113 protein-coding genes and 2 pseudogenes (2 of these 115 only partly in view) are annotated in these 111,122 nt (G+C 62.0%); 50 read left to right on the top strand and 65 right to left on the bottom strand.

Annotated elements, in window-relative coordinates; all coding sequences use genetic code 11:
• Positions 1–838 carry the 5' portion of a phosphotransferase family protein gene (locus RHE_RS06680; RefSeq protein WP_011424645.1) on the bottom strand. Its footprint begins 44 nt before the window's first position, so 838 of the gene's 882 nt are visible here — the first part of the coding sequence; it begins with the start codon at positions 836–838; its stop codon lies off the left edge, out of view.
• A 275-nt stretch (positions 839–1,113) separates the two neighbouring features.
• Here RHE_RS06680 and RHE_RS06675 point away from each other — a divergent pair, with 275 nt between their 5' ends.
• The 6 genes from RHE_RS06675 to RHE_RS33455 all read left to right on the top strand — a co-directional run bounded on the left by RHE_RS06675 (position 1,114) and on the right by RHE_RS33455 (position 8,599).
• Positions 1,114–2,436: an efflux RND transporter periplasmic adaptor subunit gene (locus RHE_RS06675; RefSeq protein WP_011424644.1), complete on the top strand. Its 1,323-nt coding sequence runs from the start codon at positions 1,114–1,116 to the stop codon at positions 2,434–2,436.
• Entirely contained in the window at positions 2,433–5,558 is a 3,126-nt protein-coding gene (locus RHE_RS06670) for an efflux RND transporter permease subunit (protein WP_011424643.1), read from the top strand. The genes RHE_RS06675 and RHE_RS06670 overlap by 4 nt, the downstream gene beginning before the upstream one ends.
• Before the next feature lie 205 nt (positions 5,559–5,763).
• Entirely contained in the window at positions 5,764–7,056 is a 1,293-nt protein-coding gene (locus RHE_RS06665) for an Hsp70 family protein (protein WP_011424642.1), read from the top strand.
• 68 nt (positions 7,057–7,124) lie between these two features.
• Entirely contained in the window at positions 7,125–8,018 is an 894-nt protein-coding gene (locus RHE_RS06660; protein ID WP_011424641.1) for a uracil-DNA glycosylase, read from the top strand.
• Positions 8,019–8,150: 132 nt separating this feature from the next.
• Positions 8,151–8,342, top strand: coding sequence for a hypothetical protein (locus tag RHE_RS06655; RefSeq protein ID WP_011424640.1), 192 nt, complete (start codon positions 8,151–8,153; stop codon positions 8,340–8,342).
• 98 nt (positions 8,343–8,440) lie between these two features.
• On the top strand, positions 8,441–8,599 hold the full coding sequence (locus tag RHE_RS33455) for a hypothetical protein (RefSeq protein WP_020920805.1): 159 nt from the start codon (positions 8,441–8,443) through the stop codon (positions 8,597–8,599).
• Here the strand turns inward: RHE_RS33455 and RHE_RS06650 are convergent, their stop codons facing one another.
• Positions 8,600–9,472, bottom strand: coding sequence for a hypothetical protein (locus RHE_RS06650; protein WP_042118155.1), 873 nt, complete (start codon positions 9,470–9,472; stop codon positions 8,600–8,602).
• A 227-nt stretch (positions 9,473–9,699) separates the two neighbouring features.
• Positions 9,700–10,638 (bottom strand): DMT family transporter, encoded by a 939-nt coding sequence (locus tag RHE_RS06645; protein ID WP_011424638.1) that lies wholly within the window; start codon positions 10,636–10,638, stop codon positions 9,700–9,702.
• Positions 10,639–11,008: 370 nt separating this feature from the next.
• Between RHE_RS06645 and pepN the strand changes: the two genes are divergently transcribed.
• Together pepN and RHE_RS06635 are read left to right on the top strand one after the other, a co-directional pair.
• A complete protein-coding gene (gene pepN, locus RHE_RS06640; protein WP_011424637.1) occupies positions 11,009–13,657 on the top strand; it encodes an aminopeptidase N in 2,649 nt (882 codons plus the stop codon).
• 190 nt (positions 13,658–13,847) lie between these two features.
• Positions 13,848–16,151, top strand: coding sequence for a PAS domain-containing sensor histidine kinase (locus RHE_RS06635; protein WP_011424636.1), 2,304 nt, complete (start codon positions 13,848–13,850; stop codon positions 16,149–16,151).
• A 351-nt stretch (positions 16,152–16,502) separates the two neighbouring features.
• On the opposite strand, the gene RHE_RS06630 is transcribed toward RHE_RS06635, so the two are convergent.
• From RHE_RS06630 to RHE_RS06575, 12 genes are all read right to left on the bottom strand, one after another.
• Positions 16,503–19,460, bottom strand: a complete 2,958-nt coding sequence (locus tag RHE_RS06630) for a bifunctional [glutamine synthetase] adenylyltransferase/[glutamine synthetase]-adenylyl-L-tyrosine phosphorylase (protein WP_011424635.1) — start codon at positions 19,458–19,460, stop codon at positions 16,503–16,505.
• Positions 19,461–19,594: 134 nt separating this feature from the next.
• Entirely contained in the window at positions 19,595–21,007 is a 1,413-nt protein-coding gene (locus tag RHE_RS06625) for a sensor histidine kinase (protein WP_011424634.1), read from the bottom strand.
• Positions 21,004–21,759, bottom strand: coding sequence for a response regulator transcription factor (locus RHE_RS06620; RefSeq protein WP_011424633.1), 756 nt, complete (start codon positions 21,757–21,759; stop codon positions 21,004–21,006). Before RHE_RS06620 ends, RHE_RS06625 begins: the two co-directional genes overlap by 4 nt.
• A gap of 65 nt (positions 21,760–21,824) precedes the next feature.
• Positions 21,825–23,414, bottom strand: coding sequence for a Do family serine endopeptidase (locus RHE_RS06615; RefSeq protein ID WP_011424632.1), 1,590 nt, complete (start codon positions 23,412–23,414; stop codon positions 21,825–21,827).
• Positions 23,415–23,561: 147 nt separating this feature from the next.
• Positions 23,562–24,017 carry a cytochrome c-type biogenesis protein gene (locus RHE_RS06610; protein WP_011424631.1) on the bottom strand — a complete coding sequence of 152 codons (456 nt, stop codon included), beginning with the start codon at positions 24,015–24,017 and terminating at the stop codon, positions 23,562–23,564.
• The gene (locus RHE_RS06605; protein ID WP_011424630.1) at positions 24,014–26,008 is read right to left on the bottom strand and encodes a heme lyase CcmF/NrfE family subunit; all 1,995 of its coding nucleotides are present in this window, start codon (positions 26,006–26,008) and stop codon (positions 24,014–24,016) included. Before RHE_RS06605 ends, RHE_RS06610 begins: the two co-directional genes overlap by 4 nt.
• Positions 26,005–26,472 (bottom strand): cytochrome c maturation protein CcmE, encoded by a 468-nt coding sequence (ccmE, locus tag RHE_RS06600; RefSeq protein WP_011424629.1) that lies wholly within the window; start codon positions 26,470–26,472, stop codon positions 26,005–26,007. The genes RHE_RS06605 and ccmE overlap by 4 nt, the downstream gene beginning before the upstream one ends.
• Positions 26,469–27,599, bottom strand: coding sequence for a c-type cytochrome biogenesis protein CcmI (ccmI, locus tag RHE_RS06595; protein ID WP_011424628.1), 1,131 nt, complete (start codon positions 27,597–27,599; stop codon positions 26,469–26,471). Before ccmI ends, ccmE begins: the two co-directional genes overlap by 4 nt.
• A gap of 98 nt (positions 27,600–27,697) precedes the next feature.
• A complete protein-coding gene (locus tag RHE_RS06590; RefSeq protein ID WP_011424627.1) occupies positions 27,698–28,123 on the bottom strand; it encodes a hypothetical protein in 426 nt (141 codons plus the stop codon).
• 118 nt (positions 28,124–28,241) lie between these two features.
• Complete coding sequence (locus RHE_RS06585) at positions 28,242–29,645, bottom strand: sensor histidine kinase (protein WP_011424626.1); 1,404 nt, start codon at positions 29,643–29,645, stop codon at positions 28,242–28,244.
• On the bottom strand, positions 29,635–30,306 hold the full coding sequence (locus tag RHE_RS06580) for a response regulator transcription factor (RefSeq protein WP_011424625.1): 672 nt from the start codon (positions 30,304–30,306) through the stop codon (positions 29,635–29,637). The genes RHE_RS06585 and RHE_RS06580 overlap by 11 nt, the downstream gene beginning before the upstream one ends.
• 50 nt (positions 30,307–30,356) lie before the next feature.
• A complete protein-coding gene (locus tag RHE_RS06575; protein ID WP_011424624.1) occupies positions 30,357–30,605 on the bottom strand; it encodes a hypothetical protein in 249 nt (82 codons plus the stop codon).
• Positions 30,606–31,065: 460 nt separating this feature from the next.
• On the opposite strand from RHE_RS06575, the gene RHE_RS06570 reads away from it, so the two are divergent.
• Complete coding sequence (locus RHE_RS06570) at positions 31,066–32,289, top strand: MFS transporter (protein WP_042119213.1); 1,224 nt, start codon at positions 31,066–31,068, stop codon at positions 32,287–32,289.
• 197 nt (positions 32,290–32,486) lie between these two features.
• Here RHE_RS06570 and RHE_RS06565 read toward each other — a convergent pair whose 3' ends face one another.
• Positions 32,487–32,792, bottom strand: a complete 306-nt coding sequence (locus RHE_RS06565) for a Dabb family protein (RefSeq protein ID WP_011424622.1) — start codon at positions 32,790–32,792, stop codon at positions 32,487–32,489.
• A 22-nt stretch (positions 32,793–32,814) separates the two neighbouring features.
• Positions 32,815–33,494, bottom strand: a pseudogene (locus tag RHE_RS06560) (hypothetical protein).
• Between the two features lie 157 nt (positions 33,495–33,651).
• Between RHE_RS06560 and RHE_RS33440 the strand changes: the two are divergent.
• A complete protein-coding gene (locus RHE_RS33440) occupies positions 33,652–33,813 on the top strand; it encodes a hypothetical protein (RefSeq protein WP_166486893.1) in 162 nt (53 codons plus the stop codon).
• Positions 33,814–33,822: 9 nt separating this feature from the next.
• Here the strand turns inward: RHE_RS33440 and RHE_RS06555 are convergent, their stop codons facing one another.
• The 4 genes from RHE_RS06555 to RHE_RS06540 form a co-directional block, all read right to left on the bottom strand.
• The gene (locus tag RHE_RS06555; protein WP_011424620.1) at positions 33,823–34,383 is read right to left on the bottom strand and encodes a TetR/AcrR family transcriptional regulator; all 561 of its coding nucleotides are present in this window, start codon (positions 34,381–34,383) and stop codon (positions 33,823–33,825) included.
• A gap of 20 nt (positions 34,384–34,403) precedes the next feature.
• Entirely contained in the window at positions 34,404–34,865 is a 462-nt protein-coding gene (locus RHE_RS06550) for a nuclear transport factor 2 family protein (protein ID WP_011424619.1), read from the bottom strand.
• A gap of 77 nt (positions 34,866–34,942) precedes the next feature.
• Positions 34,943–35,875 (bottom strand): pyridoxamine 5'-phosphate oxidase family protein, encoded by a 933-nt coding sequence (locus tag RHE_RS06545; RefSeq protein WP_011424618.1) that lies wholly within the window; start codon positions 35,873–35,875, stop codon positions 34,943–34,945.
• A 58-nt stretch (positions 35,876–35,933) separates the two neighbouring features.
• Entirely contained in the window at positions 35,934–36,545 is a 612-nt protein-coding gene (locus RHE_RS06540; protein ID WP_011424617.1) for a glutathione S-transferase family protein, read from the bottom strand.
• A gap of 132 nt (positions 36,546–36,677) precedes the next feature.
• Between RHE_RS06540 and RHE_RS06535 the strand changes: the two genes are divergently transcribed.
• Positions 36,678–37,571 (top strand): LysR family transcriptional regulator, encoded by an 894-nt coding sequence (locus RHE_RS06535; RefSeq protein WP_011424616.1) that lies wholly within the window; start codon positions 36,678–36,680, stop codon positions 37,569–37,571.
• A gap of 9 nt (positions 37,572–37,580) precedes the next feature.
• Here RHE_RS06535 and RHE_RS06530 read toward each other — a convergent pair whose 3' ends face one another.
• On the bottom strand, positions 37,581–37,949 hold the full coding sequence (locus RHE_RS06530) for a DUF983 domain-containing protein (protein WP_011424615.1): 369 nt from the start codon (positions 37,947–37,949) through the stop codon (positions 37,581–37,583).
• Positions 37,950–38,145: 196 nt separating this feature from the next.
• A complete protein-coding gene (locus RHE_RS06525) occupies positions 38,146–39,549 on the bottom strand; it encodes an aminotransferase-like domain-containing protein (RefSeq protein WP_020920788.1) in 1,404 nt (467 codons plus the stop codon).
• 180 nt (positions 39,550–39,729) lie between these two features.
• Here RHE_RS06525 and RHE_RS34250 point away from each other — a divergent pair.
• Positions 39,730–39,858, top strand: a pseudogene (locus RHE_RS34250) (AraC family transcriptional regulator); the annotation flags it as partial.
• Between the two features lie 151 nt (positions 39,859–40,009).
• Positions 40,010–40,915: a S1C family serine protease gene (locus RHE_RS06515; protein ID WP_011424612.1), complete on the top strand. Its 906-nt coding sequence runs from the start codon at positions 40,010–40,012 to the stop codon at positions 40,913–40,915.
• Positions 40,916–40,952: 37 nt separating this feature from the next.
• Here RHE_RS06515 and RHE_RS33430 read toward each other — a convergent pair whose 3' ends face one another.
• From RHE_RS33430 to RHE_RS06500, 4 genes are all read right to left on the bottom strand, one after another.
• Entirely contained in the window at positions 40,953–41,111 is a 159-nt protein-coding gene (locus RHE_RS33430) for a hypothetical protein (protein ID WP_166486892.1), read from the bottom strand.
• Between the two features lie 3 nt (positions 41,112–41,114).
• Entirely contained in the window at positions 41,115–41,513 is a 399-nt protein-coding gene (locus tag RHE_RS06510) for a hypothetical protein (protein WP_011424611.1), read from the bottom strand.
• Positions 41,514–41,576: 63 nt separating this feature from the next.
• Positions 41,577–43,211 carry a chaperonin GroEL gene (gene groL, locus RHE_RS06505; RefSeq protein ID WP_011424610.1) on the bottom strand — a complete coding sequence of 545 codons (1,635 nt, stop codon included), beginning with the start codon at positions 43,209–43,211 and terminating at the stop codon, positions 41,577–41,579.
• Between the two features lie 47 nt (positions 43,212–43,258).
• Positions 43,259–43,576, bottom strand: coding sequence for a co-chaperone GroES (locus RHE_RS06500; RefSeq protein ID WP_011424609.1), 318 nt, complete (start codon positions 43,574–43,576; stop codon positions 43,259–43,261).
• 498 nt (positions 43,577–44,074) lie between these two features.
• On the opposite strand from RHE_RS06500, the gene RHE_RS06495 reads away from it, so the two are divergent.
• The 6 genes from RHE_RS06495 to RHE_RS33425 all read left to right on the top strand — a co-directional run bounded on the left by RHE_RS06495 (position 44,075) and on the right by RHE_RS33425 (position 46,304).
• Positions 44,075–44,338 carry a hypothetical protein gene (locus tag RHE_RS06495; protein ID WP_011424608.1) on the top strand — a complete coding sequence of 88 codons (264 nt, stop codon included), beginning with the start codon at positions 44,075–44,077 and terminating at the stop codon, positions 44,336–44,338.
• Entirely contained in the window at positions 44,335–44,652 is a 318-nt protein-coding gene (locus RHE_RS06490) for a hypothetical protein (RefSeq protein WP_011424607.1), read from the top strand. The genes RHE_RS06495 and RHE_RS06490 overlap by 4 nt, the downstream gene beginning before the upstream one ends.
• 4 nt (positions 44,653–44,656) lie before the next feature.
• Entirely contained in the window at positions 44,657–44,965 is a 309-nt protein-coding gene (locus RHE_RS06485) for a hypothetical protein (RefSeq protein WP_011424606.1), read from the top strand.
• Between the two features lie 234 nt (positions 44,966–45,199).
• Positions 45,200–45,580, top strand: coding sequence for a VOC family protein (locus RHE_RS06480; RefSeq protein ID WP_011424605.1), 381 nt, complete (start codon positions 45,200–45,202; stop codon positions 45,578–45,580).
• Positions 45,581–45,783: 203 nt separating this feature from the next.
• Positions 45,784–46,101: a hypothetical protein gene (locus RHE_RS06475; RefSeq protein WP_011424604.1), complete on the top strand. Its 318-nt coding sequence runs from the start codon at positions 45,784–45,786 to the stop codon at positions 46,099–46,101.
• Between the two features lie 38 nt (positions 46,102–46,139).
• Positions 46,140–46,304, top strand: coding sequence for a hypothetical protein (locus tag RHE_RS33425; protein WP_020920785.1), 165 nt, complete (start codon positions 46,140–46,142; stop codon positions 46,302–46,304).
• On the opposite strand, the gene RHE_RS06470 is transcribed toward RHE_RS33425, so the two are convergent.
• The gene (locus RHE_RS06470; protein WP_042118145.1) at positions 46,295–47,209 is read right to left on the bottom strand and encodes an SDR family oxidoreductase; all 915 of its coding nucleotides are present in this window, start codon (positions 47,207–47,209) and stop codon (positions 46,295–46,297) included. The genes RHE_RS33425 and RHE_RS06470 overlap by 10 nt on opposite strands.
• A gap of 106 nt (positions 47,210–47,315) precedes the next feature.
• On the opposite strand from RHE_RS06470, the gene RHE_RS06465 reads away from it, so the two are divergent.
• Positions 47,316–47,876 carry a TetR family transcriptional regulator gene (locus tag RHE_RS06465; protein ID WP_011424602.1) on the top strand — a complete coding sequence of 187 codons (561 nt, stop codon included), beginning with the start codon at positions 47,316–47,318 and terminating at the stop codon, positions 47,874–47,876.
• A 5-nt stretch (positions 47,877–47,881) separates the two neighbouring features.
• Here the strand turns inward: RHE_RS06465 and RHE_RS06460 are convergent, their stop codons facing one another.
• Complete coding sequence (locus RHE_RS06460) at positions 47,882–48,358, bottom strand: YcgN family cysteine cluster protein (RefSeq protein WP_011424601.1); 477 nt, start codon at positions 48,356–48,358, stop codon at positions 47,882–47,884.
• 191 nt (positions 48,359–48,549) lie between these two features.
• On the opposite strand from RHE_RS06460, the gene RHE_RS06455 reads away from it, so the two are divergent.
• The 3 genes from RHE_RS06455 to RHE_RS06445 all read left to right on the top strand — a co-directional run bounded on the left by RHE_RS06455 (position 48,550) and on the right by RHE_RS06445 (position 52,017).
• Positions 48,550–50,733: a transglycosylase domain-containing protein gene (locus RHE_RS06455; protein ID WP_011424600.1), complete on the top strand. Its 2,184-nt coding sequence runs from the start codon at positions 48,550–48,552 to the stop codon at positions 50,731–50,733.
• Between the two features lie 152 nt (positions 50,734–50,885).
• Positions 50,886–51,473, top strand: a complete 588-nt coding sequence (locus RHE_RS06450; protein WP_042118143.1) for a DUF1214 domain-containing protein — start codon at positions 50,886–50,888, stop codon at positions 51,471–51,473.
• Entirely contained in the window at positions 51,466–52,017 is a 552-nt protein-coding gene (locus RHE_RS06445; RefSeq protein ID WP_011424598.1) for a DUF1254 domain-containing protein, read from the top strand. Before RHE_RS06450 ends, RHE_RS06445 begins: the two co-directional genes overlap by 8 nt.
• A 52-nt stretch (positions 52,018–52,069) precedes the next feature.
• On the opposite strand, the gene RHE_RS33420 is transcribed toward RHE_RS06445, so the two are convergent.
• Positions 52,070–52,237 carry a hypothetical protein gene (locus tag RHE_RS33420; RefSeq protein ID WP_166486891.1) on the bottom strand — a complete coding sequence of 56 codons (168 nt, stop codon included), beginning with the start codon at positions 52,235–52,237 and terminating at the stop codon, positions 52,070–52,072.
• Positions 52,238–53,076: 839 nt separating this feature from the next.
• Between RHE_RS33420 and RHE_RS06440 the strand changes: the two genes are divergently transcribed.
• A complete protein-coding gene (locus RHE_RS06440) occupies positions 53,077–54,126 on the top strand; it encodes a DUF2336 domain-containing protein (protein WP_187331720.1) in 1,050 nt (349 codons plus the stop codon).
• A gap of 19 nt (positions 54,127–54,145) precedes the next feature.
• Here the strand turns inward: RHE_RS06440 and RHE_RS06435 are convergent, their stop codons facing one another.
• The 4 genes from RHE_RS06435 to RHE_RS06420 form a co-directional block, all read right to left on the bottom strand.
• Positions 54,146–54,490 carry a DUF1491 family protein gene (locus RHE_RS06435; RefSeq protein ID WP_011424594.1) on the bottom strand — a complete coding sequence of 115 codons (345 nt, stop codon included), beginning with the start codon at positions 54,488–54,490 and terminating at the stop codon, positions 54,146–54,148.
• A gap of 61 nt (positions 54,491–54,551) precedes the next feature.
• Entirely contained in the window at positions 54,552–56,000 is a 1,449-nt protein-coding gene (locus RHE_RS06430) for a methyl-accepting chemotaxis protein (RefSeq protein ID WP_011424593.1), read from the bottom strand.
• Between the two features lie 108 nt (positions 56,001–56,108).
• Positions 56,109–57,062, bottom strand: coding sequence for a peptidoglycan-binding domain-containing protein (locus tag RHE_RS06425; RefSeq protein WP_042118140.1), 954 nt, complete (start codon positions 57,060–57,062; stop codon positions 56,109–56,111).
• The gene (locus RHE_RS06420) at positions 57,034–58,575 is read right to left on the bottom strand and encodes a sensor histidine kinase (protein WP_011424591.1); all 1,542 of its coding nucleotides are present in this window, start codon (positions 58,573–58,575) and stop codon (positions 57,034–57,036) included. The genes RHE_RS06425 and RHE_RS06420 overlap by 29 nt, the downstream gene beginning before the upstream one ends.
• 454 nt (positions 58,576–59,029) lie before the next feature.
• Between RHE_RS06420 and RHE_RS06415 the strand changes: the two genes are divergently transcribed.
• Positions 59,030–59,518, top strand: a complete 489-nt coding sequence (locus RHE_RS06415) for a DUF5330 domain-containing protein (RefSeq protein WP_011424590.1) — start codon at positions 59,030–59,032, stop codon at positions 59,516–59,518.
• A gap of 394 nt (positions 59,519–59,912) precedes the next feature.
• Complete coding sequence (locus RHE_RS06410) at positions 59,913–60,335, top strand: SufE family protein (RefSeq protein WP_041678593.1); 423 nt, start codon at positions 59,913–59,915, stop codon at positions 60,333–60,335.
• A 376-nt stretch (positions 60,336–60,711) separates the two neighbouring features.
• Here the strand turns inward: RHE_RS06410 and RHE_RS06405 are convergent, their stop codons facing one another.
• Positions 60,712–61,143 carry a MucR family transcriptional regulator gene (locus RHE_RS06405; RefSeq protein WP_011424588.1) on the bottom strand — a complete coding sequence of 144 codons (432 nt, stop codon included), beginning with the start codon at positions 61,141–61,143 and terminating at the stop codon, positions 60,712–60,714.
• Between the two features lie 456 nt (positions 61,144–61,599).
• The gene (locus tag RHE_RS06400; RefSeq protein WP_011424587.1) at positions 61,600–61,815 is read right to left on the bottom strand and encodes a hypothetical protein; all 216 of its coding nucleotides are present in this window, start codon (positions 61,813–61,815) and stop codon (positions 61,600–61,602) included.
• Positions 61,816–62,002: 187 nt separating this feature from the next.
• Here RHE_RS06400 and msrB point away from each other — a divergent pair, with 187 nt between their 5' ends.
• Positions 62,003–62,416, top strand: a complete 414-nt coding sequence (gene msrB, locus RHE_RS06395; protein ID WP_011424586.1) for a peptide-methionine (R)-S-oxide reductase MsrB — start codon at positions 62,003–62,005, stop codon at positions 62,414–62,416.
• Between the two features lie 173 nt (positions 62,417–62,589).
• Here msrB and RHE_RS06390 read toward each other — a convergent pair whose 3' ends face one another.
• From RHE_RS06390 to RHE_RS06375, 4 genes are all read right to left on the bottom strand, one after another.
• Entirely contained in the window at positions 62,590–62,955 is a 366-nt protein-coding gene (locus tag RHE_RS06390) for an SPW repeat protein (protein WP_011424585.1), read from the bottom strand.
• Positions 62,956–62,971: 16 nt separating this feature from the next.
• Positions 62,972–63,220 (bottom strand): hypothetical protein, encoded by a 249-nt coding sequence (locus RHE_RS06385; protein ID WP_020920772.1) that lies wholly within the window; start codon positions 63,218–63,220, stop codon positions 62,972–62,974.
• A gap of 66 nt (positions 63,221–63,286) precedes the next feature.
• A complete protein-coding gene (locus RHE_RS06380) occupies positions 63,287–63,796 on the bottom strand; it encodes an Hsp20/alpha crystallin family protein (RefSeq protein WP_011424584.1) in 510 nt (169 codons plus the stop codon).
• Between the two features lie 79 nt (positions 63,797–63,875).
• Positions 63,876–64,355 (bottom strand): Hsp20 family protein, encoded by a 480-nt coding sequence (locus RHE_RS06375; RefSeq protein ID WP_011424583.1) that lies wholly within the window; start codon positions 64,353–64,355, stop codon positions 63,876–63,878.
• 214 nt (positions 64,356–64,569) lie between these two features.
• Here RHE_RS06375 and RHE_RS06370 point away from each other — a divergent pair, with 214 nt between their 5' ends.
• Positions 64,570–64,791 (top strand): hypothetical protein, encoded by a 222-nt coding sequence (locus tag RHE_RS06370; protein ID WP_011424582.1) that lies wholly within the window; start codon positions 64,570–64,572, stop codon positions 64,789–64,791.
• Positions 64,792–64,829: 38 nt separating this feature from the next.
• Here RHE_RS06370 and RHE_RS06365 read toward each other — a convergent pair whose 3' ends face one another.
• From RHE_RS06365 to groES, 5 genes are all read right to left on the bottom strand, one after another.
• On the bottom strand, positions 64,830–67,040 hold the full coding sequence (locus RHE_RS06365; protein WP_011424581.1) for an amylo-alpha-1,6-glucosidase: 2,211 nt from the start codon (positions 67,038–67,040) through the stop codon (positions 64,830–64,832).
• Between the two features lie 15 nt (positions 67,041–67,055).
• Complete coding sequence (locus tag RHE_RS06360) at positions 67,056–68,150, bottom strand: glycosyltransferase family 4 protein (RefSeq protein ID WP_011424580.1); 1,095 nt, start codon at positions 68,148–68,150, stop codon at positions 67,056–67,058.
• 85 nt (positions 68,151–68,235) lie between these two features.
• Complete coding sequence (locus RHE_RS06355; protein WP_011424579.1) at positions 68,236–68,658, bottom strand: hypothetical protein; 423 nt, start codon at positions 68,656–68,658, stop codon at positions 68,236–68,238.
• A 93-nt stretch (positions 68,659–68,751) separates the two neighbouring features.
• On the bottom strand, positions 68,752–70,380 hold the full coding sequence (gene groL, locus RHE_RS06350) for a chaperonin GroEL (protein ID WP_011424578.1): 1,629 nt from the start codon (positions 70,378–70,380) through the stop codon (positions 68,752–68,754).
• Between the two features lie 51 nt (positions 70,381–70,431).
• Positions 70,432–70,746: a co-chaperone GroES gene (groES, locus tag RHE_RS06345; protein ID WP_011424577.1), complete on the bottom strand. Its 315-nt coding sequence runs from the start codon at positions 70,744–70,746 to the stop codon at positions 70,432–70,434.
• 280 nt (positions 70,747–71,026) lie between these two features.
• Here groES and RHE_RS06340 point away from each other — a divergent pair, with 280 nt between their 5' ends.
• Complete coding sequence (locus RHE_RS06340; protein ID WP_011424576.1) at positions 71,027–71,299, top strand: usg protein; 273 nt, start codon at positions 71,027–71,029, stop codon at positions 71,297–71,299.
• A 57-nt stretch (positions 71,300–71,356) separates the two neighbouring features.
• Here the strand turns inward: RHE_RS06340 and RHE_RS06335 are convergent, their stop codons facing one another.
• The 4 genes from RHE_RS06335 to RHE_RS06320 form a co-directional block, all read right to left on the bottom strand.
• The gene (locus RHE_RS06335; protein ID WP_011424575.1) at positions 71,357–72,058 is read right to left on the bottom strand and encodes a pentapeptide repeat-containing protein; all 702 of its coding nucleotides are present in this window, start codon (positions 72,056–72,058) and stop codon (positions 71,357–71,359) included.
• Positions 72,059–72,248: 190 nt separating this feature from the next.
• Positions 72,249–72,800 (bottom strand): GNAT family N-acetyltransferase, encoded by a 552-nt coding sequence (locus RHE_RS06330; RefSeq protein WP_041678592.1) that lies wholly within the window; start codon positions 72,798–72,800, stop codon positions 72,249–72,251.
• Between the two features lie 76 nt (positions 72,801–72,876).
• Positions 72,877–73,554, bottom strand: coding sequence for a PAQR family membrane homeostasis protein TrhA (gene trhA, locus RHE_RS06325; RefSeq protein ID WP_187331719.1), 678 nt, complete (start codon positions 73,552–73,554; stop codon positions 72,877–72,879).
• A 151-nt stretch (positions 73,555–73,705) separates the two neighbouring features.
• Positions 73,706–74,125, bottom strand: coding sequence for a universal stress protein (locus RHE_RS06320; protein WP_011424572.1), 420 nt, complete (start codon positions 74,123–74,125; stop codon positions 73,706–73,708).
• A 281-nt stretch (positions 74,126–74,406) separates the two neighbouring features.
• Here RHE_RS06320 and RHE_RS06315 point away from each other — a divergent pair, with 281 nt between their 5' ends.
• The gene (locus tag RHE_RS06315; RefSeq protein ID WP_011424571.1) at positions 74,407–75,267 is read left to right on the top strand and encodes a VOC family protein; all 861 of its coding nucleotides are present in this window, start codon (positions 74,407–74,409) and stop codon (positions 75,265–75,267) included.
• Positions 75,268–75,277: 10 nt separating this feature from the next.
• Here the strand turns inward: RHE_RS06315 and RHE_RS06310 are convergent, their stop codons facing one another.
• Positions 75,278–75,661 carry a hypothetical protein gene (locus RHE_RS06310; protein WP_011424570.1) on the bottom strand — a complete coding sequence of 128 codons (384 nt, stop codon included), beginning with the start codon at positions 75,659–75,661 and terminating at the stop codon, positions 75,278–75,280.
• 215 nt (positions 75,662–75,876) lie between these two features.
• On the opposite strand from RHE_RS06310, the gene RHE_RS06305 reads away from it, so the two are divergent.
• Together RHE_RS06305 and RHE_RS06300 are read left to right on the top strand one after the other, a co-directional pair.
• The gene (locus RHE_RS06305) at positions 75,877–77,043 is read left to right on the top strand and encodes an AI-2E family transporter (RefSeq protein ID WP_042118137.1); all 1,167 of its coding nucleotides are present in this window, start codon (positions 75,877–75,879) and stop codon (positions 77,041–77,043) included.
• Positions 77,044–77,060: 17 nt separating this feature from the next.
• Complete coding sequence (locus RHE_RS06300) at positions 77,061–78,353, top strand: NAD(P)/FAD-dependent oxidoreductase (RefSeq protein WP_042118135.1); 1,293 nt, start codon at positions 77,061–77,063, stop codon at positions 78,351–78,353.
• Between the two features lie 35 nt (positions 78,354–78,388).
• On the opposite strand, the gene RHE_RS06295 is transcribed toward RHE_RS06300, so the two are convergent.
• Together RHE_RS06295 and RHE_RS06290 are read right to left on the bottom strand one after the other, a co-directional pair.
• The gene (locus RHE_RS06295; RefSeq protein WP_042118134.1) at positions 78,389–79,186 is read right to left on the bottom strand and encodes a polysaccharide deacetylase family protein; all 798 of its coding nucleotides are present in this window, start codon (positions 79,184–79,186) and stop codon (positions 78,389–78,391) included.
• A 101-nt stretch (positions 79,187–79,287) separates the two neighbouring features.
• On the bottom strand, positions 79,288–79,677 hold the full coding sequence (locus RHE_RS06290; protein ID WP_011424566.1) for a DUF930 domain-containing protein: 390 nt from the start codon (positions 79,675–79,677) through the stop codon (positions 79,288–79,290).
• Between the two features lie 244 nt (positions 79,678–79,921).
• On the opposite strand from RHE_RS06290, the gene RHE_RS06285 reads away from it, so the two are divergent.
• The gene (locus RHE_RS06285) at positions 79,922–82,030 is read left to right on the top strand and encodes a S9 family peptidase (protein ID WP_011424565.1); all 2,109 of its coding nucleotides are present in this window, start codon (positions 79,922–79,924) and stop codon (positions 82,028–82,030) included.
• A gap of 128 nt (positions 82,031–82,158) precedes the next feature.
• A complete protein-coding gene (locus tag RHE_RS06280) occupies positions 82,159–82,677 on the top strand; it encodes a DUF1697 domain-containing protein (RefSeq protein ID WP_011424564.1) in 519 nt (172 codons plus the stop codon).
• 81 nt (positions 82,678–82,758) lie between these two features.
• Here RHE_RS06280 and RHE_RS06275 read toward each other — a convergent pair whose 3' ends face one another.
• A complete protein-coding gene (locus RHE_RS06275; RefSeq protein WP_042118132.1) occupies positions 82,759–84,210 on the bottom strand; it encodes an MFS transporter in 1,452 nt (483 codons plus the stop codon).
• Positions 84,211–84,456: 246 nt separating this feature from the next.
• On the opposite strand from RHE_RS06275, the gene RHE_RS06270 reads away from it, so the two are divergent.
• On the top strand, positions 84,457–85,959 hold the full coding sequence (locus tag RHE_RS06270) for a protein adenylyltransferase SelO (RefSeq protein WP_042119210.1): 1,503 nt from the start codon (positions 84,457–84,459) through the stop codon (positions 85,957–85,959).
• 190 nt (positions 85,960–86,149) lie between these two features.
• On the top strand, positions 86,150–88,489 hold the full coding sequence (locus tag RHE_RS06265; RefSeq protein WP_011424561.1) for a glucose/quinate/shikimate family membrane-bound PQQ-dependent dehydrogenase: 2,340 nt from the start codon (positions 86,150–86,152) through the stop codon (positions 88,487–88,489).
• 25 nt (positions 88,490–88,514) lie between these two features.
• Here RHE_RS06265 and RHE_RS06260 read toward each other — a convergent pair whose 3' ends face one another.
• The gene (locus tag RHE_RS06260; protein WP_011424560.1) at positions 88,515–90,524 is read right to left on the bottom strand and encodes a BTAD domain-containing putative transcriptional regulator; all 2,010 of its coding nucleotides are present in this window, start codon (positions 90,522–90,524) and stop codon (positions 88,515–88,517) included.
• A gap of 177 nt (positions 90,525–90,701) precedes the next feature.
• Here RHE_RS06260 and RHE_RS06255 point away from each other — a divergent pair, with 177 nt between their 5' ends.
• A complete protein-coding gene (locus tag RHE_RS06255; RefSeq protein WP_042119207.1) occupies positions 90,702–90,941 on the top strand; it encodes a DUF1127 domain-containing protein in 240 nt (79 codons plus the stop codon).
• A gap of 28 nt (positions 90,942–90,969) precedes the next feature.
• Here RHE_RS06255 and bla read toward each other — a convergent pair whose 3' ends face one another.
• From bla to dmeR, 3 genes are all read right to left on the bottom strand, one after another.
• The gene (gene bla / locus RHE_RS06250; RefSeq protein WP_011424559.1) at positions 90,970–91,860 is read right to left on the bottom strand and encodes a class A beta-lactamase; all 891 of its coding nucleotides are present in this window, start codon (positions 91,858–91,860) and stop codon (positions 90,970–90,972) included.
• Positions 91,861–91,964: 104 nt separating this feature from the next.
• The gene (gene dmeF, locus RHE_RS06245) at positions 91,965–92,993 is read right to left on the bottom strand and encodes a CDF family Co(II)/Ni(II) efflux transporter DmeF (RefSeq protein ID WP_011424558.1); all 1,029 of its coding nucleotides are present in this window, start codon (positions 92,991–92,993) and stop codon (positions 91,965–91,967) included.
• An 18-nt stretch (positions 92,994–93,011) separates the two neighbouring features.
• Positions 93,012–93,284: a Ni(II)/Co(II)-sensing transcriptional repressor DmeR gene (dmeR, locus tag RHE_RS06240; protein ID WP_011424557.1), complete on the bottom strand. Its 273-nt coding sequence runs from the start codon at positions 93,282–93,284 to the stop codon at positions 93,012–93,014.
• A gap of 279 nt (positions 93,285–93,563) precedes the next feature.
• Between dmeR and RHE_RS06235 the strand changes: the two genes are divergently transcribed.
• Both RHE_RS06235 and RHE_RS06230 read left to right on the top strand, forming a co-directional pair.
• Complete coding sequence (locus RHE_RS06235; protein WP_011424556.1) at positions 93,564–94,058, top strand: GNAT family N-acetyltransferase; 495 nt, start codon at positions 93,564–93,566, stop codon at positions 94,056–94,058.
• Positions 94,059–94,127: 69 nt separating this feature from the next.
• Positions 94,128–94,757 carry a glutathione S-transferase family protein gene (locus RHE_RS06230; protein ID WP_011424555.1) on the top strand — a complete coding sequence of 210 codons (630 nt, stop codon included), beginning with the start codon at positions 94,128–94,130 and terminating at the stop codon, positions 94,755–94,757.
• A gap of 45 nt (positions 94,758–94,802) precedes the next feature.
• Here the strand turns inward: RHE_RS06230 and RHE_RS06225 are convergent, their stop codons facing one another.
• The 3 genes from RHE_RS06225 to RHE_RS06215 all read right to left on the bottom strand — a co-directional run bounded on the left by RHE_RS06225 (position 94,803) and on the right by RHE_RS06215 (position 97,650).
• A complete protein-coding gene (locus RHE_RS06225; RefSeq protein ID WP_011424554.1) occupies positions 94,803–95,717 on the bottom strand; it encodes a cytochrome c in 915 nt (304 codons plus the stop codon).
• Between the two features lie 85 nt (positions 95,718–95,802).
• Positions 95,803–96,243: a c-type cytochrome gene (locus tag RHE_RS06220; protein ID WP_011424553.1), complete on the bottom strand. Its 441-nt coding sequence runs from the start codon at positions 96,241–96,243 to the stop codon at positions 95,803–95,805.
• A gap of 372 nt (positions 96,244–96,615) precedes the next feature.
• Complete coding sequence (locus RHE_RS06215) at positions 96,616–97,650, bottom strand: substrate-binding domain-containing protein (protein WP_042118128.1); 1,035 nt, start codon at positions 97,648–97,650, stop codon at positions 96,616–96,618.
• 160 nt (positions 97,651–97,810) lie between these two features.
• Between RHE_RS06215 and RHE_RS06210 the strand changes: the two genes are divergently transcribed.
• The 6 genes from RHE_RS06210 to RHE_RS31500 all read left to right on the top strand — a co-directional run bounded on the left by RHE_RS06210 (position 97,811) and on the right by RHE_RS31500 (position 103,879).
• Positions 97,811–99,385 carry a sugar ABC transporter ATP-binding protein gene (locus RHE_RS06210; protein ID WP_011424551.1) on the top strand — a complete coding sequence of 525 codons (1,575 nt, stop codon included), beginning with the start codon at positions 97,811–97,813 and terminating at the stop codon, positions 99,383–99,385.
• Positions 99,385–100,395: an ABC transporter permease gene (locus tag RHE_RS06205; protein WP_011424550.1), complete on the top strand. Its 1,011-nt coding sequence runs from the start codon at positions 99,385–99,387 to the stop codon at positions 100,393–100,395. The genes RHE_RS06210 and RHE_RS06205 overlap by 1 nt, the downstream gene beginning before the upstream one ends.
• Before the next feature lie 101 nt (positions 100,396–100,496).
• The gene (locus RHE_RS06200; protein ID WP_011424549.1) at positions 100,497–101,420 is read left to right on the top strand and encodes a sugar ABC transporter substrate-binding protein; all 924 of its coding nucleotides are present in this window, start codon (positions 100,497–100,499) and stop codon (positions 101,418–101,420) included.
• Between the two features lie 103 nt (positions 101,421–101,523).
• Positions 101,524–102,528, top strand: coding sequence for a Gfo/Idh/MocA family oxidoreductase (locus RHE_RS06195; RefSeq protein WP_042118125.1), 1,005 nt, complete (start codon positions 101,524–101,526; stop codon positions 102,526–102,528).
• Positions 102,525–103,484 carry a sugar phosphate isomerase/epimerase family protein gene (locus RHE_RS06190; protein WP_011424547.1) on the top strand — a complete coding sequence of 320 codons (960 nt, stop codon included), beginning with the start codon at positions 102,525–102,527 and terminating at the stop codon, positions 103,482–103,484. Before RHE_RS06195 ends, RHE_RS06190 begins: the two co-directional genes overlap by 4 nt.
• 107 nt (positions 103,485–103,591) lie before the next feature.
• Positions 103,592–103,879 (top strand): MurR/RpiR family transcriptional regulator, encoded by a 288-nt coding sequence (locus RHE_RS31500; protein WP_011424546.1) that lies wholly within the window; start codon positions 103,592–103,594, stop codon positions 103,877–103,879.
• 53 nt (positions 103,880–103,932) lie between these two features.
• On the opposite strand, the gene RHE_RS06180 is transcribed toward RHE_RS31500, so the two are convergent.
• Positions 103,933–104,568: a LysE family translocator gene (locus RHE_RS06180; protein WP_011424545.1), complete on the bottom strand. Its 636-nt coding sequence runs from the start codon at positions 104,566–104,568 to the stop codon at positions 103,933–103,935.
• A 126-nt stretch (positions 104,569–104,694) separates the two neighbouring features.
• Here RHE_RS06180 and RHE_RS06175 point away from each other — a divergent pair, with 126 nt between their 5' ends.
• Entirely contained in the window at positions 104,695–105,387 is a 693-nt protein-coding gene (locus RHE_RS06175) for a helix-turn-helix transcriptional regulator (RefSeq protein ID WP_011424544.1), read from the top strand.
• An 81-nt stretch (positions 105,388–105,468) separates the two neighbouring features.
• On the opposite strand, the gene RHE_RS06170 is transcribed toward RHE_RS06175, so the two are convergent.
• Positions 105,469–106,314 (bottom strand): metallophosphoesterase, encoded by an 846-nt coding sequence (locus tag RHE_RS06170; protein WP_011424543.1) that lies wholly within the window; start codon positions 106,312–106,314, stop codon positions 105,469–105,471.
• 137 nt (positions 106,315–106,451) lie between these two features.
• Entirely contained in the window at positions 106,452–107,054 is a 603-nt protein-coding gene (locus RHE_RS06165) for a superoxide dismutase (RefSeq protein WP_011424542.1), read from the bottom strand.
• 213 nt (positions 107,055–107,267) lie between these two features.
• On the opposite strand from RHE_RS06165, the gene RHE_RS06160 reads away from it, so the two are divergent.
• From RHE_RS06160 to RHE_RS06150, 3 genes are all read left to right on the top strand, one after another.
• Positions 107,268–107,594, top strand: coding sequence for a hypothetical protein (locus RHE_RS06160; protein ID WP_011424541.1), 327 nt, complete (start codon positions 107,268–107,270; stop codon positions 107,592–107,594).
• A gap of 197 nt (positions 107,595–107,791) precedes the next feature.
• A complete protein-coding gene (locus tag RHE_RS06155; RefSeq protein WP_011424540.1) occupies positions 107,792–108,445 on the top strand; it encodes a class I SAM-dependent methyltransferase in 654 nt (217 codons plus the stop codon).
• A 58-nt stretch (positions 108,446–108,503) separates the two neighbouring features.
• A complete protein-coding gene (locus RHE_RS06150) occupies positions 108,504–109,235 on the top strand; it encodes a sulfite exporter TauE/SafE family protein (RefSeq protein ID WP_020920748.1) in 732 nt (243 codons plus the stop codon).
• Here RHE_RS06150 and RHE_RS06145 read toward each other — a convergent pair whose 3' ends face one another.
• On the bottom strand, positions 109,236–109,577 hold the full coding sequence (locus RHE_RS06145) for a nuclear transport factor 2 family protein (protein WP_011424538.1): 342 nt from the start codon (positions 109,575–109,577) through the stop codon (positions 109,236–109,238).
• A gap of 113 nt (positions 109,578–109,690) precedes the next feature.
• On the opposite strand from RHE_RS06145, the gene RHE_RS06140 reads away from it, so the two are divergent.
• Complete coding sequence (locus tag RHE_RS06140; protein ID WP_042118121.1) at positions 109,691–110,965, top strand: multidrug efflux MFS transporter; 1,275 nt, start codon at positions 109,691–109,693, stop codon at positions 110,963–110,965.
• Here RHE_RS06140 and RHE_RS06135 read toward each other — a convergent pair.
• Positions 110,927–111,122: the 3' end of a TetR/AcrR family transcriptional regulator gene (locus RHE_RS06135; RefSeq protein ID WP_011424536.1), read on the bottom strand. 422 nt of this gene lie beyond the right edge of the window; only the last 196 of its 618 coding nucleotides appear in the window; its start codon lies off the right edge, out of view — the gene reads right to left on this strand; the stop codon is at positions 110,927–110,929. The genes RHE_RS06140 and RHE_RS06135 overlap by 39 nt on opposite strands.

The following is a 111,122-nucleotide window of genomic DNA, read 5'->3' as shown; positions in this document are numbered from 1 at the left end:
GGATCATCTGTTCGGCATTGGCCGGATCATCGGCAAGCTCGGAAAGTTCGGAAAGCCGATGGAAGCCGGTCAGGATCGCAATGCGCCGCCGGTCGAGCCTGCGCCCGGTCAGGATTTCATAGGCGGAAATGATGCGAGCGGTCAGATCGGGCGAGATAAAATTCGAATAGATGAACTCCTGGTGCAACGGACCGAACCCTGAGTCGGCGAAATCGTAGATGCCGTTGAGCCTACGCTGCCGATAATCGAAGGCCATATTCCAGCCGTGACCGTCGAAGAAGCCGTAGACGTTGCCGTAGGGGTCCGGCGGCAAGGCTTCGAAATCTGAAACAACGGTCTCGGCAAGGCCCTTGATATCAACCGGCAGCAGCGGCAAAGCCTTCGTCCGAACCGCCTCTGGCGATTGCCATGGCTGGATCGCTCCTGCGCCGGCCGCTCGCAGGCGATCGGCATCGAGCGCGTGCAGTTCGGCGTAAAAACGCGCAAGATCATCCGCTAGGCGCTGGCGGTCGCCCTCCCCGAGCGCATCATAATCTTCTGCAATGAGATGTTCCCCCTCGAGCTTGGCGTGGCTGGAGAATATCGGCGGCCCGTCGTGAATGCGCATGTCGGGAACCGCCATCGACAGCGACGGTCGAACGATATCGAGCACTGCGGCTTCCTTCACGAGCGCTCTTTCGGCGCCGATATGGCGGGGAAACTTGAAGATCAGCGTATCGTCGACGTCAATTGCTGTCGAATCCCAGCCCTTTGCCGCGAGCTTGAAAACGGAGGCCGTCAGTTCCGGAAATACACTTGTGATGAGAGAGCGAAATTCGCTGACGTTCAACTCTGTCATGACGACCTGCCTTTTCTGTTTTCTCTGTTCTTTGGGTGCAGGCGAGCGGCATCGGCCCCGTCGGAAACCGTCGGCGTGCAGCCGCCGAAACTCCACCAAGTGGCACCCGCACTATATTAGTATAATTTGAATATTACGGAATATTCATTACAAAAATTTAAGCCGTTATAACCACTTAGTGATCGCGACACCGGAATTATGTCTTTTTTGCGCCGCAATATAAGCGGCTCAATCAAAGCATAAATTTGCACTCTTGCTCAAACCCCGGTCTAGCCATGAAGAAATTTTGGATCACCGTCAGCTTTGCCGCAATCGCCGCGGTCGGCGTTTGGCAATTCGGGAATCTGGTCCCTTATGCCGCGCACATTCCTTACCTCTCGCAGCTCATCAAGCAGCCGGCCGGCGGCAATGGCGGCGGCAGGCATCCACAGGACGATCTGACGCAGGCCAATCAGGCGCCGACCGACCACGCCGAGAATGGCGGGCAACACCAGGGTGGCGGGCGCAGACGCGGCGGCGGTCCGACCGTCGTCAAAACCGTCGCTGCGGTGAAAACGACGCTGCCGACTGATGTCACAGCGTCCGGTTGGGCCGATGCCGACGACAATACGACCATGGCCGCACAGGAACAGGGCCTGATCGTCAGCATCAATGCGCAGGATGGAGCCACCGTCAAAGCCGGCGACCTTATCGCCAAGCTCGACGACCGGACGGCAAAGGCGGCGGTCGACAAGGACAATGCGATGATCGTCCGCGATACGGCAACGCTTTCGGAAGCGGAGACGGCCCTGGTTCGCGCGCAGGACCTGTTCGACCAGAAGGCTGGCACCCAGCAGAGCCTCGACCAGGCGAGAGCTGCCCGCGATACCGCCGCGGCCACGGTCGAGGCTGACAAGGCCACCCTCGCCTCGGATCGAATTATCCTCGAGAATACAAACATTCGGGCGCCTTTCGACGGCCGGCTCGGCGATATTGCCGTCAGCAAGGGCGCCTTCCTCAATGCCGGCTCGGCAATCGTCACCATCGCGAAATACGATCCGATCTACGTGAAATTCCACCTGCAGGAGCGCTATTTACGCGTCCTGAAGAAAGCGCTGACAGTCGGGCCGGTCGAGGTCAGTACGGTTCCCGCTTCCTCCAAGGGACAGGTTCGCAAGGGCGAAATCAGCTTCTACGACAACACGGTCGATACCGCCTCGGGCACAATCCTTGCCAAAGCGAAATTCGAGAATGCTTCCGGTGCGCTCTGGCCCGGCCAATCGGTGAACATCGTCGTGCACTTCAACAACAACGAACAACAGGTGGTGGTGCCGACAGTCGCCGTCAGCCCCGGCCCCGACGGGTTCTTCGCCTTCGTCGCCAAGGACGGCAAATCACATCTGACGCCGGTCACCGTCGCCCGCGCCAATGGCGGCTTCACCGCTATCGAATCGGGTCTTCAGCCGGGCGACCATGTCGTCATCGAAGGCCAGGGCCAGCTCAGCGACCAGCAGGCGATCAACGAGCAGTTCGACGACAAGACGCTTGATGTCGCGTCTGCCGAAGAGCCTCGGCAACCGCAGCACTCCGAGACGATCGCGGTGGGAGCTCAGCAATGATCCCGAATTTCTGTATCCAGCGCCCCGTCGCGACGACGCTGCTTGCCATCGGCGTCATTCTGGCCGGTCTTGCCGGCTACCGGCTCGTGCCGGTTGCAGCCCTGCCGCAGGTCGATTTTCCGACGATCAACGTTTCGGCGCAGCTGAGCGGCGCCTCGCCGCAGACAATGGCGACCTCGGTTGCCACGCCGCTGATCAAACAGTTCGAGACCATTCCCGGGATCAGCGAAATCAGCGCCTCGAGCTCCCTCGGCAACACCAGCATCGTGCTGCAGTTCGATCTCAACCGCGATATTGATGCGGCTGCTGCCGACGTGCAGGCGGCGATCTCACACGCGACGCGACAGCTGCCCGACAACCTGACGACACCACCGAGCTACCGCAAGACCAACCCGGCCGATGCGCCTGTGATGCTGCTCTCCGTACAGAGCAACACCATGCCGCGCAGCAAGCTCGACGAGATCGCCGAAGACATCATCTCGCCCTCGCTGTCCACCCTCCCCGGCGTTGCCCAGGTCAGCGTCTATGGTGCCCAGACCTATGCCGTGCGTGTCGAAGTCGATCCCAACAGGCTGCTCACCCGCGGTATCGGCATCGACACCGTCAACAAGGCGCTTGCTGCCGCCAACAGCCAGCAACCGGTGGGCACGCTGCAGAACAATTCGCAGAGCATGACCATCACGGCGAATACGCAGCGCACCAATGCCGAACAGTTCCGATCGCTTGTTATCGCCAATCCGAACGGCGCGCCGATCCATCTCGGCGATGTCGCCGATGTGCAGGACGGCGTCGAGAACCAGTATACCGGCAGCTGGTATGACGGCCAGCGCGGCATCATTCTCGCCATCCAGCGTCAGCCGGACGCCAACACGGTCGATGTCGTCGATGCGATCAACGCCAAGCTGCCGCAGTTGCACGCCGAAATCCCGGCTTCGGTGACGACGGTGGTCATGAACGATGCCGCCAAGCCGATCCGCGCCGCCATCGCCGACGTCAAGTTCACGCTGTTCCTGACGATCGGCCTCGTCGTCCTCGTCATCTACCTCTTCACCGGCCATGCGACCGCGACGATCATTCCGGGGCTTGCAGTTCCGCTGTCGCTGATCTCGACCTTCGGGATGATGTATGTTCTCGGCTACAGCATCGACAATATCTCGCTGTTGGGGCTGACGCTCGCGGTGGGTCTGGTTGTGGACGATGCGATCGTCATGCTCGAAAACATCCTCCGTCACATCGAAGAAGGCATGCCGGTGCGCGAAGCGGCGATCAAGGGGGCGGGCGAAGTTAGCTACACCATCATTTCCATGTCGGTTTCGCTGATCGCCGTCTTCATCCCGATCCTGCTGATGGGCGGCGTCGTCGGCCGCGTCTTCAATGAATTCGGCATGGTGGTCGCCATCGCCATCATCTCCTCTGCCATCGTCTCGCTGACCGTGACGCCGATGCTCGGCTCGCGCCTGTCGAACAACCACAGTCGGCCGCCGCTCCTGATCCGCATCTTCGATGCGGGCTTCGAGCGGACGCTCAGCGGCTACGACCGAGCGGTCGGCTGGTGCCTTCGCCATCGCGTGACGATCCTCGGCGTGTTCCTCGGCTCGGTGGCGCTGACGATCTACTTCTTCATGACGCTGCCGACGAGCTTCTTCCCGCAGGAGGATATCGGCCGCCTGACGATCAGCACCCAGGCCCGGCAGGATATTTCCTACTCGGCCATGGAGGCGCTGCAGCAGCAGGCGGCCGCCGCCGTCAAGGCGAACCCGGCGGTCAACCACGTGATGTCAACGATCGGCGGCAACCCGAACAAGCCGCAGAACAACGGCTCGATGTTCGTCGAGCTCAAGGACAAGAAGGAGCGCCCGCCGCTCGACCAGACGCTGCGTGAGCTGCGCACGGCGATCAACAAGATCCCCGGATTGCAGGCCTTCGTGACGCCGAACCAGAGCCTGCGCTTCGGCGGCCGCCAGACCGCCAGCCAATATCAGCTGGTCATCCAGGCGCTGAGCGCCGACCAGACCAACCTCTGGGCCGGCAAGATCCAGGCGGCAATGCGTGGTGACCGCGGGCTGTTCACCGATGTGACATCGGATGCGCAGAACAACGCCCTGCAAGCCAATATCGTCATCGATACGGAGCGGGCGGCCGCTTACGGGATCGACAACGATACGCTGCGCACGACGTTGCAGGAATCCTTCAGCGGATATACGGCGGCGGAGATCCAGTCGACCGGCGACAGCTACGACGTCATCGTCGAATATGACACAAGCAAACCCTGGGACGATCAGAAGCTGGCGGAAATCCGTGTCGCCTCCTCCAATGGCAGCCTGGTGCCGCTGTCGAACTTCGCACATGTGCAGCGCACCACCGGCCCTGTCACCATCAACCAGACGGGCCAGCTCGTCTCGACCACCGTGTCCTTCAACCTGCCGGAAGGCGTCTCGCTCAGCGACGCGACGGCGGCGATCGATGAGATCAAGAAGGAGATCAGCCTGCCGGCCGATGTCTTCACTTCCTATGGCGGCACGGCCGAAATCTTCCAGCAGTCGCAGGGCAATACGCCCTATCTGATCCTGGCGGCGGTGCTGACCATCTATGTCGTGCTCGGCGTGCTTTATGAAAGCTTCATCCATCCGCTGACCATTCTCTCCGGTCTGCCGGCCGCGGCCTTCGGCGCGCTGCTCGCGTTGAAGATCATGGGTTTCGACCTGTCGATCATCGCCCTTATCGGCCTGCTGATGCTGATCGGCATCGTCAAGAAGAACGCGATCATGATGATCGACGTGGCGGTGGAGACCATGCGCACGACCGGCGAAAAGGCGACGGCAGCGATCCACGAAGCCTGTGTGCGACGCTTCCGGCCGATCATGATGACGACGTTCTGCGCCTTGCTCGGCGCCCTGCCGATCGCGCTCGGCACCGGCGCCAGCTCCGAGCTGCGCCAGCCGCTCGGCATCGCCGTCGTCGGCGGCCTCGTCGTGTCGCAGCTGCTGACGCTGTTCATCACTCCGGTCATCTTCGTCGAGATGGACCGGTTCGGTCAGTTCCTCGGCCAGCTGATGGGCCAGAGCCAGAAGAAGGTCGAGGAGCCAGTGCTGCAGGAGACAAGGGCGCTGGCCGCCGAGTGAGGCGTTCTGACGATACCGGGCCTTGCCGGTTCGCTTCTTGCCCCCGAGCGGCGAGAAGCGGACATGGCAGCGCGCCTCGATCTTCAATCCACTTGAATGTGTCACGCCGCTATGGCATCAACCGCCCTCCTTGATCCGGGCGTCCTTACGCCCTTGCGGAGCGCTGCTCCGTCTCCAGCAACAATCGGCATGAAGAGGTGCGGGCATGGCTCAGGCGCTGGGTTTCGACTTCGGCACGACGAATACGGTTCTCGCCATGGCGGAAGGCGGGTCAACGGGCTCGATGACGTTCACAAGCGCGGCCGGGACGGCCGACAGCATGCGCACCGCGCTGTCCTTCATGAAGGACGCCCAGCTCGGCGCCTCGGCGCTGAAGGTGGAGGCCGGCCATGCGGCAATTCGCCAGTTCATCGACAATCCCGGCGAATGCCGTTTCCTGCAGTCGATCAAAACCTTTGCGGCAAGCGCGCTGTTCCAGGGCACGCTGATTTTCGCTAAGCGGCATAATTTCGAAGATCTGATGGAGATATTCGTGCGGCGCCTGCGCAGCTACGCCGGCGACAACTGGCCCTCCGATGTCAGCCGCATCGTCACCGGCCGGCCGGTGCATTTCGCCGGCGCCAACCCCGATCCGATCCTGGCGACCGAGCGCTACAACGAGGCGCTGTCGCGTTTCGGCTTTCCCGAAATCCACTATGTCTACGAGCCGGTCGCCGCCGCCTTCTATTTCGCACAGGATCTGAAGCAGGATGCAACGGTGCTGGTCGCCGATTTCGGCGGCGGCACGACCGATTATTCGCTGATTCGCTTCGAAACCGTCGCCGGCAAGCTGACGGCAACGCCGATCGGCCATTCCGGAGTCGGCGTCGCCGGCGATCATTTCGACTATCGGATGATCGACAACATCGTCGCGCCGCTGATCGGGAAGGGAAGTCATTTCAAGAGCTTCGACAAGATTCTCGAAGTGCCGTCCAACTACTATTCCAGCTTCGGCCGCTGGAACCAGCTGTCGATCTTCAAGACCACGCGGGAATTCGAGGATCTGAAAAAACTGGTGCGCACCAGCCTTGAGCCGGAAAAGCTCGAAATCTTCATCGACCTCATCGACCATGACGAAGGCTATCCGCTCTACCAGGCGGTGTCGGCGACGAAGATGGCGCTCTCGGCTGCCGACGAGGCGCCTTTCGACTTCGCGCCGCTTGGCCATGGCGGACAGCGCAGCATCAAGCGCCGCGACTTCGAAGGCTGGATCGCCGAGGATCTCGCCCGCATCGAAGGCGCGCTCGACGAGGTGCTTGTCAAGACCGAGACGAAGCCTGCTGACATCGACAAGGTGTTCCTGACCGGCGGCACCTCCTTCGTGCCGGCGGTGCGGCGCATCTTCACCGAGCGCTTCGAGCTTGATCGGATCGAAAGCGGCGGCGAGCTGCTGTCGATCGCCCATGGTCTGGCGCTAATCGGCGAACGCGACGACATCGCGCAATGGACTGTGCAGTAAAGCCGGCAAGTGCGGCCAATGTGCCCCCTGCCCTTTCAATGCCACGATCTCTTCGCTAGATTTGCCGCATGATCTCCGTCAACGACCTTTCCCCCGCCGAGCTTGCAGCGCTTCTGCATTTCCATGCGGATGCCGGTGTGGAATGGCTGCAGGAAGAAGAGGCGGTCGACCGCTTCGCCGAATTCGAGGCGATGAAGGCCGCGCGCCGGCCGGCGGCGCAGGCGCAGCAGGAACGGCCCATTGCTGAGGAACGGCCTCTCCCAGGGCAACGCCAGACATCGCCTCGTCCGAGTGCAGCGGCGCGTCCGGCGCCGGCCTCCGGCCCGCAACCGGCGATCCCGGACGGCGAGGCCGTGCAGCAGGCGCGTTTCGTCGCCGAAGCCGCGCGGTCGCTCAGTGAGCTCAAGACCGCGATCGAGGCCTTCAACGGCTGCAATCTCAAGCACAGCGCCCGCTCGACGATCTTTGCCAGCGGCGACGCCGACAGCGGCATCATGATGATCGGCTCGGCGCCGAGCGCCGAAGACGATCGTGAGGGCACGCCGTTCTCGGGAAAATCCGGCCAGCTGTTCGACAAGATGCTGGCGGCGATCGGGCTTAGCCGTTCCAGCGTCCTGCTGACGCAAGTCATTCCCTGGCGGCCGCCCGGCAACCGCGCGGCGTCGCCGGCCGAAATGGATATCTGCCGACCCTTCATCGAGCGGCAGATTGCGCTCGCCGAGCCGCAGGCGATCCTGCTGCTCGGCAATTTCGCGGCGCGGTTCTTCTTCGGAGAAAACGATACGATTCACGGCCTGCGCGGTCGCTGGAGGGAAATTGCGGTCGCCGGGCGCATCATCCCCACCATTGCCAGCCTGCATCCTCAGGATCTGTTGACCGCACCTGTCAACAAACGGCTGGCCTGGAACGACCTGCTGGTCTTTCAAGCGAAGCTTAACTCGCTCTCTTTGCTCAGAAATTAGTCGAAAATGAACAATTCGTGAAATGATCCATGCATTTTCTGCATGGCTGCATCGCGTCACGATGCATTGCAGAATCAATGTTGCACTGCAATATAAAGGCGTGTCTTGGGAGGAATTACAGGAACCAAGGCCATGAACAAGCGATTTCGTCCTATCCATTGCGGGTTTGAAACCCTTCGCCTCGCCGGCGATCAGATTCGTTCCACTCACGGCTATAGCCGTTTCGGCTTTGCCGCGAACGAGCAGATGGTTGCCCGCGGCACCGGCATTAACGGCCGCACGGCACGTCCGAACGCCATTTTTTCCGACTTTCAGCAATATTGAGCGGCAGGCGCTGCAGCCCCGCACATCTTTCGGAAGCGCAAGGGTTCCGATTTGAACAAGCGTGCAGCTGCCTGCCTTTCATGTCAGAGTAAGCCATCATGTCGACGATCTTGCTATCGCTTCTGCGCAACATCGAAACCTTCGAGCATATCCGCGTCGCGGTCTGCGCCGCCCGGGAATATGAGCGCGAGCTTTCGGTCAGGCCTGCCGATGCCGCCTCGGATCTTGGCGCGGGTGCAGCGGCGATCGTTCTCTGATCAGACCGCCAATTCTTCGATCCGGGCTTTCGCCCATTCGAAGGCCTCGTCGACATAGGCGAACTTGACGGCCTGCCAGGCGCTATATTCTTCGACGAAACCCTGGGATATCCAAAGGCGCGTCTTGCGCGGCTCGTCATGCCAGCCGACGCAGCCGCGCTGCGCCGCCTTTGCCAGAAGCCGCTGCAGGTGCGTGCGCGACATCATGAAATCGGCGGCGAGCGCGCGGGTTTCGACGCGGCCGACGAGAAACTTGCCCGCCTCGGTCTCCTCCGGCTCCATTCTGGCAATGAAGTTGTCGACCACGAGGCCGCCGGCTTCCGTCCAGAGAAACTGCGCCACCTGCTCCGGCGGCTCCCGCCAGGCGGCATCTTCCAGGCAATGACGGGCAATGCGCGGCTGAACGAGCTTCATCAATGCAGGATTTGCCTGGAAAAAGGCGGCCCTCTCGCCGCCGTCGAGCAGGTCGAGCGCGGCGAGATTGACGTGAATCCAGGTAAACATCGCCTGGTGGCTGACAATGGCCGGTTCGAAATGTCGTGGCCTGCGTCGCTCGTCGCCAGGCGTATGGGTGATGAAGCGGTAGGTATAAAGTTCTTCGATGAAGGCGAGCACGGTGTTACGGCTCGCCACCTTGTGTGCGGTGATGCGGCCGGTCAGCCGAACGGCGGTGAAACCCGATGTCGGGTCGCGCGGATCATATTCCAGGTGAAGGGCATAAGCGGTCTGGGTCAGGAGCCAGCGCTGATGGGAGGCGAGCAGTCGCGCCAAACGCGGACCGGCGTCGAACATGCCGCGCGTCTGCCGAGCCAGAAAGCGGATGCTCATCAGAAAGGAGCAGTTCCCCGCCAATTGCTCCGCCGTGAATGCCATTATGCTTTTCTCCACCTCCCCTCGCAGGCCAGCGTTCGGAGCAGTAATATCGAAAGCCGCAAAGCGGCCTATCAGACATGCATAGCGTTGAATAAATGATAGTTTCTCATGTTCAACAATCATATTCCGCAGGTCGACGCCATCCCAAGAATTCGCCATTCTTTCGCTCCCGAAAGCAAGCCTCGCACGGCGGCAATCTCTGCGTTAAATTAGTGCCGGTCAGAGCCTCAGGCTTGCGGCGTCGTCGCCTTGCGCGCCTCGCGCTGTTCGATGCCCAGCTGATGCTCGCGATAGATGATGAAGATACCGGCGGCGACGATTATGACAGTGCCGATCAGCATGGTGACGGTCGGCACGTCGCCGAACACGAAGTAGCCGACGATACCGCCGAGCAGGATCGAGGTATATTCGAACGGCGCGATGGTGGAGACATCGGCATGGCGGTAGCTTTCCGTCAGCAGAATCTGGGCGACGCCACCGCAAAAGCCGGCAGCGACCAGATAAAGCGCCGACGGCCATGGCAGGACGAGCCAGCCGAAAGGAAGGGAAGCCAGCGAGAAGACCGATGCGGTGAGCGAGAAATACAGCACGATCGTCGCCGTCTTCTCCTCCTCGACGAGACGGCGCACCTGGATCATCGCCATGCCGCCGAGAACGGCCGAGAGCAGCACGCAAAGCGCGCCGAGGGCCTGTTCTGCTTCCATGCCGCCGTCACGCAACAGAGTCAGTTTCGGCCAGGAGACGATAGCGACGCCGACGATGCCGACCAGAACGGCGCTCCAGCGATAGATGCGCACGGTTTCGCCAAGAAAAACCGCGGCGAAGACAACGGCGACGAGCGGCAAGGCGTAGCCGAGCGCGATCGCCTCCGGCAGTGGCAGATGCAGCAGGCCGTAAAAACCGAAAGCCATCGACAGGATGCCGATCGTGCCCCGCTTCAGGTGGCCGACCGGGTTGGCAGTGTGGAAGGCTGCGCTGAGCTGGCCGATATAGGCGAGATAGGCCATGATCGGGAAGAGCGCGAAGAACGACCTGCAGAAGGTGACCTGGCCCGGCGGAATATCCGGGCCGGCCAGCTTGATGAAGGTCTGCATGGCGAGAAAGACTACGACCGACGAGACTTTCAGCGCAATGCCTCTCATCGGGTTTCTGAGAACCGAGTGCATGATTCTGGCTCTGATGCTGACTTAACAAAGGGGAGACGCGTCCGACTCCTGGACGCGGCGAATGACGTCTGTCATCGTAGCGAAAGAAAATCGAGTTGGGCGAAAAAAACCGCGGCAAAGCGGGATAGTCGCGAAATCGCTTTCGGCAGCGGAGCCGAAAGCGAGCGGGTGGCGCTCAATCTCAACGGCGCTGTCGACCGGACAGCAGCATTCCTTCCATCCAATCAGATTTTTGCCGGCAAACTTCGCGTTCGCGGGCATTTTGCTTTAACTTTGGTTCAGACTTTAATGTAATCATGCCCGGCAATTTAGGCAGAGTGCGCCCGCCTCTGTATCCGCGGTTGTCATATAACGGTCTTCAGGAAACACCATGCGAACAGATACCGGCCAGGTCATTCATCTGGCAGATTACCGTCCCACCGACTTCGTCCTGGAACGCGTGGACCTGACATTCGAACTCGATCCAACCGAGACAAAGGTCGAAGCCCGGCTCATCTTTCATCGTCGCCCGGGGGCCGACATTACGGCGCCGATCGTGCTCGACGGCGACGAGCTGACGCTGGCGGGGCTGCTGTTCGACCAAGTCGAGCTCGACCCTTCACGTTATGACGCGACGCCGGAAAGCCTGACGGTGCGCGACCTCCCGGAGAGCGCTCCCTTCGAGCTGACCATCACGACCATCATCAATCCCGAGGCCAATACCCAGCTGATGGGCCTCTATCGCACCGGCGGCATCTACTGCACGCAGTGCGAGGCGGAAGGCTTCCGCCGCATCACCTATTTCCCCGACCGACCCGACGTGCTTGCGCCGTTCACTGTCAACATCATCGCCGACAAGGACGCCAACCCGCTGCTTTTGTCAAATGGCAACTTCCTCGGCGGCGCCGGTTACGGCCCCGGCAAGCATTTCGCCGCCTGGTTCGATCCGCATCCGAAGCCGAGCTATCTCTTTGCCCTCGTCGCCGGCGATCTCGGCGTCGTCGAAGACACGTTCACCACCACGTCCGGCCGCGACGTGGTGCTGAAAATCTATGTCGAGCACGGCAAGGAGCCGCGCGCAGCCTATGCCATGGACGCGCTGAAACGCTCGATGAAGTGGGACGAAGAGAGGTTCGGGCGCGAATATGACCTCGACATCTTCATGATCGTCGCCGTCTCCGACTTCAACATGGGCGCGATGGAGAACAAGGGCCTCAACGTCTTCAACGACAGGTACATCCTTGCCGATCCCGAGACCGCGACCGACGCCGACTACGCCAATATCGAGACGGTGATCGCGCACGAATATTTCCACAACTGGACCGGCAACCGCATCACCTGCCGAGACTGGTTCCAGCTGTGCCTCAAGGAAGGTCTGACGGTCTATCGCGACCAGGAATTTACCTCCGATCAACGCTCGCGCCCGGTCAAGCGCATCGCCGATGTGCGCCATCTGAAGTCCGAGCAGTTTCCAGAGGATGGCGGCCCGCTCGCCCATCCGGTGCGGCCGACGACATATCGCGAGATCAACAATTTCTACACGAGGACCGTCTACGAGAAGGGCAGCGAAGTCACGCGCATGATCGCGACGCTGCTCGGCAGGGACGGTTTCAAGAAGGGCATGGACCTCTATTTCGACCGTCACGACGGCCAGGCGGTGATAATCGAGGATTTCGTCAAATGCTTCGAGGATGCGAGCGGGCGCGACCTCACGCAATTCTCGCTCTGGTATCATCAGGCCGGCACGCCGCTCGTCACCGCATCAGGCGCCTATGATGCGGCAGCCGGCACCTTCACCCTGTCGCTCGAACAGATGATCCCTGCTACTCCAGGCCAGTCGATCAAGGAACCGATGCATATTCCGCTCAGCCTCGCGCTCTTTGGCGAGAATGGCGGCAAGATCGAACCGAGCTCGGTTTCCGGCGCGGAATATGCCGGCGAGGTGCTGCACCTCACCGACCGCGCACAGACGGCGGTATTCCACGGCATCGGCTCGCGCCCGGTTGTCTCAATCAACCGCAGCTTCTCGGCGCCCATTAACCTGCATTTCGATCAGAGCCCGGCCGATCTCGCCCATCTCGCCCGTCATGAGACGGATCATTTCGCCCGCTGGCAGGCGCTGACCGATCTGGCGCTGCCGAACCTTCTGAAAGCCGCCCGCGATGCGCGTGAGGGCAAGCCTGCCGCCTGCGAGGCAACCTTCGTCGAGACCCTGATTGCGGCTGCCGCCGACGAGAGCCTCGAGCCCGCCTTCCGGGCCCAGGCGCTGGCACTGCCGAGCGAATCCGATATTGCCCGCGAACTCGGCAGCAATAACGATCCCGACGCCATCCATGCCGGCCGGCAGGCGATCCTGAAACAGATCGCCGATGCCGGAAAGAGCATCTTTGCCGGCCTCTACGCATCGATGACGACATCAGGCAATTTCAGCCCGGATGCCAAAAGCGCCGGCTTGCGCGCGCTACGCAATAGCGCCCTCACCTACCTCTCCTATGCCGAGCAGACGCCGGTTCGCGCCAAGGCCGCCTTCGACGCGGCCAACAATATGACCGATCTCAGCCATGCGTTGACGCTTCTCGTCCATCATTTTCCCGAGACTGCGGAGACGGGTGAGGCGCTGACCGCCTTCCGCGACCGCTTCGCAGAAAACGCGCTCGTCATCGACAAATGGTTCTCGATTCAGGCCGGCATCCCAGGCGCCAAGACCCTGGAACGGGTGCGTGCCCTCATGGAGAATTCGCTTTTCAAGCGGACCAATCCGAACAGAATGCGGGCGCTGGTCGGCACCTTCGCCTTTGCCAATCCGACCGGCTTCGGCCGTGCCGACGGCGAAGGCTATCGTTTCCTCGCGGGCGAAATTCTCGAAATCGACGAGCGCAACCCGCAGCTTGCCGCCCGCATTCTGACCTCGATGCGCTCCTGGCGCTCGCTGGAGCCGACGCGCGCCGATCACGCCCGCGCCGCACTGAGCAGGATCGAACAGGCGCCTAACCTTTCCACTGATGTACGCGATATCGTGGAGCGCACGCTTAAAGGGTAATTTGCGGAAGCGGCCGCCGCGCAAGATGTGGCGGTCGGCCGACCCGGCGATTCGAATCGCAGAAAAATTCAGAAATATAAATAGTTAACGGATTTTTACCTTTGCCTCTGGACAAGGCGAATCACCCGTGATTCTCTAGGTCAGGTTCGAGCGAGCGGCGCGCGAATCACACGAGGGACAAGGCGAAGAGATGATGGACGTGCGGCGGGCAACCGTGGCCGGAGGACGGCTGCGTGTCGATTTTGACGGGCTGAAGGCCTGGCGAAACAGCCTTTCCGGTCATGCGGCATCGGAACCGCTTCTGCGTCATCTGCCGAAGGCGGAGCTCATCTTGAAGCGCACCATTCCGGCGCTGATCGTTGCCTTCCTCTCCGTCGTCGCCGCCTCGCATTTCTTCGGCATGATGAATGAGTATGCCCGGCTGGAGGCTTCCGCCCGCCATGCCACAGCGCTCTCGGCGGCGACTGCCTCGGCGGTGTTTGCCGATGCGTCCCAGATCTTCGACAGCGGCGATATCGGCCAAGCGCAGACCCGCCTCGCCAAATACCTGCCGCAGGACCGGCTGGACAGTGGCGCTTTCGTGCTGCTGGTGCAGGCCAGCGGCAAGGTTTTCGCCGCCACGACCGCAGGGCTTTCGCATGTCGGCAGCAATGTCGGCGATTTCTTCCCGGAGGTCTCGGCAATCCGGCGTTTCGGCGATCGTGCCGGCGTTATCGAAACCACGATCGGCGGCGTGCCGCACTATGCCGAGATCACCTTAATGGGCAATGCCGGCGGCTATATCGTCGCCGCCACCTCGCTCGAGGAGATCAGCCAGGTCTGGCGCGAGGAACTGGCGCTCAACGTCACGCTGTTTGCCGGCATATCCTCGATCCTGCTCGTCATCCTCTACGCCTATTACACCCAGGTGAAGCGCGCCCGCGACGCCGACGATATCTTCCTGGAATCGAACCTGCGCGTCGAGACGGCGCTATCGCGTGGCCGCTGCGGCCTCTGGGATTTCGATTTCGAGAACCGCGAATTCTTCTGGTCGCGCTCGATGTACGACATGCTCGGCCTGCCGGGTTCCGACAAGACGCTGGGTTTCGGCGAAGCCGCTCGGCTGATGCATCCGGATGACGGCGGTCTCTACGAAATCGCGCGCGCCATCGCCAACGGCCATTCCGGCCAAGTCGACCAGATCTTCCGCATGCGCCATGCCGGCGGCCACTATGTCTGGATGCGCGCCCGCGCCCAGGTGATCCGCAGCAATTCCGGCCGCATGCACCTGATCGGCATCGCCATGGACGTGACCGAGCAGCATCGCCTCGCCCAGCGCTATGCCGAAGCCGACCAGCGGCTCGCCGACGCCATCGAATGCACCTCCGAAGCCTTCGTGCTCTGGGACAAGAACGACCGGCTCGTCATGTGCAACACGCATTTCCAGGAAGCCTACGGCCTGCCGGACAGCGTGCTGGTGCCCGGCACCGAACGATCGATCGTCAATGCCGCCGCCGCCCGCCCGGTCATCGAGCGGCGGGTCGCCGATGCCGACGGGTCGGGGCGCACGACCGAGGTGCAGCTTGCCGACGAGCGCTGGCTGCAGATCAATGAACGGCGCACGCGCGATGGCGGCAGGGTCTCGGTCGGCACCGATATTACGCTGATGAAACGTCATCAGGAGCGGCTCCGCGAATCCGAACGCCGGCTCATGGCGACGATCGGCGACCTCTCCGCCTCACGTCAGACGCTGGAGCTCCAGAAAGCCGAGCTTTCGACGGCCAACGCCAACTATCAGGCGGAAAAGGAACGCGCCGAGGCCGCCAACAAGGCGAAGTCGGAATTCCTCGCCAACATGTCGCATGAGCTGCGCACCCCGCTCAATGCCATCCTCGGCTTCTCGGAAATCCTGCAGAACCAGATGTTCGGGCCGCTCGGCTCGCTGAAATACGACGAATATGCCCGGGATATCCATGACAGCGGCAAACATCTGCTCAACGTCATCAATGACATTCTCGACATGTCAAAAATCGAGGCGGGCCACCTGAAGCTGCACCGCGAGCGCATCGATCTCGTGCCGCTGATCGAGGAAAGCCTGCGTTTCACCGCCATCCCGGCGGCCGAAAAGAACATCGTCATCGAGCAGCGCATCTCGTCGGGCCTGACGCTGACCGCGGACCGGCGGGCGATGAAACAGGTGCTGCTCAACCTGCTCTCCAATGCGGTGAAGTTCACAGACGATGGCGGCCGCATCGCTGTGCGCACACGCCGTGTCGACGGCGCCGTCTTCGTCACCATCGCCGATACCGGCATCGGCATCCCACGCTCGGCGCTGTCTAAAATCGGCCAACCGTTCGAACAGGTGCAGAGCCAATACGCCAAGAGCAAGGGCGGCTCCGGCCTCGGGCTTGCCATCTCCCGGTCGCTGACTTCGCTGCATGGCGGGCGCATGAAGATCCGGTCCCGCGAAGCTGTGGGCACGGTGATCTCGTTGCGAATTCCGGATGATGCTTAGAGCCTTTCCTGGTTAGATTGAAGCATTCTGTTGGCTCAAACGGAGTCGGATGGTCGACCGGCTGGCGCGCGTCGTAGCCCAGCTCTACGGCCAAGCCGGTCGGTCGAGCAGACGGCCCGTTTCAGCCAACCCTCCCGCAGATTTGCATGGCAAATCTGCAAGACTTTGGAATCGCCGGACGCACTTGTCGCTTCGCCGTGGCGAAGCGGTGCGGCCGGTGGGCCGGGCATCTTTCCGCCAGGATCAGAGGCGATCGGCTCGGACGTACCTTGGGGTATGCCCGTCGCCAATCGCCTCTGCCCTGACGAAAACCTGCTCCGGCAGAATGATTCAAGCTAACCCGGAAAGGCTCTAGGCCTTCACTGTACGGGCGAATATCTTTCTCACCGCTTTCGAAAGCCGCCTCACCTCTCCCTCCAGGGTCCTGATGTCAGGGCAGTCGCCGGCGCGGCAGACGAGCTCGACGAGGCCGGCGGGCGCGTCGTTCGGGTCGAACTCGCTCTCGATGCAGAGTCGGATCAGCTGCGAGAGGCTGGTGTAGAGCGCGAAGGCTTCGAGGCATATGTCGAGATCGGCAGGTGCCATCAGGCGGTCGCCCAAGAGCTTGAGAGCCTCGCCGGTGCTCTTGCCGTTCACGGCAATGCCGACGCCCCTGCTTGGCGCGATCAACGCCAGATACTGGGCGATGAATTCGAGATCGATGACGCCGCCGGGGATCTGCTTCAAGTCCCAGGGGCCCGATGGCGGCTTTTCCTTGTCGATCAGTTCGCGCATCTCGGCAACGTCGTGCGCCACCTTGGCGATGTCGCGATCGGCCGTCAGCACCTCATTGACAATATGCTCCGCCTCAGCGATCAGGCTGTCATCGCCTGAAATCAGCCGGGCGCGGCTGAGCGCCATATGCTCCCAGGTCCAGGCCTCCTCCCGCTGATACTTGCCGAAGGCATTGATGCGGGTGGCGACCGGACCCTTGTTGCCGGACGGACGCAGCCGCATGTCGACCTGATAAAGCACACCCTCGGCGGTCGGCGCCGATAGGGCAGCGATCAGCCGCTGGGTGATGCGGGTGAAATAGCGCGTCGCATCGAGCGGCTTCGGCCCATCGGATTCGGAAGCCGCGTCGTCGTAATCATAGAGCAGGATCAGATCGATGTCGGAACCTGCCGTCAGCTCGAAGCTGCCGAGCTTGCCCATGCCTGATATCGCGATACGGCCACCGGGATAATTGCCATGCGCGGCCCGCATCTCGCTCACCACGGCATCGAGAGCGGCCGCGATGATGAGATCGGCGAGATGGGTGAAGGCGCGGGCGGCCATTGCGCCGTTGATCGCGCCGGTGAGCAGGCGGACACCGATCAGGAAGCGCTGTTCGGCGGCGAAGATGCGCAGGCGGTCGAGCACTTCCTCATAGTGGCGCGCTTGGGCAAGAGAGCCCTTCAGGCGCTCGCCGAGGTAATCGCGCGTCGGCAGCTCGGCCATCAGGCCGGGATCGAGCATGCCGTCGAAAACATGTGGCTTGGCGGCGATCACCTCAGCCAGGCGGGGCGCCGAGGACATGATGTTGACGATCAGCGACAGAAGTGCCGGATTGCTGCCGAGCAGCGAGAAGAGCTGGATGCCGGCCGGAAGGCCCGAAATAAAACTGTCGAAGCGCAGCAGCGCCTCATCGGCACGCCGGCTTTCACCGAAGACCCGCAGAAGCTCCGGCGTCAACTCCGTCAGCCTTTCACGCGCCTCCACCGATTGCGTGGCGCGATAGCGGCCGTAGTGCCAGGTGCGAATGATGCGGGAAATGTCGGATGGCCTGGTGAAACCAAGCCTCTTCAGCGTCTCCAGCGTGTCCGGGTCATCGCCCTGGCCGGTGAAGACGAGGTTCCCGGTTTCGGTGGAAAGCTTGCTCTCCTGCTCAAAGAGGCGAGCATAACGCCGCTCGACCGTCTTCAGCACGCCGACCAGCCTTTCGGAAAAGCTCGGCGTGTCGGAAAAGCCCATCATGAAGGCGATGCGCTTCAGATCGGCATCGGTCTCCGGCAGAAGGTGGGTCTGCTCGTCGCGCACCATCTGGATGCGATGCTCGACGTCACGCAGGAACCAATAGGCCTCCGTCAGTTCGTCGCGGGTCTGCGCATCGATCCATTTCGCCGTGGTGAGTTCTCGGAGTGTCTCCTCCGTCGCCCGGCCGCGCAACGCCGGCATACGGCCGCCGGCGATCAGCTGCTGCGTCTGGACGAAGAATTCGATCTCGCGGATGCCGCCGCGGCCTAGCTTGACATTATGACCCTTGACCGCGATCGCGCCGTGCCCCTTATGCGCATGGATCTGCCGCTTGATGGAATGGATATCGGCGATCGCCGCGTAATCGAGATATTTGCGGAAGACAAAGGGCGACAGCCCGCGCAGGAATTCCCCGCCGGCCGCCAGGTCTCCGGCGACGGCGCGCGCCTTGATGAAGGCCGCCCGCTCCCAGTTCTGACCCCTGCCCTCATAATAGATCATCGCCGCATCGACCGGGATCGCCAGCGGCGTCGAGCCGGGATCGGGCCGCAATCTCAGATCAGTGCGGAAGACGTAGCCGTCCGCCGTGCGCTCCTGCAGGATGCGCACCAGCCGGCGCATCATCCTCGGATAGACGTCGATCGCATCACCCGGGTCGGGCACGATGCCGGCCTGTTCGTCGAAGAAGACGACGAGATCGATATCGGAAGAATAGTTGAGCTCACACGCGCCGAGCTTGCCCATGCCGAGCACGATCAGGCCCGAGCCCTCACTTGGATTCGCCGGATCGTGCAGCCTGAGTTTCCCCCCCTCGTGGGCCGCGAGCAGCAGATGATCGATCGCAGCCGCGACCGAAGCTTCGGCAAGCGCGCTCAGCCAGGCCGTTGTCGTCCGGCTGTCGAAAATGCGGGAGAGATCGGCGAGCGCGACGAGGAAAGCCACCTTGCGCTTGATGATGCGCAGCCTGCTCATCACCACGGATTCAGTCGGTGCGGTTCCCTCGCCGTCCGGCCGCCAGCAGCCCCGCGCTTCGGCGATCAGCGGTTCGATCTGCGGCTCCAGCGGTTCGTTGATGGCGCCGGCGAGGACGGCCGGGTCCAGATTGACAATTTCGCGCAGGAAGGGCGACAGCGTCAGCGCGGCGGCGATGAAATCGCGCACCCGCCCTTCCGTCTTCAGCATTGCCGCAACTGACGGCTCGCTTTTGCCCGCCTCCTGCAGATCGGTCATCGCCAGCTTCAGCTCCGTCTGGCTCAGCGGACGCAGCAGCCCTTCGGCGACATCCTTCAGGCCATGCGTCGATTTCGTCAGCATGCGCTCTCCCTGGCTCTGCAAAAAACCTGGCGATGATCTGGGATGTGGGTCGCCGCCTTCGTTCGGAGGTAACTTAGTGTCTTGGCGAAAAACCGCCATACGCGATTCAACCCATCGCAATTCGGATAAGACCTTCAGGCAGCCTCGGCCGGAAAGATCATGCTGACAGTCAGTCCGCGCTGTTCGGGCTTGTCGGGATTGGTGTCGGAGAGTTCCAGTCGTCCGTTATGCAGCTCCATCACCGCTTCCACCAGAGAAAGCCCGAGTCCCGTACCTGGCTTTGAACGGCTTTCGTCGAGGCGAACGAAGCGCTTCACCACATCCTCGCGCCTGTCGGCCGGAACACCAGGCCCATGATCGGCCACAGACAGGCAAATGCCGTCCGGATGGCGGGCAAGCTTGAGCAACACTTCGTCCGCCCCTTGCGTATCGGAGGAATATTTGATCGCATTGTCGAGCAGATTGAAGATCGCTTGGCCAATCAGCTCGCGATTGCCCTGTACCTCGATGCCCGGCTCGACGCTGGCGCTGAGGCTGAGACCGGCCTCCTCCGCCGCCGGTTCGTAAAGCTCGGCACTGTCGGAAACGATGGCCGAAAGCTCCACCGGCGACATCTCCGCCGCAACCGATCCGGCCTCGACGCGGGAGATCATCAATAGGGCGTTGAAGGTGCGGATCAGCTGATCCGATTCGGAAATAATGCCTTCCAGCGCCGCGCGACGCGTATCGCCATCAGCCATATCGAGGGCGTCGGCGGCCTTGTTGCGCAGCCGTGTCAGCGGGGTTTTGAGATCATGGGCGATGTTGTCGGAGACCTGCCGCAAGCCTTCATTCAGCTTCTCGATACGTTCCAGCATGGTGTTCAGCGACATCGACAGCCGGTCGAACTCGTCGCCGGATCCGCCGACCGGCAGGCGCTGCGACAGATCGCCTGCCATGATCTTCTTGCTCGCATCCGACATGCGGTCGATGCGTTTCAGCGCGTTGCGACCGATGCCGAACCAGATGATGATCGCGCCAAGCCCCATGATTGCCAAAGCCACCATCAGCGCCTGGCGCACCAGCAGGCGGAAGCGCTCGGGATCGCCGAGGTCGCGGCCGACCAGAATTCTCAAGCCGTTGTCGAGCACGAAGATGTTGGCGATCGCCTTGTGCCGGCGCTCGACGCCACCACCGTCTGTATAACGCTGATAGGCGAAGGGAGCCGAGGTCCAGCCGACCTCCTCGAAAACACCAGGCTGCACCGAGGCGACATTGCCGGCGAGAATATCGCCCGAGGGGCCGGCGATGATGTACAGATTGGCGCCCGGCTGACGGGCGCGCCGCTCCATCGTGCGCAGCAGAAGGTTCATGCCGCCGGTGTCATAGGCGCGCTGCACCTGCTCCACCTCCTGCCGGACGGCGTCGCGGATCTGGCCGGTCAGCAGCCGTTCCGACATCGCCGTCACATAGAAGACGAGGGTCGCGGCGCAAATGGCGAATAGCAGGATGTAGAGTGCCGATAGGCGGACTGCGGTGGACTTGAAGAGAACCCTGAAGCGGCTCATCCCTCGTCCTTGATCATGTACCCCGCGCCCCGGATGGTTTTCAGGAGCGGCTGGCTGAAGTCCTTCTCGATCTTCGAGCGTAGGCGCGAGACATGGACGTCGATGACGTTGGTCTGCGGGTCGAAGTGGTAGTCCCAGACATTTTCGAGCAGCATGGTGCGGGTCACCACCTGGCCGGCATTCTTCATCAGATATTCGAGCAGGCGGAATTCGCGCGGCTGCAGCGGGATTTCCTTGCCGCCGCGGCGGACCTCGTGGGAGAGCCGGTCGAGTTCAAGATCAGCGACGCGATAGACGACGTCCTGCTCCGGCGTGCCCTTGCGGCGGCCGAGCACCTCGACACGCGCCAGCAATTCGCTGAAGGCATAAGGCTTCGGCAGGTAATCGTCGCCGCCGGCACGAAGACCGGTCACCCGATCATCGACCTGGCCAAGCGCGGAGAGGATGAGCACCGGCGTATGGATGCCCTTGCGGCGCAGCTCGCTGATAACGGAGAGGCCATCGCGGCGCGGCAGCATGCGGTCGATGACGATGACGTCATAGGTATTTTCCGACCCCATGAACAGACCGGCCTCACCGTCGCTGGCGTGGTCGGCGACGATGCCTGCCTCGCGAAAGGCTTTCGTAAGGTAGGCGGCGGCTTCGAGATCATCTTCGATGATGAGAATCTTCATGCGGCCGACATTACCCACCGGCTGCGTTTCGGCAAGGCTCAAAGCATCTGGCTGCGGAGCGGCGCTCATCGCGATCATCCCTCAAAAATCAGAACAATCGAGCCGCGCGGAGTTTCCTCCGCACGGCTCCCGGTTTGCGGGGATCAGCCCTGGCCGTTGATCGGAAGCGCGACGAAACGGCTTCCTTCGCTCGACTGAATCTGGAAGAGCGCCCGGGTACGGCCGTCCTTCTTGGCCTGGTTCAGCACCTTGACGACATCGGCGGGGGTGGAGACTTCCTGATTGTTGACCGAGGTGATCTTCTCGCCTTCCTTGATGCCCTTGTCGGCGGCGTCGGAGTCAGGGTCGATACCGGTAATCGCCAGGCCCTTGCCGTCATCGGAAGGGCCGACCGTCAGGCCGAGATCGGCGAGCGCCTTTTCGGAAGCCGGCGCCTCGGGCTGCTGCGGCTGGTTGTTGTTGTCATCGGCATTGGCATCCTTCTGATCGGCCGGCAGCGTGCCGAGTTCGACCGTGAGCGACTGGGCCTTGCCGGCGCGCCAGACCGAAAGCTCGGCCTTGCTGCCCGGCTGCATCGCACCGATGCGGCGGCTGAGGTCACGCGCGTCCTTGATGGTCTCGCCATTCAGCGCGGTGACGACGTCACCGGCCTTCATGCCGGCCTTGTCGCCCGGCGATCCGGGCTGCGGGGCAACCACGAGGGCGCCGCTCGGCTCGGAAAGGCCGATCGACTCGGCGATATCCTTGGTCACCGGCTGGATCTGGACGCCCAACCAGCCGCGGGACACCTGGCCATCCTTCATCAGATCCGCGACGACATCTTTTGCGGTCGAGGCCGGAATGGCGAAGGCGATGCCGACGCTGCCGCCCGAGGGCGAGAAGATCGCGGTATTGATGCCGACGACTTCGCCGTTGAGGTTGAAGGTCGGACCGCCGGAGTTGCCGCGGTTCACGGCCGCATCCACCTGCAGGTAATCGTCATAAGGACCCGAGCCTATATCGCGGCCGCGGGCCGAGATGATGCCGGCGGTGACGGTGCCGCCGAGACCGAAGGGATTGCCGACGGCGACGACCCAGTCGCCGACACGGACATTGTTGTCGTCGGCCCAGTTGACATAGGTGAACTTCTTGCCCTTGCCGTCGACTTTGAGGACGGCGAGATCGGTGCGCGGATCCTTGCCGATCAACTTGGCATCGAGTTCGGTGCCGTCATTCATCACGGCCACGAAGGCCTGACCGTCCGCAACCACGTGGTTGTTGGTGACGATGTAGCCGTCCTCGGAGATGAAGAAGCCCGAGCCTTGAGCAACCGGGCGCAGACGGCCCTTGCCGGGGCCGTTAGGACCACCGGGGCCGTTCTGGCCGAAGCGCCGCTGATGGCCCTGCTGGTCGTTCGGGTCCTGGCCGAACTGACGGAAGAAGCGCTTCAGCGGATGATCGTCGGGTAGATCGTCGAAGCCGCGGCCATTGAAATCGAAGGAGAAGCCGTCATTGTTGTCGGCAACGGGATTGACGCGGTTTTCGACGCGGACGGACACGACGGCGGGCGAAACGGCATCGACGACATTGGCGAAACTAGGGACGGCAGGGGCCTGAACCTTGACGGCTTCGGCATAAGACCGGGTAATTTCGAGCGGAACGCCGGTCGCGAGCACAGCGGCTGCGATACCGGCGACGGTAGAAGCCTTGAGCACAGTGGCGAGGGACGGACGTCCGTTGAAATTGTTCAGCATTGGAGCACCTTCTCTTGTTCTTGGATCTTCAGACCGGCAGCGCCGGATCAGTCGATGACTTAAGATATAGGATGGCGCACCTTACTGCGAACTGTCCGGTCTATGAAAAGTTTGTAATGTTTCGAATGTTTAGGTCGCGGCATGCGGCTACTTTTCCAGAAGCTCGCTGAGCTTCGCCTGCTCTTCCGGAGTGAGCTTGCTTCCGGTCGGCCTGCCGGTCCTCTTGCGCGCAAAGACGAGCAGCGACACGCCGCCGGCAAGGACCAGCAGCACGGGCGCGCCCCAGAGTAACACCGTCCTCATGCTGAATCGCGGCTTCAGAAGCACGAACTCGCCGTAGCGTGAGACGATATAGTTGAGCACCGCCGCATCGCTGTCGCCATTGCTGATGCGCTCGCGCACCAGCAGGCGCAGGTCCTTCGCGAGTTCGGCATTGGAATCATCAATCGATTGGTTCTGACAAACCATGCAGCGCAGTTCGGCCGAAAGCGCGCGCGCGCGGGCCTCCAGCGCCGGATCGGCCAGCACCTCGTCGGGATTGACGGCGAAGGCCGGGACGGCCGAAAGCATCAGAGCCAGAACCAGGAGCAGACGCCGCATCATTCCGCCGGCTCCATCGCAGGCGTCGTCGGTTTTGCCTTAGCCTTTCTCCGCGGTGCGCCGACGCGCAGGCGCCGGTCGGAGAGCGAGACGAGGCCGCCGGCGGCCATGATCAGCGCGCCGCCCCAGATGCACAGGATGAACGGCTTCCACCAGATGCGCACGACGATGCCGCCGTCCTTGGTGGCGTCGCCGAGCGAGACATAGAGCTGGCTGAGACCGAAGGTCAGGATGCCGGCCTCCGTCGTCGGCATCTGCCGGGCGGTGTAAAGGCGCTTGGCCGACCAGGTCTCGGCGACCGCAACCCCGGCGCGTCGGATGGTGAAGTGGCCGCGCTCCTCGGTGTAGTTCGGTCCCCTGCCCGGGCGCATGCCGTCGAACGCAAGGCTGTAGCCGCCGGCCTCGATTATCTCGCCCGGCTTCATCGCGACAACATGTTCGCTCTGGAAGGTGGTGACGGCGACGATGCCGAGCACGCTGACGCCGAGGCCGGCATGGGCAAGCGCCGTGCCGAAGGCCGAGCGCGGCAGACCGCTCAGGCGGCGCCAGGCGATGCTGCCGGCGACCTTGCCGATGCCGGCCCGATACCAGAGATCGGCAACGGCGCCGAGGATCAGGAACAGGCCGGCCGCCAGCCCGAGCACGGAGAGCACCGGCCCGCCATGTTGGAGATAAAAGACGATGACCGCGGCGGTGAAGGCGAGAGCCGCGACAACGTAGAGCCGCTGCAGGGCGCCGAGCAGATCGCCGCGCTTCCAGGCCAGCAGCGGCCCGAACGGCACGATGACGAGCAGCGGCGCCATCAGCAGGCCGAAGGTCAGGTTGAAGAAGGGCGGCCCGACGGAGATCTTGTCGCCGGTCAGCGTTTCCAACAGCAGCGGATAGAGCGTGCCGGTCAGCACCGTGCCGCAGGCGACCGTCAGGATCAGATTGTTGAGGACGAGCGCCCCCTCGCGCGAGATCGGCGCAAACAGCCCGCCGGCCGCAAGCTTCGGCGCCCGCAGGGCAAACAGCGACAGCGCTCCGCCGATGAAGATCAGCAGGATCGACAGGATGAAGACGCCGCGGGTGGGATCGCTGGCAAAGGCATGCACCGAGGTCAGCACCCCGGAGCGCACCAGGAAGGTGCCCATCAGCGACAGCGAGAAGGTCAGGATGGCGAGCAGCACCGTCCAGATCTTCAGCGCCTCGCGCTTTTCCATGACGAGCGCCGAATGCAGCAGCGCGGTGCCGGCGAGCCACGGCATGAACGAGGCGTTTTCCACCGGGTCCCAGAACCACCAGCCGCCCCAGCCGAGCTCGTAATAGGCCCAGTAGGAGCCCATGGCGATGCCAAGCGTCAGGCAGGTCCAGGCGGCGAGCGTCCAGGGCCGGACCCAGCGCGCCCAGGCGGCGTCGATGCGGCCTTCAATGAGGGCTGCAACGGCGAAGGAGAAGCAGACGGAAAAGCCGACATAGCCGAGATAGAGCAGCGGCGGGTGGATGGCGAGCCCGACATCCTGCAGCACCGGATTGAGATCGCGGCCCTCGGCCGGGGCCGGATCGAGCCGCAGGAAGGGATTGGAGGTCAAAAGGATGAACAGGGTGAAGGCGAGCGAGATCCAGGCCTGCACGGCAAGCACATTGGCCTTCAGCGTCTCCGGCAGATTGGCGCCGAAGATCGCGACCAGCGCGCTGAACAGCGCCAGGATCAGCAGCCAGAGCATCATCGATCCCTCGTGATTGCCCCAGACGCCGGAATATTTGTAGATCAGCGGCACCAGCGAATGCGAATTCTCCCAGACGTTCTCGACGGAGAAGTCGGAGACGACATGGGCATAGGTCAAGACGGCGAAGGCAAAGGCGACAAGGGCAAACATCGCCAGCGAACCTGATGTCGCCACATCCATCAGCGCCGGATCATGACGGCGGGCGCCGATGACAGGCACGATCGAGACGATCAGCGCCGTCGCCAGCGCCAGCACCAGAGCGTAATGGCCGATCTCGATGATCATGGCGTCGCCTTCGCCTCCTGCCCCTTGCCTTCCTGCCACAGCCCCTGCGACTTTAGTCGGTCGGCCACCTCCTTCGGCATATAGGTCTCGTCATGCTTGGCAAGCACGGTGTCGGCGATAAAGACATTGCTGCCTGCGGCAAACATGCCCTCGGTGACCACACCCTGGCCCTCGCGGAACAGATCCGGCAGGATGCCGGTATACTTGACTTTCACCGCATTGGCGCTGCCGTCGGTGACAGAAAATTCCACCGTCGAACCGGCGCCGCGCACGACGCTGCCCGCCCCGACCAGGCCGCCGAGCCGGATGCGGGTCTCCGGCGCCACCGGCGTCCTGGCAAGATCGGCCGGCATGTAGAAATAGGCCACCGACTGGCTGAAGGCGAACATCACCAAAAGCACCGCAGCAAGGATGAAACTCATCCCGCCAGCAATCACCACAAGGCGCTTCTGCTTGCGCGTCATTGCGTCATCCCCTCCGTGGCAATGCCAAGTTCCCGGGCTAGCGCCAGCAATTGCCGGCCCTGCTCACCGGACGGCGGAAAAGCGGCAAGCCCGCGCTTCAGGGCGCTGGCTGCGCGATCCTTATCGTTCAATACGGCGTAAGAGCGGACAAGCCGCATCCAGCCCTCGAAATTGTTGGGATCCTCGCTGAGTTTGGCATCGAGGCTGTCGACCATGCCGCGGATCATCTGCTGGCGATCGCCGGCGCTCATGCTTTCAGCCGCCGCCACATCTTCCGACGTCGGGCTGCCTGGCGCCGCCGACGGGGCGCCAGCGCCGCCGTTCTTGGCGATATGTTCATTGACCAGCGGCAGCCAAGGTGCATCGGCGGGCGATTGCTGCGCCAGCGCCTCGAAGGCGCGGCGTGCCTCTTCGGCCCGACCCGCCTGCTCCATGCTGAGCGCGACGTAGAAGCGGGCACGCGGATTGTTGGGTTCCAGCGTCAGCGATTGTTCCAGTACCTGGCGCGCCTCGTCCGTCACGACGCCATCGGAGACCGCCATCAGCGTCTCGGCAAGACCGTCGAGCCGGATCGGACTCGGGCCGAGCAGCCGGATCGCGTTGCGGTAGGCGACCTGCGCATCATTGACCCGCATCGTGCGGAAATAGATCGGCGCCAGCACGTCCCAGCCCTTGCCGTCGTCGGGGTTCTCGGCCAGATGCCGTTCCGCCTTGGCGATCAACACCGCCACGTCGTCGCCGGGATTTTCCAACCGCGCTTGCAGCGGCTGCGATGGCAGATCCGGCCTGCCCGTCGTCAAATAAAGACAAAGCCCGAGCACCGGCAGGATCAAGAGGACGAGAACTTCGGTGAGACGATGATGCCGTGCGGGCTTCTGCGTCGTCTCCGGCTCTGCGGCAGAGACGGCGATCAGCCGCCGGCCGATTTCGGCCCTGGCGTAATCAGCCTCTTCGGGCGTGATCAGCCCGCCAGCAAGATCGCGGTCGAGTTCGCGGAACTGGTCGCGATAGACTGCCTCCTCGCCGGCGCGACTATTCTGCGCCGCCTTCGCACCACGCAGAAGGGGGTAGAGCAGGATGACGGCGACGGCTGCCGTCAGAACGGCAACGAGAATCCAGAACAGCATATCGGCCCAAATACGTGAAGCGCACGCCTATTCCAACTGCCAAAGCCGGAATGACGAAGATTTGAGGCTATTCGCCGCAATTCAGGTTGGAAACGATTTCAACCGAGCGGCGACCAGCTGCCGTCTTGATTACGGCAGGCTGCACCCCGCGCCACGGTCTCCTTGCCGTCGACGGTCAGGGTATGGGTATATTGCCGGCAATTCTGCGAACCGACCTGATAGGGTGCGGCCGCCACGACCTTGCCTGTGACGTCCTTGCCGCTCCAGACCACCGGCTGGCCGACTGCCGCTCCTTCCAGCGCCCGATACTCCGCCTCGAGCGCCCGCTGCTTGTTGCTATCGCTCAAGCTCACGCCGCTGCGGCCGACGATGCCGCCCTGCAGCGCGGTGATGAAGGCGGCCGACGCGGAGGGTTTGCTCGAAAAAATGCCGCGCGAAGCAGCGCCCTTCGTCGTCGTGCAGCCGGACAGCGCGGCGGCGAGAAGTAGGACGGAAACCATCATGCCTTGCGAGCGTAGAATCATTGCGTGGAACCACGATCAGAGGTCAAATTCAGCCGATCGAAGTGCAGCGTCCCCGTGTCAGCATTATGGCAAAACATGCTATACGTTTGCCACTATCCTTGTGACATCAAGCAGTTGGTCATGCAACATCCTTTGTGACACCGGGCAGGATGAGCTTCGCCTTCAGCCCGCCCCATTCGCCGCGGGACAGTTCGAGCCTTCCCTGGTATTCGTTGGAAATCTCGGTGACGATTGAAAGGCCCAAACCGGTTCCGGGCTTGCTTTCGTCGAGCCTGCGGCCACGCTTCAGCGCCTCGCGAATCTGGTCGGGCTCAAGGCCGGGCCCGTCATCCTCGACGGCAAGCTCCACCCAGCGCCGACGGGCGCTCGCCTCCGCCCCTTTCACGTCCTCGCCGGCCTCGATGGCCGAAAGCCGCACTCTGCTCTTGGCGAAACGCGCTGCATTCTCCAGGAGGTTGCCGACGGTTTCCTCGAGATCCTGCTGTTCCATGGCGACGGCAAGATGCGGCGGCGAGACGACAAGATCGAATTCGGTGTCGACATTCAGGCGCCGCATGACGCGCACCAGCCGTTCCAGCGCCGGCTCGGCGTCGGTGCGGGCGAGCACGGATTCGCGCTGCGCGGCGATGCGGGCCCGGTTGAGGTAGGACTGCACCTGCCCCTGCATCGATTCCGCCTGGCTGCGCACCAGTTCGCCATGGGATTTTTCGAGAACGCGCGCCTCGTTGAGGAGAACGGCGATCGGCGTTTTCAGCGAGTGGGCAAGGTTGCCGACTTGCATACGCGCCCGCTCGACGATGCGGCGGTTGCTGTCGATCAGCGCGTTCACCTCGTTGGCGAGCGGCAGGATCTCACGCGGGAAGTCACCCTTCAGCTGCTCGCTCTCGCCGGCGCGAATGCGCTCCAATGCGGCGCGCGCCTTGTCGAGCGGCTTCAGGCCGTAGAGGATCGCCAGCGCATTGACGATCAAGCTGCCGACGCCGAAACCGGCTAGCGCTAGATAGAGGCTGTGGGAAAAGGTGCGGACATCGTCCTCGACGACATCGACGTTACCGGTCACGCGGAAACGCGCCGCGCGCCCGTCCGTGTCGAGCACCACTTCGGTTTCGGCCACCTGCACGCGGTTCCCGGAGGCATCCGTCACCTGGTAGTAGCGCTCATAATTCTTGTCGAAAGGCGCCTCGACGACGGAGGGTACCGGAATGAGCGCCGAGCCGAGCGAGGGGGAGACCAGCGGCGCAGTCGTATAGGTGCCAAGCGGCTCCACCACCCAGTACCAGCCGGTCTTCGGCTGAGCAAAGCGCAGATCGCCGAGCTGCGGACTCCCGCTCAATGCCCCCTGATCGCCGATCGTCACGGAATTGATGACATTATAGAGCTGGGCCCGCAGCAGATCCTGGAAACCACGTTCGGCGCTCTTGCGGTAAAGCGTGGAGATCAGCAAGCCGATCACCACCAGCGCCACCGTCGACCAGACCGTGGTCAGCAGCAACACGCGTGCGGTGAGCGACTTAATTCGCATGTTTCGGCGCTTGGATGCGGTAGCCGAGACCGCGCACCGTTTCGATCAAGTCGACGCCCATCTTCTTGCGCAGACGGCCGACGAAGACCTCGATCGTATTGGAATCGCGGTCGAAATCTTGGTCGTACATGTGCTCGACCAATTCCGTGCGCGAGACGACCTCGCCCATGTGATGCATGAGATAGGCGAGCAGGCGATATTCGTGCGAGGTCAGCTTCAGCGCCGCGCCGTTGACCGTCGCCTTCGAGGATTTGGTATCGAGCCGCACCGGTCCGCAGATGATCTCGGAGGAAGCATGGCCGGCTGCACGCCGGATCAACGCCCGAATGCGCGCCAGAACTTCCTCGACGTGAAAGGGCTTGGTGACATAGTCGTCGGCGCCGGCGTCGATGCCGGCGACCTTGTCGCTCCAGCGGTCGCGCGCCGTCAGGATCAGAACCGGCATGCCGCGGCCGGCGCCGCGCCATTTTTCCAGCACGGTGACGCCGTCCATCTCAGGCAAGCCGATATCGAGGATGATGGCGTCATAGGGTTCGGTGTCGCCGAGGAAATGGCCTTCCTCGCCGTCGAATGCCTGATCGACGACATAGCCCGCCTCCTTCAGCGTGTCGGTGAGCTGCCGGTTCAGATTGACGTCGTCTTCGATTACCAGGATGCGCATCGGTCCGCCTTCGTCTTCAAATCGCTGGTGTTTGAATAGACCGATTCCGGTTACATCGGAACCTTTACCGTTACCTTGCGTGGACGCTGGCCATTGCCCGACACGAGAACGGTAATGATGCAGCTATCGCCCACCGGTTGCACGGACAGGAGTTGCCCGCCCGTCTGTTCGACGACCTGGGCTGCGGCGGCGCTGCAATCGCCAGCCACGCGCAGGACGAGGGTGCCTGCGCCGTCCGGTGAGGGCGCCGATACCACCAGTCCGGCGGCCACTACTGCGACGCTCAGAGGAAAGGCCATGTCTTACGCTTTCAAGGTAATTCCAACTTGCTGCGAATATGTACTCAAGCGACCTGAATGGCAAATGAATGCGCTGTAATACAGGGCATTTAGAACCGTTCTCGCCTGTTTGGCACAGTCGATTCCTGCCGATGGAAGCCGCCCTCGCAGCAGGCAGAGGCGGCGCTTTCTCCGCGCCGCAAGTGCCGTTCCCCAGGCGGGATCAGTGCCTTTTCCATCGAGCTGCGGGCAGGTCGGTCGTGATTGGCGATTCGGCCACAACGCTACGATGAAAGTGGTGGCAGGGCGGCCGATTTCGCAAGTTCCCGTGCGCAGCAAGTCGTCCTGAAATTGTATCGCCTATCTTTTCCCGCCGGAGCAAAAGCGCCGGGCCGCAGTCCGAATCGACAGCGCCCGCTTTCACCGGCCGATCGAAACTGTTATGTCTTTGCCGCTCCCATTTCAGACCGTTCCAGCACCGATGCCCATACCCTTCCGCTTCCGCTCGGCGCAGACGGTCACCGTCCTCGCCGTCACCCAGTTGATCGGCTGGGGCACGACCTTCGACATGCTCGGGGTCATGGGCCGCATCGTGGCGCCCGATCTGGGCGTTGCGAACGAGGTGGCGTTCGCCGGCCTGACGATCATGATGATGGTCAGCGCCGTCGTCGGTCCAATGACCGGCCGCTGGCTTGCTCGCTATGGCGCCGCCCGGGTGCTTGCGGCGGCTTCTCTGACCTTTGCGCTCGGCCTCTCTCTGCTTGCCGCCGCAAACGGCATCATTCTCTATGCCGCCGCCTGGGTGGTGATTGGCATCGGCGGCGCGCTCGGCCTGTCCGCGCCGGCCTATACTGCCGTGGTCGAACGCGAAGGAATGAACGGCAAGCGCGTCATCGCCATCCTGATGCTGTTCACAGGGCTTTCGAGCGCCGTCTTCTGGCCGATCCTCAGCCTGCTCAACGACACCTTCGGGTGGCGCCTGACCTTCCTCATCTGCGCGGCGCTGCATTTTTTCATATGCCTGCCGCTGCATCTTTTCGCCCTGCCCAGACCGATCGCGGCCCAGCTCGACGGCGGCGCAGCCGATATCGCCCCGGTGCCGCTGTCGAAGGCGGCGCAGCGCAAGGCCTTTCTGCTGATCGCCGCCTCGACGACCCTCACCACCTTCATCACCTTCGGCATCTCGCCATCTCTGCTCGAGATCTTCCGCCAGTCCGGCGCCTCGCCGGCTTTCGCACTGCAGCTCGGCTCGGCCCGCGGCATCCTCGGCATCTCGGCACGGTTCCTCGACATGCTGCTCGGCCGGCGCGGCAATCCCATCCTGAGCGCCGCCATGGGCATCGGTCTGATGCTGACAAGCTTCCTGATGATGCTGGTCGTCGGTCCTTCGATGCCGCTGCTCGTCAGCTTCATCCTGCTCTACGGCTTCGGCGCCGGCATCATGACCGTCGCCCGCGCGCTTCTGCCGCTCGCCCTGTTTTCGCCGCGCGAATTCGGTCTGCAGTCGGCCCGATTGTCGCTGCCGCAAAACCTTGCCAATGCCGTCGCTCCCGTCGTCTTCACCGCCATCCTCGATCGCGCCGGCACCGGTCCGGCGCTCTTCGCCGCAGCCGTGCTTGCGGCATTGTCGCTGACCCTTGTGCTGATGCTGATGACGCTGGTGCGCGGCGCACAGGCATCGCAGCCTAGCCCCGTCACCTCGTGAGGTGCGGATTCAGGCCGTTCTCACGGCTCATGATCAACAGGCCATTTGGCGAATCTTTTGAATCGTTTGCCGCGGCTTTTTCGACAGCCGCGTTCAGTGGCTCAGACGTTCAACAACTGGGCGGCTCGATTGCGGAGGATCGCTCATCCAATTGAGGTTTAAGCTCTATCCGGCTCGAAGCCAATCAACTGCCGAATTCAGAGCGGCCGCGTCACGGCCGTGCGGCTGTCGTAATCGGCAGCGATGCGCTTTTCCCGGAGCGGACGCACGCGCTCGATCGAACGCTGATAATCGGGATGCGCCTTGTAAGCGGCGAGAGCCGCCTCATTATCGAATTCGCCATAGACCACAAGATCGATCTCGGTGCCCAGCTGATCGGTCTTCACATTCGTGCCGATTTCCAGCAGCCGCGCGTGCGGAATGCCGGTCAGGATCGAAAGTCCCGCCCTCACCTCCTCCAGATTTTCCTCCTGCACGGTGAAGAAGACGATATGGCGGATCACGCAGATGCTCCTGTCAGATTTCTCAGGCTCGCGCGATAACACGCGCGCCGCGGGCCTTCAACCGCGCGGCCGGCCCTGCGCGGCATCCGGACGCAGCGCCGCATGGAAGGCCGTGGCGTAACCCGCAAGCTTCTCGGCCCGGTCGGTACCGTTGACGATGCGGCGCGCATTGACCCAGTCCTCGGTCGTCGCATTCAGGTGATCGGCGAGTTTGTGGCCGGTAAAGCTGCCTTGCAGCATGCCTTCGATCAGGATCGTCACCGCCGCCTCCATCTCCATCGCCCGATCGGGATCGGCAACCAGATCTATGCCCGTCAGCGCGCTCATCGCCTCGTAATTCCGCTTATGGGTGAGCTGCACGAGTCCGCGCCCGAGCCAACAGCGGCCATCCTCGTCGGGCCGCCAGTAGGGCGCCTTCACCCAAGAGAGCCGGCCTGCGGCAAAGGCTGCCTCCAGGATCTCGACCGCGCGCACATCGCTTTCGGCCAGCGTCTCGCGCACCGGCTGCATCGTATAGGCGGTCTCATGATAGGCGGTTGCCAGAATATAGGCGAGCCACCGGCGGTCGGCCGGCGCAGACCGCTTTTCCCAGGCGTCGAGAATCGCAGTCATACCCACTACCTGAGGATGAGTCAGCTCTCCCCTGAAGAGCTCGTGCCGTACCGCGTCAAAAAAGACTACCCGGTCCATGTGGACAACCATTCCGCGCTTCCTGTGAACCTCGTGGTTAAAACCCTCTTAATCGATTAAAATGAACTTAATCATTTGAAGTACCTAACCCCCTGATTTACACACCTTTTGTCTTGTGCGATGCATTTCTCACGCCCTGAAGCCTTACCACCACAAGAGGAGACTTCCGATGCAGACGCCCGCCAACACGCAGACCACCATTCCCCAGCATGTCGTCGACCAGATGGAAAATGAGTGGCGCCAGATTCGCCTTGAGCGCGAGAATACCCGCCCGGCACCGGCAGCTTCAACAGCAGCGCAGATAGATACTGGCAAAGCGGCGCGGATGTAAGGCCTGACCTCATCGCACAGCAGCCTCAAGCCGGTTCGCCAGCGCTTCGAGCGACCGGGTGAAGACCTTTCCATCTCTGAGCGCGCGCGACAGCACCAACGCACCTTGGATGCCGCAGACGCCTTCCTCTGCAAGCGTCTGCGCCTTCGCCTCAGCACAGCCAGCCCGTATCAGCGCCGAACGCAATGCGTCGATCCAGCGGATGAAATAGTCACCAATCGCCGAGGAAAAGCGCTCGCGGGTGTCGTCGAGCGCGAAGGCGCCAACGAGGCAAATGCGGCCCCCGGAGCGGAAGTAATCATCGACATTGACCCACATCGCCGCAATCGCCTGACGGGCGTCGTCAGTCCTCAGCGGCCGATAGATCGCCTGTTCGAACCAGGCATCGATATCGGCGAGCACGGCGCCGGCCATCTCCTCCTTGCCGCCGGGGAAGAAGTGATAAAGGCTGCCCTTGCCGATGCCAGTGCGTTCGGTGATGCGGCTGAGCGTGGCGCCCTCGTAGCCGAGCTCGCGGAAGGTTTCCGCAAGCAGCGGTACGATGTCGGCGCGTTCGTAGACGGTCTTCACCGGTCCAAGTTCATCCTGTTCTAGAGGCCGAGCTCGGTCAGGCCGGGATGGTCATCCGGCCGCCGGCCGAGCGGCCAGTGGTATTTGCGTTCCGCTTCCCGGATCGGCAGATCGTTGATGCAGGCGAAACGACGCTGCATCAAGCCGGTGGCGTCGAATTCCCAATTCTCATTGCCATAGGAGCGGAACCAGTTGCCGCTGTCATCGTGCCATTCATAGGCAAAGCGCACGGCAATGCGATTATCGGTAAAGGCCCAGATTTCCTTGATTAGCCGGTAATCCAGTTCCTTGGCCCATTTGCGGGTAAGGAAAGCGACGATCTCGGCGCGGCCGGTGATAAATTCGGCGCGATTGCGCCAGCGGCTGTCCGGCGTATAGACGAGTGACACGCGCTCGGGATCACGGCTGTTCCAGCCGTCCTCGGCAAGACGGACTTTCCTGGTGGCAGTCTCGAGGGTGAAAGGCGGAACGAGGCTGGACATGATCTTCTCCTGTACTGATCCGTCTCCACTGTACCGATCGGTATATTCGTCTGCAAGCGGTCTGATGAGGCGTTTTCTCAGCGGTCGAGATTGCGGCTCCAGCGCAACGGCAGGGCATCCGGGCGAAACACGATGTTTTCAGGCGTAAAACGCCACAGCCTTTCGGCCCTTTCAAAGCTGGCGATCTCAGGTGAAGACAGCAATATTTCAGCTCTTCCGGTCATCTGCAGCATGTCGCCGGTTTCGAAATCGACGAAGACCAGCCCGGCCTTCGGATTGACGAGAAGATTGCCGAGCGTGTTGAAGAACCGGTTGCCGGGAAAATCGGGGATGGTCAGCACGCCGTCGGCGCCAAGCCACACGAAGCCGGCATTGCCGCCGCGATGAGAGACATCGACCTGCCGCTCGCCATTATGACGATCTACATAGGAGGCGACGAAAAACGTATCGGCGTTCTCGACCATGCGCCGCGCGCGGTCGTCGAGGTTGACAGAGTGAACCGGCCTCATCGCGGTGGGCATATCGGGGTCGCGGACAAAGGCGGCCGTGCGCGGCTGGATATATTGCGGGCAGTTGCCGAAGCTCTGGCCGACCCGCAGGCGGAAAGCCTCGGCATCCGTCCTGCGGATGACGCCGTTCAGCCGATTGCGCCTGCGGGTCTCGAGCTGGATGCCGAGCAGTGCGATCGCGTCTCCATCTTCCGTGCCGGCATCGGCAGGATCGTCCGGATCGCGCCGCAGATCGACGTCGAGAGCCTCCGGCACCGGCGAGGACATGAATCCCGGGCGCCCCGCCCGCACCGTCGCCCAGACAGCCCCCTTGGCGTCGACCGCGCCGAGCACGACGAAAGGCAGCATTGGAAAGAAAGCGCGGTGCTGTTCGGGCATGGCCTTGCGGATGAAATTGCGTCCCGGCCCGTCCATGCGTTCGACGATGCCGATACTGCGCTGCATGGCAAGTTCGCCCTCATGCCAGGGCGATGCGGCATCCTGTCCTGTCTCGTTCGGCATCATGGCCTCCTTGCGGGATTATCGGGAAGCCGGGACGGTGCTCAGCCCCGGCGGCTCATCATGCGGCAAGGCCAATCTTCGTCTTGCGAAAGCCGACAAAACCCGGCAGCGCCTCGGTACGCGCAAGCCATGCGCGGACGCTCGGGTATGCCGAAATATCGACATTGCCCTCGGGCGCATTGGCGATGTAGCTGTAAAGCGCGATATCGGCGATGGTCGGCCTGTCGCCGAGCAGGAAGCTGCGGGCGCCGAGCTCCGCCTCGAGCAGTGCAAGGATGCGGTGCGCTCGGGCAATCACCTCCTCCGTGCGGAAATCGGCGCCGAAGACGGTGACCAGGCGGGCCGCACACGGTCCGTAGGCGATCTCGCCCGCGGCGACCGACAGCCATTTCTGTATCTGCGCCGCCGAAACCGCGTCCTCTGGCAGCCAATCGGTGTGGCCGTATTTGCGCGCGAGATAGACGAGGATGGCGGAGGAATCGGCAATGACGGTGCCATCATCATCGAGAACCGGCACCTGGCCGAAGCGATTGAGCTTGAGGAAATCCGGCGCCTTGTGGGCGCCTGCCGCCAAGTCGACCTCGACCAGTTCATACGCCACACCAAGCAGCGACAGGAAAAGATGGGCGCGATGCGAATGGCCGGACAGCGGGTGATGGTAGAGTTTCATGATGGCTCCTGTAGGGACGAATGCGATTGGCGATGGCTGCTCGGAACCATCGGCAGTGAATCTACGGCCTTCCACAGAGATGCAGTAGAATGCTAATCTGAGAGACGGATTTCCACTTTATGGTAGGATAGGATGGACCGCCTCGAAGCCATGACCGTGCTTCTCACCGTCGTCGAACAAGGCAGCCTGTCGGCCGCCTCACGGCATCTGCACTCGCCGCTTGCCACCGTCAGCCGCAAGGTTTCGGAACTGGAAGCACATCTCGGCGCCCGGCTTTTGCAACGGACCAACAGGAAGGTCGCGCTGACGGAGGCCGGCCGCGCCTATGTCGAGGCAGCGCGGGAGATTCTCGACCGGGTGGAAGAGGCGGAGCGGACGGCGGCCGGCGAATACAGCGCACCGAAGGGTGAGCTGACGATGACGGCGCCGATCGTCTTCGGGCGGCTGCATGTCCTGCCCGTCGCGGTGGACTTCCTGAAGGCCTATCCCGATATCAATCTGCGGCTGATGCTGGGCGACCGGCTGGCGAACCTCGTCGAGGATCATATCGACCTGGCGCTCAGGATCGGCAACCTGGCCGACATCAACCTGATCGCTACAAGGCTCGGCCTGATCCGCCGCACGGTCTATGCAAGCCCGGATTATCTCGCCCTGCACGCCGCAATCCGCCACCCCAGCGATCTTTCCGCGCATGACTGCATCACGTTCGAAGGCATGGCCTCGACGCGAAGCTGGACATTCGTCGAGGGCAAACGCGAGCTCGTCGTGCCGATCCGCTCACGGCTCGCCGTCAATACTGCAGAGGCGGCCGTGGATGCCACCGTAGCTGGTCTCGGCATCACCCGCGTGCTCTCCTACCAGGCCGCGGGCGCCGAGAAGGCGGGCTTGCTGGTGCCGCTGCTTGCCGATTTCGAACAGCAGCCGGCGCCGGTGCATCTCGTCTATCCCTCGCAGGGGCTGGTGCCGCTGAAGATGCGCGCCCTCATCGATTTTGCGACGCCACGCCTGCGCGCCGCGCTGAAGTAGCCCGCAGCTTCAGGCTAGTTTGCCCTCTTCGGCCTTGTAGAAATACTGGCTGGCGACCAGCCAGCCTTTCAGCGGCCTGAGCGGCGGAATGCAGGTCGCGAGCATGAAGGGACCGGTGACCAGAAACTGCATCCAGATCGGCGCCGAGAACGCCACCTCCAGCCAGACGCCGAGCAGCACGCTCGGGATGCAGGCGAAGCAGATGACGAAAAAGGCCGGGCCATCAGCCGGATCGGCGAAGGAATAATCGAGGCCACAAGCCTCGCATTGCGGCTGCAGCGTCAGGAAACCCCTGAACATATGGCCTTGGCCACAGCGCGGGCAGCGCCCCCTGATGCCGGTCTGCATCGGAGGAAGCGGGGGATATTCGGTGTCCATGATGACCTTGTCCTATCTCGCGGCTCAGTCAATGCCGCACATGTATGCATGCAATATAGATACAATAGATGGGAGACGCCGATCAATCTGTCAGATTGCCGCAGAAGCCCGCCGATCGGTCAAAGGCCGGTCGCAGCTCGTCGCAAGCCCGTTCGAGAGCGGCCTGCCTAGCAGGCCAAGCCGCGATGGCGGCGGATCAGAAGAACGAACCCGCCATCTCCGGCGGGCCTTCCAGCGCATGGGCCATGAACTCCAATGCGCCCTGCAATCTCCCCCGTCCGATCGGGCCGCCGAGGCAGACCCGCACGGCCTCGGATGCGGCGCCCTCGACCGTGAAGGCATCGCTTGCCACCACGCCTATGCCGGAGGCATGCATATGGCTGCCGAAGGTGGAACGGGTCCAGCCGTTGGTCAGAGGCAGCCAAATATTGAAGCTGATCGGATCGGCGCGGTAGCTGCCGGCGGGCAGGACGGCGGCGACCATCTGCTGGCGGGCGGCGGCCTCGGCGCGGACGAAGCGGAGGACTGCATCGGCCGTGCCGTCCTCGATCCAGCGGGTGGCGAGCGCCATAGTCAACGGCGAGGCCATGACAGTGTTGGCGCGCATAGCGCTGACGAAGGGCCACACCGCCCTGGTGTCGGGGGCCACGACATAAGCAAGGCGCAGGCCGGCCCCGAGGCATTTCGCCAGGCCACCGACATGCCAGGTCAGATCGGGCGCCGCCGCCGCAAGCGGCGCAGGCCCTTCCTGCGGAATGAAACCGTAGGCATCGTCCTCGACGATCGGCAGATGATATTTGCGGGCGACTGCCGCGATTTCCTCGCGGCGGCCAGCCGGAATCGTCAGTGTCGTCGGGTTCTGCAGCGTCGGATTGAGATAGAGCGCCTTCGGCTTCAACCGCTCGCAGGCCGCGGCCAAAGCATCCGGCCGGATCCCATCCCCGTCCATCGGCAGACCGGCAAGATTGAGCCGCAACTGGGCGGCGATCGAACGGATCCCGGGATAGGTGACGATTTCCGAAAGCACGGTGTCGCCGGGCTTTGCCATCAGGCCGAAGATCGCCAGCAGGGCCGGATGAGCGCCTGACGTGACGAAAATCCGCTCCTGCGAGGGGGTGAGGCCGCGGCGCCCGAGCCAGGCGGCGGCCGCCTCCTTGTCCATACCGGAACCGCCGAAGCCTTGATAACGAAGCAGCGGGACGAGACTCGCCGCCACCGCCGACATGCCCTCACGCATGCGAGCGATCAAGTCCGGATCATCCGGTTCCGGTGGCAGATTCATCGAGAAGTCGACAACCGATGCACGGCGAGGATCGGGCGCTGCATCGGCGCTCAAATCCTGGCGCTGCCTGACCGCAGCGCCGGTGACGAAGGTGCCTCGGCCAACATGCGAATCCACCAGACCGCGTTTCTGCGCCTCGACATAACCTCTCGCCACCGTGGTGAAATCCACATTCAGCCGTTTGGCGAGTTCGCGCTGCGGCGGCAGCCGGTCACCCGCCACCAGGCGACCGCTGCGCAGATCCAATTCGATCAGATCGGCGATTGCCATGTAGCGGGGGCTGCTGCTGCGGCTGAGATCGGGATGCCAGTCTTTCATTCGTGATCCGGTCAGTCTGATGGAGACATTGACCGTATATTGTTGCATCTCGTCGCTGTCACGAAAAAATCAGCCTCAACGCCGGAGCTGCCGTCCGACCGGAATTCCGATCAAGCCGCGGTGCTGGGCTGGTCGCTCGATCGGATGACGCGCGAAATGCGCGACCGGCAGCCTGGCGGGTCGCTCGGTAACGATTCCGAAAGCGCATTCAGCACCGCTTTCAAGCGGGTGATGGGATGCTCGCCGCGGCAATATGGTGGGACTCAGCAGGCGGGCGATAACATGCGGAACAATATCGACGCTCAATGAACCTCGATTGGTGCGGCCATCTGCGGCGCTCGCGCATCGGCCGCCGAGATTCCGTTCGGCATAGTCTTGCACCCGCCGTCCATTCTCTTACCTATCCAAGGAGGAATGTGCCGGCCTTCAACATTGCATCGGCACGCATCGGGATGAAAGCATGAATATCGATCCGATCTTGCGGTCAGTCGTGGCCGTGCGTTCCACCATTCCGGAAGATGCCTTTACGGCTCAGACGCTGGGCACCGTCCGCGAGGGCAGCGGCGTGGTCATTCGCGACAATGGGCTGGTGCTGACCATCGGTTATCTCATCACCGAGGCCGAGGAAGTCTGGCTGACGACCCTTGACGGCCGCGTTGTTCCCGCCCATCCGCTTGCCTATGACCAGGAGAGCGGTTTCGGGCTGCTGCAGGCGCTTGGCGTCCTGAACGCTCCGGCGGTGGATTTCGGCGATGCGGCCGCGGCCAAGCCCGGCGATCCCGTCGTGCTTGCCGACGGCATCGGCGAATATGTCCAAGCAAATATCGTGGCCCGGCAGGAATTCGCCGGTTATTGGGAATATCTGCTGGACGAGGCGATTTTTACTGCGCCTGCCCATCCCGCATGGGGCGGCGCGGCCCTGATTGGCGCGGACGGCAAGCTTCTCGGCATCGGTTCGCTTCGGCTGCAGATGAGCCAGGACGGCGAGGTCGCTGATATAAACATGGTCGTTCCGATCGATCTCTTGCCGCCGATCCTGGACGATCTCCTGAACCGCGGCCAGGTTAACAAGCCGCCGCGGCCCTGGCTGGGTGCATTCTCCGCCGAGAGCAGTGGTGGCGTGGTGGTGATGAGCGTGGCCGAAGGCGGTCCGGCCGCCGAGGCCGGCCTGCGTCAGGGTGATATCATTTCGGAAATCCGTGACGAAGAGGTCGATGGCCTGGCCGATTTCTACCGCAAGCTCTGGAGCAGCGGCCCGGCCGGCGCCGAGATTCCGATCCGAATTCTGCGCAACGGCCGGGAAGCCTGGCTGCGGATCAAATCCGCCGACCGCAACAGCTTCCTGAAAAAGCCGCAGCTGCAGTAGCAATGCGCGCCAGAGATCCTTGCTCGCAAAGGCGACCTCAGATCAGCCGGCCGTCATCTTCCGGCGCCGCTTTCCGGCGACGCGGGCGGTCGTTGGTTGCTTTGCCGTCGGCCGCCGCGTGAATTTCCTTGAAGCCGTCGCCGCCAGCTTCTTCTGCCGGCGGCTGCGGGTCGCTCTTCTTCACGAAACGAATCATTGGTCAGGTCCCGACGGCAAGCGCCGTGGTGCAGCCTTGAACACTTCGGCTGTCGGCAGAAGTCTGCCCAGGCATGGTCGCCCAACCACCGGCTTCAATGAACTGACGCTGCTTGTAGCCTTCGGTCATCGCCTTGAACTCCATCAGTTTAGCGTTGGCATCCGGCGCCGCATTAAACCGCTCGACGCAAATGGCGGACGCCAGTTCTCCGCGTGCAATGTCACCGGCGGCTGCTGCCGCTTTGCTCGATGTGCCACCTGTTACCCAACCTCCCCAGCTGAACCCGATGACCATCGTGGCGATTGCCGTGACGACGCAGGCCCAGACGAGAAGCGTCTTGGATGGCTGGTAACTGTCGAAACGCTGGCTGATTGATGTCTTGCTGCTGCTCTGCACGGACATTGGAATTCTCCTTGTTTACTTCGGGTTTGCCATCCGGCGACGCCGGATCGGTTCAGGCTGCTTTCAGTATCCCATATCGCCCATGCCGCCATTTCCGACCGCAGGGGCAGGATTTCTTGCTGGAATGTCGGCGATCATCACCTCGGCGGTGATCAACAGCGCCGCGATCGAGCCGGCGTCCTGCAGAGCAGTGCGCACGACCTTGGCAGGGTCGACGATGCCGGCTTCGACCATATCGACATAGGTCTCGGTCTGTGCGTCGAAGCCCTGATTGTGATCATTGCGGCCGGTGAGTCTTCCAACGATTATCGAGCCCTCGAACCCGGCATTCTCGGCGATCTGCCGGATCGGGGCTTCGAGCGCCCTGAGCACGATCGAGATGCCGGCCGTCACGTCGGCGTTCTCCCCAACCATTCCCGTCAGCGCCGACTTCGCGCGCAACAGCGCCACGCCGCCGCCGGGCACGATGCCCTCTTCGACCGCCGCACGGGTGGCGTTCAGCGCGTCTTCGATGCGGTCCTTCTTTTCCTTGACCTCCGTTTCGGTGGCGCCGCCGACACGGATGACCGCGACGCCGCCGGCGAGTTTCGCCAGGCGCTCCTGCAGCTTTTCCTTGTCGTAGTCGGAAGTGGTCTCCTCGATCTGCGCCTTCATCTGCTGGATGCGCGCCTGAATAGCCGCTTTCTCGCCGGTGCCGTCGATGATCGTGGTGGTGTCCTTTTCGATCAGCACGCGCTTGGCGCGGCCGAGCATATAGAGCGTGACGTTCTCGAGCTTGATGCCGAGATCCTCGGAGATCATCTGGCCCGATGTGAGCGCGGCAATGTCTTCCAGCATGGCCTTACGGCGGTCGCCGAAGCCCGGCGCCTTGACGGCCGCGACCTTCAGGCCGCCGCGCAGCTTGTTGACAACCAGAGTCGCCAGCGCCTCGCCTTCGACGTCCTCCGAGATGAGCAGAAGCGGCTTGCCGGTCTGCACGACGGCCTCCAGAATGGGCAGCAGCGCCTGCAGACTTCCGAGCTTCTTCTCGTGCAAGAGGATGTAGGGATCCTCGAGTTCCACGCGCATCTTCTCGGCATTCGTGACGAAATACGGCGAGAGATACCCACGGTCGAATTGCATGCCCTCGACGACGTCGAGTTCGGTCTCCGCGGTCCGCGCCTCTTCGACGGTGATGACGCCCTCATTGCCGACCTTCTCCATCGCCTTGGCGATCATCTCGCCGACGGTGGCGTCTCCATTGGCGGCAATGGCGCCGACCTGCGCGATCTCGCCTGATGATTTGACCTTCCTCGCCCGCGCCTGAATCTCCTTGACGATGGCGGAAACGCCGAGATCAATGCCGCGCCTGAGATCCATAGGATTCATGCCGGCCGCGACGAGCTTTGCGCCCTCACGAAAGATGGAGGCGGCGAGCACCGTCGCCGTCGTCGTGCCGTCGCCGGCAAGATCATTGGTCTTCGAGGCCACCTCGCGCACCATTTGCGCGCCCATGTTCTCGAACTTGTTGCCGAGCTCGATCTCCCTGGCGACGGTGACGCCGTCCTTGGTAATGCGCGGCGCACCATAGGCCTTGTCGATGACGACGTTGCGGCCCTTCGGACCAAGCGTTACCTTGACGGCATTGTTGAGTAATTCGACGCCACGCAGCAAATGAGCGCGCGCATCGGTGGAGAATTTGATTTCCTTGGCAGACATGATTTCTATCCAGTTCGGTCTTGAGATGAGGGTCGGAAATCCGACCGTCAGGCGGCCTTGTCGGCGGCCGCCTCGGTCTTTTCCACGATGCCCATGATGTCGGCCTCCTTTATGATCAGGAGGGTCTGGCCATCGATCGTGACCTCCGTCCCCGACCATTTTCCAAACAGGATTAGATCACCCACCTTGACATCGAGCGGGGCTAGCTTGCCGCTTTGGTCACGCAGGCCAGGGCCGACTGCAACCACTTCGCCTTCCTGCGGCTTGTCCTTGGCGGCGTCTGGAATGATGATCCCGCCCTTGGATGTGACATCGCCTTCTGCACGCCGAATAACGACGCGGTCGTGAAGTGAACGGAATTTCATTGAGGTCTTTCTGCTGCCGGCGCGTATGGCGGCTGCAATCCATAAATAGCACCCGTGGCACTCGATTGATAGGAGTGCCAAGAAATATTGTTCATGGCAGGAGATTTTTTGAGAAAATCCTGAAATCAATCCAACCTGATATTTTGTAAAATAGAAATTATGCGCCAGCACGCTCCATTTTTATTCGCCACAGCAAAGAATTAATTCGGTGTTTTTCATCAAGAAATCCGAATTTACCTTGATTTAAAGTCAATCAAGGTGTAACGATAGGCCTCGTCGATTTGGCCAACTTGGCTTCGCGGTGTCAGAGACCTACGACCCGCCATACACCACCGAATTCTCGATAGCGAATATGTGACGTCGTTCCGGCGTGCATTCGCTTGTTCCGATCCGGATGAACCTGGCGCTGACCGCGGATGTACCGGCAGCATCGCGTTCGTCCGGTTCGAATCTCAACGCTACAGGAAACGCATCGGTGTATTCCTGGGGAGGCCAGCTATGACAAGTCGCACCACACAAACCGTCGTCCGTTTTTCATCTCCATTCCGCCTGCCGGGTTTCGATAAGGCGCAGCCAGCCGGAGAATACCGCATCGATTACGATGAGGAATTGATCGAAGGCGTTTCCAGGCTCGCCTGGATGCGGGTCGGCGCCTTCATCCATCTACCGGCGATCGGCGCGCAGAGTTCGACGCAGCAGATGCTGGCCATCCAACCGTCAGATCTTGAAACGGCACTCGAAACGGACCACCAGCAACTATGACCGCAACGGGCATCCCGCAACGCAGTGGACTCTCGATCCGACGCGAGGCAGCAACACACATCTTCAGGGTGGGACAGACCGTCCGGTTGAAGGACGGGTTCTTGGTCGTTCCCTCCAAGCTTCCCGACGTATACCGCATTACCGCAACGCTGCCTCCGAGAGGCAATCTGCTGCAATACCGCATCCGCAGCGACGACGAGCGTCACGAGCGGGTGACGACGGAAGACAGCCTGGAGCCGGTAAACCTATCGCCCGGCAGCGGCGCAACACTGATCGAGACTACGCTTGGCCACGGCCGAATAATGGAAGGTTGACATCGTGAACAGCCATGAAGACGAAGGAAGACAGAACGCCTTTACTGGCGGCAAAAGCAAGGGTGGGGCGGCCGGCCGCTACTCCATGGACATCGGATGCGATCGCCGGATCCAACCCGCCCGTTTGTGGACCGTCTATCATGCGAACGTTCCAGCGCACACGGCCCAGGCCGTGATCGGCGCGAGCCGCTCGCAGGGCAGGAGAGACATCCTGTCCGTCAATCTTCTCAACATAGGATACCGGAAGGAATGGCTCAGACTGTCGGACGCCGCGCAGATCCCTCGTGGCACCCCGGTTCAACCATGGCGCTAGGATCCGAACCCTGCTCCGCCCTTCCCCAAATCACGTGACGGCGTCGCAGGACTTGCGCTGAACAGCGGCAATTTCGGCGCGCCGAATTCTGCGACAAGACGCTGGACCGGATCGCCAGCCTTGAATGACGTCCTTTCGTTGACTCAGGACGGCGGTTGAAAGATGTTGGCATATTGCCATCTTGGGGATGAGCAGCCCTTCGGAGACCAAGAGAAGTCAGGGAGCTTTCGGTCCATGTTCGATCATATCTCCATCGGTGTCAAAGATCTCGAAAGAGCCCGCCGCTTCTACGACGCGGCGCTGGCGCCGCTCGGATATGAGCGCCTGTCGAATTCCGACGGCATGATCGGCTACGGTCCGGAGCAGGTCGGCCTCTGGGTGATGCAGGTTGCGCATCCCGTTGTCGCCGACATGCAATCCGGGCTGCATTTCTGCTTCGTCGCCCCGAACGAGGCCGCGGTCGACGCGTTTTATGCGGCTGCGATCGCATCCGGCGGCACGGATAACGGCGAACCGGGCATCCGCCCGGATTACGGCCGCTTCTATTACGCCGCCTTCGTCATCGATCCGGACGGCTATCGCCTGGAAGCCTATTTCAACAAAGGCGAGATATAACAGCTGTCAGGCCGCAGCTCTGGAGATCGCCATCTCCCTGCTTGCGGCCGACAGGCGAGGACGGCCCTCGCCCGTCCGCCAGCCGCAAAAATCCCGTTGCGTTGCCCCGGCGAAAGGTGCATTGTTTCAGCTTCGGCAGCCATCGCACGGGCGCTGCCGACTGAGGGTTTCATAACTCCCGCCCCGACGAAAGGAGGACTTCGATGTCTTCCACCTCCGATAAGCCCTATCTGACGTCATCCGATCTCGACATGCTTCAGGGTGTGCTCGACACCGCCGGCTACAAAACAAGAATCCCGGCCGGCGACGAGCAAACCTGCAACGCCGCAGCCATGCTGCTGATCAAGCTGTTTCAGGACGGCGTCACCTCGCCGGCCATGCTTTTGCGGGCGCTCGAATACCATTTCGGCCAACCGAAGAAGCAGCCGAAACCGGTCACCCCGGTCTGTAACCGCTATGCGATCCAGGGATTGCCGCGCGAGCGCCGAACGACGCGGTCGGGCAATTCCGCAGGCCGGTAGCGGGTGGTTTCAACTCCGATCCAAAGGGAGATCCATCCATGGCAAAGGGACAGCTGAGAAGCAATCGCGAGGCCCGTAAGCCGAAGAAGGACAAGCTGGCGACGAAGCCGGAAACAAGCTTCGCGGGACAGATGAAGACGGCGGCCCAAACCGCGCCCCAGGGCAGCAGTGCGCCCAAGGGCGGCGGTCAGCCTCACCGGTAGCCGGTTACATCAGCCGGTTTGCCCGGCTCCTGCACTTCCACCAGATAGCGCCAGCAATCCGGCCGCGAACCGTCGACATCGTCGAAACCGTAGACTTTGGCCAGTCCGCCGCTCGACAACGACTGACCGTTCCAACGGGCGCGGTCGGGATCGGCGGCGATGGCCGCCACCGCGCGGCCGACGAAGCGCGGCGTTTCGGAGATGGCGAAATGCGGCTGCACCCTGGTCGCGTCATGCCAATTCTGCTCGCCCACGCCATAGGCCTCCAGCATCATTTCGGAGCGCAGCCAGCCGGGCGTAATCGAAACGGCGGTGGCGCCGTGTTTGGCCAGGTCCTGCGCATGCGCCCAGGCCATGCGGGTGACGCCCGTCTTGACGAGGTCGTAGAAGGGCGAGAGCCGGTAATGCGTTGCATTGTATTCGGCCGTGCCGTCGGTTACCTCCACCAGCAGCCCGCCCGGCCGCTCGATCATCAGCGCCAGCGCGTAATGGGCGGTGATCAGGTGCGTCTCGATGCCGAGCCGCAGCATGCGCAGGCCCTTGTTCAGCGAGTGCTCCCAGATCGCCTTGTCCCACTCGAATAGCTTCTCGCAGCCCCAGATGTCGTTGACGAGGATGTCGAGCCGGCCGACTTCAGTCCGGATACGCGCGACGAGCGCCTCGACCTCATGCGGAACGAGATGATCCACCTGCACGGCAATGCCCTTGCCGCCCGCCGACGTCACCAACTCGGCCGTCTCCTCGATCGTTTCCGGCCGGGCATAGTCGGACTGCTCGGCGCGTGTCGTGCGGCCGGTGACATAGACGGTGGCGCCGGCAGCGCCGAGTTCCACCGCAATACCGCGACCGGCACCACGCGTCGCGCCCGCTACCAAGGCCACTTTCCCCCGCAAATCCGCTGTCACGTCTCCATCCTCCACACCAGAACCGAGAGCCCGCCGACTGCGACTGGCCCTAGTTGAACATAAACGAATGTTCGTTCATATTAAAAACGAACGCAAGAGGAAATTCATGCCGCGCCGCCGCACCCTTTCCGACGAACAGCTTCTCGCCATTGTGCTGGGCCTGATCCACGCCGAGGGGCCGGATGCAGCAACCTTTGCGGCGGTGGCGAAGGCGAGCGGTCTTTCCGGTTCAACACTGGTTCAGCGTTTCGCGACAAAGGCGGCGATGCTACGCGCCGCGCTGCTCTACGCCTGGGACCGGCTGGATGCCGAAACGGAGCGGCTTGCCGGCCTCGTAGCGAAAACGCCGGAGGGCGCCGTCGCGCTGCTCCTCGGCCTGTCGCAGGATTATGGCGACAATGCCGCCGCCTATGGCGAGGGATTGCTGGTCCTTCGGGAGGACTTCCGAGATCCGGTACTGCGCGCCCGGGGCGCTGCCTGGGGCAAGGCGCTGACGGCTGCGATAGCAAGCTGTTTTGAATCGGCGCCGGCGCCGGAAACGATCGCCCGGCTGATGCTGTCGCAATGGCAGGGCTCGCTGACCTGGTGGGGGTTCGGCTCGGAAGAGCCGGTGTCCGCCTATGTGGAGACGGAGTTGCGGCGCTTCCTTGCAGCGGTAAAAATCTGAGCCGCTTACGCCTCTTCCTCGTTCTTCTCTTCACCCACGGTCAGCGGCCAGTCGACGACATAGTCTTCGAGGTCGTCAATATCGATCTCGGTTTCGTTGATCGTGCGGCCGCGGGCGGAGATGCCGGCGGCATGAACGGTTTCGGGATCGCCGGAGACGAGCGGATGCCACCAATAGAGATCGCGGCCCTCGTTGATCAGCCGGTAGCCGCAGGTCGGCGGCAGCCAGGCGATCTCGGGCACATTCTCCCTGGTCAGCTGCACGCAATCCGGCACGAAATCCCAGCGGGTCTCATAACTGGAGCAGCGACAGCTGTGACCGTCGAGCAGCTTGCAGCTGACCGAGGTGAAGTAGACATCGCCGCTATCCCATTCCTCGATCTTGTTGAGACAACAGAGGCCGCAGCCGTCGCAGAGGCTTTCCCATTCGGCGGCGGTCATTTCGGCCAGCGTCTTGCTCTTCCAGAAGGGCAGCTCGTTCATCGTTCGTTTCTTGCAACAGCGGCCGCAATTTCACGTGACCGCCACTCTACTCTCTTGTTATCCGCCACAAAATCAATCAATTCTTCAGCATGCTCCTGATAGCGGAGAGCTTTTGGGCCATCGGGCCTCGCGCTTTCGTCGTTTCCGGCGGCCGGACATGAGGCAAGCGCGATCAGGCGGGAATACAGGACGTGCAGGATCCGGACAACCCTGAAAAAGGGCCTGAAACAGGGGCAGAAAAACAGGCCGCCGAGGTGGGCAAGCGGCCGGCGAAGAGCCGCCATATTCTGCTGCGCATCGATTCGTGGATCGATTCCACCGTCTGGAACGCCGGCTTCCGCGCCGCCGAAATCTGGGAAGACACGACGATTTTCTTCCGCCGCTTCCGCGTGCGCGGCTGGAAGCGCATGGTCTTCGAACTGGCCGGCGAAGGGCTGACCCTCGGGGCGGTCGGTGCGGTGCTGATGCTGGTGCTTGCCCAGCCGGCCTTCGAGGCGACCAAGGAGGACTGGCGCAACCGCGGCGATTTCGCCGTCACCTTCACAGACCGCTACGGCAACGTTATCGGCCATCGCGGCGTCATCCACCAGAATTCCGTGCCGATCGACGAGCTGCCGGATTCGCTGATCAAATCCGTGCTCGCGACCGAAGACCGACGCTTCTTCGACCATTTCGGCATCGACGCCATCGGTCTCTTCCGCGCCATGGTCACCAACGCCCAGGCCGGCGAAGTGGTGCAGGGCGGCTCGACGCTGACCCAGCAGCTCGCCAAGAACCTGTTCCTTTCCAACGAGCGCTCGATCGACCGCAAGATCACCGAGGCCTTTCTGGCGCTCTGGCTCGAGGCTAATCTCTCCAAGAAGCAAATCCTCTCCACCTATCTCGATCGCGCCTATATGGGCGGCGGCACCTTCGGCGCGGCGGCGGCGGCACAATTCTATTTCGGCAAGAACATCACCGATGTGAATCTTGCCGAATCCGCGATGCTGGCCGGCCTGTTCAAGGCGCCGGCCAAATATGCGCCGCATGTCAACCTGCCGGCGGCACGCGCCCGCGCCAACGAGGTGCTGACCAATCTCGTGCAGAGCGGGCTGATGACAGAGGGCCAGGTGATCGCCGCCCGGCGCAACCCGGCGACCGTCGTCGACCGCAACGAGGTGGAATCGCCTGATTTCTTCCTCGACTGGGCTTTCGACGAGGTGCAGCGGCTTTCGCCGCGGTTCCACCAGCATTCGCTGATCGTGCGCACGACGATCGACATGGGCATCCAGAAGGCGGCCGAAGATTCGGTCGAGACGTCGCTCCGCGAATATGGCGAGGCCTATCACGCCAAGCAGGGCGCCATGGTGATGATCGAGAATGGCGGCGCGGTGCGCGCCATGGCCGGCGGGCGGGACTACGGCGAGAGCCAGTTCAACCGCGCCACCAAGGCGCTGCGCCAGCCGGGCTCCTCGTTCAAGGTCTATACCTATGCCCTGGCGATGGAGAGCGGGATGACGCCGCAGACGACGATCGTCGACGCGCCGATCTCCTGGGGCAACTGGAGCCCGCACAATTACGCCAACCGCTATGTCGGCCGCATCACGCTCGAGACCGCGATCGCCCAGTCGATCAACACCGTGCCGGTGCGGCTCGCCAAGGAGAAGCTCGGCATCCAGCCGATCCGGGCGATGGCGAAGAATCTCGGCGTCGAAACCCCGATCCGCGACGACGTCACCATTCCGATCGGCACCTCCGAGGTGACCGTGCTCGATCAGGCGACAGCCTATGCCACCTTCCCGGCCGGCGGCTACCAGTCGCGCCGCCACGGCATCAGCCAGATCCTCGATTACGAGGGCGATGTGCTCTATGATTTCGACCGTGATGAGCCGGCGCCGAAACGCGTGCTGTCGGAACAGGCGGACGCCTATATGAACCAGATGCTGTCGCGCGTTCCCTATGTCGGAACGGCGCGCAAGGCAGCTCTCGACAACGGCATCCTGACCGCAGGCAAGACCGGCACGACCCAGGCCTATCGCGATGCCTGGTTCGTTGGCTTCACCGGCAACTACACCTGCGCCGTCTGGTTCGGCAATGACGACTATACCTCGACCAACAACATGACCGGCGGCTCGCTGCCGGCGATGACCTTCAAGCGCGCCATGGACTATGCCCATCAGGGCGTGACGCTGCGCGCCATCCCCGGCGTCGAAAATCCCCCGCCCTCGGAGAAGGATGTCGTCAAGGCCGTCGCCGCCAAACCGCAGGACGGATTGCCGCAGCTCATCCGGCCGCGCATGCTCTCGGTGCAATCGACAAACGTCCTCAAGAAGCTCGGAGAGAAGTTTAAGGCCGCCGCGCCGCTGACGCCGCAGAAGGTGGCAATCGCGGAGTAGAAGCTGCGTGGAAGTGTCGCTTTTCTCTATCTCCGCGAGCATACAGAACGAGACCAGCCGCCTCTGGACAGATCGGCGTTCATTCGCCACCCGGCATTCCACCCTGCCAGAATCAGTGCTAACCCTGTCATCCCGGTTTCTAAGGTCATGACGTGTTTCGATTCCCCCTTTTCATCCTGATAACGCTGTTCGTCGCCTTTGGCGGCGGGATCATGATTTCGCTTTATGCGCTGGATGCGACACAGGGTTTCGGGGCGATCAAGCTTGGCGCCTGGGAGGCCTTTCCGGCTTTGCAGACGGTCGATGCCGACCCTTACGCCAAGTCGCACCGGGCGCGCGCCGGCAAGCTGCTTTACGGCAGCGCGGAGGGGCTGACCTTCACGGCGAGCGTCGACGACGACGGGGCGCGGCTGAATGCCGGCTGCCGATACCGCATCAGCGGGCAGACGCCGCCCGCCCGGCTGTGGACTCTCTTTACCGCCGACAATGGCGGCAATCCGGCGGCGGTGAAGACCGGACTTCCGGCGGCACTCAATTCCTGGACGGTGCTGCGCCGGCCGGACAGCAGCTTTTCGATCGAGATCTCTGCCGCCGCTCAGCCGGGCAACTGGCTGGCCTTGCCGCAGGCCGGTACCTTCCGGCTGGTGCTGACGCTGTTCGACACGCCAACCGCCGGCAGCTCCGGTGTGATCGATCTGGCCATGCCGAAGCTCACCAAGACCGGATGCGGCAATGCTTAGGATCTTCTTCGCCATCCTGACCGGGCTTTTCGGTGCGGCGCTGCTGCATCTCGTCATCATCCTGTCGCTGCCGCATTTCACCGGCAGGGATGCGGCGACCCGCGTGGCGGCAGAGGGCGACCTCAACAATTTCTATCTGCTCGGCGACCAGTACGACGAGGCTGGTCTTGCCAATGGCGACCCCTTCCTGCGGACCGCCGTCTGCTCCTTCGACGTCGAGGATGCGCCGGTACATTTTACCGCCAAGGGCAACGTTCCCTTCTGGTCGATCGCCATCTACGACAGCGCCTCCAACGAGGTGTTCAGCATGAACGACCGGACATCGGTCGGCGGCGCGCTCGACGTTCTGGCGGGCAGCCCGATCCAGTTGACGGACCTGCGCAAGAACCTGCCGCAGGAACTGGACCAAGCGATCCTGGTGGAAATGGCGCGGCCGGACGGTTATGTCGTGCTACGGACGCTGGCACCGCAGGCAAGCTTCGACGAAGCAGCGCGCAACTTCCTGACGGAAGCGGGCTGCGAGCAATTCACCCCCGGCAATTAACCGGGATGTCTGTTCTCAATTTCGGCATCACGCTCTGGGGTTGAAGGAGCGCTTACTTCTTCCTGGCGCGCGGCGCAGGCGCCGGTCCATGTTTCGGGCTCTCGGTGAGCCGCTCGTAGCGGACCCCGGTGAACCAGAGAATCTTGGCTTCGCGCGGTTCCTTGTCCAGACGACGCGGCGCCCGCGGTCGCCGATCCGCCAATGCGACTACTATTGCCATTCTCGTCTCCATGCACTGCCCGAGACGGATGAACTTGCGATGGATTTCACCCTGCCCGCCGATCTGCGGGCCGGCGCGTCCTGCGGTGCCGGCATGGCCGGACCGAGGGCATTCGCGCCTTTCCCACGGCACCTGACTGAAATACCGTGATGCGGAGTTTCGACGATCCAAATACTCAAATCGCGTCGTTCCTGTCCGAATTGAGACACATGATAGTTAACAGTTTACTAATATTCGGCGGATGCCAAATACAGTTTCGGTAACTTCTTCTTCAACGCTTGAGGAGTCGATTTGGTTTCATGCCCCCGCTGAAAGACCGGAGGGTGGCCGATAATATAAAATTAGAGACAATTCATATGGTTGACGGTCTCTGTCTGCCGCAGGCGGTGCCGGTGTTGCAAATATGCGGCACAAAAATATTCGTTGCGGCATATCCGGATCGGCTTTGCTTTGACCTGCATCGGCCACGCGTCCGAGAGGGACCGATCGCAGTTCCCGCTACGCTCGAAACGGCTGCAAGCCGCGGCCCGACCTTCATCTTTATCGTTGCGGCACGTTCGAAGCGCCAGAGCCGATCCGGAGGGAGAACGAACTGTTTCAGCCGTCGCACCGGCGGTGGGAACTGCCGCGGCGCCTTTCAAAATCGATCGCCTTTCCATTGCCGGCTAACCATCCGCGACACGTTCGGCAGGTAAATTCCGTATCATTTTAATAAAACCTTCAGCATCCATTAACCGTACCGGTGTAGGATTTGTTCATATCCGTGTGGTCCGAGAGGCGTCCCCGCCAGCGCTATCGGCCCGTGGTTTCCCTTGGTTCTGCGTTTTCAGGGTGTGCTTGTGCGTGACCGGTTTCGAGACCTAGAGGGCCCGTTGGCCGTCAGGAAAAAGGACGTGGTATTGATGGCGACTGTGAGCAGTTTCGAGAGCCTGTCTCATCCGACACGATCCGAGCTGCGCCAATTCGCCGAGCTTTTCACGCCGCTGTTCCAGGCTTCCTCCGACGAGGCCAAGCGCCAGGCGGTCGCCGCCCTTTCCCAATGCGAGACCATGCCGGCAGCCGTGGCGCTGTTCATCGGCAATCAGCCGATCGAGATCGCCGCGCCTTTCCTTATCGCCTCGAAGGCCATTGCCGACGACACACTGATCACCATCGCCCGCATGCAGGGTGCGGCGCATGTCAAGGCGATCGTCAGCCGCGATTCGCTCTCACCGAAGGTCATCGACGCGCTGGTGGCGTTACGCCAGACCCAGCCGCGCTCCGCGGCCGCTTCCGCGCCGGTCACGGAATCGGTGACCGTCCCGCTTTCGCCAGTCCAGGTGGAGAGCAACGAGGCCGAAGCGCTGGAGGAGCAGCGGATTGCCAATGAAGAAGCCTTGCGCGGACGCATTCTGGATCTTGCCGGCCATCTCGGCCGCGACGATCAAGACAGGCTCGGCCTGCGCACCCTCACCGATATTCAGGAGGCGCTGCTGGTGCGCTTCGCCCGCTCGCACGAGGCGACGCACTTCGCCACCGCACTCGCTGATGCGCTTTCCGCCAGCCGCTGGCTTGCCGAACGCATCATGCTCGACCTCTCCGGCCAGCAGCTCGCCACGACGCTGACGAGCCTCGGCATGGGCTTTCTCGACGCCGTCTTCGTGCTGGAACGATTCTATCCGCATCTTGCCGAACAACAGCACAATGTGACGCGCGGCTGGGTGGTGCTCGATGCGCTCGATCCGGAAGAATGCCACGAAAGGGTGGAGGCCTGGCGGCGCGCCGATCGCTACACCTACAAGGCCGAGGCGTCCGATTCGCGCACATCTCGGGAGACTGAAGCCCACCGCTTCGCCCGCCAGGCGCCGGCGCGGCGCGACATGCGCGCGCTGGGGCGGCGGTCACGTTGAGGTGAATAAGACCTGACCCTCAGCGATCCCCCGCCAAGGGGATCATGTCCCCCAATTCCTCCGCCTCCAGCTCGACGATCCAGAGATCGGGGTCGAAGCGGCGTTCGCGATCCAGCATCGCCCGCACCGCTTCCGGTTCGCTGCGCGCGAGACGGACTTCGAACAGCCGGTCGCGGATCTCGTCGTCATCGAAGGCGGTCTGCGGCGCCGGCGCATAGAGCGTCTCCAGGCCGTCGCGAAAGTGTTGGCGGATGAAGATCGCGCCGGCCTCCTCCGCGCCCTTCTTCTCCACAGCGGCGAAATCTCCGCTTGCGAAGACGCGGCGCAGAAGCGAAGAAACGAAGATGTCGGCGCGTAATCTCATCGACGCGATATAGACCGGCGCGCGGGCGCGGGCAATCCGCAGTGTTATTTTGACGGATGCGTCAAACCATGACCGCCAGCCGCAAGCCGCCCCAATGGCGGCCTCTGACGGTGATTGGCGCGGAGATATCCTTCATCATCACGAAATTGCCGCCGCCCATATCGCGGCGATAGGTCTGGACGAGGAAAGGCGCGGTGCTGCGGCCGGCGGCAAGACCGACGCGATCGGCGAAGATACGGCGATTGCGGCAATTGGCAGTGTTCCAGACGACGTCGCCCGGCCGCTGCGGCTGCGAGAACTTCCGGTTATGGGTCGGCAGATAGCCGTTTTCGTCGATTGCAGCGCAGAAGGCGACGCGCTTGTCCAGGGCAACGACGGGCTCCTGGATCGGCGGCAGCAGACGGTCGGTGAGTTCGGTAAAAGCGGCCATCATCTGAACCGGATCAGTGCCAGGCAGCGGCCGGTAGCGTCGGTCAAAAAGGGCGTCGAAACCGATCTGACCCTCGGCGACGGCGCGTTCGAAAGCGCCTGATATCTGCCTTGCCACCGATTGTGCTTCCTCGATCCAGCTGCTGTCGGCCGTCTTGACGCCGGCGCTCGCCGTCAGCTGAATCAGCGTTTCCGAGAGGCCGACGACGCTGTCGACGCGTTTTGCCGTCTGTTGCAGCCTGACATTCGAACCGGCGACCTCGCCGGACATCTCGCCGAGCTTCTGGACGAAACCGGCGCATTGCTGGTCGACGGCCTCGGTGGTCTTGGCCATGACGGTCGAACTGTCGAGGATGCGGGTGATGACGTGTTCCATGCTTTCGAAGGCGTCGCGCATCGCCTCCGCCTTGTCGCGCACGCCGGCGGCACTGCCGCGCGCATCGCCGCCGACCGCCGACAGCCGATCGATCTTCACCCGCAATTCGTCCAGCGTCTGCTGGATCGAGCCGGTTGCCTTCGAGGTCTGCAGCGAAAGCGCCCTGACCTCGGCGGCGACGACCGCAAAACCCTTGCCCGCATCGCCGGCGCGGGCTGCCTCGATTGCGGCATTCAGCGCCAGGAGGTTGGTCTGGCGGGCAATGGTGCTGATTTCCTCGGCAATCTGATCGACATCGGCCAGCGACTTCGAAAAACCGGCGATTTCGGTGCCGATCTCGTTGGACGATCGAACCATGTGGCCGATCTCGGCAACGGAGCCGGACAGGCGCTCCGCCGATTCCTGCAGCATCTGACGGGCTTCGGCCGCCGTGCGGTCGGTCTCGCGCAGCGACAGGGCGACCGAGCGATTGGTCTCGGCAATCGAAAGCGCAGTGCTCGTGACATGATCGAAGGCTGCGGCATGGCGCGCCGACATCGCCGCCATGTCCTGAATGGCGCCGGCAATATCGACGAGATCGATGCCAAGGGTGGAGGCCTCCTCCGCCAGGCGCTGGAGGATGTGGCGCAACGCCTCGCGATCAGGGCCTTCCGCTTCGACCGCCGGTTCTCCGGCCAGATCGTCTATCGCCTTCAGCGCATGCATGATCGACGCTCCTCCGCCTCAATCGACAAAGCTTCGGATAACATAGTTAATAAGTTGCAAACGGCGCCCGCGCCTTAGACTTAGGTTGTAGAACCCGGTGCGGATGCCTTAGATCGCGCCGATTTCCTTCAGTTTCTTCAGCACCGCCTCGTTCGGCTCGCCATCCTCAGGCAGGTTGTAGTGCTTCTGAAAATGGCGGATGGCGGCGCGAGTCTGTTCGCCGGCAACGCCGTCGATGCCGACATTGGCATAGGCCATGTTGGAAAGGCCCTTCTGGATCTTCAGCACCAGGTCGACATTGGTGAGTTCGCTTGATGGAAGCTGCTTTGCGGCTGATGGCGCCGTCTTGACCGTCTTTTCGGCACTGCGGATCGCGGCGGCGACAGGGTCTTCCGCTGCCGCCTTCGAGCTCACATCCTCACGCGGCTTTTCCACAGGCACCGTCGAGGGGCCGGCAGCGTCGGTTTTCAGCGCCGCCAGAACCTCCGGCGTCGCTTCCCCGGTCTGCGCCATTCCGACGGTCTCCTGGAAGAAGAGGATGGCGGCACTGGTGCGGGGGCCGATAATGCCGTCAGCGGTGCCGTTATAGAGGCCGCGGCGCACCAGCTGCTGCTGGATGTCCATGACAAGCCCGCTCGGCTGCTGAGCGGGTGCGGCCAGCGCCGGCATCGCGCTGGTGGCGGTGCCATCCTCCGGCCGTTCGATCCGGAAGGTGGTGACATCGGCGGGTTGTTCGTCGGCTGGACGGCGCGCACCGAGCACGGTTGGAGACTGCGGGTCGCGGGTGCGGAAAATCGGGTGCGGATGCAAGCCAGGCTGATACCAGAGGGCGTTGGCCGCAACGAAGGAGAAGATGACGAAGAAGGCGATCGTGCCGCCGGCAACCGACGGATTGCGGCCGATGACGCCGCCGAGCGCCGATGCGCCCTGCAGCCCGAGACCACCCAGCGCGGATGCACCCTGCAGGCCGAGGCCGCCGAGAGCGGCCGCACCCGACACGACAAGGCCCGGCTTCTGCCGCCGCTTCTTTCCCTTAGGCGATTTTCGCTTGCGCGCGGCCATCGAAAAGCCCCTCTTCCAATTCTGCTCCGGTACCGACCGCGTCCTTCAGCCGCGGCGGAAATTCGACGGTTGCGCCATGGCCGGCATTTTCGGCGCGCCGGGCGCCCGAGCCATCCACCGCGATCTCGACGGTGATGATCGTACCCTCGCCCGGCCGGCTGGCAATGGCAAAATTGCCGCCATGCAGCGCCACCAGCCCCTTGACCAGCGAGAGGCCGAGACCGCTGCCCTCAAAGCGGCGGGTGTAATCGTTCTGGATCTGGACGAAAGGCTGGCCGAGCATCGCCAGCTTGTCGGCGGGGATGCCGATGCCGGTATCGCTGACCGTCAGCTTCAGAATGCCGTCACGCGCCGCCGCATCGACCGAGACGACGCCGCCGGCTTCGGTGAATTTCACGGCATTGCCGACGAGATTGATGAGGATCTGCTGGATGGCGCGCTGATCGGCGACTATCTCGCCAAGCCCGCGCTGAATCCGGCTCGTCAGCGTGACGCCCTTGGTCTTGGCTTGCAATGCCAGCATCGATTCGCAGGATCTGACGGAGCTTGATATATCGAAGGCATCGAGAATCAGCTCGTAACGGCCCGCTTCGATCTTGCTCATGTCGAGCATGGTATTGACGACGGAGAGCAGATGCGCGCCGGATTCTCGGACGAGGCTGACATATTCCCGCTGGCGATCGTTTTCGAACTTGCCGAAATATTCGCCGATCAGAATGTCGGAGAAGCCGAGGATTGCGTTTAGCGGTGTGCGCAGCTCATGGCTGACCGCGGCGAGGAAGCGCGACTTGGCATCATTTGCCGATTCGGCGTCGGCCGCACGGTTCTGGGCTTCGGCCCGCAGCTGCTGCTCGATCGAGACATCGCGCAGCTGGGCGATGACGGCGGCAAGCTCGCCATCGACATCGCGTCGCGCCGTCATATCCATTCTGAGATAAGCGAACTGGCGCTGATCGCGCGAGACCGAAGGCCGGTCGAGGCGCAGATCGACGCTTGCAGCATCTTCGCCGCGCCTGAGGTCATCGAGCGCCTGCAGGAACAGGATGCGATCGGAGACATGCACCTGCTCCAGGAAGCCCCTGCCCTTGGGATCACGCATCCAGGCGAGGAAATCGCGCCGGTCGCGGCCGCCGATGGTGGCGACGCTGCCGTGCGGATCGAGGAACAGGACGAGGCCGGGCGTCACGGTCAGGAAGAAATCCTCGGCCGACTGCGCGGCGATGCCGGCGGATGAGCCCTGGCGGGCGAGCGCAATGCTGCCGACGGCGGAAAAGAGGAAGGCGGCGCAGACCATGGCGACGCCGGCCGGCAAAGCGACGGCGGGGCTGGTGACTGCCGAAAGACCGATGGGCGCGACAACGAGAGCGGCCGAGGAGAGCAGCACGAGGCGGCGCAGGATCGCAAGCTCGCGCTGGCGCACGGCTTCGCCGCCACCCGTCCGGGAAAGCCAGCTTGTCGCCGCCCGGTCTACGAGGGCCGCCGCCCAGCCGACAATGTCACTCAATACTCGCACGCAATACCCGCCCCGAAAAGGCTGTCTGTCGATCCGGACAATAGGCCGCCGCGGCTTAAGGAAAGGATAAGGCAAAAGCACCGTTCACAGCCAGAAAGGGCAGAAATTCCCGTTTTGAGGCATCCGGGAGCCCCTTTGCCTTTTGTGGTTAATGGCCGGTAAGCGGCGGATTTCCTTCATATTTCAGCATCGCGTTAACTCCTGTGGCAAGGCGAGCGGCCAAAAGCCCTGCAATTGCAAGGCGGTGCTGCCCTGATGCTTAACGGCCATCACTCGCATTCGACTGAAATGCGGCTCAAATCCGCTTCGCTAAAATTTGAATTAAATTTGCCGCAAATGCGCGCGAGTTTCGAAAAGCGGCATTCGCAACTTGCCGATAGGGTAAAAGCCACACCGGACAACCGGCCTGATTCGGCGAAAAGAACCGGACGGGAAAACAGGATGGGCAACGACAATGTGGTTTCTGATCAAAGGATCGTTCTGGTTTGGCCTTGTGCTCGTGCTTCTTTCCGTCTTCAGCACGGAAAATCCCGACCAGCTCGCCGGCGGCCCGCAATTGCAGCTTTCAGACGCCTTTACGGCGGCGAGCGGCGCCTATGACTATCTGACCGGCATGTGCTCGGAAAAGCCCGAGGTCTGCGCCAAGGGTGCGGAGACCCTGACGGCGCTCGGCTACCGGGCCCGTGAAGGCGCCCACGTCGCTTACGAACTGCTCGACAGCCAATTCACGGACGAACCGACCACGACCGCAAGCCCTGCCGAACCGGCAAACCGGCTGGCAGCCACCGCATCCTCGTTCGCCTCGCCTTCCGTGCAGGAGAAGGTGCGTGAGGCAAAGGCTGCGCTCAACCAACCGATGCCTTACCGTCCGCCGGTCGACGATGAAGCCGGGACCGTGGTAACCGGCGCGATCCCGCTGCCGACGCCGAAGCCGGCGATCTAACGAAATTGCGCGGGCAACCGGCCCGCCGCGCATAAGCAATGTTCGGACGCGAGACCGCGTCTGACTGGAATTCTAAAGCTTGCATCGGTGGTCCGCATGACGCGGAAATGCCTCATGCCTGACGTGCCTGCCCTGTTTAATTCAGCAGATTGCTGCGCCGTGAGGATGCCCATCCCTCACGGCGTTTCTTTTTGAGAGCATGTCGCACGAGAATGTGCGGTGGTTTTCGATAACGACATGCATAAAAACAAAAGCTGGAGCGCTGCATCACTACGATGGCGCGCTTTAGCGGTTCAAATCTGTCGGTCGATCACCTATATGCAGTCCTAGAGCATGTCCGGACGCAAAATTGCCGTGTCGTTTTGCCAGCATGCCGAAAGGTGAAAGGCTTTTTATGGCATCCCTCGACCAGATCATCGATGACTTCGTCTTCCTGGACGATTGGGAAGACCGCTACCGCTATGTCATCGAACTCGGCAAGGCGCTGCCCGAACTCGCCGAGGAAAAACGCACCCCTGAGAACAAGGTGATGGGCTGCGCCAGCCAGGTGTGGCTGGTGACGCATACGTCGGGCGATCCGGAAAACCCAATCATGAGTTTCGAGGGCGATTCCGACGCGCATATCGTGCGCGGCCTCGTCGCCATCGTGCTTGCCACCTATTCCGGCAAACCGGCTTCCGAGATCGCTGCGCTCGATGCCTTCGAGATCTTCTCGAAGATCGGTCTGGTGGAGAACCTGTCATCGCAGCGCTCGAATGGGCTACGCTCGATGGTGAAGCGGATCCGGGAAGAGGCGAAAGTCCGCGCCGCGGCCTGAACGCGATTGATTCGGTCGGCGAGCGCGGCGGATTGCCCATTTGCGGAAATGGCCAATCGACTATATTAACACTTTCTTATAGTATAGGAATACATTCTACGCCGCGCTGCAAAGCGTAAGATAGGTTTCCTGATAATATCCGGTCTCCCCCATGCACATGATTGCGATAACGGCGGAATAGCAGGGAGATTATTATCCTCATGCGGAACAGGATGAACTCTGGGGTCGTCCAGACTAAAGTCCGAATCCTGCTTTCATTTAACGGCCCGGGACAGGATAGCGCCCGAAAACGCTTCCGGTGTTCGGCATCAGGTTTGCGGTACAGACAGAAAAGCCGGGCGCAAGACCCGGCTTTTGTCGTTGACTGCGGAAAAGCTCAGCCGCGGCCGCGCTTGCGGCGCTGACCCAGGCCCATCTCCTTCGCCAGGCGCGAACGCGCTTCGGCATAGGCGGGCGCTACCATCGGGTAGTCGGTCGGCAGGTCCCATTTCTCACGGTATTCTTCCGGCGAGAGACTGTGATGCGTCATGAGGTGACGCTTGAGGGACTTGAAGTTGCCGCCGCATTCCAGGCACGTAATCTGCTCGTCCTGTACGGACTTGCGGACAGAAACTGCAGGCTTCTGCTTTTCGACGACGGCCGCAGCGGGCTGCGGTACGGACGTGTTGCTCAGTGCCGAATGCACGTCGGAAATCAGATTTGCCAGGTCGCTGACCGGGACAACATGGTTGCTGACATAAGCCGCGACGATGTCGGCCGTCAGTTCCACAAGCAGCTCCGGCGCATTGCCGGTCGCCATATCCGTCATATTTTTTCTCCTGTTAGCATGCTCAAACGATCTTTGACTGTCACGCCAAAGACCCGCCTCGTAGAAGCGAACAGCAAAAGCACAGGAAGCAATCTTCTGTTTCGAAAAACGTGAAATCCACCCCTAGATTCCGAAGTCCGAGACCTGTTCTTATACTGCCTGACCGAAAACCACTACCGTCCTGCTCCAGGCGATGGCCCCAGTTAGACATTGAAAAATCAAAACTGAGGGACTTGGAAGCAGTACGATTGTAATTCACAATCAGAATTCTACTTGCATTTTCAAATACCATCGTTTGGCCGAAAGGCCAATTATTATTTGTCGTTTTTCTTGAGAAAAAATGGCTGATGAAGAATTATAGGACTTTAGCCCAAGCTTTACTCACAGCTTCCTGTGCATAAGTTCGGCGTAAAACAGGTTAAGACGCCAATAGCATGGGCTCAGAGATTGCCGTGATCAGGCCGGCGAACGGGAGAGACGCGTCAGCAGCCGGATGACCGAGCCGTGCAGGACGAAGAGCAGAAGCGTCGCCGGCCAGAGCAGGCAGGCGAGAAGTCCGGCGAGACGATGAAACGTCAAACCGGCATGATTGGCCCAGCCCTCCAGCAGCGTGACCGCGATGGCGGTCACGGCCACGAGGCCGTAGAGCAGGACGATTGCGGCTTCAAACACCAATGGCTCCTCAATGCACGTAACATTAACCCTAACATAAAACCCTTAATAGATGTAAAAGCAGAGGTCTTCGCTGATAGCTGCATGCCGCGATTTCCGCGGCGTCGCGCCGGAGGCTTGATGAAACAAAGCCGGCGCACCACATTTCTCGCGAAACGGAATCGCCCTTTGGCGAAAGGAGCACGTCATGTCCGAAACTGCAACCACCGCCAAGATCCATAAAACCGACGCCGAATGGAAAGAGCAGCTCACGCCCGAGCAATACCGCATCACCCGCCAGCACGGCACCGAACGCGCCTTCACCGGCCCCTACTGGGATTCTTTCGAGACGGGGCTCTACCGGTGCGTCGGCTGCAACGCTCCGCTTTTCCGCTCCGACACGAAATTCGACGCCGGCTGCGGCTGGCCGAGCTATTTCGAAGCGGTCTCTCCCGATGCGGTGACCGAGCATCGCGACACGAGTTACGGCATGGTGCGCACAGAAATCCGCTGCGGCACCTGCGACGCCCATCTCGGCCACGTCTTCCCCGACGGCCCGCCGCCAACCGGCCTGCGCTACTGCATCAACGGTCATGCCATGGTGTTCGAGCCGGCGGAATAGGCGCGTTAGTCAATGATCGGCAATCTGCCGCCCGTGGCGCCGCGCATCCATCAATGGCGATCACCGCGTCGCGCCGTCAACCAGTATGATCGGCCGCCAAGCCTTTCCTCCAGGAGTGGCTGGCGAAGAGATAAGGAGAACGGGCCCGGACACCCGAGCCCGTTCGCACTCAGTCATGCGGTCGACAACGGATGGTTATGACTGAACCAGATGCTGCCCGCTGCGAGGGCAGCGACGACAACGCCGACAATCACGTGCGCCCACATGGCCGCTGTCACGGCTGAAAAGCCGAGGACCCAGGGAGCGATCACAGTCCATAGCCCCAGGACCATGTTGCACCATTCCTCCGCCTCATAGAAAGCGTAGAGAGCGGCAACGGCGATCAGGGTGATGGCCGCACCAACGATCCACGCATTCCATGCAGCATAGGTCTCAGCGGCGAAGCCGAACAGCCATGGCGAGATGAAAAGGCCAAGACCGGCAACGATATTGACGATATCGAAAGCCGTCCGATCCTTGGAAGACAGAGACTTCAGCATCGATCATTTCTCCTTCTTAGTTGGTTGCATCATCAACGGCCGCCTCCTGCGGGCAGGAGACGGTTGCGGCGGCAGCGTTCAAATCACCATCGCCGCAAAGCTCGGTCATCGTGTAGTGGGAAGCCAGAAATGAGATGTGGGCGGCGCTGTCCCCTTGGAACTGCGGAACTGTGAAAGGAAGACGGCTGCGCCGATTATCTTTCCAGGCGCAGAAGCGGGAGATCGGTGCTGTGTTTTCGCGGTGTATACGTCCGATAATATTCATCGTTTATCCTTCCCAACCTGGTGAAGGATGAGCGACGGCCAGCCAAGTGGCTGGCCGCCGCGCTCGTCAGCTTCTGATGGCGATGCGCTTGACCTGTGACTGCGCCTTTTCGGTCTTAGGCAGAGTGACGGTCAGAACGCCGTTCTTGAAGGTGGCGTCGACCTGGTCTTCCTTGACCTCGGTGCCGAGGGGGATGCGCCGTTCGAAGCGGCCATAATAGCGCTCCGAAAACTGCTTTTCCTTGTCTTCCGTTTCCGAACGCTTCTCACCCTTCAGCGTGAGCACGCCGTCATTGAGAAAGACCTCGATGTCCTTTTCTTCAAGACCGGGTACTTCAGCTGTAACCTTGATTTGCTTGTCGGTGTCGGAGATCTCGACGCTCGGCCAGCCGGCGCCAAAGCTGCTGGCGCCGCGAAGTGACGGCAGGCCGGAGCCGAAGCCGCGGAAAACATCGTCGAACAGCCGGTTGACCTCGCGGTGGAGCGACAGGAAAGGATCGCGCTCGTCATCGCGAAGGAGACTCGGCATCTGATTGCCGTTGTTGCGGCCCCAGGGGATCAAATCACGAACACTCATGGCTCTACTCCTTTCTGGTGGTTCTTTGGCACGGTGGGCGCCAGACGGCGCCTGGCGCCCCGTCCCTGCTATTGGACGCTTAGGCCGCTACCTGTTTCTCACCTTCGATCTGCTTTGTCTCGGCCTTGGGCAGCACCTCGTCGGCCTTGATCTCGATCTGGCGCGGCTTCATCTCTTCAGGAATTTCGCGCTTGAGATCGATGGTCAGCAGACCGTTGACCAGACCGGCATCGACCACCTTTACGTGGTCGGCCAGTTCGAACCGACGCTGGAACGAGCGCCCGGCAATGCCGCGATGCAGGTATTGAACATCTTCGCCGTTGTCCTTCTGCCCGGACACGATGAGCAAGTTCTGCTCCTGAGTAATCGCCAGCTCGTCCTGCGATAAGCCGGCCACTGCGATGGCAATGCGGTAGTCGTTCTCACCGGTCTTGATGATATCGTAGGGCGGCCAGTTGTCGATTGTCTCGGCGCGGCCTGCAGCCTCAAGCGCGTTCAACATCCGCTCGAAGCCGATGCTCGACCGGAACAGGGGAGAGAAATCGAGGTTTGTCCTCATAGCCATATCCTCCTTGCAAGCAACATGGACACAAGGAGACGCCAAGAGCGACCGGCGTCTCCTGGACTTTGTGTCGATCCCTATTTGGCGATCGACAATACTGATATAATTCAGCGTCTTACGGTTTCAAGAGGATCAGATTTCTCAGCGATAAAATTTGATCTTTTCCAAGGCGCCACCATATGGTTTGGAGCTTGAGCAAGGAGCAATGGCTATGACAATGACTTCAAATGACGTCGTCGCCGTCCTTGGGCCCGCCGACAAAACGCTTGTGGCCGAGATCATCGCGACAGGTGCAAGCCAAGCCGAGCTTGCCGAGGCGTTTGCATGGGCCAACAACGACGAGGCCCTGATGGGCGAAGGCCGGCATCTACCGACCGGCAGGGTTGCTGCGCTTGTTGACCTGCTGAGGTCGGACGAAGAGGAACCGGATTAGAAAAGGCGGTTGACCCGCCTTCCCTGCACCGTCCTTCATCAGGCCGTGGTGAGCACGCTGACATTGCCCTGTCGGTTGATCACATCGACCACGACCTGGTGTCTCGACCGGCGGATGGCCACGTCAGCCGAGCAATTGCCAATCAGCAGACGCCGCAAGATCACCTCATCGAGGAAAGACGGAAGCCGCGGCACGCTAAAGCTGATCTGCAGACTGTTCGGATCGAAGTCGAGGCCAAGGCAGGATTGCAGCAGCGACAAAGGGGCTGCTGCCGCCCATGCTTGCGGCGAGCAGGCAACCGGATAAGAGGTCGGTCCGCGTGCGCGCTGACGCGGCAGGCCGCAGAGGAGTTCGGGAAGCCGCCGCAGGTCGATATAGGTCGCAGCGGCAAACAGCCCTTCGAAGATTCGCGCGGCTTCGGCGCGATAGCCATAGCGGGCAAGACCACTGGCAATCATGGCATTGTCATGTGGCCAGATCGAGCCATTGTGGTAGCTCATAGGATTGTAACGTGCTTCGGTCGAGGGAATGGTCCGGATGCCCCAGCCACAGAAGGACGAAGCATTCATAAGAGTGCGGGTCACCTGTGCGACCCGTTCAGGATAAGCAATACCGGTGAACAGAGCATGGCCGGCATTGGAGGATCGGACCCGGCAGGGCCGTTTATCCCCGTCGAGAGCCAACACATAGGTGCCCAGTTCCTCATCGAAGAAGCTCATGTCGAAGGCGCGGCGCAGTCCTTCCGCGCGCGCGAGAAAGCTCGCCGCGCGTTCCGGCTTGCCCCTCCACCGGAAGATTTCCGCAGCACTTTGCCAAGCGCCGTAGACATAGGCTTGGACTTCGGCGATCGCGATCGGGCCTCGGGCCAACGTGCCATCAGCATGGAAGACTGAGTCGTTGCTATCCTTCCACGCCTGATTGATCAGTCCTTCTTCCGTCAGCCGCCCGTATTCGACGAAGCCGTCACCATCGCGATCCCCATGTTCGTCGATCCAGGTCAGTGCCGCTTCGACATGAGGCAGGATCCGGTCGATGGTCGCAAGATCACCGGTTCGTTTAAGATAGTCGCCGGCCAGCATCACGAAGAGCGGCGTCGAGTCGATGCTGCCGTAGTAACGCCGGAATGGAACCTCGCCGAGTTCGGCCATTTCGCCGCAACGGACTTCGTGCAGGATCTTGCCCGGCTCGGCGTCTGAAGCAGGATCGACGTTCGTCGCCTGATTGGCTGCAAGATGACCGAGAACCCCGCGGGCGATCTCCGGATCGAGCCAAAGTGTCTGAAGCGCCGTGATCAGGGCGTCGCGGCCGAAAACGGTGCTGAACCAGGGAATACCGGCATAAGGATAGGGGCCTTCCGGCTTGTCGGTGATCAGCATGTAGAGGTCGGAGGCGCTGCGTCGCGCGACTTCGTTGAAGATCTCGTTGGAGGTTGTGACGGACGCCGCGCGCGAGGAGGAGGCGCGCAACGCACGGCGGGCATCCCGCAAGGTAAGGAAGAACGAGAGGCGGCTTAGTCGATCGGCGGAGGCATGGTCGCAGCCGATCTGCATGAAGAGCGATTTGGTCTCGTGCGGCTCCAGGTAGAGGTCGTAAGTAACAAGATCGCTACGAATCTCGGCCGGTTCGGGCATGAAGGAAAGGCGCGTCGACCGCTTGCGATTGTCCAGGCCAATATAGGAAAGCAGGATCCAATCCTGTTCCACGACGGCGGGAAGATGGCGCCCTCTTTTTGCTCTTGCGGTGCCGCGGACTTCAAAAAGATCGGCGAAATCGGCCCCGAAAGAGATCTGAATGCGAACATGTTGCCGCCGCTCGTCATAATTCCTCACGGCCAGCCGTTCATAACAACAGGCATTCCAGAGAAAGCGCGATCTGCGCAGATGAATCACGTCATGGCCAAGAAGCAGCCTTCCCTTCTCATCGAACTGATCAGGATTGGTGAGATCGCAGGTCAGCGTGGCATTGTCATCCCGCAGCGTCGACGACAGAAGCATCGGCCGCTGTTCGTTGATCGTCAGGTAAAGATGCGAGAGATGACGGGTGTCCTGGTGGAAAAGGCCTTCCGGACTGCCGGGACCGGAAAGAGCATCGCCATTATGGTCGAAGACGGCGAAAGTATCGCCGTGCTTCAGGGTACGCGGCCGCCGCTCCTGCAGCGAAGCAGCGGCCGGAATGAAGAACTGAGCGACCGGCGTCGCCAGCCCTGACGATGCTGTGGCGGGGTTGCTGTCCGCAAACAGGTTCGACATGGTCTCCTCCTTGCCTCAGGCGACAGCCTGCAGGTCGAGCGCTTGACCATTAGACCGGCGGATCGGCGCGGCTTTGATGCGAACGCCCGGCAGGTTGCGATAGATGTCGACATAATCGCACGCCATTCGCTGTGCAGTGAAGCGCTTTTCAAACGCGGCCCGTACCTTCCGCCGATCGAGGCGCAGCGCCCATTCGACGTTTTCGGCCGCCTCGGTGACGCTGTCGACCAGAATGCCAGAGATGCCATTGTCAATGACCTCGGGAACCGAACCACAGCCGAAAGCAATGACCGGCGTGCCGCAGGCCATGGCTTCGATCATCACCAGCCCAAACGGTTCCGGCCAGTCGATCGGGAAGAGCAGAGCGCCTGCATTCCCAAGGAAGTCAGCTTTCTCACGTTCATCGATCTCGCCGATGAATTCCACATGCGGATGGCTCTTAACCATCGGCTCGATGACGGTTTCCCAGTAGGCCTTGTCGACATTATCGATCTTGGCGGCGATCTTCAGCGACATTCCGACCTTTGCCGCGATCTGAATGGCGCGGTCCGGGCGCTTTTCCGGAGAAATACGGCCAAGGAAGGCCAGGTAATTGCCCCTTGGATTCTCCGTGAAGGGAAGAAGATCGGCCGGCAGACCATGATAGACCGTTCCGCGCCAGTCGACCGGAGGCATCGGACGACGCTGATCATTGGAGATCGACACCAGTGGAATATCGGGGAAGGCCGCGTAGAACGGCTTGAGATCCGGCAAATCGAGTCGCCCGTGCAGCGTTGTCACCGTCCGATCGGCGAAATCGCGGATCAGCGGGAAATGCAGCAGGTCGATGTGGAAATGCAGCACGTCGAACTCGTGCGCCCGCTGTCGGATCTCCTCCAGCATCACGACTTGATGTGGCAGATGGTCCCTGACCGCCGGATTGAGCCGTAAGGCGACGTCCGCACACGACACGAGTGTCGCCTGGGTGACGGAATCGCCGCTGGCAAAGAGCGTGACCTCATGCCCCTGGGCCACGAGTTCTTCAGTAAGGTAGGAAACGATCCGCTCGGTTCCCCCGTAGAGCTTCGGCGGAACGCTTTCGGCGAGCGGTGCAATCTGAGCGATCTTCATCGGCAAACCTCCTCAGTTGAGCAAAGAGCCGTCGGCAAAAATCATGCCCGCGTCCTCGAGAGGCACACGGCAGGTCAGACGAGGGTCAGGTTTCGAACAGCGGTCGACGCCGTCCTCCCTTCCAGTAGCTGCACAAGCCAAGGCCGGGAAGTCGGCGTGCGGGCGGTTTTCGACGGCGGATCCTATGGCAACTCAGGGACGCGGACTTGTCCTGCCTCGCGGATGGTCGATCGCCATTATCCAAAGCCTTCAGCGCTTCAAGGATCTCGTCATAGGATACAGCTCTTTCGGCCCCGGGGTAAAGGCGGAGGGCTGGTACGGATTCGACTGCGAAGATATCGGATGCCCATGAAGCGAGAATTGCCCGCTTCTCGTCGTTGTCGATCTCGGCGGCGGCAAGCACGTCACGCGGGTGACCGAAATGCTTCGCCGGATGAAGCAGATGCGCCGCGCTTATGGCTGCCACGGCATTCTGCTGTATGGAATTGCTGATGTTTTCCTTTCTCATAGCTTGGCTCCATTGATGTCGACCGATGGAACTTGTTAATTCGATAGTGCGAAGAACGGCCCGCCCCGATGGCAGAGCGGGCCGAGCGATCGCTTAGAAGTCCATGCCGGCGCCGGCCGGCATGGCCGGAGCAGCTTCCTTCTTCGGCTTCTCGGCGATCATCGCTTCCGTCGTCACCAGCAGGCCGGCAACCGAAGCTGCGTCCTGAAGTGCGGTGCGAACGACCTTTGCCGGATCGATGACGCCTTGCGCGTAGAGATCGCCATATTCGCCGGTCTGGGCATTCCAGCCATAGGAGAAGTCGCTCTTCTCCCGTAGCTTGCCGACGATGATCGAACCTTCCGCGCCGGCGTTTTCGGCGATCTGGCGGACCGGTGCCTCGATCGCCCGGCGGACGATGTCAACGCCGACGCGCTGGTCGTCATTGGCGGTCTTGATAGAGTCGAGCGCCTTGACAGCGCGCAGCAACGCCACGCCGCCACCCGGCAGGATGCCTTCCTCGACCGCTGCCCTTGTTGCATGAAGCGCGTCGTCGACGCGATCCTTCTTCTCCTTCACCTCGACTTCCGTCGAGCCGCCGACGCGGATGACGGCAACGCCGCCGGCGAGCTTGGCAAGACGTTCCTGCAGCTTCTCGCGGTCGTAGTCGGAGGTGGTCTCTTCGATCTGGGCGCGGATCTGAGCGGTGCGACCGTCGAGTTCCGCCTTCGAACCGGCACCGTCGATGATGGTGGTGTTTTCCTTCTCGATCGCCACCTTCTTGGCGCGGCCGAGCATATTGAGCGTCACATTCTCAAGCTTGATGCCGAGATCTTCGGAGATGACGGTGCCGGCGGTGAGGATGGCGATGTCTTCCAGCATGGCCTTGCGGCGGTCGCCGAAGCCGGGAGCCTTGACGGCAGCGATCTTGAGACCGCCGCGCAGCTTGTTGACGACGAGGGTAGCAAGGGCTTCGCCTTCGACATCTTCAGCGATGATGAGGAGCGGCTTGCCGGACTGAACGACAGCTTCGAGAACCGGCAGCATCGACTGCAGGTTCGACAGCTTCTTCTCATGGATGAGGATATAGGGATCCTCGAGCTCGACCCGCATCTTGTCCTGATTGGTGACGAAATAGGGGCTGAGATAACCGCGGTCGAACTGCATGCCTTCGACGACTTCGAGTTCGGTCTCGGCGGTCTTGGCTTCTTCAACGGTGATGACGCCTTCGTTGCCGACCTTTTCCATGGCTTCGGCAAGGTAGCGGCCGATCTCGGCATCGCCGTTGGCCGAGATCGTTCCGACCTGGGCGATTTCGGAATTGTTGGAGATCTTGCGGGCGTTGGCTTTCAATTCCCCAACGACGGCGTCGACGGCAAGATCGATGCCGCGCTTCAGGTCCATCGGGTTCATGCCGGAGGCGACTGCCTTGGCGCCTTCCTTGACGATTGCCTGGGCGAGAACGGTCGCCGTCGTTGTACCGTCGCCGGCGAGATCATTCGTCTTGGATGCTACTTCACGCAGCATCTGGGCACCCATATTCTCGAACTTGTCTTCGAGTTCGATTTCCTTGGCGACCGAAACGCCGTCCTTGGTGATGCGCGGCGCGCCGAAGGACTTGTCGATCACCACGTTGCGACCTTTTGGGCCGAGCGTCACTTTCACCGCATTGGCCAGCACATCGACCCCACGCAGCATGCGTTCACGGGCATCGCTATGAAATTTGACTTCTTTCGCAGCCATTCTGTTACTCCTTCAATAGGCAGCTTTTTTGACTAATGCGCGGAAATCGCCTCAGGCGGCGATCTTTTCGGCGACCCGGGCCTCGATGACGCCCATGACATCGCTTTCCTTCATGATCAGCAGGTCTTCGCCATTGATCTTGATTTCGGTGCCGGACCACTTGCCGAACAGGATGCGGTCGCCGACCTTGACGTCGAGCGGCTGGATCTGGCCGGCATCGTTGCGTGCACCGGGGCCGACGGCAATGACCTCGCCTTCCTGCGGCTTTTCCTTGGCGGTGTCGGGAATGATGATGCCGCCCTTGGTCTTTTCTTCGGAATCGACGCGGCGGACGAGAATGCGATCATGAAGCGGTCGGAACGACATGTTTTCCTCCAATGGACAAACAATAATGATGTTGTTCCCCTGGCCGGACCGGATGACCAGTCCGGGCGGGTGCAAAACCTCGATCGAGCGTTCTGCGCGCAATGATCTGGTTTTGCGCTTTTTCCATTTCAAGAGGGCACCATAAAAAAATTAGCACTCACTCGAAGTGGCTGCTAACATCCTGTAAAGGAACAATAAACAGGGTGGATGCGTTCAGAAATCCGTTGATGGCCGCAAAATTTTGCGCCACCTTTCGAGCGTCATGAAACGGAGATGAAGCATGCAATTTTCATCAGATCTGGAGCGTCAGCTGAACGGCTATGGACTGACCACCGCCCATATCCTCTATCGCATTCCTGATTTTGAATCCGTGCTGCAGACCTATGTCTGGCAGGATTACGACCTCGCCCCGGACTTTCCGGAGATGCACAAGTTTCTCGATTTCTGGCAGTCCACGCTCGACGGGCCGCTGCACTCGGTTCGCTACACCCATCAGCGACTGATCGGACCTAACGAATGGCGCCGCGTCATGGGCGAATTCAAGCTCCACTAGCTCCGGCATCTATCGCAGTCGATAATCCGGCCGCGCAATCCTGCAAAGCCTGACCGATCACTCGTGCTCGGCAGGGCACGGCCAGGTTGCCGGCGTCGAAAGGCCGGACGGCAATTTGGTCGAGGCATCGCCGCAGGCGAGCTCGATCTGCGACTGTTCGAGCCCGGCGGCAGCCGAGAGGTCCAGACCTTCGATACGGGTCAGGAACATGAAGGCGCGCTCGAACATTGCCGGGCCTTCGAAAGTGGCGTTGGAGAGATCGGCGCGGGAGAGATTGGCGAAAGAGAATTTCACTCCCGTCAGCACCGCTTTGTCGAAATCGGCGCGGCCGAGTTCGGCCTTTTCGAAGCTCGCGCCTGAAAGCCGGGCGCCGCCGAAGTTGGCGCGCTGCAGCTCGGCTCCGGCAAAGGAAGCGCCTTCGGCGGCAATGTTGGCGAAGCTGGCGCGATAGGCCTCGACTTTGGCGAAGTTCGCCCCTTCGGCATGTGACCCCTCAAGCGAGGCGCGCACCAAGCTGGCCTTTTCCAGATTGGCGGATTTGAAATTCGAACCGCTGAGATCGGTCAGCGAGAAATCGGTGCTGAAGAGATTGGCGCCTTGGAGGTCACTGCCCTGCAGCATCAGGTTCTTCTTCGTGCACTCCTGCCAGTCGAGCTTCGGCGAGGCCGTGCTGCCGCAATCGGCAGCACGCGAAGAAATCGGAGCAGCGGTGAGAAGAAGGAGGGCAAGGAGGCCGAGCGGCGATCTATGCGTTGCCATTGAACTGTTGATCTCCATGACGCTTATCACGCCGCCCCTCGCGAAGCAGGCGGCCTCTCTTTTCTACACAGCTCAGAATACAATAAAAAGATGGGGACCGCTCCGGCAATGATTTGCCGGCTCACTCGGTCCCGCGAGCGCTCATCCTCGTTGCCGCGGGCAGGCCCTCGGCCCTGCCCAAGCAGGCAGGTCAATCCGCCTGCCCGGGCAGACGGAGTTCCATGCAGGTCAGATCCAGCCAGCGGCCGAACTTGGTGCCGACCTCGGAGAACCTGCCGGCGATGCGGAAGCCGAGCTTTTCGTGCAGCCGGATCGAGGCTGTGTTGTCAGCCTCGATGCCAGCAATCATCACGTGGATATTGGCGGCCGCCGCACGCGCGATCAATTCGCGCATCAGGGCCTCGCCGATGCCGGCACCGCGATGATCCTTGTCGACATAGACGGAATGTTCGACCGTGTGGCGATAGCCCTCAAAGGCGCGCCAGTCGCCATAGGAGGCGTAACCCGCGACCTTGCCCGACCTCTCGGCGACGACGACCGGAAAGCCACGGCCCTTGCGCGCGCTCAGCCATTCTCGTCGGTTTTCGAGATCGACGCGCGTTTCGTTCCAGATCGCCGTCGTGTGCTCGACGGCATGATTGTAGATGTCTCGGATGGCGGGAAGATCGGCTTCGGTGGCGTCGCGGAGAAGGACTGCGTCTGTCATGGTGGCCCGGTTCGGATTGACTGCGCGGGTTGGCATACGCCGCGGTTCAAAAGATGTAAACGGCTGATACAGCGGAGAAAGGCTTGCGGGACGGTCTCGGGTAGGCCGCAGCTCAGAACTCTGGCGTCGACAGGCTGATACAGGTGAAGACGGCGGAATAATGCACGGCCGCTGCAATGACGACGAAACCGTGCCAGATGGCGTTCTGGAAGCGCAGTTTCTCCCAGACATGGAAGATGACGCCGAGCGAGTAGAGGACGCCGCCGATGACGATCAGCAGCATCGAAGCGGAGGGAATGCGCGCGGCGACGGGCCCCGCCACCAGCACCCCGCTCCAGCCCATGGCGAGGTAAAGCAGGATGGCGAGACGGTCATAGCGCCCTGGAAACGCGCATTTCAGGACGATGCCGACGGTAGCGAACAGCCATATCGCCACCAGCATGAAGAAGAGCAGCGGATCGTCGGCCCCGCGCTCGAGAAAGGGCGTATAGGTGGCGGCGATCAGGATGAAGATCGCCGAATGATCGAAGCGGCGCAGGAACCATTTGGTGCGCGAGACCGGCCAGACATTGTAGGAAAAGGAGATGGCAAGCGTCAGCACCAGCCCGACACCATAGATCCAGGCGGCGGCGAGCGCGCCGTGGGAGCTCCAAACCGTGGCGTAGAAGATCAGAGCGGTGGCGCCGATCAGCGCCAGCACGAGACCGACGCCGTGCACGATGCCATCGGCGATCAGCTCATATCTGTCGTAAGCCCAGCGAATGCCGTTGAACTCGGCCATGCGCGCCATTCCGTTTCGTACCCGATCGCGATGGTCGCACCGAACGGACGGGCGTGCAACCGCAGCGCATCGCGCCGGCGGTAAATCTTCGTGACAGACCGCACGAGGTCTGCCCGCCTCGACGACTGGGAGGAGCACTCGAAAATGGAGCGGCGCAGATTCAGATCTTCTGCCGCTCGACCAGCACGGAGCACTTGGCGTGCCGTACGACGCGGTCGGCCGTGGCGCCAATAAAGTAGTTGGAAAAATCCGGGACGTGCGAGGCGAGAATGATGAGATCTGCGCGGTGGCTTTCGGCGGCCGCGATGATGGCCTTGGCCGGCGGGCCGTTGCGGATGTCGATCCTTGCCGTGACCCCAGTTGCGGCGACCAGCGCTTCCAGCTTGTCGCGGCCGTCCTTCATGGCGTCCTCGAGCATATTGGCCGGCAATTCGATCGCGACATAGGTCGGCACGTCCTCGACGACGTTGAGCGCGACGATCTCGCCGCCCGCGTCGAGCAGCGAGGCGGCCTTGCGGAGAATGTTTTCTCCCCTGTCGAGGCGGCCGAGCGCGATCGCCACGATAATCTTCCTGTACATGGCTTCCCTCCATGACTGCGATGCATAAGCTTGCTCTAATAAAGATATGGGCGCATTGACTCCGATCAAGCCAGTGCAGGTCATCGTCAACATCTGCTCAACGCTTCATCCTCAAAAACAAGCCTTCTGTGAACAATCGGGATAGGCCATATAGAGATCAAGTACGGCAGCCGAGAGGAGATCAGGCGCATGAACCGGCGACGCTTTCTCGGGCTTGCTACGGGCGGCATGATTGCCGCCACCGCCGGTGCGCCTTTAACTAAGAGGCAGGAGACCCATTGATGACGACAGAAACATCCTATGCGCTGACGCGGCCTGCCTATATCGACCAGTCGCATCTCGTCGTTACTGACCTCGGTCTCGTTTCCGGCTTCTATCAGTCGATGCTCGGCCTGAAGGTCATCGAGAAGACGACGAGCGGCGAAGTGCTGGGTGTCGGGGGTCATCCGCTGCTGACGCTGACGACGGCAAAGGACGCGGTAGTCGCGCCACGGAATGCCGCAGGCCTTTTCCACACCGCTTTCCTAATGCCCGACCGGACCGAACTGGCGCGCTGGCTGCGCCATGCGGCCCACAACAATGTCGTGCTCGACGGCGCCTCGGACCATCTCGTCAGTGAGGCGATCTATCTTTCCGACCCCGAGGGCAACGGCATCGAAATCTATGCCGACCGGCCGCATGAACAATGGAAATTTCATGAGGACGGTATGGTAGCGATGGCAACCCAGCGCCTCGACCTGCAGGCGCTCTACGACAGCGCTGCTGACGCTCACTGGGACGGCATGGCGGAGGGCACCGCGATCGGCCATCTGCATCTGCAGGTCGGCGATATCCCGCAGGCCGATACCTTTTACCGCGACGTGCTCGGCCTCAAGCTGATGGCTCGCTATCCAGGCGCCAGCTTTTTTGCGACCGGCGGCTATCATCACCATCTCGCCGCCAACATCTGGAACAGCCGGGGTGCCACCGCTCGCGCCGAGAATATGACCGGGCTGTCGGACTACAGGATCCGTTTCAACGACAAGGCGACGCTCGACGCGGCGGTATCCAGGCTTGACGCGCTGGAGATCAGCAGCAAGAAGCGCGACGGCGGCGTCTTCCTCAAAGATCCCTGGGGCATCGGCCTGACACTTTCGGCCTGAATCTGAAACCTTATTGAACCTTCTCGGTTCCTGATGGCGTCGTCACCTGCGTCGGTCCGCCGCCGTTTCCGCTCGGCGTTGGCGACCGATCTGTCGCCTCGGGTGGCCGTACAGGGCCGGAGGCCGGGTCATTGTTGAAGGCGCCGGGACCGGAGGGCTGCGTATTGATCGGATCCGGCTTGGTCGAAGCCGTTGCCGCCGGATCATTGTTGCTGGGATTAGGCCAGATCACAACGCTCACGCCGGCTATGATGAGAACTGCCGCGCCGGCCACAAGAACGGTCCAAACCCACCAACGCCGCTGATCGGCGTCTTTCAGCCTCGCCTCATCCGCATAGGGGGGATCGGTCGAATAAGTCTCGGTGGTTTTCATCTGATCGGGATCTGCAATCATGAGCACTCTCCTTCCGAGGTCGAACGCCAGGGACGGCGAGGTTGTTCCGGCGGCAGGATCAAATCGGCGCGCGAGCCGATGAAAGGGCGGACGCTTCAGCGCCCTTACCTGCGGGGCGGACCGATGTCTTTACAACGGCGCCATGGGCCGGCGGAACCGGAACCGCATCAGCGCGTTTTTGTGGCGAAGCAATGGGGCTTCGGGAACCTCACCGCATGGGCATCGCCAACGGCATCCGCAAACACGCAAAGAAGATCGCCGTCGGCGAACGCCAAACCAGCGCCTGGGCTAAGTCGCTGCAGGAGACGGCGGAGGAACTGCCGCCCCCGCCGATGCATCGGCTTGAGAAGGACGGGCTCGACATCAGCATGGCCTGGGCGATCATCGGCATCTTCACAATCCTCGGCCTTGCCGCCGTCTACATGATGTCACTGATCCTCATTCCGGTCACCCTTGCCGTCGTCGTCGGCATGATCCTCGGCCTTGCAGCGGAAAATCTCGGCAAAATGGGTGTGCCAAGGCTTGCAAACGCCTTCCTTCTGTCAAGCAGCGTCGCTTTGGTGATCGTTCTGCTGGTCAGTTCGCTTGCCGATCCGTTGACCACCCTTGCCAACGAAGCGCCGGCCTTCGTCGAGCGGACGATCAGCCGCATCATGCCTTACCTCGAGCGCATCGAATGGCTGCATATCACGCCGGCGACATTCGAAAGCGGGCCGATGTCGATCGGCGCGCTGCTCGAAAACACCGGCAACGTCCTACATGTGGTAACCACAAGCCTGACGCCGGCGCTGGTACAGGGGCTGATCTTCTTCGCCGCTCTGCTGCTCTTCCTCGCCAGCCGGGTCAATCTGCGCAAGACGATCATCATGACCTTCCGCACCCGCACGCAGCGGCTGGCGGCGATCCGCGTCATCAATGCCGTCGAGCAGGTACTCGGCTTCTATTTCGCCACCGCCTCGCTGATCTATATCGGGCTCGGCGTCGTCATGACGGTCATCGCCTATGCGAGCGGATTGTCGGCACCGGTGCTGTGGGGCTTCTTCGCCTTCCTGTCGAGCTTCATTCCCTATCTCGGCATCACGCTGATGACGCTTTCCGTCGCCATCGCCGGCATCATCACCTATGACGGCTTCATCGTCGGCCTGATGCCGGCGGCCGCCTTCTTCACCGTGCATCTCGTCATGGAGAACCTGATCTTCCCGGCGGTGATGGGGCGGCGGCTGGAAATCAATCCCTTCATCGTCTTCCTCGCCATCCTGTTCTGGACCTGGATGTGGGGCGCCGTCGGCGCAATGCTGGCGCTGCCGCTGTCGCTGATCGTCATGACCATCATCGAGGAGCTGCTGATCGAGGAAAAACCGCAGCCGCAATTGCCGAAGTGATCAAGCGAGGAGACATAGTGAAATCCGATCTTGATCTCGACGAATCCGATCATGACCAGATGGTCAGCGGCCGTTCGCTCTGGGGGAAGAATGCCATAAGGTCGCAATGGCGGCCGATGGCGCAGAGCTTTTCGACCGATGTCGCGGTGATCGGCGGCGGCATCACCGGCGCGCTGGTCGCAGATCATCTGACGGCGCGCGGCTTTTCCGTTGCCATCATCGACCGGGAGGAGCCGGGCTTCGGCAGCACCGCCGCCAGCACCGCGATGCTGCAATGGGAAATCGACAGCACGCTCAGCGAACTCGAAACCTATTACGGCTTCGAGCGCGCGGCCGGCATCTATCGCCGCAGCGCCGCTGCCGTCGCCGGCCTTTCCAAGCTGATCGCCGCAAACGGCATCGCCTGCGGCTTCCGGCCGCGCAACACGCTCTATCTCGCCGCCAATCAGGAAGGCGCGCGCGACCTGCAGGAGGAGCGCCAGCTGCGCCGCCGGGCCGGACTGCCCGGCGTCTATCTCGAACATCCCGATCTCTTCACCCAGTTCGAGCTCGATCGCGACGGCGCGATCTATTCGCCGGGTTCGGCGGAGGCCGATCCGCTGCTGCTCACCTGGGCACTGATCGCGATGGCCGTGCGGCGCGGAGCGCAGCTCGTCAGCGCTTCGGCGACCGCGCTGCACAGCGAAGGCGACCGCGTCACGACAGAGACGGCTGGGGGCTACGCCGTCGAAGCGCGGCATGCGGTGCTGGCGACCGGCTATTCGATGCCGGGGCTTAATATGCCGAAGCTGCACCGCGTCAGTTCGAGCTGGGCGCTCGCCACCGTGCCTCAGGACCCGGCGCGGCTCTGGCGCGACAGGACGCTGATCTGGGAGAACAGCCATCCCTATCTCTACATGCGCACAACCGCGGACAACCGCATCGTCGCCGGCGGCGAGGATGACGGCACGACGGATCCCGCGGGACGAAATCACAAGCTGCCGGCCAAGATCAGCGCGATCCGGGAGAAGATGAAGCGGTTATGGCCGGCAGCCGATACCCGCGTCGCCCATGCCTGGGCCGGAACCTTCGGAGAGACGGCCGACGGCCTGCCGCTGATCGGCCCGATGCCTGGTATGGCGCATGTGTTCGCCGCCTATGGCTACGGCGGCAACGGCATCACCTTTTCCTATCTCGCAGCCCAGATGATCGGTGCAATGATTGCCGGGATCCATCGCGACTGGTTCGAGGATTTCGCGCTCGACAGGGAGGGGCCGGGGATGCGGCGGTTCGGAGAGGAAGCAGTGCGGGCTGCGGACGAGTTGCGGTAGAGGCCTTGCGTTTGCTGTCGTGCCGGGCCGCAGAACTACTCCGTCGTCCGATCGTCGCCCATATCCTCGACGTCCTGCAGACGAACGAATTCCGTGCCCTTGGCTTTCAGATCGATCAACGCCTTCGCCACCCCCTCGCCCGCGGCATGGGTGGGCTGGTTGATGTGGGAGATGACGACATCGCCGTCCTTGGCGGAGGCAATGCGCTTTTCGGTGATCGCTGCGCCGAGCAGCGAGCCACCGTCGCCGTTTACCGAGTAGCCGGCGATGCGATAGCCCATGGTGCGGATCTCGCCGATTGCGGAAAGATCGTATTTGGCCGTGGAGCCGCGGAACCAGTGAGGCGCGGGAATGCCGGATGCGACCATGGCCGCGGCGCCGCCTTCGACCTCCTGCTTCACCGCCTGCGGCGAGCCGGCCGAGGCAATGCCATAGACGAGCGTCGGCGCATCGACGGCCGGAATATGATTCTCACCATGGTTTTCGAGCTCGAAGAGATCCGGATTCTGCAGGAAGACAGCAAGGGCTTGCGGGTTACGCTTCAGCCATCGGGCGGTGACGAAGATCGTTGCAGGAATGCGCTCGCGCACGAGGGTCGACAGTATGCGTTCATCCGCCTGACCCATGCAAGCGTCGAAGGTTAACGCGATGCGGGCATGGCCCGGTATGTTGGAACGGCCGATATGCAGATGCGGTTCGACGAGCTTGATCGGCGGCGCCTTGGCCAGACCAATTGCGGCCGGGGCCGAAGCGATTGGCGGCGGCATTTCGTCCGCCAATGCAGCGGAGACGGAGGCCAGAAGCAGGGCCGATGTGAGTAGGATGCGGTTCATGTCTGTACTTTACGATTCGAGCGCCGCGACTCTAGTCGCTCGCATTGCCACACGCCATGTGGCCGGATGTCACCGGAGCCGCCCGGGCACACGCAACAGCATCAATCGTAGAGATAGTACTTGTCCCACTTCTCACGCGGCACCTTCTCGCCGATCTGGTAGTCGAGCTGGCGCACATTGATATGTTGCGGGCCGGTGATGCAATTGTAGGAGAGATGATACCAGTCGCCCTTGCTGCGGAAGACCGCGCCCGGCGCCTGCAGCGAATTGTCGCCGGCGATCGGGTCCTTGAAAGTGTAGGCGATTACCTTGTCGGGCTTGAAGCCAGTGCTGTCATTGTTGATCCGGCTCATCGCTTCCGTGTCGCAGCTCTGTTCCAGTCGGGTGGAGGGATCGAGTTTTTCCAGTTGCTTCTTGATGGCCGGGTCGACGGCAAAAGCGGGGGCAGCCAAGCCGGCCAGAGATACAAACAGGAGCAGACGTTTCGGCATTGCGGAGGAAATCCCTTACTGTTGTACAGTCTTCATCCTGCCGCCGGCGGCTTGCCGGGGGCTGGGCACGTGCAAAATTCGCTCTGTGATAGCGGACCTCCTTAAATATTGTGGTGACATCAAGGCAAGGCGGGCGGTGCCGTCTCCTCGACTGTGGACGGTCACCTCACCCCTTGGCGCTTGATCCGGCGGCGGTGCGCCTCTATCTCTTGCCAACCCGACATTCCCACCGGAGCCAATTCCTTTGTCCGTTTTCAAGAGCCTGCCGACACCGCCCGCCGCACCGAAAAAGCCTCTCTCCGATACGCGCCACGGCATTACCCGCACGGACGATTACGCCTGGCTGCGCGCCGGCAACTGGCAGGCGATGTTCAAGGACCCGTCGATCCTCGACCCCGAGATCCGCCGGCATCTGGAAGCCGAAAACGCCTATATGAACGCGGCGATGGAGGATACCAAGCCGCTGCAGAAGGCGCTGTTTGCCGAGATGCGCGGCCGCATCAAGGAAGACGACAGCTCGGTGCCGATGAAGGACGGCGCCTATGCCTACGGCACGTTCTTTGTGGCCGGCGGCGAACAGCCGCGCTATTTCCGCATTCCCCGCGACGGCGACGTTGCCGACGAGGCGATCCGCACCGTGCTGCTCGACGGCGACAAGGAGGCATCCGGCAAGGCCTATTTCCGCCTCGCCGGTCTCGACCATTCGAGCGACCACCGACGCGGCATCTGGGGCTATGACGACAAGGGCTCGGAGTTTTTCACGCTGAAGGTGCGCGATCTCGCGACCGGGGAAGATCTCGAAGACCGGATCGAGAATACCGGCGGCGGCGGCGTCTGGGCACCAGACGGCAAGAGCTTCTTCTATTCGGCGCTCGACGAGAACCACCGGCCCTCGAAGGTGTTCCACCACATTGTCGGCCGGCCCCAGTCGGAAGACCGGCTGGTCTATGAGGAGGCCGATGCCGGCTTCTTCATGGGCGTCGGCGGCTCGCTGCTCGACGATTTCATCTATATCGATATTCACGACCACGAGACCAGCGAATACCGGCTGCTGTCCACCAAGGACCTGACAGCCGAGCCGAAGCTGGTGGCGGCGCGCGAGGAAGGCATCGAATATTCGCTGACCGAGGGCGGCGACGTCTTCTATATCCTGACCAATGACGGCGGCGCCAAGGATTTCAAGATCATGGAAGCGCCGGTGGAGAATCCGGGCAAGGAGAACTGGCGCGAAGTCGTCGCTCACAAGCCCGGCACGCTCATCATCAGCCACATGGCCTATGCTCGCCACCTCCTGTGGCTGGAGCGCAAGGACGGGTTGCCGCGGATCATGATCCGCGACCGGGCGACCGGCGAGGAACATGCGATCGCCTTTGCCGAAGAAGCCTATTCGCTGGGGCTTTCGGGCGCGGCGGAATACGATACGGATGTCATCCGCTTCTCCTATTCCTCGATGACGACGCCGTCGCAGCTTTACGACTACAATATGGTGACGCGCGAGCGCACGTTGTTGAAGACGCAGGAAGTGCCCTCCGGCCACAATCCCGATGACTATGTCACCCGCCGGGTCTTCGCCCCCGCCTGGGATGGCGAGACGGTGCCGGTCACGCTGCTCTATCGCAAGGATACGCCGCTCGACGGCACCGCGCCCTGCCTGCTTTACGGCTATGGCGCCTACGGCATCACCATTCCGGCCGGCTTCAACACCAACTGCCTGTCGCTCGCCGACCGCGGCTTCGTCTATGCCATCGCCCATATCCGCGGCGGCAAGGATAAGGGTTTTGCCTGGTACGAAGACGGCAAGATGGACAAGAAGACGAATAGCTTCAAGGACTTCGTCGCTGCGGCCGACTATCTGAATCAACAGAAGTTCACCTCCTACGCGAAGATCATCGCCGAGGGCGGGTCGGCCGGCGGCATGCTGATGGGCGCCGTCGCCAACATGGCGCCGGAGAAGTTCGCGGGCATCATCGCCGCCGTTCCCTTCGTCGACGTGCTCAACACCATGCTTGACGACACCCTGCCGCTGACGCCGCCGGAATGGCCGGAATGGGGCAACCCGATCGACAGCCGCGAAGAATACGAGCAGATCGCCGCCTATTCGCCCTATGACAATGTTAGCGCCAAAGCCTACCCGCCGATCCTGGCGCTCGGCGGCCTGACCGACCCGCGCGTCACCTATTGGGAACCGGCCAAGTGGGTGGCGAAGCTGCGCGACAAGACGACCGGCGAAGCGCCGATCCTGCTCAAGACGAATATGGACGCCGGCCATGGCGGAGCGTCGGGGCGGTTCCAGCGGCTGGAGGAGATTGCGTTCGAGTATGCGTTTGCGATCAAGGTGGCGGGAAAGATGTGAGGGGTGGATAGAGGGAAGTAGCGCAAGGCGTGCCGTGTGAGCCCCCTCTGCCCTGCCGGGCATCTCCCCACCTGGAGATGCCCGGGGCAGAGGGGGGCCGGCACGGCACAACAGCTGAGAAGAAGGAAATGCCAATTTACATCGCCCTCCTCCGCGCTGTGAACGTCGGCGGCACTGGTGCCTTGCCGATGGCTGAACTCAAGACGATCTGCGAAGGCCTCGGCTTCACGGATGTGAAAACCTACATCCAGAGCGGCAACGTGCTTTTCCGTTCGGACGAATCCGAAAAAACGGTGGAGGAAAGGCTCGGCGCGGCGCTCGGGCAGAAGATGGGCAAGCGGCCGGGGGTGATGGTGCGCAGCCGCAAGGAACTCGATGCGATTGCCGGGAACGCGCCCTTTCCCGATGCCAAGCCGAATTTTTTGCTCGTCTATTTCCTGCCCGAAAAGCCGCCCGCCGATGCACTCGATAAAATGGTGGCGCCCGATGGCGAGGAAGCGAAGCTCGCGGCTCGCGAAATCTATGTGCACTATCCCAATGGTTCCGGCCGCTCGAAGCTGAAGCTGCCGGCGCTGAAGCCGGGGACCTCGCGCAATCTCAATACCGTGCGCAAGCTTGCAGAAATGGCCGCGGCAATGGAAGCCTGAGAACAAGGATCAAGACCAACTGCCCGCGCAGAATCTGATTCAGGCGAGGCGGTCCAAGTCCTTGTTTGCATGCATGTCGTGTCAGCCGCCGGCGACATCCTTCTTCCGTTTCGGCTTATAGCCGCTGATCTCCTCGCCGGCGGTCGGCGAGAAGCGCAGGTTCCAGATCGTCGCGGTGATCGAGATGAGGGTGACGACGACGAAGGCGGTGGAGAAATCACCGAGCGTCGGCGTCTCGACATCGTTGAAGGCCATGGAACCGTGCAGCGCCAAGGCGCCGATGCAGATGCCGAGCGACAGCATCAGCTGCTGAAAAGTGGTGTAGAAGCTGGTGGCCGAGCTCATCCGCTCCTTGTCGATCTCGTCATAGGCAATGGTGTTGTAGGCGGTGAACTGGAACGACAGGAAGAAGGCGCTGAGCACCAGCACGATGAAGATCAGCGGCATCGGCCAGTCCGGCCGGAAGGCGGCGCAGAGGCCGTAGCCGACCGTGCCGAGAATGCCGTTGAGGACAAGGCTGCGGCGGAAGCCGAGCCGGCTGAAGACGAACCGCGCCATCGGTTTCATCGCGAGGGCGCCGAGCGCGGTGGCGATGACGATCTGGCCGGCCGCGGCGGCCGACAGGCCGAAGCCAATCTGGAAGAGAAGCGGCAGCAGGAAGGGCTGGGCGCCCTGGGTGATGCGCGTCAACGAACCGGCGATGACCGAAGTGCCGAAGCTCGGCACCGTCATCAGCGAGAAATCCATGATCGGCGACGGGTGCCGGCGGGCGTGGCTCAAATAGGCGATGCCGAAGATGAGGCCGAGGGCGATCAGAAAGATCGAAAAGGCGCCCTCGCCTTCATGGCTCGACATTTCGAAGCCGAAGAGCAGCGAGCCGAGCGAAATGCCGGAGAGGATGAAGCCGATCGTATCGAAGGGGCCGACCGCCTTGCCTTTCACCTCGTCGATATAGATCGAGACGAAGATCATGCCGATGATGCCGATCGGCACGTTGACATAGAAGATCCAGCGCCAGTCGAGATAGGTGACGATGAAGCCGCCGAGCGGCGGGCCGACAATGGGGCCGATCAGCGCCGGCACCAGCAGCCACGACATGGCACTGACCATGTCCTTGCGGGCGACGCTGCGCATCAGCACCAGCCGGCCGACCGGCATCATCATCGCCCCGCCCAGGCCTTGCAGCAGCCGCGCCAGCACCAGGAAGGGCAGTGTCGGCGCCAGCGCGCAGAGGATGGAGCCGATGACGAAGACGGCGATAGCGGCGCGAAAGACCGTGCGGGAGCCGAAACTGTCGGCCATCCGGCCGCTCGCCGGAATGAAGATCGCCAGGCTGAGGAGATAGGAGGTGAGCGCAATCGACATGGCCGGGGCGCTGACCGCAAAATCGCGCGCCATGGTCGGCAGCGCGGTCGCCAGAACCGTCGCATCGATATTTTCCATCAGCATCGCACTCGCGACGATCATCGCGATCACCCGGAAATTGGGCGCGGCGCGCCGAACAATCGGCGCCTGGTAAATCTGATCCGACATCGTCCGGGATCACTCGCGGTGGCGCGGCGGAGCACACGAGGCTGCAAGGCCGCGGGGGATGACATGGCGTAATGCCAAGGGGAGACGATCTGCTATACGCCTGCGATCATGGCGGCGCTATGCCCTTTATGGCAAAGCAGCTTTGACGAGAGGGAAAAGCAGATCACAATTCCTTGCATTGGCCGGTGCTGCGTGAAGAGCTTTATTCGGCTTGCGCCACGGGCCACCCAGCCCTACCTATCAATCATGACCTCCGCTCTCGAGAAAAACCGGCCCGGTGCGGCCTTTGCCTTCGACAACAGCTATGCCGGCCTGCCGCAGCGCTTCTTTGCGCCGCAAGCGCCGACACCGGTGGCCGAGCCGTGGCTGATCAAGCTCAACGAGCCGCTGGCGGAAGAGCTCGGGCTCGACGTCGAGGTGCTGCGGCGCGACGGCGCAGCGATCTTTTCCGGCAACCTCGTTCCCGAGGGAGCCTTGCCGCTGGCCATGGCTTATGCAGGGCACCAGTTCGGCGGCTTTTCGCCAGTGCTCGGCGATGGGCGGGCGATCCTGCTCGGCGAGGTCGTCGGCCGCAACGGCAAGCGCTACGATATTCAGCTGAAAGGCGCCGGGCAGACACCGTTTTCCCGCCGCGGCGACGGGCGGGCAGCGCTCGGGCCGGTGCTGCGGGAATATATCATCAGCGAGGCGATGTTCGCGCTCGGCATCCCCGCAACGCGGGCGCTGGCGGCCGTGACGACAGGCGAGCCGGTCTATCGCGAAGAAGTGCTGCCAGGCGCCGTCTTCACCCGCGTGGCGGCAAGCCATATCAGGGTCGGCACCTTCCAGTTCTTTGCGGCAAGAGGCGATGCCGAAGGCGTGCGGGCTCTGGCCGACTATGTGATCGATCGGCACTATCCGGAACTGAAGGAAGCGGAAAACCCCTATGCCGCGCTGTTCGAAGCCGTCTCGGAGCGTCAGGCGGCGCTGATTGCCCGCTGGCTGCACATCGGCTTCATCCACGGCGTCATGAACACGGACAATATGACCGTCTCCGGCGAGACGATCGATTTCGGCCCCTGCGCCTTCATGGACATCTACAATCCCTCCACCGTCTTCTCGTCGATCGACCACCATGGGCGCTATGCCTATGCCAATCAGCCGGCAATCGGCCAATGGAACCTCGCACGGCTCGGCGAAACGCTGCTGCCGCTGATCGATGCCGACCAGGACAGCGCCGTCGACAAGGCGAATGCCGTGATCCGCGCCTATGGCGAACGGTTTCAGGCGCATTGGCTGAAGGGCATGCGAGCCAAGATCGGGCTTGAGGGCGAAGAGGATGGTGATCTCGAGCTGGTGCAGGCGTTGCTGGCGCTGATGCAGGCGCAAGGCGCCGATTTCACGCTGACCTTCCGGCGGCTGTCGGATCTCGCGGGCGATGACGCGGCGGAGCCTGGATTCGCGACGAGCTTCCGGGAGCCGGATAGCTCTGGCGAATGGCTGGCGCGGTGGCGGGGGAGACTGTCACGCGATCCGCAAACGGCCGCCGGCCGTGCCGCGGCGATGCGCAGCGTCAATCCGGTCTTCATCCCGCGCAACCACCGGGTCGAACAGGCCATCGAGGCTGCGGTCGAAAGCGCCGATTTCTCGCTGTTCGAGGCGCTCCTGAAAGTCCTCGCCAAGCCCTATGAGGACCAGCCGAGCTTTGCGGCCTATATGGAACCGCCGAAGCCGAACGAGCGAGTGCTGCAGACCTTCTGCGGAACGTAACTGACGGTTATCTGCGCGCCGCGATCATCGGCCCGCATCGGCGGGAAAGTCCGATTCTGTACATCAGCACGTGACGGCAGCCTGCGGCAAACGCGGCGGTTGAAAGCTCTCTCCCTTGCGCTACCTGCCTGATCGGCGGGGATCTTCCGCCGTTCCTCCACCCCGGCTAAACCTCGCGGGAGACAGCCTTATGGCGATCGTCATCACCTCCATCCTCTTCATCATCATCGGGCTTGCGCTCGGTGGCGGCGGGCTCTGGCTCGTCACGCTCGGCGGCAGCGTCTTCTATCTGTTCGCCGGGCTGATGTTCCTCATCACCGCCGGCTTGCTGCTGATGCGCAAGGCGGTGGCGCTCTGGGTCTATGCGGTTCTTGTGGTCGCAGCCCTCGGCTGGGCGGTATGGGAGGTGGGCTTCGACTGGTGGCAGCTCGGCCCGCGCGGCGGCGTCATCATCCTGCTCGGGCTCTGGCTGCTGACGCCGTGGATCCGCGGGCCGCTCGGCTTTCGAAGCCCCACGGGCATAACCTACGGCGCCAATCCCTGGCCACTCGGCGTGCCCGTCATTCTCGCCATCCTGGTCGCCCTCTACTCGATGACGACGGACCCCCACGATCTGGCCGGCGAGCTGCCGAAGGATCAGGTCGCCGCCAGCCCCGCCTTCGGCGGCAGCGTTCCGGATGGCGAATGGCACCAGTATGGCCGCACGCCCTTCGGCCAGCGCTACTCGCCGCTCGACCAGATCACCGCGGAGAACGTCTCCACCCTCAAGGAGGTGTGGCGATACCAGACCGGCGACGTCAAGCGGCCGGAGGATATCAGCGAAACGACCTATCAGGTGACGCCGCTGAAGGTGAAGGACACGCTCTATCTCTGCACGCCGCATAACTGGGCGATTGCGCTCGACGCCAAGACGGGCAAGGAGAAATGGAAATACGACTCGAACTCCGGAATGAATCCGAACCGACAGCATCAGACCTGCCGCGGCGTCACCTATTATGCCGATCCTGATGTCGCCGCCGGCCAGCCCTGCGCCGAACGCGTCTATCTGCCGACTTCGGACGCCCGGCTGATCGCGCTCGATGCGGCCGACGGCAAGGTGTGCACCGGCTTTGCCGATCAGGGCGTGCTGCATCTGGAAACCGGCATGCGCTTCAACCCGGCCGGCTACTATTATTCCACCTCGCCGCCGGTCGCGGTGGCCGGCAAGATCATCATCGGGGGGGCGGTGAACGACAATTATTCCACCGAGGAGCAATCCGGCGTCATCCGCGCCTTCGACATCAAGACCGGCGCGCTGCTGTGGAACTGGGATTCCGGCAACCCCGATGTGACGACGCCGCTTGCCGGCGGCCAGACCTATACGACCAACTCGCCGAACAGCTGGTCGGTCTTCAGCGTCGACGAAGCGCTTGGCATGGTCTACATCCCGCTCGGCAACCAGGTTCCCGATCAGATCGGCATCGGCCGCAGCGACAATGTCGAGAAATTCTCCTCCTCGATCGTCGCTCTCGACATCGCCAGCGGGCAGCTGCGCTGGGTGCGCCAGACGGTGCATCACGACCTCTGGGACATGGACGTGCCGGCGCAGCCGGCGCTCATCGACCTGACCAAGCCTGACGGCAGCGTGGTTCCCGCCCTCGTCGGCCCGACAAAGCAGGGCGATCTCTATGTGCTCGACCGGCGCAGCGGCGAGCCGATCGTCCCGGTCAAGGAAATCGCAGCGCCCGGCGGCGCGGTCTCGGGCGATCACACCGCGCCGACGCAACCCATCTCCGACCTCACCTTCTCGCCGGAGCCACTCAAGGAAAAGGACATGTGGGGCGTGTCGCTGTTCGACCAGCTCCTCTGCCGCATCGATTTCCACCGCTATCGCTATGAGGGCCGCTACACGCCGCCGTCGCTTCAAGGGACGATTGTCTATCCCGGTAATTTCGGCACCTTCAACTGGGGCTCGGTGGCAGTGGATCCGGAGCGGCAGATCATGTTCGGCATGCCGACCTATCTCGCCTTCACCTCGCGCCTTGTGCCGGCCGCCGACATTCCGCCGCGAGGCCAGGACGAAAAAGGCAGCGAACAGGGGCTCAACCGCAATGACGGCGCCCCCTACGGCGTCTTCATGGGTCCCTTTCTCGGGCCGATGCAGATCCCCTGCCAGGCGCCGCCATGGGGCTATGTCGCCGGCGTCGATCTGCGCACCGGCAAGATCGCCTATATGCACAAGAACGGCACGGTGCACGACATGACGCCGCTGCCGCTGCCCTTCAAGGTCGGCGTGCCCGGCATCGGCGGGCCGATGCTGACCAAAGGCGGCGTCGCCTTCCTGGGCGCTGCGGTCGACAACTACCTGCGCGCCTATGATGTGACGAACGGACGGGAGCTTTGGCGGGCGCGGCTTCCGGCCGGCGGCCAGGCGACGCCGATGACCTATACGACCGACGACAACAAGCAATATGTCGTCATGGTCGCCGGCGGCCACGGCTCGGTCGGCACCAAGCCCGGCGACTATGTCATCGCCTATACGCTGCCGTGATGGCGAGGTCTCCTTCGCCGCATGCCTACTCCGGCAATCCCGCCATACGAAGAGCCTCAATATAGCGGCTGCGGTCCTCCGGACGCCGGAACGGTGGTAGAATGTCGGCAAGATTCGAGAGCCGGAGCGCCGGGTCCAGCAGGCGGAGGCGCGTGATCGTTTCCTCTGCTTCCGCCCTATGACCGGCCATCGCGTGGCCCGCCGCCATCACCCGCATAGCGCTCGGGTAGTTCGGCTGGTGGCGCAGGGATTTCGCCGCCCAGACGGCGGCGTCCTCGTAACGACCGGCGCAGAAGTGAGCCAGGCCGGTGTTGAACTGCCAGGCAAACAGGCGCGGATCCAAGGGGCTCAGCCGCATGGCGAGGGCAGCATGTTCGACTGCCTTGTCCGGTTCGCCCAGGCAGGCTCGCACCCAACTGCTGACGCCGAGGGCAGCGGCCAGGTTCGGGTTGAGAAAGAGCGCGCGGTCGATGCAGGCCGCACTCTCATCGAGGTCGCCACCGACATAACCGAGCACATATCCCCCGTAGGAGAGCGCGACTGCATCGTCCCAGCCGAGTTCGACGGCTCTTCTCGCCAGTCGGGTCGCGTCGGCAATTTCGGTGGCCGGATCGACCATCCAGCCATTGCTCTTTCGGGTCGCGTAGCATCGCGCCGCCCGGGCGTGGGCGATGGCGAAATCCCGATCGCGCTCGATCGCCTTCATGAACAGCCGCAGGGCCTCGTCGACGACCGATCTGTTGGTCACGGTCCGGTCGAAGGCCGCCAGCCCACGGAGATAATAGTCATAGGCGTCGAGGCTCTCTGTCGGCTTGCGTTTGGCGCGCTCGATCTCTGCCTCCTCGACTTTCGGCGTTATTGCGCCGACGATACTCGATGCGACCTGATCCTGCAGATCGAACAGGTTCGCCAGCGTCCCGTCGAAACGGTCTGCCCAGAGATGCGCGCCGGTCGAGGTGTCGATGAGTTGTCCGGCGATACGAAGCCGGTCACCCGCGCGGCGCACGCTCCCCTCGACCACATAGTCGACGTCCAGCTCGCGCCCGACCCGCTTTATGTCAACGGCCTGCCCCTTATAGGTGAAGCTCGAATTGCGCGCGATGACGTAGAGGTGGCGGAACTGCGCGAGTGCGATGGTGATATCCTCCACGATGCCATCGGCAAAATATTCCTGTTCCAGGTCGCCACTCAAATTCTGAAAGGGCAGCACCGCAAGCGATGGCCGATCATGATGTTTCCTCGGAGCGGAGAAGGCCTGCGGCTGCGGCTCGACTGCGGGCGCGGCGGCCCGCGGATCACCGGGTCGCTGCCGCGGTTGCAGCGTGGCGGCCAGGGACGACGTCTCAGCTTCGGGTTCGACACCCAGATGCTTCTTCAGGAGAGCCCGGCAGGTTTCGAACTGGCGCAAGGCCATGTTCTCATGGCCGCGGAGAGTGTGAATCCGCATCAGCGCCCTGTGGGCGGTCTCCGCCGTAGGGTCGGAGGCGAGAAGTCTCTCGGCAAGGCCTTCACAGGGCAATTCTTCCGCGGAGCCTGGTTCCAAGAGGGCAAGGCTCAACCGTTCCACGAGCTGCAGCGCCTTGCGCTGATATGTGCTCCGGTAGGGCGCGAACCACTCACCCAACTCATCCGGAATGGACTGGCCTTCGAGCAGCTCGCCGCGGTAGAGATCGGCTGCGAAGGCGAGATCTGCGCTCGAGCCCGTCACCAGCTTCCGCTCGAAGAGTGAAATGTCGGCTTCACCAGGAGCGAAAATCAGCGCCACGGTCTCCTGGTCCCCATCGATATAGACGTTGGCATCACTGCTTGCCGGGAACAACCGCCTGATATCGACCAGCGCCTGCCGCAAACTACTGCGGGCCTGCTCATTACTTCGTCCCGGCCAGAAGGTTTCGGAAAGCACCTCCCGGCGACAGCCGCGGCGGCCTGCCAACGCCAGGGCAGCAAACAGCAGCAACGTCTTGCGCGTGGCGAAGCGGACTTGCCCACCTTCTCCGGAAGTAGCCTCGAGACCGCCTAGCAACCTGATGCGCATAGAAAGCCCCCCGCTTTGGACCGCCGCTGACAGAATAGCATTGGGGAAGGCGGATTTAACACCGATTTAGCGGCGGCTTATCGAAGTTTTCTTCCCCGTTCACGCTCAGCCGGACAGGCGGAAAACGCTCGCATGGCAGATTTCCACCCGCACATCACCAAAGTGGGAGATCGGAAAATGGCTCATACGGAAACACAGACCATCGTCAGCGCGCCATCAAGCCGGGTGCCTGGCCCCATGAACATCATCGCAAACCTGTTCGCTGGCCTGCAGGGATGGCGACGGGCGGTCGTGAGCCGGCGACGACTGGCCGAGCTGTCACCCGATCAGCTGAGAGACATCGGTCACCCGGAGGCCAATCGGCCCGTGCTCGAAATCAAACCGGGTCTGATCACGAACTTGATGTCGATGCGGTAATCGATTGCTTCTGGAGTGATTTCCGGCGTCACACCATCTCGGTGATCATCTTGCCGACTTCGGCAAAGATCGAGTTGAGATCCTTCACCGACGCGGTCGCCTCGGCGATATAGACGGCCGCGACGATCGGACCGCGGTCGGGCGGCCAGATGACGGCGATGTCGCCGAGAGAGCCGTTCTGGCCGGTGCCGGTCTTGTCGCCGACCTTCCAATCCTGAGGCAGGCCGGCCCGCAGCCGCTCCTTGCCTGTGGTGCTTGCCACCAACCAGGCAATCAGCCTGTCCGAGGAGGCTTCAGTCAGCACCGAGCCGAGGGTCAGGTTGCCGAGCGTGTCGAGCATCGCATCCGGGCTGGTCGTGTCGCGCGGGTCGTCCTTTCGGCCTTCGTTCAGCGTCGGTTCGGTGCGGTCGAGACGGGTCGTGCCGTCGCCGATCGAGCGCAGCCAGTCGGTAAGCCCGGCCGGGCCGCCGAAGCTTTCGAGCAGCAGGTTGCCGGCCGTGTTGTCGCTGACCGTCACCGCCGCCTCGCAGAGTTCGGCGATCGTCATGCCATCGGCGCCCGCGTGTTTTTCGCTGAGCGGCGAATGGTCGACAAGTTTGTCCCTGCCATAGGTCACCCGCCGCTCGAGATTTTCCTCACCCTTGTCGACGCGGGCCAGCACGAAGCCGGCGGCCAGCGCCTTGAAGGTGCTGCACATCGGAAAGGCCTCGCTGCCGCGATAGCCGAAGGAGATACTGGTCTGGGTGTCGAGCACGGAAACGCCGAGGCGTCCGCCGGTGCGTTTTTCCAGTTCGGCCAGGCGGCGCTCGACATTGTCGTCGCCCTCCTCGCTCTTGTCCTGGGCAGCGACGGGAAGCGTAAGGGCAGGCAGGCACAATGCCGAGCCGATCAGCATGCGGCGGGTAAGACTGATATCCATGACATCCTCCGGCGAGTCGGAGAACAGAGCTAAGGCGCGATTGCGGCGGCATCTCGTCATAGGCGGTGACTAAGCCGCCGACGAAGCGGCATTGTTGTCGGCTGTCAAGCTGCGCGCGTCACCTCGACCGTCACATGCGACAATTCCGTCAGAGCCGACAGCCTGCGCTTGTAAAATGCCGGCTCGCGCGGCTCGGAGGCCAAGACGGCGACGATCGCGGCGTGATGGCCCGGGCCGACCTGCCAGACATGCAGATCGGTGATCCGGTCTTCCTCGGTCTCGATCGCCTCGCGAATATCGGCCGGCAGCGTCTCGCCTTTCGGCACGACATCGAGAAGGACGCCGCCCGAAGATTTCATCAGGCTCCAGGACCAGTTGGCGATGACCAGGCCACCGACGATGCCCATGATCGGATCGAGCCAAAGCCAGCCGTAAAGGCTGCCAAGCGTCAGCGCCGCGATGGCCAGCACGGAGGTCAGCGCGTCGGCAACGACATGCAGATAGGCAGCGCGGATATTGTTGTCGCCAGACTTTGGGTGTTGATCCTTGGCGTGTTGATCGTGGGCGTGTTGATCGTGGTGGTGATCATGGATGTGGTCGCCATGATCGTGATGGCCATGGTGATGGTGGTGATGATGCGCGTGATGGCCGTGCGCATGGTGGCCGCCGCCGGCAAGCAGCCAGGCGCTGGCGAGGTTGACGGCAAGACCGATCACCGCAACGGCGATCGCCTGGGCAAAACCGATCGGCACCGGATTCGAAAGGCGCAGCCAGCTTTCCCAAGCCATCAGCAGCGCGATCAGGGCAAGGATGATGGCGCTGGCGAAACCCGCGAGATCGCCGAGCTTGCCGGTGCCGAAGGTGAAGCGTGGGTTGCGCGCCTGCTTGCGGGCGAAGAGATAGGCGAGCGCCGAAATCAACAGCGCGCTGGCGTGGGTGGACATGTGCCAGCCATCAGCTACCAGGGCCATGGAGCCGTAGATCGTCCCGGCGGCGATTTCAGCCACCATCATCACCGCGGTCAGGCCGATCACCAGCCAGATCCGCAGCTCATTGCGCTGATGATCGGCGCCGAGGAAGACATGATCGTGTTCGAGGGCGGTCATTTGGGCTTTCCCGATCCCGGCATTCATTCCAGGCTCCTTCTCTCATCAGCGGATATAGGTTCGCAACACTTCCGAAATTTCCTCGACCGCCTCGCCCCTTGCGGCGGCGTCAGCGGCATTCAGCACATGCTCGCGCAGATGATCGTCAAGTACCTCGCCGGTCAGACCGGTCAACGCGCCGCGGATCGAGGCCAGCAATTGCAGGATTTCGCCGCAGGGGCGTTCGGCCTCGAGCGCCCGCTCCACCGCCTCCATCTGCCCCTTCAGGCGGCTGATGCGGGCGATGAGCTTCTTTTTCTGCAGGGTGGTATGGGACATGATCGGCCTTTTATAACATAGGGGGGTATCCTATCAAGCGTGCCCGCCAACATCAATGACCGTGACAGCGTCGTGAGCGCTACTCTCCAATGCCATTGACAAATGCCCGGTTTGCGGCGATTGATGCGCCATGATCAAAAACGCGCACCAGAGCCGCTCGTATTTTTGGCTGTACCTGTAAAGGGCGGCCCGACAGATCATATTGTCAACAAGCCGCCGTCAGGCGGCTTTGTTGTATCGGCAGCGTCCTGACGGCAGATTATCAAGGACGCGAAGACCATGACCGAAATCGAAGACAGCGAAATTTCACTGATGCGCCCATTGGTGGTGACGATTCGCACCGCCAAGCCGCGCGATCTGCCCGAGCTCAACGAGATGATCGCTCTGCTTGCCGCTCACCACGGCGATGCGGCCGCTACGACGCCAGAACAATTGGAGCGCGACCTGTTCGGCCCGCTGCCCTGGATTACCGCGCTTGTGGCCGAGACCGGCGAAGGGCTGATCGGATACGCCATTCTCGTGCCGCTCTACAGGGCGCAGGAAGGCAAACGCGGCATGGACCTGCACCATCTCTTCGTGCGCGACGGCCATCGCGGCCACGGCACCGGGCAGTTGCTCGTCGACCGGGCCCGCGAGACGGCGCGCAACGCAGGTTGCTGCTACCTCTCCGTCAGCGCCGCGACCGGCAACGTGCTCGCCCACCGCTTCTACGAACAGATGGATTTCATCCCGCGTCCCGTGACCGGCATGCGCTACATGCAGTCGATTTCATAATGCGGGCATCACAATCTTTCAGCTTGCCTTGACCCGACTTTCAAGCCTTTGTTTTCATAAGGAGCCTCCGTGTCTGATTTCAAACTCCATTGCTTCGCTCTCTCGGGGAACTGCTACAAGGTTGCGCTCTTCTTCGCGCTTGCCGGCATCGAGTGGGACAGTATTTTCGTTGATTATCTGGGCGGCGAAACGCGAACCGAGCAATGGCGAGAAACCGTAAACGAACAGGGCGAGGCGCCTGTGCTCGAACATGGACAAACAAAGATCAGCCAATCGGGGGTCATCCTGGATTATCTGTCGGAGGTGACCGGGCGCTTTGGGGCGCAGACGGCCGCAGAACGGCGCGACGTCATGAGGTGGATCCTTTTCGACAACCATAAATTCACGAGCTATTACGCGACGCTGAGGTTCATTTACGGCCTCCAGAAGAGCGGCGAGACACCGGTCGTCGAGTTTTTGAGACTGAGGGCCAAAGCTGCCTATGCCGTTGTCGACGAACACCTGACAGGCCGGGCCTTCATGGTCGGCGAGCGGCTGACGATCGCAGACCTCTCTTTGGCAGGGTATGTCTTCATGCCGGAGGACACCGGGATCGAGCACAGCGCTTATCCGGCCATCGCAGCCTGGAAAGACCGGATCAGCAACATGCCCGGCTGGCGCCATCCCTATGATCTCATGCCGGGTCCCACCTCCGTGTGACAGGGGAGATCTGCCGACGGTGCCAAGCAGTCAGACGACGGCTTTCTAACGCCCCGGCACTGCTTTCAGATAGGCAGCGATCGCCTCGCGGTCGGCGGCCGGCAAGCGGGCGATGTTCCGCTGGACATCGACCATCGAACCACCGACGGAATCGAAATCGGGCGTGAAGCCGGTTTCGAGGTAGTTGGCGATATCCGCCTCGCTCCAGCCGCCGATGCTCTTCGAAGCCGGGGTGATATCGGGTATGCGCCCCTTCCCCTCCGGGTTAGGAGCACCGGCGAGCCACTGATCGGCCTGGAAGCCGCCGAGCGCATTGCGCGGCGTGTGGCACTCGCCGCAATGGCCGGGGCCTTCGACGAGATATTGCCCGCGCTTGATCTTGTCGTCGCTCCTGGCGAGCGCGACGCGCGGCTGGTCGTTGAAATAGAGGAATTTCCAGCCGCCGAGCGCAAGCCGGATGTTGTAGGGGAACGGCAACTCATGCGGGGGCGTGACGTTGGCGCTCTTCGGCAGCGTCTTCAGGAAGGCGAAGAGATCGTTGACGTCCTTGTCGCTCATGCGGGAATAGGAGCCATAGGGAAAAGACGGGTAGAGATGTTCTCCGCCCGGGCCGACGCCGCGCTTCATTGCATTGCCGAACTGGACCAGTGTCCAGGCGCCGATGCCGGCCTTTTCATCCGGCGAAATGTTCGGCACGTGGAAAGTGCCGAAAGGGCTCTTCAGGGCCAGACCGCCCGACAGCGTCAGCCTGGCATCGCCTTCGGAGCCGGGCGCTGAATGACAGCTGACGCAGCCGCCCGCCCAGAAGACCGTCTCACCGTTTGCAAGGTCCGGCACGCCCAGACCGGCCCAATGACTCTCCGGCAGCGGATCGGGTACGGTAACGAGGTAGAAGGCGCCGCCGCCGAGAACGGCGACGCCGATCAGACAGAGCAGTAACCGGATGAACCTGCGGGCCATGCGCCGCCTCCCCTCTTGCCGACGTTACCGCCGTCGATCCCACATCAGGCAATCCGCGCCAGTTGAAATTGCTCAGGCCGGCCTATCACTCCTTGATACGATAAGCCTTATGACAGCCGCCACAATTGGCGCCCAGCGTATTGACCGTGGCACCGACGGCGGCGGCATCGGACGGAAGCTGAGCGAGCGCGGTTTCGGCGTCAGTGGAGAGCTTTGCGGCGCGCGCCTTGAAGTCGTCCATGTTTTCCCAGACCTTCGGGCTGACCTCGGGATCGTTCCTATCGCTGCCCGGCTTGAACTGATCGGGGAAAACCTTGGCCGTTGCGGCGATCGTCGTCAGCGCCGACTTTACCGTCTCGGCATCATAGGGCTTCTCGCCCTTGGCGATGGCGGCCATGGCGCCTGCCGAACCGCCGATCTTCTTCATCAGCGCAATGCGCGAATCATGGGTGCCATCGGCGGCGGTCACGGAACCGAAGGCTATTCCTGCCATCGCTGCGGCGGCAGCTACTGCTTTCCAATTCATATGTTCCTCTCCAATTTTCTGAAGGCCAAGGCGGCCGCTGGCCAATCTGCACCGGGAGCATGACAAAATCCATGCGTCGAGGTGGTCACGTTTTGCCGGAGGCACATAAAAACAATGTGATAAACAGGGCGGGCCAGTGTCAGACAGGCCGCCGACACTACCGAACGAAAACAAGGGCGCGGTTGCCTTTCCCAAGGCGGCGCGGACTTACGACGATAGCCTAGAGCGCGCGTCATGATCGACATTGGACGAGCTAGCCTTAGAGGCATTTGCTCGCACACCACAATTGGAATCGACCATATAGCAGCCCGGCACGACAATCCGGTCGCCCGCGCGGTATCTACGCCATTTCGCATCGCACGCGGAGAAGCTTCAAATATTCGTAGCAGTATAAAAGTCAAACGGCACAATGTGCTGCGAAACGGTCTGTGATCGGTTGGTGTCGAGAGCCTGCGCCATTGCCCGCACCAGGGTCTCTCCCAGCAGCTTTGCCGGGTGAGACAGGACGACCCTGATTAGCCCCTCAGCAAGACCGGCTCTGGTTTCGTTGGTGAGTTCGTGTGCTACGACCACCAGGCGTTTGGCTGCCGGCTCGCCATCTTCCCGCAGGGCTCGCATCACACCGGTGATGCCGCCACCGGCAACGTAGAGTCCGACCCAATTGGGCTCAGTCTGCAGAAGGCGTCGCGTCGCCTCATAGGCTATTTCGGGCTCTTCAAGCGTTGCAACCGTCTCCAGCATCTGGAAGCCCGGCGCACTCTCCCGGAAATATGATCGAAAGCCCATCTCATTCAGCTCTTGGGCGAGATATCGGTGACTCCCGACGAAGACGGAAACCTTGCCGCCGTCGCTATTCAGCCCGGCGATGAACCAGGCGGCCGTGCGGCCCTTTTTGATGCAGTCGTTGCCGACATAGGCTGCGCGGGAGGCGGTGGAAATATCGGAAATCATGGTCACAACGGGAATGTTCTCTGCTGCAAGACCATCGACGGCGTGGTTCACCTGCGGGTGGTCAGAGGTGATCATTCCGATGACGTCGGCTTCGCGACTGAGAGCGTAGATCGCCTCGGCAGCCTTATCGGGGGCAAGATCGTCCATGAATCTAACGATGGCCCTGCCATGGGCGTCGGGAAATGCTTCCGTCGCCGCAACGAGAATGTCACTCCACATTTGATAAAGCTTGCGGTGAGACTGCTTGAGAAGAAAACCGAATTTGATCACCGGCTTGTCGTGCTCGAGTCGGCGAGCGATGGCCGTCACCCCATGAAAGCCGATCTGCCGGGCGGCGTTCAGAACCCGCTCGGCCGTCTGCGGGCGCACCGGATCGCGACCGTTCAGGACGCGATCGACCGTTGAAATGCTCACATTCGCGGCCTTTGCCAAGTCAGGGATCGTTGGGCGAGACATACCAAACCTTTCAAAACTTGATGTTATTTATGAGAGTTTTTGGGAGAAAAATCCAGCTGTTCGTTGACAGTTTGCAGAATTTTCGCGATTTCATCTTCCAGCAAAAGCCAGTTTGGCGGGAGAGCTTGGGAGAGCTCTCTCATCTGGAGGAAATACTCTCATGTCTGCGACCTTGCAAAGGGTGGCGCCGCTTTCGGGCGGCGAAGGCCATCGCACGCCTATAGATAGCGGAGCCGGCTTCGTTCTTGAAATGCGCTCAATCACCAAGGCCTTCCCCGGTGTTCTCGCGCTCGATGGCATGAGCCTGAAGGTTCGTGCAGGCACCGTCCATGTTCTCGTCGGGGAGAATGGCGCGGGCAAGTCGACGCTCATGAAGATTCTAAGCGGCATCTACGCGATCGACGGCGGAGAGATCCTTTTCAGAGGCGAAAAGCTCGACCATCAGAGCGCCGCAGCCGCGCTGGAGCGAGGGATCTCGATGATCCATCAGGAACTCAGCCCGGTGCTAGACATGACTATCGCCGAAAACATCTTTCTCGGCCGCGAACCCACTTATAGCAGGACGGGCGTTTTGTCCCGGTTCGTCGATTTCGATCGCATGAACTCAGATACGCAGACGCTGCTCGATCGTTTGGGTCTGAAATACAGCCCCCAAACCAAGATGCGAGATCTGTCCATCGCCACGATGCAGCTCATCGAAATTGTCAAGGCGATTTCTCGTGAGGCCTCCCTCATCATCATGGACGAACCGACGTCGGCGATCAGCGACACCGAAGTTGCGATGCTCTTCAGGCAGATCGCAGACCTGAAAGCAGCAGGCGTCGCGATCATCTACATCACCCACAAGATGGACGAGATCTTCCAGATTGCCGACGACATCACGGTGATGCGTGATGGCCAGTTCGTCGCTGCCGCCCCGGCGAGCGAATACGAGCCGGCAAAGCTGATTTCCCAGATGGTGGGACGCACGATCTCCAGCATCTTTCCGAAAGAAGAAGTGCCGATCGGCGACATCGTTCTTTCCGTCGAGAACCTCTCTCGTGACGGCGTTTTCGACAATGTCGGCTTCGAGGTGCGTGCCGGCGAAATCGTTGGCCTTTCCGGCCTGATCGGCGCCGGGCGGACGGAGGTAGCCCGGGTGATCTTCGGCTTGGACGCGGCGGACGCGGGCGTCGTCCGCCTGAATGGAAAGCCGCTAAAGCTCACGTCGCCTAAGGATGCCATTGCCAACGGCATCGCCATGGTCTCGGAAGATCGAAAGGCGGAAGGTCTGGTGCTTTGCCGGTCCGTCGGCGAGAACATCTCGCTCGCGAACCTTAAGAAGTTCGCCTCCGGCATTTTCATCAGCGAGCGGCAGGAAGAGACAGCTTCCCAGCGCATGATCAAGATGCTCCAGATCAAGACGCCCGATACGGCAATGATCGTGGAGAACCTCAGCGGCGGCAATCAACAGAAAATCGTTCTCGCCAAGTGGCTGCTGGGTGATCTGAAGCTGCTCATTCTCGATGAACCCACACGAGGCATCGACGTCGGGTCGAAATCCGAAATTCACAGACTGATGACCGAGTTCGCTCGTCAGGGGCTCGCGATCATCATGATCTCATCCGAACTGCCCGAGATCCTCGGCATGAGTGACCGCGTGGTGGTGATGAGCGAAGGCCGGGTCACCGGCGAACTAACAAGAGCCGAGGCCACGCAGGAAAACATCATGCGCCTCGCCACGGGAGGACACTGATGAGTATTGAACGCGCAGACGCGGCGGTGAAACGAGAAGGCCAGGTGATTTCAGGCTCTCGGAACATGAGCTTTTCCCAGATCTACCGCAAATACGGTACAATCCTGATCTTCGTCGGTATCTGCGTCCTTGCCTCGATCCTGAGCCCGACGTTTCTGACAGAAGCCAACCTCACTAACGTGCTGCGTCAGGTCGTCGTGGTGAGCCTCCTTGCCTGCGGCGTTACTTTCATCATCATTCTGGGGCACATCGACGTCTCACTGGGATCTGTTCTCGCGCTCTGTGGTGTCATCGCCGCTAGTGTGATGGCCATGACCGGCAGCGTCATCCTCGCGGTCGTCGCCGGCGTAGCAGTCGGCATGGTGACCGGCATCATCAATGGCTTCGTCATCACCTTCTTCCGCATCCCGTCATTCATCATGACATTGGCGATGACGACGGTGGCACGCGGCACGGTGCTGCTTTACACGGGCGGTTCGCCGGTGACAGGACTGGGCGACTTCAAGGTGATCGGCCAGGGCTCGCTTGGCCCGGTACCGATTTCCGTGATCGTTCTCGCGGTCGTTGTCGTCTTATCCTGGACTCTTCTCAACAAGACCAAGTTCGGGCGATACGTCTATGCGGTCGGCGGCAATGAGCGTGCCGCTCGCGCTTCCGGCATCAACCCTGACAGCATCGTCGTGAAGGCTTTCATCTTCAACGGTATCCTGTGCGCCGTCGCAGGCATCGTCCTCATGTCACGCATCAATTCCGGCCAGCCGGCCGGCGGCGTCGGCTACGAGTTCGATGCAATTACCGCGGTGGTCGTCGGCGGTACCAGCCTGATGGGCGGCACCGGAACCATCACCGGCACAATCATCGGCTCGATGATCATCGGCGTCATCAACAACATGCTCAATCTCATGAATGTCAGCTCCTACTGGCAGCAGATCATCAAGGGGCTGATCATCGCGATCGCCGTGATCCTCGATGTCTGGACCAAGTCTGCCCGCAACAAAAAGAAGGCATGACCGATGTTCTTCGGCGGGCTAGCGCCTGCTCGGGAACCACCTCTTTGTCAGCGGGGATTTCCCGCATCCGGAATGAACCTGAAACTCAATGGGAGGACCCTATGAAAGCCATTTCCAAACTCGCTCTCGCCTGCGCCATATCCCTTGCCACAATCTCCACCGGCAGCGCATTCGCCGCAGACAAATTCGTCGTCGGCTACGCCAACATGGCGGACACGGATGTCTTCGTCATGGCGCGCAAGAATGCCTTCATCGAAGCGTCGAAATCCGATCCGGCAGTCGAAGTGAACTTCTCAGACGCCAACAATGACGTCAGCAAGCAACTCGATCAGATCGACAACTTCATAGCGCAGAAGGTCAACGCAATCGTCGTCGTGCCCGTCGACTATCAGGGCATCGTACCGGGCGTCGAGAAGGCGAACCAGGCCGGCATTCCCGTCATCGCTCTCGGCATCCAATCGGCAGGCGGCAAATACACGTTCGTCGGCTCGAAGAACATCGATGCCGGCCGTCTTCAGGGCGAATACATGAAAGAACACCTGCCGAAGGGCGCCAAGATCCTCTACCTCGAAGGGACGCCGGGGCTTTCGCACACGCAGGAGCGCAAGAAGGGCTTCGAGGATGCGCTCGGCCGTTCCGACGTGACCACCCTCGCCAGCCTCTCGGCAAACTACGACCGCGCTGAAGGCATGAAGGTCACGGAGGACTGGATCCAGAGCTTTCCCAAATTCGATGCAATCGTCGCAGCCAACGACCAGATGGCGCTGGGGGCGCTCGAAGCACTTCAGGGTGCCGACCGTCTCAAGGGCGTGATGATTTCGGGTGTCGATGGTACGGCCGATGCTCTGAACGCGATCAAGGCCGGCACCATGTCGCAGACCATCTTCCAGGACGCCGCAGGCCAAGCGAAGGCCGCCTTCGAGGTCGTGGAAGGCTTGAAAAAAGGCGAGGATGCGCCGGCCGAAAAGCTGGTGCCGTTTGCTTCGATCACCAAGGACAACGTCGGTCAATACGCAAAGAAGTAAGCCCTCTAAGGGGTGCGTGCCGGGATGGGGCTCTCGGCACGCATTTCGCACGAGACGCAATGCTTGCCGCAACTCTGGTTCTCTAACGACAGGAAATATCGAAATGACAGTAAGGATCGCCGTCATCGGGGCAGGACTGATGGGAGCCGATCATGCGAGAATCGTCGCGGAAGATCTGCCAGGAGCGAGCCTCCAAGTCGTTTGCGACATGGATGCGGACCGCGCCCGCAAGGTAGCGGACGCCTACAGCGCTCACGAGGTCGACTCTGACCCCGACCGGGTGGCCTCTCGTCCGGACGTGGACGCAGTGATTATCGCAAGCCCCGATTTTACGCACGCGCCCCTGTCGCTGTCCTGCATAAGAGCAGGCAAACAGGCTCTCTGCGAAAAGCCGCTGTCGCAATCCTCCAACGAATGCCTGGAGATCATGCAGGCGGAAGAAGCCGCGGGATCGAAGTTCATCATGCTCGGCTTCATGCGCCGCTTCGATCAATCCTATGTGGAAATGAAGCAGGCTCTGGAGCGCGGTGCGATTGGCCGGGCCCTGATGATGCACAACTTTCATCGTAATGTCGCGACTCCCGCGTCGGACTTCACCGGGGCGATGGCAATCACCAATTCCGCCCCGCACGAGTTCGATGTCGTCCGACACGTCCTTGATACCGAATACGTATCGGTCTCCGCCTTCCAGCCGAAGCGGTCCGATGCGCTGGTCGCGCCAGTCTATATGGTGCTCGAAACCGCGGATGATCAGCTCGTCAATATCGAGATCAACAATAACGCGGCCTACGGATACGACGTCCGAGCAGAACTGGTGGGCGAGAAGGCGACCATCGCCATGAACGCCGTAAACTACACCCGCGTCGACCGGGAGCTCGGCCAGAGCACAAGCTACGAAGCGGATTGGCGCGGCCGCTACGCTGAAGCCTATCGCCGCCAGAACCGCGCTTTCGTTCGGTTCGTCGAGACCGGAGTGTTCCCGCACATCGCGTCGAGCAGTTGGGACGGATACTGCGCCGCAAGGGTCGCCGAAGCCGGCGTCAGAGCTTTGAACGACGGCCGCAAGATTCCCGTCGAAATGATTGCCAAACCGGAGTTTTACGCATGAAGCTTGGATTCGTATCAGACAGCCTTGGCGGCCTGCCCTTCGAGGCGATGCTGGATCACGCTCAAAGGCTGGGCGTCTCCGGCGTCGAGGTCAACACCTGCGGCTGGTCGACCGCGCCGCATTTCCATCTGCCGACGATCCTGCGGGACAAGAGCGCGCAGAAATCGTTCCTCGGAGCCTTCGCCGACCGCGAGCTGGAGGTGATAAGCCTTAACGCCAACGGAAATCCCCTACATCCGACCGATCTTGCCCAAGGGCAGGGTCTTGAGGATACGATCCGGGCGGCGGGCGAGCTCGGCATCAAGACCGTCTGCGCGATGTCGGGACTTCCGGCCGGGAGTGCCGCTGACACCATGCCGAACTGGGTGGTCTCCTCATGGCCGCCGGAGACGCAGGCGATCCTTCGCTACCAGTGGGAGGAAAAGCTCCTCCCCTATTGGACCAGGATCGTGGCCCTCGCCAGAAATCACGGCGTGGAGCGCATCGCGCTGGAACTGCATGGCAACCAGTGCGTCTACAATGTCCCCTCGCTGCTGAAGCTGCGCGAGGCCGTAGGCCCAGTCGTCGGAGCGAACCTCGATCCATCACATCTCTTCTGGATGGGCGCCGATCCTCTTGCGGCCGCAGAAGCGCTCGGCGACGCTCTATACCATGTTCACGCCAAAGATACTTTCCTCAACGCTCCAAGGCAGGCCGTCACCAGCCTTTTGGAGAACGGCAGCCTGATGGACATTCCGGCGCGCAGCTGGTCCTACATCACTCTGGGATTTGGCCATGGCGAAGAATGGTGGCGGCAGTTCTGCTACAGGCTGAAGATGGCCGGTTACGACGGCTGGCTCTCGATCGAGCATGAGGACGTGCTTCTGAACAGCCTGGAAGGGCTGGAGAAATCCGTCACCCTTCTGCAGGGCGTGATGCCGGTCGCGGCGAACGATTTCAAGCCGCAGGCGATCTAGTGGACGAAACCGCGGCCAATTTCCCCTCGCGCATCTCGGTGAGGCGCTGCTTCTGCGCAGACTTCGACTGAGATTGCGTGAAGGCACCTCTTTTGAAAGTGCTTGCAATGGTACCGGATCAAAACTCTCCTCCTCTCTCAACACTGCAAGAACTGAAGCGCCTGATCGCCAGCCGGCGGTTGGTATTTCCCGTCGGTCTCGAACGCGTCGCAAGGGAGATTCTGGAAACACCTGACATAACGGCATTTGAAAGTGCTGCCGCGGTCGCGCGCAGGTGCCGCGTTTCTCCAACAACGGTCCATCGGCTTGTGCGGCACATTGGGTTCCAGACATTCGGCGAGTTTCGCGCGATGATAAGAGAACATCTCCGTAGCACTGCCGCAAATCATCGCTGAAGATGAACCGACTTCCGCCGCTGCATCGGTCTGAAGCGGCAGGAGTTTGAGGCTCACGCGCTTTTCCAACCCTGCCAGAGACTGAGCGCGGAGACTGCGACCAGAAGCAGTCCGGCGCAGCGGCCGACAAAGGCCGTGGCATCGGGATTTCCGACGAGAAGATCACGGCTGCGGCCGGCGGTCATTGCCAGCGTGCCGTAAATGGCGAACTGGGTGGCGATCGTCATGGCCCCCATGATCAGGCCCTGCTTCCAGACGGGGCCAAATTCCGGCCTCAGGAACTGCGGATAGACGGCGAACATGAAGATATAGGCCTTGGGATTGATCAGACAGGTGACGGCGCCCTGGCGGAAGGCGCGCCAGCCGGAGCGCGCCGTTGCCGGCCCGACCGCCTCGACGGTGATCGAACTGCGCATCAGCGAAATGCCGATCCAGATCATATAGGCGACGCCGGCAAAGAGCAGCACATTGAAGAGCTGCGGCAGCATGGTGACGAGCACACCGACGCCGGCCGCGCCATAGGCCGAATGCACGGCGCCCCCCGCCATGATGCCGCCAGTTGCCGCCAGTCCCCGCCGGATACCGCCGCTCAGCGCATTGGCGAGCACGAAGAGCATGTCCATGCCGGGCACGATGATGATGCCGAAGAGAAGGGTGAAGAAGAGCCAGAGGTTTTCGTGGTAATTCATGTCAGTTGACGCCTTGTCGTTCGAGGGGCCTTTTGGAGACCCTAAGAGATTTCAATCCGATAGGCGCTCTATACGCAAACCCAACTGACAGTGTATTGTCAGGAGCGTGAGGGTGGGAGAGGCAAAATGCGCAAGGCTTCGCGGCTTTTCGAGATCATTCAAATCCTGCGGCTCGCCAGAAAACCGATGACGGCGGCTGTTATGGCCGAGACGCTCGAGGTAACGGTGCGCTCGATCTATCGCGATATCGCCGCGCTTCAGGCGATGCGGGTGCCGATCGAAGGCGAGCGCGGCATCGGCTACATCATGCGGCCCGGCTTCGACCTGCCGCCCCTGATGTTCTCGATCGAGGAGATGGAGGCGATCGTTCTGTCGCTGGCGCTGCTCGAACGCACGGCGGACCAGGAGCTGAAGCAGGCCGCCCGCCGGGTCAACCAGAAGATATCAGGCGCCGTGCCGGCGCCGTTGCGCCAGGCGATGAACAACAAGGCGCTTTATGCCTGGGGCTCGACCGCGCAGCCGGCCGGTTTCGACCTTGCGGTCGTGCGCCGGGCGATCCGCGACGAACGCAAACTGATGCTCGCCTACCGCGACGAGCTCGGCCGCGCCACCGAGCGAACGATCCAGCCGATCGCGCTGATCTATTATTCGCAGACCGCCAATGTCGTCGCCTGGTGCGAGCTGCGCCGGGCGATCCGCAATTTCCGCAGCGACCGGGTGGAGCATTGCGCGGCAGCCGAAGCCTTCTTCAAGGGGGACGGCGACCGGCTGCGGGAGTTGTGGACGAGTGGGTGGGCGGAAAAGGCTGTGGCAGGGTGATATTTGGGGCCTGGGATCGCCGCCAGCCCCTTGCCGCCAACGCTTGGGACTCAAGCCCGAAAATAGCGCGCGCAGTCTGACCTAATAAACCAGCGTCCGACTCTCTTCGCGCCCGAAGCCGCGGATTTCGAGACGATCGGGGTAGACTTCGACGATGGCGAAGGCGTTTTCGCTTTCGGTGTCGACCACGCCCTTGAAATTGACGAAATGGCAGGCGCCGGCCTTGCCGTAATTGCCCACGTGGTCATGGCCGTTGAGATAGGCGACGACGTTGTCGTGCGAGGCGAGCAGCGCGACGATGCGCTCGCTGTCCCACATGCCGTGCTCACTCGGCAGATGCACGGGATAGTGATTCATGACGATCACCTTCTCGCCAGCCGCGGCCGCCTCTGCGATTTGATCGCCAAGCCAGGCGAACTGCGCGTCGCTCAGCGCGGCATTCCACCGATGCGCATTCCTGGCGCCCTTCGCCTCCAGCTCGGCCAGCATTTGCGCGGCAAGGGCGCGGTGCGGATGGCCCTCGGGCAGCGCGAAGGTGCTGATCTCGTTGCCGTCGAGCACGATGAAGCGCCAGCCGTGGCGGGAGAAGCTGTAATAGGGCGACGGCATTCCGAGACGTGTGGCGACTTCGGAGAGGTGCCCCGCGGAGACGGAGAAATCATGGTTGCCGAGCAGGAAGAGCGCCTCGTGCCTCAGCTTCTCATAGAGCGGCAGGATATCGTCGAAGCTTTTGAAGCTGCGGTCGATGACATCGCCGAGAGTCATGACGAAGCTCAAATCCCAACTGTTGAAGATCACGATCGCCTCGGCGACCTTGGTGAGGCTGTTGGCGTAGTGGCGGTCCATGGCCGCATGCGGGGGGATGGCCGCATATTGCGGATCGGCAATGATGCCGAAGCGGAACAGGGGAAGAGCGGACATGGACATGAGGCGTGGTTAGGATCGGTCGGTAACAGGGATATGACGACGGGATGTGAAAACAAACACCCGGCGTTCGGGGGAACGCCGGGCGCAAACTCAAACAGGCTGAGAGACCGCCGCCGATGGCGGCAGCCTCGAACCGCTTACTTCGTGGCTTCTTCGTAGCGTTCCAGGACGTAGTCCCAGTTGATCAGGCTATCGATGAAGGCCTCGAGATATTTCGGGCGGGCGTTGCGATAGTCGATGTAATAGGAGTGCTCCCAGACGTCGACGCCGAGGATCGGAGTGGCGCCGTGGACGAGCGGGTTTTCGCCGTTAGGGGTCTTGGAGATTTCGAGCTTGCCGTTCTTGACGGAAACCCAGGCCCAGCCGGAGCCGAACTGGGTGGCGCCGGCATTGGCGAAATCGGCCTTGAACTTGTCGTAGCCGCCGAGATCGGAGGCGAAAGCCGCTTCGAGCTTGCCCGGCAGCTTGTTGCCGCCGCCGCCCTTCTTCATCCACTTCCAGAAATGGATGTGGTTGTAGTGCTGGGCGGCGTTGTTGAAGAGGCCGGCATTGGTGCCGAACGACTTCTTCACGACCTCTTCGAGCGAGAGATCGGCAAGGCCGGCTTCGGCGGCGAGCTTGTTGCCGTTGTCGACATAGGCCTTGTGGTGCTTGTCGTGGTGAAACTCCAGCGTTTCCTTCGACATGAAGGGAGCAAGTGCTTCGTAATCATAAGGAAGTTCAGGCAATTCGAAAGCCATGTCAGATCTCCTCTTGGCAATAGATTGCGTCATCGGCAGGTGAGGCGGAACATAGGAGGGGAAAGGGGGAGAGGCAACCAGCGAAATATCAAAAAAACGACCGGACGGAGGAAAATTTGCCTCAGCTTCAGGGCGGGATTCGGACTTACAAAATCGCCTGCATGCCGCCCCGGAAACCGCCTCACCGGCGACCGACACCAATGGAGATCCGATATGAACAGGAATATAATCCCGCATCTCGCCATGGCCGCACTTCCCTTTCTTATCACTGCGGCGCAGGCTTCTTCGGACGAGGCCTGGAAACAGCTGGCTGCCGACGTCGACGCCAAGTGCAGGAAGGCGGCGGTCGCGATCGAGAAGCCGAAGGCCGCCGTCGATCCCTTCGGCACCTCGCATTACGGGCTGGCCCTGGTGACGGGAAAGCCGAAGGGGGCCAAGGGGCTCATCGTCCAGATCTGCGTCTATGACAAGCAGGAGAAATCGGTCGAGATCGGCAGCGCGATGGATGCTGAGAAGCTCGGGTTCACGCCAACGAAATAGCTGGCCACTGGGGCGGTTTGTGACTTCAGTCACATTCCGAGCGGAACCCAACTCCACGCTCAGGAGTTGAAGTCCTGGGTTTTTAGAGCGCCGCGGCTCTGTGAGAGGCGCCAAGGCGCTCTATGTTTGCGATAAACGTATGATCTTTTCGAAAATCGACTCCGATTCTCAGGTTCATGCGCAGGGAGGGTGTAGGCATGTCGGAGCTTGGCAACAGGGCGAAAGATCAGAAGAAAATCTATCAGCGCTGGGCACCGGTCTATGATCGCGTCTATCGCGGCATCCTGCGCGACGGCCACCGCAAGCTTGCCGGGCTTGCCGCCGCGGCGGGCACCGATATTCTTGAAATCGGCACCGGCACCGGTCTGACGCTCGCCCACTATCCCAGCCGCTGCCGGGTGACCGGCATCGACATTTCCGAACATATGATCGCACGGGCGCGCGAAAAGGTGCGGCGCGAAAACCTTCGACATGTGCGGGCGCTCGAGGTGATGGATGCGCATGTCCTGCGCTTTGCCGACAAGTCTTTCGACGTGGTCTGCCTGCCCTTCGTCATCACGCTCATTCCCGAGCCCGAGCGGGCGCTGGACGAATGCGCCCGGGTGCTGCGGCCCGGCGGCGAGATCATCCTGGCCAGCAAGCTCGGCGACGGCGCCGGTCTGCAGGGCGCGATCGAGGCGGCGGTGGCGCCGCTGGTGCGCCACATCGGCTGGTCGTCCGCCTTCCGCATCCACCGCATCGTCGCCTGGGCCGAGCGCCGCGGCGATTTTTCAACGGCCGAAATTCTGCCGGTCTTTCCGAATGGTTTTTTCAAGATCGTCCGGCTGAAGCAGCGCGGTTTTTCGGCGTGAGGTCACAAGTGTCTCACGCATCGCGGATTCTGATGCTACCGTTCGTCTGAGGGACTGCATGACATCGGATATCTTCTTCTTCATCGCCGTCGGCTTCTGCGCGCAGATCGTCGACGGCGCGCTCGGCATGGCCTTCGGAGTGCTGTCGACGACGAGCCTGCTGGCCTTCGGAGTGCCGGCGGCCAATGCCAGCGCGATGACGCATGTGACGGAAATGTTCACGACGGCGGCATCTGGCATTTCGCATGCCTATCATCGCAATGTCGACTGGCGGCTGGTGGCGCGGTTGGCGCCTGCCGGCATGATCGGCGGGGCGATCGGCGCCTATCTGCTGGCCAATATCGACGGCAAGGTGGTCGAGCCCTTCGTGTCGGCCTATCTGATCGCGATCGGTCTGCTGATCCTGTTCAAGGCCTTTCGGCCGCGGCCAACGCGCGAGGTACGCGACTGGATCGTGCCGCCCGTCGGCTTTTTCGGCGGCCTGCTCGATGCCATCGGCGGCGGCGGATGGGGGCCTGTCGTGACCAGCACGCTGGTCGGGCGCGGCCATGATCTGAAACGGGTGATCGGCTCGACCAATTTCACCGAATTTGCGGTAACGCTGACGATTTCGCTGACCTTCATCCTGACGCTCGGCTGGTCGGAGCTCAATTCGGCGATCGGCCTGATCATCGGCGGCGTCATCGCCGCCCCTTTCGGCGCCATGCTCGTCAAGCGGCTGCCGGTACGGGCGCTGATGGTGGCAGTCTCGATGGTCATCATCACGACGTCGGCGCTGCGGATCTTCTAACTACAGAGTTCGTCCGAAATAGACCTCCACCGAAGCAATTCTGTCGCCCCGGAAACGAAGGCTCTCCATATTGCCGAAGCTGCCGCCGTCGAGTTTTTCGGCGCGGTAGCGGACAGCAGCTTCATCGCCGTCGACCGCCAGGAATTCGATATCAATAGCGCGGAAGAACGGCTCCTTCGGCCAGCAGCGCTCGAAATAGGTCGCGCGGTCGATATGATCGTCGCGCGGGCTGGAGAAGGTAAAGTCTTCCGTCAGCATGGCACCGACAATATCCTTGCGGTCTTCGAGATAGGCGGCGTAGAGATCACGGACGGTCTGCTGCTTCGTGCGCATATCGTTCATGGCAATATCCTCCGATTAACCGATTGCATCACGCAATCAGTACATCTAGCACATTTACGTCAAATGATCCAGTTTCGGCGCAATTGCGCCCCGTGATCGACGCCGAGGCAGGAATGACCGATACGCAATTGGACGCGACGAGCGTTAAGGCAGGCTCGATCCATTGGAAGCGCAATCTCGCCGTCTCGCTGATCGGCTCCTTCACCACCATCGTGGCGATGACGCTGCTGTTGCCTTTCCTGCCGCTTTATGTCGAGGAGCTCGGTGTGGCCGACCATGCGGCGATCGTGCAATGGTCGGGCATCGCCTATGGCGCCACCTTCCTGGCCGCCGCGCTCGTCGCGCCACTCTGGGGGCGGCTCGGCGATATTTACGGCCGCAAGCTGATGCTGATGCGCGCCAGCCTCGGCATGACGGTGGCAATTTCGCTGATGGGCATGGCCGGCAATGTCTGGCAGCTGGTGGCGCTGCGCCTTTTCGTTGGGCTCGCCGGTGGCTACTCCTCCGGTTCAATGGTGCTGGTGGCGACGCAGACCCCGAAGGAGCGCTCGGCCTGGGCGCTCGGCGTGCTTTCATCCGGCATCATGGCCGGCAATCTTGTCGGGCCGCTGATCGGCGGGGTGCTGCCGCCTGTTATCGGCATCCGCGGCACGTTTCTCGCTGCCGGGGCGATGATCTTCCTCGCCTTTCTCGCCACCGCCCTGCTGATCAAGGAGGAGAAGTCGCCTTCCCGCAAACAGGCGGCCAAGGCAAGCGGCGGCTGGAAATCCATTGCCGATAAAGGCCCTGTCGTCGCCATGCTGGCGACGGGCATGCTGTTGATGTTCGCCAATATGTCGATCGAACCGATCATCACCGTCTATGTCGCGCAGATCGTGCCGGTCGCAACACAGGTGACGATGATCTCGGGTCTCGTCATGTCGGCCGCCGCGCTCGGCAGCATTCTTTCCGCCTCCTGGCTCGGCAGGCTTGCCGACAGGATCGGCCACTGGCCGGTCATATCGGGCGCGCTTGCCGTCGCCGGGCTGCTGCTGATTCCGCAGGCCTTCGTCACCAGTTCCTGGCAGCTGATCGTCCTGCGCTTCATGATGGGGGCCGCCCTCGGCGGGCTCCTGCCCTGTATTACCGCCGTCATCCGCCACAGCGTGCCGGACAGCGCGGCCGGCGGCATTCTCGGCCTGTCCGTCTCCTCGCAATATATCGGCCAGGTGGCCGGTCCCATCCTTGGCGGCTTCGTCGGCGGCCATATCGGCATGCGGGCGGTTTTCCTCGGCACCGCGGTGCTGCTTCTCGCCGGCGCCGCTTATGTCTGGTTGGTGCGGCCCAGGATCAGCGAGGCCGGATCGGGATCAGCTTCGCGCGGTGCCGCAGATCAGATCGACGCCTGAGCGGGCGATCGCCTCCAGCGTGTCGCGGCTGTCGCCGGCGCGGGCGCGCACGGCGAGCGAATGCATGACGGCGGAAGCGAACTTTGCCAGCATCTGCGGATCGGCGCTCTCGGGAAGCTCGCCGCGTTCGACGGCAAGGCGCATGCGCTTTTCGATC

This window comes from Rhizobium etli CFN 42 (genome assembly GCF_000092045.1).
GTDB lineage: Bacteria > Pseudomonadota > Alphaproteobacteria > Rhizobiales > Rhizobiaceae > Rhizobium > Rhizobium etli.
The sequence above is the reverse complement of the archived record's forward strand: the minus strand, read 5'-3'. Positions and strand labels throughout refer to the sequence as shown.

Excerpts from the sequence above, each read along its gene's own strand:
- RHE_RS06515 (WP_011424612.1), top strand. The coding sequence starts at position 40,010 with ATGAATATCGATCCGATCTTGCGGTCAGTCGTGGCCGTGCGTTCCACC.
- RHE_RS06585 (WP_011424626.1), bottom strand. The coding sequence starts at position 29,645 with ATGCGAATTAAGTCGCTCACCGCACGCGTGTTGCTGCTGACCACGGTC.
- RHE_RS06205 (WP_011424550.1), top strand. The coding sequence starts at position 99,385 with ATGAGTATTGAACGCGCAGACGCGGCGGTGAAACGAGAAGGCCAGGTG.
- groL (WP_011424578.1), bottom strand. The coding sequence starts at position 70,380 with ATGGCTGCGAAAGAAGTCAAATTTCATAGCGATGCCCGTGAACGCATG.
- RHE_RS06500 (WP_011424609.1), bottom strand. The coding sequence starts at position 43,576 with ATGAAATTCCGTTCACTTCACGACCGCGTCGTTATTCGGCGTGCAGAA.
- ccmE (WP_011424629.1), bottom strand. The coding sequence starts at position 26,472 with ATGACGCGCAAGCAGAAGCGCCTTGTGGTGATTGCTGGCGGGATGAGT.
- RHE_RS06670 (WP_011424643.1), top strand. The coding sequence starts at position 2,433 with ATGATCCCGAATTTCTGTATCCAGCGCCCCGTCGCGACGACGCTGCTT.
- RHE_RS06365 (WP_011424581.1), bottom strand. The coding sequence starts at position 67,040 with ATGTCGAACCTGTTTGCGGACAGCAACCCCGCCACAGCATCGTCAGGG.
- RHE_RS06385 (WP_020920772.1), bottom strand. The coding sequence starts at position 63,220 with ATGAATATTATCGGACGTATACACCGCGAAAACACAGCACCGATCTCC.
- RHE_RS06340 (WP_011424576.1), top strand. The coding sequence starts at position 71,027 with ATGCAATTTTCATCAGATCTGGAGCGTCAGCTGAACGGCTATGGACTG.
- RHE_RS06320 (WP_011424572.1), bottom strand. The coding sequence starts at position 74,125 with ATGTACAGGAAGATTATCGTGGCGATCGCGCTCGGCCGCCTCGACAGG.
- RHE_RS33430 (WP_166486892.1), bottom strand. The coding sequence starts at position 41,111 with ATGATTCGTTTCGTGAAGAAGAGCGACCCGCAGCCGCCGGCAGAAGAA.
- RHE_RS06550 (WP_011424619.1), bottom strand. The coding sequence starts at position 34,865 with ATGTCCAGCCTCGTTCCGCCTTTCACCCTCGAGACTGCCACCAGGAAA.
- RHE_RS06335 (WP_011424575.1), bottom strand. The coding sequence starts at position 72,058 with ATGGCAACGCATAGATCGCCGCTCGGCCTCCTTGCCCTCCTTCTTCTC.
- RHE_RS06605 (WP_011424630.1), bottom strand. The coding sequence starts at position 26,008 with ATGATCATCGAGATCGGCCATTACGCTCTGGTGCTGGCGCTGGCGACG.
- groES (WP_011424577.1), bottom strand. The coding sequence starts at position 70,746 with ATGTCGTTCCGACCGCTTCATGATCGCATTCTCGTCCGCCGCGTCGAT.
- RHE_RS06150 (WP_020920748.1), top strand. The coding sequence starts at position 108,504 with ATGACATCGGATATCTTCTTCTTCATCGCCGTCGGCTTCTGCGCGCAG.
- RHE_RS06435 (WP_011424594.1), bottom strand. The coding sequence starts at position 54,490 with ATGAGATTACGCGCCGACATCTTCGTTTCTTCGCTTCTGCGCCGCGTC.
- RHE_RS06570 (WP_042119213.1), top strand. The coding sequence starts at position 31,066 with ATGCCCATACCCTTCCGCTTCCGCTCGGCGCAGACGGTCACCGTCCTC.
- RHE_RS06405 (WP_011424588.1), bottom strand. The coding sequence starts at position 61,143 with ATGACGGATATGGCGACCGGCAATGCGCCGGAGCTGCTTGTGGAACTG.
- RHE_RS06480 (WP_011424605.1), top strand. The coding sequence starts at position 45,200 with ATGTTCGATCATATCTCCATCGGTGTCAAAGATCTCGAAAGAGCCCGC.
- RHE_RS06390 (WP_011424585.1), bottom strand. The coding sequence starts at position 62,955 with ATGCTGAAGTCTCTGTCTTCCAAGGATCGGACGGCTTTCGATATCGTC.
- groL (WP_011424610.1), bottom strand. The coding sequence starts at position 43,211 with ATGTCTGCCAAGGAAATCAAATTCTCCACCGATGCGCGCGCTCATTTG.
- RHE_RS06200 (WP_011424549.1), top strand. The coding sequence starts at position 100,497 with ATGAAAGCCATTTCCAAACTCGCTCTCGCCTGCGCCATATCCCTTGCC.
- RHE_RS06530 (WP_011424615.1), bottom strand. The coding sequence starts at position 37,949 with ATGGACACCGAATATCCCCCGCTTCCTCCGATGCAGACCGGCATCAGG.
- RHE_RS06220 (WP_011424553.1), bottom strand. The coding sequence starts at position 96,243 with ATGAATTGGAAAGCAGTAGCTGCCGCCGCAGCGATGGCAGGAATAGCC.
- RHE_RS06495 (WP_011424608.1), top strand. The coding sequence starts at position 44,075 with ATGACAAGTCGCACCACACAAACCGTCGTCCGTTTTTCATCTCCATTC.
- ccmI (WP_011424628.1), bottom strand. The coding sequence starts at position 27,599 with ATGCTGTTCTGGATTCTCGTTGCCGTTCTGACGGCAGCCGTCGCCGTC.
- RHE_RS06215 (WP_042118128.1), bottom strand. The coding sequence starts at position 97,650 with ATGTCTCGCCCAACGATCCCTGACTTGGCAAAGGCCGCGAATGTGAGC.
- RHE_RS06290 (WP_011424566.1), bottom strand. The coding sequence starts at position 79,677 with ATGCCGAAACGTCTGCTCCTGTTTGTATCTCTGGCCGGCTTGGCTGCC.
- RHE_RS06235 (WP_011424556.1), top strand. The coding sequence starts at position 93,564 with ATGACCGAAATCGAAGACAGCGAAATTTCACTGATGCGCCCATTGGTG.
- RHE_RS06540 (WP_011424617.1), bottom strand. The coding sequence starts at position 36,545 with ATGAAACTCTACCATCACCCGCTGTCCGGCCATTCGCATCGCGCCCAT.
- RHE_RS33455 (WP_020920805.1), top strand. The coding sequence starts at position 8,441 with ATGTCGACGATCTTGCTATCGCTTCTGCGCAACATCGAAACCTTCGAG.
- RHE_RS06660 (WP_011424641.1), top strand. The coding sequence starts at position 7,125 with ATGATCTCCGTCAACGACCTTTCCCCCGCCGAGCTTGCAGCGCTTCTG.
- RHE_RS06265 (WP_011424561.1), top strand. The coding sequence starts at position 86,150 with ATGGCGATCGTCATCACCTCCATCCTCTTCATCATCATCGGGCTTGCG.
- RHE_RS06255 (WP_042119207.1), top strand. The coding sequence starts at position 90,702 with ATGGCTCATACGGAAACACAGACCATCGTCAGCGCGCCATCAAGCCGG.
- RHE_RS06165 (WP_011424542.1), bottom strand. The coding sequence starts at position 107,054 with ATGGCTTTCGAATTGCCTGAACTTCCTTATGATTACGAAGCACTTGCT.
- RHE_RS06190 (WP_011424547.1), top strand. The coding sequence starts at position 102,525 with ATGAAGCTTGGATTCGTATCAGACAGCCTTGGCGGCCTGCCCTTCGAG.
- RHE_RS06225 (WP_011424554.1), bottom strand. The coding sequence starts at position 95,717 with ATGGCCCGCAGGTTCATCCGGTTACTGCTCTGTCTGATCGGCGTCGCC.
- RHE_RS06375 (WP_011424583.1), bottom strand. The coding sequence starts at position 64,355 with ATGAGGACAAACCTCGATTTCTCTCCCCTGTTCCGGTCGAGCATCGGC.
- RHE_RS06275 (WP_042118132.1), bottom strand. The coding sequence starts at position 84,210 with ATGTCGGATCAGATTTACCAGGCGCCGATTGTTCGGCGCGCCGCGCCC.
- RHE_RS06675 (WP_011424644.1), top strand. The coding sequence starts at position 1,114 with ATGAAGAAATTTTGGATCACCGTCAGCTTTGCCGCAATCGCCGCGGTC.
- RHE_RS06360 (WP_011424580.1), bottom strand. The coding sequence starts at position 68,150 with ATGAAGATCGCTCAGATTGCACCGCTCGCCGAAAGCGTTCCGCCGAAG.
- RHE_RS06315 (WP_011424571.1), top strand. The coding sequence starts at position 74,407 with ATGACGACAGAAACATCCTATGCGCTGACGCGGCCTGCCTATATCGAC.
- RHE_RS06615 (WP_011424632.1), bottom strand. The coding sequence starts at position 23,414 with ATGCTGAACAATTTCAACGGACGTCCGTCCCTCGCCACTGTGCTCAAG.
- RHE_RS06270 (WP_042119210.1), top strand. The coding sequence starts at position 84,457 with ATGACCTCCGCTCTCGAGAAAAACCGGCCCGGTGCGGCCTTTGCCTTC.
- pepN (WP_011424637.1), top strand. The coding sequence starts at position 11,009 with ATGCGAACAGATACCGGCCAGGTCATTCATCTGGCAGATTACCGTCCC.
- RHE_RS06140 (WP_042118121.1), top strand. The coding sequence starts at position 109,691 with ATGACCGATACGCAATTGGACGCGACGAGCGTTAAGGCAGGCTCGATC.
- RHE_RS06295 (WP_042118134.1), bottom strand. The coding sequence starts at position 79,186 with ATGAACCGCATCCTACTCACATCGGCCCTGCTTCTGGCCTCCGTCTCC.
- RHE_RS06655 (WP_011424640.1), top strand. The coding sequence starts at position 8,151 with ATGAACAAGCGATTTCGTCCTATCCATTGCGGGTTTGAAACCCTTCGC.
- dmeR (WP_011424557.1), bottom strand. The coding sequence starts at position 93,284 with ATGTCCCATACCACCCTGCAGAAAAAGAAGCTCATCGCCCGCATCAGC.
- RHE_RS06180 (WP_011424545.1), bottom strand. The coding sequence starts at position 104,568 with ATGAATTACCACGAAAACCTCTGGCTCTTCTTCACCCTTCTCTTCGGC.
- RHE_RS06610 (WP_011424631.1), bottom strand. The coding sequence starts at position 24,017 with ATGATGCGGCGTCTGCTCCTGGTTCTGGCTCTGATGCTTTCGGCCGTC.
- RHE_RS06460 (WP_011424601.1), bottom strand. The coding sequence starts at position 48,358 with ATGAACGAGCTGCCCTTCTGGAAGAGCAAGACGCTGGCCGAAATGACC.
- RHE_RS06145 (WP_011424538.1), bottom strand. The coding sequence starts at position 109,577 with ATGAACGATATGCGCACGAAGCAGCAGACCGTCCGTGATCTCTACGCC.
- RHE_RS06635 (WP_011424636.1), top strand. The coding sequence starts at position 13,848 with ATGATGGACGTGCGGCGGGCAACCGTGGCCGGAGGACGGCTGCGTGTC.
- RHE_RS06415 (WP_011424590.1), top strand. The coding sequence starts at position 59,030 with ATGTGGTTTCTGATCAAAGGATCGTTCTGGTTTGGCCTTGTGCTCGTG.
- RHE_RS06475 (WP_011424604.1), top strand. The coding sequence starts at position 45,784 with ATGTCTTCCACCTCCGATAAGCCCTATCTGACGTCATCCGATCTCGAC.
- RHE_RS06575 (WP_011424624.1), bottom strand. The coding sequence starts at position 30,605 with ATGGCCTTTCCTCTGAGCGTCGCAGTAGTGGCCGCCGGACTGGTGGTA.
- RHE_RS06330 (WP_041678592.1), bottom strand. The coding sequence starts at position 72,800 with ATGCCAACCCGCGCAGTCAATCCGAACCGGGCCACCATGACAGACGCA.
- RHE_RS06665 (WP_011424642.1), top strand. The coding sequence starts at position 5,764 with ATGGCTCAGGCGCTGGGTTTCGACTTCGGCACGACGAATACGGTTCTC.
- RHE_RS06155 (WP_011424540.1), top strand. The coding sequence starts at position 107,792 with ATGTCGGAGCTTGGCAACAGGGCGAAAGATCAGAAGAAAATCTATCAG.
- RHE_RS06160 (WP_011424541.1), top strand. The coding sequence starts at position 107,268 with ATGAACAGGAATATAATCCCGCATCTCGCCATGGCCGCACTTCCCTTT.
- RHE_RS33420 (WP_166486891.1), bottom strand. The coding sequence starts at position 52,237 with ATGGCAATAGTAGTCGCATTGGCGGATCGGCGACCGCGGGCGCCGCGT.
- RHE_RS06580 (WP_011424625.1), bottom strand. The coding sequence starts at position 30,306 with ATGCGCATCCTGGTAATCGAAGACGACGTCAATCTGAACCGGCAGCTC.
- RHE_RS06260 (WP_011424560.1), bottom strand. The coding sequence starts at position 90,524 with ATGCGCATCAGGTTGCTAGGCGGTCTCGAGGCTACTTCCGGAGAAGGT.
- RHE_RS06465 (WP_011424602.1), top strand. The coding sequence starts at position 47,316 with ATGCCGCGCCGCCGCACCCTTTCCGACGAACAGCTTCTCGCCATTGTG.
- RHE_RS06425 (WP_042118140.1), bottom strand. The coding sequence starts at position 57,062 with ATGGCCGCGCGCAAGCGAAAATCGCCTAAGGGAAAGAAGCGGCGGCAG.
- RHE_RS06645 (WP_011424638.1), bottom strand. The coding sequence starts at position 10,638 with ATGCACTCGGTTCTCAGAAACCCGATGAGAGGCATTGCGCTGAAAGTC.
- RHE_RS06590 (WP_011424627.1), bottom strand. The coding sequence starts at position 28,123 with ATGATTCTACGCTCGCAAGGCATGATGGTTTCCGTCCTACTTCTCGCC.
- RHE_RS06380 (WP_011424584.1), bottom strand. The coding sequence starts at position 63,796 with ATGAGTGTTCGTGATTTGATCCCCTGGGGCCGCAACAACGGCAATCAG.
- RHE_RS06310 (WP_011424570.1), bottom strand. The coding sequence starts at position 75,661 with ATGATTGCAGATCCCGATCAGATGAAAACCACCGAGACTTATTCGACC.
- RHE_RS06510 (WP_011424611.1), bottom strand. The coding sequence starts at position 41,513 with ATGTCCGTGCAGAGCAGCAGCAAGACATCAATCAGCCAGCGTTTCGAC.
- RHE_RS06445 (WP_011424598.1), top strand. The coding sequence starts at position 51,466 with ATGCTTAGGATCTTCTTCGCCATCCTGACCGGGCTTTTCGGTGCGGCG.
- RHE_RS06280 (WP_011424564.1), top strand. The coding sequence starts at position 82,159 with ATGCCAATTTACATCGCCCTCCTCCGCGCTGTGAACGTCGGCGGCACT.
- trhA (WP_187331719.1), bottom strand. The coding sequence starts at position 73,554 with ATGGCGCGCATGGCCGAGTTCAACGGCATTCGCTGGGCTTACGACAGA.
- RHE_RS06175 (WP_011424544.1), top strand. The coding sequence starts at position 104,695 with ATGCGCAAGGCTTCGCGGCTTTTCGAGATCATTCAAATCCTGCGGCTC.
- RHE_RS06630 (WP_011424635.1), bottom strand. The coding sequence starts at position 19,460 with ATGCTGACGAAATCGACGCATGGCCTGAAGGATGTCGCCGAAGGGCTG.
- RHE_RS06210 (WP_011424551.1), top strand. The coding sequence starts at position 97,811 with ATGTCTGCGACCTTGCAAAGGGTGGCGCCGCTTTCGGGCGGCGAAGGC.
- RHE_RS06620 (WP_011424633.1), bottom strand. The coding sequence starts at position 21,759 with ATGATCGCGATGAGCGCCGCTCCGCAGCCAGATGCTTTGAGCCTTGCC.
- RHE_RS06170 (WP_011424543.1), bottom strand. The coding sequence starts at position 106,314 with ATGTCCATGTCCGCTCTTCCCCTGTTCCGCTTCGGCATCATTGCCGAT.
- RHE_RS06625 (WP_011424634.1), bottom strand. The coding sequence starts at position 21,007 with ATGAGCCGCTTCAGGGTTCTCTTCAAGTCCACCGCAGTCCGCCTATCG.
- msrB (WP_011424586.1), top strand. The coding sequence starts at position 62,003 with ATGTCCGAAACTGCAACCACCGCCAAGATCCATAAAACCGACGCCGAA.
- RHE_RS06305 (WP_042118137.1), top strand. The coding sequence starts at position 75,877 with ATGGGCATCGCCAACGGCATCCGCAAACACGCAAAGAAGATCGCCGTC.
- RHE_RS06195 (WP_042118125.1), top strand. The coding sequence starts at position 101,524 with ATGACAGTAAGGATCGCCGTCATCGGGGCAGGACTGATGGGAGCCGAT.
- bla (WP_011424559.1), bottom strand. The coding sequence starts at position 91,860 with ATGGATATCAGTCTTACCCGCCGCATGCTGATCGGCTCGGCATTGTGC.
- RHE_RS06490 (WP_011424607.1), top strand. The coding sequence starts at position 44,335 with ATGACCGCAACGGGCATCCCGCAACGCAGTGGACTCTCGATCCGACGC.
- dmeF (WP_011424558.1), bottom strand. The coding sequence starts at position 92,993 with ATGAATGCCGGGATCGGGAAAGCCCAAATGACCGCCCTCGAACACGAT.
- RHE_RS06355 (WP_011424579.1), bottom strand. The coding sequence starts at position 68,658 with ATGAGAAAGGAAAACATCAGCAATTCCATACAGCAGAATGCCGTGGCA.
- RHE_RS06370 (WP_011424582.1), top strand. The coding sequence starts at position 64,570 with ATGACAATGACTTCAAATGACGTCGTCGCCGTCCTTGGGCCCGCCGAC.
- RHE_RS06430 (WP_011424593.1), bottom strand. The coding sequence starts at position 56,000 with ATGCATGCGCTGAAGGCGATAGACGATCTGGCCGGAGAACCGGCGGTC.
- RHE_RS33440 (WP_166486893.1), top strand. The coding sequence starts at position 33,652 with ATGCAGACGCCCGCCAACACGCAGACCACCATTCCCCAGCATGTCGTC.
- RHE_RS06545 (WP_011424618.1), bottom strand. The coding sequence starts at position 35,875 with ATGCCGAACGAGACAGGACAGGATGCCGCATCGCCCTGGCATGAGGGC.
- RHE_RS06650 (WP_042118155.1), bottom strand. The coding sequence starts at position 9,472 with ATGGCATTCACGGCGGAGCAATTGGCGGGGAACTGCTCCTTTCTGATG.
- RHE_RS06535 (WP_011424616.1), top strand. The coding sequence starts at position 36,678 with ATGGACCGCCTCGAAGCCATGACCGTGCTTCTCACCGTCGTCGAACAA.
- RHE_RS06525 (WP_020920788.1), bottom strand. The coding sequence starts at position 39,549 with ATGAAAGACTGGCATCCCGATCTCAGCCGCAGCAGCAGCCCCCGCTAC.
- RHE_RS31500 (WP_011424546.1), top strand. The coding sequence starts at position 103,592 with ATGGTACCGGATCAAAACTCTCCTCCTCTCTCAACACTGCAAGAACTG.
- RHE_RS06410 (WP_041678593.1), top strand. The coding sequence starts at position 59,913 with ATGGCATCCCTCGACCAGATCATCGATGACTTCGTCTTCCTGGACGAT.
- RHE_RS33425 (WP_020920785.1), top strand. The coding sequence starts at position 46,140 with ATGGCAAAGGGACAGCTGAGAAGCAATCGCGAGGCCCGTAAGCCGAAG.